Origin of the sequence: Paraburkholderia sp. RL17-381-BIF-C (assembly GCF_046026435.1) — a bacterium.
Lineage (GTDB): Bacteria > Pseudomonadota > Gammaproteobacteria > Burkholderiales > Burkholderiaceae > Paraburkholderia.
This window is the reverse complement of the sequence record NZ_JARESX010000008.1, coordinates 56,674-153,983: the sequence shown is the minus strand read 5'-3', so window position 1 is coordinate 153,983 and position 97,310 is coordinate 56,674. Positions and strand designations below refer to the sequence as shown.

Below are 97,310 nucleotides of genomic sequence, written 5' to 3'. Positions count from 1 at the left end.
TCCCGATTCCAGTCTTCGCGGGCCCCCGGGCCGTCCCAGTCCTGGCGGGCGGCGCGGGGGGGCCCCCCCCCCCCCCACACCCCCCCCCACTTCACTCGCGCTAACCAAGCTCGGCATCGACCGCTGCACGGAGCAGGTAGCAAAAAACGATCGTCCGTTGGGAGAACTCGGTTCTTTTGGCGGTGGCGAGTCGACGGACGAGATTAATTACTATCGTGAAATGATTTTGACCGGTAAAGGAATAGCGAACTCGGTCACACACAAGTTCACGCTCTCGTAAGCCCCGTCGATTGGATATCGAGCCATGCCACCATCGATCCGGAGCGCGTCGCGGCCGTGCACATGGATCCCGATAAGGCGATTGCGCACTGGGCATATCACGACGGCAGCACCGGTGAGTTGATCTACAACAGCGGCGAGTGGTTCGTTCGCGTGTCCTGCGCGTGGGAAGGCTCCGAATCAGGAGAAGGGCAGCGCATTGCCAGCTATTTGTCGACGTTGCCAAACGCAATTGAGGTGGAAACCGTATGGGGGCGCCTCGGAATAGCCCATTCCGAGGCGCCGCGCGAGAGCTGGTCGGATATGGTCCGAGTTCTTGAAAGGGGATAGCCGCCAACCGCTCGACAGTCTCGCGCACGTCCATCGCGTTGCGCCCAAGTCGATCCAGCTTCGTCACGACTAGTACGTCACCCTCTTCCAGCCGATCGAGTAGCTTGGTGAAGCCGGGGCGCTGCGCAACCGCTACCGACCCGCTGATCGACTCCTCTACCGGGCGACGATTATCGAGGGCGAAGCCGGCGGCCTCAACTTCGCGGCGCTGATTCTCGGTCGTCTGGTCGTGTCTGCTAACACGGCAATATGCAAAGACTCTGGAAATGATGGACTCCCTTCAGGATGCGAAGGTACGGCTGTACGAAGACCCTGTACGAGTCATTGGTCACGTCCAAAACCTGTCAAAGCTAATTTTCTTACACCGATCGAGAAGTGTACGGAATTGATCGCTTTCGGACCGAGACAGGCGTCTTTTCAAACAGCTGGATTTTTTTTATTCACGCAGTTGCATGGATGTGCCAGCCAAGAGGCGCTGCGGTGGTTTGTGAAGGTCACGCCGGCAAAAAAACGTTTCGGAGCAGCGGCTCCCAGAAAAGTTCGAAGCGTCCAATATCATCGGCGTTTTAAAGGAGTCCGTTACTCGAAACAGAAGGCCGATGCCTCCCCGAATCACATTTCGATGTTCTTATCTAAGCTGGTCCGCCTGTCGATAAATGGCTGAAGCCGCGGGGCCGAGTTGCAGATCCAATATTGCGCAGGCTGTAACTATGAGCCCGACTTTTTCGTCGATACGCCTGACGCTGCAATGATTCGCCAAGTCACCGTTTGCAGAAACCCGATAGGGAATCTTTGTCGCGCTCGAAATCAGCCAAGAAAAGCGGATCATTGCCGCCAGGTCGGGCGCTACTGAATCCTTTGTGGCTAACCCCAAAACTTGCCGGATCGCCTAAAAGCGACGAGTCGAAACCACGGTGTACGTCGGTCAGTAGCCTTGGCACAGCCTCTGAAGCAAATCCCCCTCTTCCAAGCGTTCGCAAAAAATTTTGAGCGAACGTCACCTGAATGGATCCAACGAACCTTTCGGCCATCAGTCACTTCGTTGCCTTCATCGATGCGAATTCAAAAACATATATTAATTTTCACTGAAAAAGACATTTTTATAAGTATCGCGAAAGATGCATCCACAAATGTGCCATTCCGTCCAAATTTATCAAAAAAAATAGCTGCGTATTGGCTTTGCGAAACCGATTGAATCCAGCTACCCTCGGTATTCATCTCAACATCACCTTGCTGTCGAATATCAAAGTGACAAACCTTGGAAATTTCGTGCGCACCCGTCGACGAGAGCTCCGCATCTCACAGACCGAGCTTGCCCGCCGCGTGGGAGTCGACGACGGCTACATCAGTTCGATCGAACGAGGGATCCGCACGCCCGACGGCGTTGCATTCATTGACCAGTTAGGAGACGCGCTGAACCTAGACGCTAACGGCAAGCAAGAGCTTACGATAGTGGCCACATGTTCGCAACGCTACATTCACTTGTCAGATCCGCTGCCCGTGTACAAGTACCGGGTCATCGCCGCGCTTGTGCGCGACTCGGGTCTGTCAGAGGAAGATATGGACGCAATCGCACGCGTGCATGCTGCGATTCAACGTAACCGTATCGCACCGATAAACGTAACCATCGCAACCAGTGATGGAGGAGCCATGTAAAAAGCAAAAAGCGCCACAAACCCGAAGGCCTGCAGCGCTTTGGATCAGAATCAGTAGCGATTCGTCTCCCGACAAAGCCGAGTTTCTACCCATCTGATCTCAGCGTCAAGTCCTTCTTTTCCCCTACGATTTGCGCCCTAGAAATTCGATCAAACCTGATCGAATTCTCGCCCTCGCTCGTCCATTTTCGGCGGCGATTTCGACAGCACATTGCTGTCGAAAAAGGGGTGCATTTCCAAGACGCAAGCGTCTCCTAGAGACGCGATGGAGAAGACTCGTGCCTGAAATCTCTCAAACCTCAGCGAATCATCAACCCTCATCACGGCGGACGCGCCGCATCGTGACCGTCTCGGGCCGCGGCGTGCGAGGAAAATTTCCAAGCCGAAAGTCAGTCAGGGCCGCGGAGTATGAAAGTCGCGTCGAGAACTTGGCGCTGCAATTCTTGGAAGTGGCGCCGTCCGTCACGTCGATCGCAACTCAGCCACGAGTATTCGAATACATGGACGGCCCCCGCCGGCGGCGTTATACGCCTGACGTGGCGATCGAGATTGGGACCGCTAATGGGACCGCGTACCTCGAGGTCAAAGATGACGGTGCGTTCATCCGAAGCTCAAGAGCTGCTGATCGGATCAGAGCCGCGATACGTTATCTTCGACAACGCGGTGAATGCTTGTACATAGTTTTTCGCGCCGATCTGGTCGCAAACAATCTGCAATTGCGGCTCGAACTGCTATTCCGGACACGTCCAGTTCGCACAAGGTATCGCGCAGACATCGACGCAGCTCTATGGGATCCGGAAAACGGCTCCCTTCCTCCTGCAGACGTTCAGGAGCAGTGGGAAGACGCGAAACGTCAATGTGACGATTTGCTGCGCCGGATCATGAATCGTGATCCGGACGATCTCTTACCAGCTTCAAGCCGCTAAAAGGAGCGTCAACCATGGCCAACTTCATCAAGGACCAGATCATCTTCCGCGGCGAGGGACAGTATCGGCTCGTCCGAGTACAGAATGACACTGCTCATCTGGAAAATATCATCACTGGTGCGTTTTCAAGCCACAGTGAAGCAGACCTACTGGAAGAGTACTTGCGAGGATACCTTCGGACGGTCAACAGCAAGCAGTTCCAACGGGCACCAAAGCCTTGCGTAGTCAAGGATGCACTGGAGGCCGCGACGTCATCGGTTAGACAAGGTGATTTCGAAACACGCCGGCGCGTGAACTACCTGTTGATGCTCGACCGCATCGGCGCATTCGATGGTTCCCGATATGCCTTGCGTAAGGCGATTCAAAAAGTGGCGGCGGAACTCGATGACTCAAGACCTCCTCATGAAACGACCGTATATCGCTGGCGCAGGCAATACCGGCTTGCCAAGCTTGACATCCGTGCATTAGTTGATGGAGCCGAACGGAGAGGAGGAAAAGGGCAGCCTCGATTGGACCAGGTCGTCGAAGGTATCGTGCAGGACAAAATCGAGACGTCCTACCTCAACAGTAAACGTGGAACCGCTGAAGATGTCCATAACGCAGTGTTCCTCGAGCTCCAGCGGCAAAACGCGACTCGGATCGAGTCCGAGTGGCTCAAGATTCCGGGACTCAGGACCATTCAAAGGCGAATCGCGAACATCAACGCCTATGAGCGCGCGGTTGCACGCTATGGTGAACGGGAGGCGGAGCGCAGGTTCGCCGACCAGCTCTGCGCGCGCAAAGTTACGCGAATTCTTGAGATCGCTGAAATCGATCACACCCCGATGGACATCATGTACACCGATGCAACCGGAAAGGTAATCGATCGGCCGTACTTCACCGTAGTGTTGGATCGGTTTTCCCGGTGTGTACTCGGGTTCTGCATCAGCTCAGCAGGACACGGTGTTCACGCGGTATTCGAAGCACTGCGGCACTCGATGATGCCAAAGAGCTACCTGAGAGAGCGATTCCCGGAGCTGCTTCTCGAATGGCCATGCCACGGTTGGTTCGAACGCTTGCTCATGGATAACGGCCGAGAATTTCATGCCCATGCAGTTGTCGATGCTCTAATGAACTTGGGTGTGGTGTGTGAATACGCCGCGTCGCGTGATCCAAACGACAAGCCATTCGTCGAGCGGTTTCTCAGAACGTTCAATTACTCATTCATTCATAAACTCCCAGGGACCACCCTTGCAAGGGTTCATCAACGCGTCGGCTTCAAATCGGAAGATGAGGCCTGCATTACGTTTGGTCAACTCAATGAGATGGTCCATATTTGGATTACATCCGTATATCACCTACGACCACATAAAGGTCTATCGGGACGAGCCCCGATCGATGTGTGGAAAGAGAATGCAGTCGCATTTCCGCCGATATTGAAATGCAACGCGGACGACCTCAGCGTTGAATTCGGCGATGTTGGCGAGTGTGCGCTACAACACTATGGCATCGACTTTAATACCTTTAGATACGTATCCACAGAATTACTCGCTTTACGCAGGATGCTACCGGCCAAACAGAAGGTACTAATCAAAGCCCCATACGAAAATGCAGGCGTAGTTTGGGTATGGGATCCGCTCAACAGCGAATATATCCGCGCTGCTAACTCTGAAGATCAATACAATAATTTGACGGTAGAGCAGGCGAAGTCGCTCAAGCGAGAATACGCAAATTCAGATCCTCACCAACGAACCAGGGCAAATGGTGAAGAAACAATCCGCGAGAAAGCCAATGAGGCAATGCAGTCGAAGAAAATGAAAGTTCGTAAGCAAGGTGCTCGTCTGGCCCATACCACGTCAAAATCTACCAATCGCCCCCAACCTGCTATGTCCGCGCCGCAGATCGCAGTTCCGCCTGCCATGTTCACTTCGGATGGAGATGAGCTTTCCGAATTTGAAGTCGAATGCATCAGCACAGAGGAACGTCATGAAAAATAAGCCCGTCTGTACAGAAACTGTAAAGAACATCAGATCAAGCTTCATCAACCTTCCTCATATTAAAAGGATACTGGCTGCGTTGGATCGTATGCACGGGTATCAGTGTGATAGCGAGGAGGCTGAGCACCTTATGTTGCTCGGCGAATCTGGTGTTGGCAAATCGACCTTGCTTATCCGGTACGTGAAGAAGCACCCTGCCATCGAGCACGAAGAGTTCACTGAAGTCCCGGTCCTTTACGTGGCACTAGGGCAGTCGCCAACCCCAAAGATTCTGGCGAACATGCTACTAAGGGCGCTGGGAGACCCCAAGTGGCACGTAGGAAAAGAGGTCGAGTTGACGGCCCGACTCGTCTTCCTGATCATGCAGTGCCGCGTCAGGCTGGTGATTCTCGATGAGGCTAATCACCTGATTGATCGCGGTGGTGAGAAAACGTTGCACACCGCTGCTGACTGGCTCAAGCGCTTTGTAGATGCGACACGGGTGTCGTTTGTGCTGGCAGGCATACCCCGGACAAGGCGCTTGCTCGCGACCAATGATCAATTGCGCGAGCGGTTTAGAGAGATCATTGAGATCGACCGGTTTTCAGTGGCGAACAAGTCTGCGGAACACGAGTTCCGTAGCGTCCTCAATACCTTTAGGGGCTGCTTGCAGGGGCTCCCCACTATAGATTTCTCGGCACCGGCCATAGCGCGATTATTCGCCTTTGCAAGCGATGGGCGTCTGCGCGATATTCGAAGGCTTTTGGTACGAGCTGTCGAACTGGCGTACGAACAGTCCAATCCCAGATTGACGGACGCAATTCTGGCTGAATCCTTTCGGACGGTCATCTACCCGGGATCGCCTGATAAACGGAACCCATTCCACAAGGCATTCAATGAAACGCCACTTGTGAACGGCGATGAACCATTTGCACCTGTGGAGCGCTGAGATGAATACTTACTTTACTCGTGGACTACCCTTGTGCCGTCCCAAGATGCTCCCTGACGAGTGGGTCGAAACCTATCTTTTCCGCGTTGCGAGAGCAAATGGTATTCGCTATCCGCGGCTAAGCGACACCGAGAGTTTTCGGCCGAAGTTGGCCGCAACCGCGTTGAGTAAGGCCGATGGTTATCCGATCTGGAGTGCTACGAGGTTACCTCGATCGAGCGTAGTCACCCGCGTGAATAAGATCAGGTATTGCCCTGAGTGCATGATGCAGTCGAGACACATTCGCTCGCGCTGGCGCCTCACAGCTTTTGATGTCTGTACTATCCATCATATTCGTCTGAAGGACGATTTGGCGGAGCCCGTGATGACTAAAGGCTACAAGCAAGAAGGGAAATATTTCGTCTCCAGCGTCACGGACGAACAGCTCTGGGCTGGTGCAGTGTGCCCAATGCCCAGCGAACGAAGGCATGTTGAAAAGTTGTGGTCCGGATTCGAACGATCGATTGTTGAGAACGACATTCCGGGTGCTTTCGAGCAGCTAACTCATATTTTATTTCTGAAGGCGTTGCTCGACGCGGTGTTAACTACCACGCGTGAATTTAAAGCTGCGCAAAAAAGCGCTGCACAATCAACTGAACTTGCCCAACTTGTTGAAAAATACCATTTTTCTTTAGCGGCAGACTTCAACGGAATTCGTGACTTTCTGGACCAGATCACCGTGACCGCACATCGTGACGTGGTGCTCAATCGTCTGCATCGAATGTTGACCGACGAGATGCATAGACCAACGTGCTTCTCGGAACTCCCGATTGCAGACTTGCGGAGCCGGCTTCTGACGAGCCTCCAAAGAAGAGCAGTGCTGGCCGATGAAATTCCCTGTCCGGATCATGAAGAATCGGATGGATATGTGAGCCTCAATAAAGCCGCATCTATCATTGGGTGTCCGTCAAGGCTCGTGAAACATCTCATCGATAGTGGCGTCTGCCACGGTGTTCGCAGTTCGCGACTCGGCTTGAGACGATATCTCTTGCTGTCATCTCAGGCAGTCGAAGCTTGCGGGAGATGGCGTGCCTCGGTTGCAACGCGCGAGCAAGCGATGAATGAGCTGCGCATCGATCGAAGAGGATTTCTTGCTCTATTGAGAGCGGGTTTGCTTCGCCCAATTGCGGTTGACGTGTATAAATTTTTTCTGCGGGCCGACCTGACGGATCTGTGTCAACGACTTGGGGATGTGTCTCGTCCGTTTCCGTCAAAAGCCGCTCACCTGCATTCACTGTTGGGTGAATGGATTCCTTTCGGTGGGTGCTACAGGTCAGCATCGCTAGAAGTATTAAAAGAAGCCTTTAGCGGCAAATTCCCGATCTTCCGGCAGATGGAGAGCTCGGGCCTGTCCGCCTACTTCGTCGATCATACTGCGCTCGAACGCGTGCGCCGGCTCAAAACGGGCGAAATAGCGGGGCATGAGCAAGAGAACTGCTCGTCCGGGCAGCTTTCTTTGCTGGTGGAATGAAAGGCAAACAACTCCATAGTACGGATTGGCGCACCAAAGGAATCTCACTGTTCAGCGAGCGGTTTCTGGTGCGCCCTTCGGCAATCCTGGATGAAAGTTTTCTCGGATATCGCTTACGCGTTGCTGCCGTTAACGGACTGTCTAACGCGAATTGGCTCCACTGCATTGAGGATGGCCTGCCCAAGACATACGGCGTTGCCCGTTGGTGTCCTTTGTGCCTAGGAGAGCCTGACTGCTACTGGCACGAAAGCTGGTATTCGGGGTCGACAGCCTGCCTGAAACATTTCTGCTGGCTCGCGTCATCATGCGATGGCTGTCACCGCATATTGCGTTGGAAACGTGTACGCTTTGCAGACTGCACGTGTCGCGCACCGTTAAAAGATGTACCCGTAGACATCCTTTCGACCGAACTCCAGCAGGTACTTACCGATCAATCCGACTCAAACATTGGAACACTATCTGTCGGAGAGCGATGGAACCTCACGCGATTTTTGGGGGCACTGGCGCAATTTGGGATTCAGGGCAAGCCGTTGAAGAAGGCCACACGCCAGACGGAAAACGTTGAACCGGTGCTCGTTACTGCGGGCGCGTCCTTGATTTCCGATCAGTCAGCCTGCTTTGAATTGCTTGATCGCCTTCGTTCACCGCAGGCGAGCGTGAATAACGTTCCCCTGCTGTCACAAGTCTTTCCGCGTTTGCTCACCATGCTCCGCAGGCAGTTAAATGAGGCCGAGCGTCGGTGGATGCTGAATTTGGTGGAGGCATACGTTGCGGCTTCGTCGCAGTATGGATCTGCTTTGATCTGGGAGAGCAAAGGTCCTGCCAGGCGAGTGGTCAGAGAACTCCGCCCCCCGCAAAAGACACGGAACTCCGCCATCGCCGCCATGCTCGCGCATTCCGGTGTGGACGTACCGGTCAGGCGAACTCGATCTGGGCGAAAGAAGTTTGTGATTAGCGATGCGGATCTACGGAATCTTCGGGAAATGCAGCGATCGTTGGTCCCGCTTAAGGCGGCGGCTCGTTATTCTGGTATGTCCTCCAAGCGTATCGGTGCGCTTGTGAAGACCGGCCTGATTGTTTCGACCGGGGTTCGGATCGATACGAACTCCATCGACCGCCTTCTCGGCAGCATCACGGCCAACTGTGTCGTGGAGGCACGGGCGCTTAAGGACCCTATCAGCTTGGCGGAGGCACTACGCCTGTACGTTCCAATAGAAGTGTCAGCAGTATTTTTTGACCGACTCGTAAATAGTGACGTGCACGTTTTCTTCGAGCGGAGTACGGTACCGGCGCTGAGGAAAATTTTCGCAGATCGTGGCGAAGTGATTGCTATCGCGAAGACGTCGCTCGAATCCAGCCCTCAGATTTCGATTGTCGAAGCTGCGCGTCGGCTCGGGATCAAGCAGGAGGTGATGTACCATCTGGTCAACATTGGCTTGCTAAGGACTCGAATTGGGAAATTGGGGCGGCGATCTGCGCGTGTCGTCGATATTGATGTTCTGGAGAAGTTTGCCGAGCAATTTGTGCCGCTGATCATAGCGGCAAAGGCGAGGAAAATCTCCGCTCGCGAAGCGCCAAGGTGGGCCAGGCAGCTCGGCATTGAGATAGTCAGTGGACCTTCAGTCGACGGTGGACGGCAGTACTGGATCCGCAAACCAGTCGGCTTCGAAATGTCCGGTGCATCAGCGACCATGTTGCCGCTTCGCTGCCGGGGCAGAAGTAAGTAGAAAAACTAGTCGTTGCAGAAAAGCCAAGCATGGGCCACTTGCCAAGTCGGCGGTAGCCGATCCGTCAGACGTACAGCTCGCTAGTCGGATCTCGACGTTGAGCGTGCAGGCACAAATGGGAGCGAACTCATGCGGGTGTTTGTGGATACAGAGTTCACGGATTTTATTGATTGCAACCTGATCAGTATCGCGCTCGTAGCCGATGACGGTCGAGAGTTTTACGGCGAACTTTCGGACTTCGATGTTTCGACCTGCAGTCAGTTCGTGTACGCGGCGGTTCTCCCGCAACTCGGTCAGTATCCTGGCCGGGTATTCGCGCGCGACGAGTTGCGTTTGGCGTTGCTCAAGTGGCTCGACGAGTTCACTGGGGAATCTGAACGCATGCTGTGTTTCGACAACGGCAGCGACTGGGAGCTGCTTTGCGATGCGCTTGATGAAGTGCCAAGCGGCTGGTTGGCGCTTCATGTCGGTGGGATGCTCGATCCCCGTCGATTGGAGGAGTACTTCCGGGAGCATGGTGGACGACATCACGCGCTATCGGACGCGCGCGCAAATCGCTATGCAATGGGAGATGCCGACGCCGTGAGGTACGATTAAATTGTCCAAGGTGGGCGTGGCGTCACGGTGCGTGACTGACGCTCCGCTGTGTCATCCCTTTTTTCGGCAAGATTAGGTGCAGCGTAAAGGCGAACTGCTATATCGCTCATGCTCCGCTCAGTCTCAGGGAAGTCATGGCGAAAGATGGGCGTCGCCATGCCTCATGTGCCTGCGCTAGCGAAGAAATTCCTCGACGTGCTTGATCACAATTGGATCATCAAGACCGCGCGCCGGATCGCAGGCCACAAGCCGAGGAAGAAGCGCGACGGATGACGCAAATTCTTTTGGCGCGTCATCGAGAATGAGATATTGTTCGAGAGAAAGCTGTCGCCGTCGAACATAATCGAGAACTCGATGGGAGCGGCTTTCAATGCGTTTATTCGTCAACTGGATGCGGGCCACCTGACCCAATTTGGGCAAATATTCCGCTCGAAGCGTTCTAGCGTCGAACATGTAAATCCAAGTGCTATGGATCACGATTTCGACAGCCTTCCCCGCAACAATTTGAGCCAGTTTCTCCTCGAGCGCACACACACCCGGTCCAGTCACCTTGGGACCTTGCGGACCGTATTCCAGTTCGCCAACCGTTGACGGATGCAGCACGCCGTCGATGTCCAGAAAAATTGTTTTCATTGGTGCGGAGTCGAAGGTTTGAGCGAGGCCATCAGGTGCGTATATTCTCGGCACCCTGCGGACTTCGATTTAATTGCCATGTTAAGCATATCCCAACTCGATGAGGTCTACGCATCTTGATGCGATTACCGCAATTTCCTGGCGGCAGCGCTCATCGAATGGCCTAGATCATGGGACGAGGGGACAAACGGCCTCATGGTTTCACCAAACTGCATATCGCATGAAACCTAGCACGGATGCCTGGAAGGCGCAGCCGCACGCAATGCACCGCCGGATCGAATTCATAAAGGTGCTCCACACGTATTTCGAATATGGAACGTGAACTGGGAGATACAACGTGGTTCGGAGCGTGCAATCAGCTTCGTGCCGCGCCCCGATGCGCCGACGCTGGCGGTCCGGCGCCAGCCCGCAGATTTCGGCACGACATTGAGTCAGAGGTCTACAACGTGGGCGCCGGCTATGAAGATGTCTATGCTATAGCGAGGCCTGCGGATATCGATCTGCAAGCCGTGTGACGGGCGTGGACGGTGATTTAGGGTCTTAGCGACGCGACTTAGGCGAATGCGCCGCTCTGTGCCATGGCGAGAAGTTGAACGATCCTCGCGCGGCCGTCGGCATTGTCGAAAAATTCATGTGGGCAACGATTTCCCAGCGCGGGATTTGGGTTACTGATCCAGCGTCTTACCCATGCAGCAGCATCGAACCCGTTCGGATCACCACTTTCGATGACCATTCGCTCCGCCTGTTGGGTGAGCGCGGCGACAAATTTTCGTTGACCGGAAGAAAGGGGCACGCCACGTGTCTTGCTCATCAGGTCAACTCCGTTTCGGCGTCAGGAGGAAATCATCCGGCTGGGCCCGGCACGGATGTGCTTTCCATCATACCGCTGTATCTAACGCCGGTCCAAGCGAACGGCTCTGCTACAGCGTGTTCAAGGGTACCGCAGCTGGTTTATCGACCTCGATCAGCAGACGTATCGATATCGCAGCTACGAGTCGTCAATTAATCCCCCAATATTGCATCGAAAGGAACTGCTCATTGCGGCCGATCATCCTCAGCGGTCGGTTTCTGAGCAACTGACGCTGACAGCCGAACAGATCGGACTATTTGACGATCCGACTCGTATCGGCTTCCAACGGACGTTCGGCGCTCTCACTAAGCAACGAGGCTATCGCCTCGTCGACCACACGCTCGTTCCCATAGCCAATGAGGAGAGCCGCTCGGCTATTTGGGCCGCGGCGGTGGCACGCATTCATTTTTTGAAATGCCCACTTCGACGGCATTTGGTTGCAATTGCATGTCATTCGGACGCTTCACTTCCAACCCCTTCCTTGCGTTGTTGCTGGTGTTGCCGGACGCCAATCGTTCGTCCGCTCGCCATGCTGGATTTCCGTAATCGGTGGGGTGTTTCGAAGGGAGTCCGTGTCCGCCCCATGTCCGATCGCGGTCACGCCAGTTCGCCTGCGCCCGGATCTGATTGTTGCGATAGTCCGGGTTGGCGTGAAGGCAGCAGTCCGTCGCCCACCGCCCCCTGCGTCTTGCACGTGCGATAGAACACGGCGCCCTTTGACTGGCGATGGGACACCGCTGGAGCGCAGAGGTGACTGTTCTCTTAGGAACTTGGCTTTCGCAATCAGCCTTGTTGCCACAGTGATTCACACTCGGTTTCATTGGCATGCAGCGCTACCAGCGACAGGCGGAACGTCATTACGAAGCTCGGGCTGCCATCGATGCCGTCGGTCAACTATACTTTGAACTTAGAGTTCAGTGAATAAAGGCAGCAAATCCTGATCGACCAATCGCTCTTCAATAGCATTGGCGACCTTTACATGTTCCGGATTTGAAGCAGAGAAAGGTTCACCGATAACACTGACGATGAGGGTGCCTATCCGCTGCTTACAATCCATGACGGGGACCAACGCGCGAGCCTCTGGTACTTGTTGCGCGGTGAGAACCCTCGGCAAATAAAGCATCCAACCAGCGCCGGGCCGTTTCTCGAAGACCTGCTGGCGCGAAAAATACTTGAATGGCCCGACCTGAATGCTCGACGCAGGCCAGATGCGCGCGGCTTCCGAAACAACGTCCGCCACCAGTGTTGCGTGCTGAAATCCGACAATGCCTTTCATCTGGAAGGTCACCGAGCACACACTATCAATGCCTTGAGAGTCAGAAAAAGCAGCGCTACCGTCTCCCTCTAACCCATTCCATACCCCGAGCGACCTGACGCTAGTGCCATTGGATAGAGCGGAACTCTTCGCCATGGTAATCGCCGCGCTGGTCGGTCCCTTGGCATCGAAAGCAGTGTTCAACCGTGACGCTTTTTCGGAATCCGCAGCTGGATACCATTTGTCGACGGGTAAGCCGGCTCGCGTCAGGACGTTCGCAAACTGCCAAAGTCGGTTGTATTCCGACTCGATGGTCGGCAATTGCGGGTCAGCTACGCGATAGGTGACATCAATGTTCAAATGAAAGCCCATTCGACAGAGGTTTCCCAAGTTCGCCGATGGTCTCGCTTAAAGTTCCGTATACAGCGGAAGCAGATCCTGATCGACAAGTCTCTTTTCGATAGCGTTCGCGACGGCTACATGTTCCTTGTCCGTCGCAGAAAAAGGCTCATCAATCACGCTGACAATGATGGTGCCCCTCTGCCGCTTGCCGTCCATCACAGGAATAAGATCACGTGCCTCCGGAATTTGCGCGGCGCTGAGGACGCGCGGCAAATAAAGCATCCATCCAGCACCCGGGCGCTTTTCAAAAACTCTGTATTCTGATGAGTACCGGAACGATCCGACTTCAACACTCAGCGCCGGCCAGATATGGGTTGCTTCAGTCACGATATCTGCCATGACATCGCATTTTGCAAGAGACATGACGCCTTTAGTCTGCAGGCTCAAGACGCATAAACCATTCACAGAGAGTTGGTCCGTAAAAGCCGCGCCCCCATTGCCTTCGATCCCGTTCCACGCGCCAAACGAGCGTACGTGCGGATACGCCTGCCTTTCGGCCTTCGCTATCGCTATGGCAGCTGTCGTCGGACCAGTGGAATCGAAAGCCCGGTTGAGAAGCGACGCTTTCACGTTGTCCGCTGGCGGAAACCAGCCATCGATTGGAAAACCCGCGACTTGCAATGCGCTCGCAAATTGCCACAGCCGGTGATACTCGGATTCGATCGTCGGCAATTCAGGCGCGGACAGACGGAAAGTCAATTCGAGGTTCAGACTGTAATTCATGATGTCGTCAATTCCAGTTCACAGAAGCGGGCGCAGCTCAGTTCGAATAAGTGGGGCGGCGAGCGTGAAAGCCCGCGTGAAATACCGGTAACTCAATCGCTGCATGAAATACCAGTGAAGCTGGGCGGGCGGGTTGCCAACCACGATATCGTTCTGGGTAGACGCCTGCTCGACTATTTTTCGGACCCCGGATACTCTGAAAAAGAATTTCGGCTCCCCGTCTCCGGATCAAAAAACTTATCATAATTCGCCTTTGCTTCTTCCAGCTGACAGAGCGACGCACGAAACCCATCGAAGTCGAGTCCGCTGAAATTCCACTCCGTATTCGGCGCGAAGCCCGTCACCTGCGCCTGATATGTGCGCGAGGTATCTGACATATTCCAGTTCCGCGTCACGAGGTTACCCGCATCCGATGGACACTTCTTGCACGCTTCATCCGTTTTCGGCATGGTTCGCGCGACCGGTTGGGTCTTGCTCCTGTCTTGCGCCTGATCGCCGGATAGCGACAGGATTCCCGCCGTAGCGGTCCCGCCTAGCAAAGCGGGGAATGCTTCGGCAAGCAACGCGCCCGCTCCTTCGATGAGCGGAATTGCCAATACAGCCATCAGCGTTTCTCCTTATCCCGATCAATCAACTTCCGCCGCGTCACCGCCATCAGATCTTCAAACCGCTCCTAGATCGGTCGTCCTAACTTCGCAAGCCAGGCCGCGATCCCCGGCTTGCGATAAAACTCCGGCACATCCGCTTCGATATAAAGAAACTCCACCAGCTCCTTGTCCTGCTGAAACCCCATGCGTTTAGCGTCCCCATACGCCCGCATCAGGCGGTCGAGCAAGGTCGGATCGTCGGCATAGCGCGGGGCGTCGCGCACGATATCGTCACGAATCGTCGCGACAAAATTGCGTTCGTCGCTTGCGCACAAAGCGGCCCACTGGTCTGCGGTCAGTTCAAGCATGGTGAGAGACGTGAAAGCGTTTGCCTTCCGCAAGGCCGTGCCACTCGTCCACATCGCCGAAATAAGCGCGACGTCTTTCGGTGTCGAGCGCATTGAAGAGCGGCACGAAAACACGCGGATCCCAGAACCGGAGCAACGCAATCTTGCCATTCGGCAGTTTGCTGTTGAGCTTGCGTTGCAGTGTCCGCACGAGCGACTCGATATCCTGCGTGCTGAATAACCACATCACACCAGGCCGCGCCGTTTCCAGTTCATCGAGTGAAGCCACCACGTCGGCATCGGGTTGCGCGATGTCTACAAGCCAAGGTCCAGCGGACGCCAATGGCTCGTCTTCTGTCCCGGCGAAAAGCGAGTGCACAGTGCCCCAGCGGCGCCGCAAACTGCGGCCGAAATGCTGCTCGTACTGCAGGCCATCGACCAGCGCATACGCACGCAGCGCCGGGGCATCCGCGCGCAAACGCTCCAGCCGTTCAGCGAGAGTCGCCGGGATCATGAGCGCACGACTGTGGAAGCGCCCGTTTCTGCGGCATGAGCGAGGCACTCGCGACACAACGTCGGCGCGACTGTGGACTCCGCCGCCGCGGCCGTCGTGCCCTGCATCGACGCAGGTACATTGCCGGTGGTCTCGGATTGCGCGGCGATCAACACCGCACCGCACGAGGTCTTGTCGCCATGAAAAGCGAGCGGCACACCTTCCACGGTCATCGCCGGATTCTGTGATGTCACAATCGGAAACGTGCCGTCGCATTTCGGACAATGGACGAGGTCGCCGAGCCGGGCGGCGCGCCGTCCGCTGTCGCCAACGCCGATGGTCGCCGAGGCGGAAACGATCTTGCCGCCGTGCGACGTGCTGTCGCCTTCGCATGCGATCGAAGTCATAGGTCACCTGCCATCAATCTCGAATCACGTTCAAAGCTAGGTCCGTTTGCTGTGGCGCCCACCGCTGAAGTCGACGGTGCTGACGAAGAACACACCAACGGCGAAGAACGGCAAGCCGATGACAACGAGGATGGCAGGCAGTCCCCAGTGCTCCCAGAAGCTGTCGATCATCGCGCGATCGGGCGAATTCGCATCGTAGAGAACACTGACCTCGTCACCGCTGCCGAGATCGTTATGCGATGACGACGACCCCTGCGCAAAGGTGACTTCTTTCCCCGTCGCGGTTTTGAACGCAACAATCGCCGAGTACATGTGCGAGCGCGGCTGATAAGGCCGCTCGGCTTCCTGGACTTCGACGACTTTGCCGGTCGTGCGCGTATAGCTTCCAATGATCTGCCGTTCGCGCATCGCCGAAGCGGCAGCGCCCAAGAGAAAGCCCGCGCCGATGACAATCGAAATCAGGCAGATCAGTAGATTCTGTCGGCCGCGTTTGCGCCTCGCCTGCGAGTACGACGAAGGCGCGACATGTTTAACCTTGCCGCGCTCGATTACGAACATCACCGCGCCAATCGCTGAAAACACCACGCTGAGCAACATCACTACACCGACAGGAAACCAGCGCTGCCCAAAGTCGTCGATGATCGCCGAGCGTGCGGGGTTTGCAGGATCGTAGAACACGCGCAACGTTTGGCCGATATCGTAGGCCGGCTGCGTCGACGACGTCTGGCCCGTGACCTGTTCGCGCTCGCCGCGTGCGGTCGTGAAGACGATCACGGGTTGATACGAACGCCAGCTCCGGCCGCCCTGGTCGTAACTCACCACGGTTCCTTCGGCGACCGTCATACGATGCGTGGCGATCAGTGAAGACACTAGCCAGCACAGCGAAAAAAGCAGCGCGCCGAGACTGAGCGTCAGGATGACGAGCGTGCTCCGGCTGTGCGGCGACGGGGCGGCGGGTGAATTCATCATGAGTGGCCGGTTGGAGCGTGCGCGCGCATCTCACTGACCTGCCGGCGAAGACTGGTTGAGCACGCATCGAAACCCGAAATCGGCCTCCATGGTATCGGGCGCGAAGCCCGTGCGGTCAATGACGAGTCGCGTGCGGCTATCGGTTGCATAGCGGACGCTGCGCAGGCTGCCTCGCTCCGGACCTCGCGGGTCGTGCGGCGCCGCGTGGCTATAGTAGTTTTTGTCGAACCAGTCATAAGTCCACTCCTTGCCGCGGCCGAATACGTCCGACACGCCCAGCCGATTGTTGCCATACGTACCTACCGGGCGGCTGACCAGCAGCTCCGGGCTGGTACGGTTCTCTCCCGTTTTGTCGATGACGTTGTCGAGCTGTTCGGAGTTGTATTTTGCCGCGGGACAGGAAATCCGCCTTAGCAAGCAGGGTAACGCAGTTATTTTTACCGTTATTCAAAATGCATTGCCATTGCAAGAAAAAATTGCTGATTTAACATTTGTTTCGTTTTTACAGATTGCGGCAAACGTCTGAACTTTTGTATTATCGCGCGATAGCGCGGGGCGCATTGCATAAATAAGAGGCGACATGGATGTTCAGGATATTATCGCGGCGATAAACGGTGGCTTGTTGCAAAGTGACCGATTACTGAAATTGGATACGCCTTTGGGTGTGGATGTCCTTCTGCCGCAGAGACTGCTTGGCCATTCGCGCCTCGGCCGTGACTATGAGTTCACGCTTGATGCCGTTTCAATCAACGGCAATATCGAACTCAAGAAGCTGATCGCCCAGCCGGTCACGCTGTGGATCCAGCAAACCGAACAGTCCTATGCCCCGCACCATGCTTATATCCACACCGCCCGTCGTTTAGGTTCCGACAGCGCTATTACCAGCTATCAGATCGGCTTTGTCTCCTGGATGCATTTTCTGCGTTTCAGAAAAGATGCACGTATCTGGCAGGATAAAACGGTCGATGAAATTCTCATAGATGTTTTCAATATGCATCCCCAGGCGCAAGGTGCATTCCGCTTTAACTTGAAAAATACATTGCCGCAGCGCTCATTCTGCGTGCAATACGAGGACGACTGGAATTTCTGCCACCGTTTGATGGAAATGGAAGGCCTGTTCGGCTATTTCGAGCAGGCTGCCGATGGCAAATCTCATACTTTGGTGGTTATCGACGATATTGGCAGTCTGCCACCCCTGTCGCCCCAGACGGTAAATTTCTACCGTTCGGGCACCAGGAGTGAAACCGACGCCTTCGTACAGTGGAGCGGCACGCGCACGCTGCAAAGCACCTCACTCACTACACGGACGTTCGACTACAAGGCGCCGTCTATACCTGCCAATCCAAAGGGAACAACGATCCCGACGCTGAGCACGCAGGGCGACCTGCCGCAGCAGGCCGAAGTCTACGAATACACGGGTGCTTACACCTACGGCAAGCAGGACCGCGGCGATCAACTGTCGAAAATACGGATGGAAGAATGGGAATCGCGTGCGAAGCGTTTCCACGGCCTAGGTGCAGTACGACGGCTCGACGCCGGCCACTGGTTCGAACTGCAGGACCACCCGGAGCACGACGCTGGCAGCCAGCAGGACCGGCAGTTCGCGGTGATCGCCGTGGACTGGGTCGTAGAAAACAATCTGCCGGTCTCCGCCGGCACCACAGAATTCCCGCATAGCCTGAACCGGGCGATTTCTGCAGCTCGGGCGCAGCACGCGAGCGATCCGGCGTTGCTCATCAAGGCGCCTGACGGCAGCGAAGGTTTCTTCATGGCCACCGTCGAGGCGCAACGCAAGGCCATCCCGTTCCGCAGTCCACTCGAGCACCACAAGCCGAAGATGCACATGCAAACGGCAACCGCGGTGGGCCCGGCGAACGAGGAAGTCTTCACAGACCAGTTGAACCGTATCAAGGTGCAGATGCACTGGGACCGGCTTAACCCGGGCGATGAAAATGCATCGTGCTGGATGCGGGTGGTTCAGTCGGACGCGGGGAGCAGCTATGGCGCAGTCCACGTGCCGCGCATCGGCGAGGAAGTAATCGTGTCGTTTCTCGACGGTGACTGCGACAAGCCGCTCGTGACGGGGCGCGTCTATAACGGCGCGAAGACACCTGACTGGCATTCGAACGGCATCCTGTCAGGCTACAAGTCCAAGGAATACCAGGGCAGCGGCTACAACCAGTTGGTGATGGACGACGCGACCGGCCAGAACCGCGTGCAGCTATATAGCACGAGCGCCAACTCGCAGCTTCATCTGGGTTATCTGATCGCGCAAACGGGCAACTCTCGCGGCGCGTACCTGGGCAACGGTTTTGACCTGAAGTCCGATGCCTACGGTGCAGTGCGTGCTGCACAGGGCATGTACGTGTCGACGCATCCGACAACCGGCGCGACGAGCCAACCGCTCGATGCACGCGACGCGAGCGATCAGCTGGTCAATTCGGAAAGCGTGATTGAGTCGCTCAGCCAGGCGAGCGAAATCCATCAGGCGGAAAGCCTGAAAGAGGGCCACGACTCATTGAAGGCCTTCACCGACGCGACGCAAAACAGCGTGCCGGGCACTGCAAGCGACGGCGGCAACACTGCAGGCGGCGGCACTGGCAGCGCGAACGGCTTCAAGGAGCCAATCATGCTGTTCGCAACCCCGGCGGGTATCGCAATGGCAACGCAGAATTCGGCTCACATCGCAGCCAATGAGCATGTCAACCTTGTCAGCGGCCAGAGCACGCACATTGCCACCGGCAAATCACTGCTGGCGAGCGTTGGCGAGAAAATCAGCCTGTTCGTTCAGAGCGCGGGCATTAAGTTGTTCGCTGCCAAAGGGAAAGTTGAGATCAAAGCGCAGTCCGACAACGTGGAATTCACCGCGCAGAAAACATTCAGGTTGCTGTCCGCCACTGAAAAAATTGAAGCAGCCGCCGATCAGGAAATCCTGTTGACGAGTGGTGGCGCATACATCCGCATTGCCGGCGGCAACATCGATATTCACGCGCCGGGCACGGTCGATGTCAAAGGTGCGCAGCATAGCTTCAATGGTCCAACGAGTCAGGGTTATCCGCTGCCGCCCGCGCGCCCAGATCAGCCAGGGCAGCTCGACTTGTTGCATCAATACGCCAACGGAGAGCCGGTCAAAGGCGGACTGTTTTCGGTAATGGACGCGAATGGCGGAATCCTGCGGCAAGGCGCGCTCGATGCGAATGGCCGCATGACTGTCAGCGGCTTGCCGCCGGGCGTCGCGCAAGTGCATTTCGGCATTGATCCGCGCGATCCATCCCAACCGGCCAATTACTTCAAAGGCATCAAGTGGCCGGTCGAGCCGCCTGGCGCTTCCGGCCACGCTGCCACTTCGCAAATGGCTTCGTTCCTGCCGGGAGCGGGTAATACATCGGGCGTAGCGACCGAAGCTGGAACCGCCGGGTCTGCGAGTGCCGCAGGCACGATGGCCAGCGCCACAACAAGCGCGATGGGCACAGCCGCAGGCGGAGCATCGCAACTCGCGAGTCTCGCCAGCATGGCCTCGCAGGGCACGAGCGGACTCGCATCGATGGCAAAAGGCAAGGCTGCAGGACTTGCCGAAAATGCGCTCACCAAGGCGTTGCCTTCAGGCGCCAGCGCCGGACTCTCACAAGCAAGTCAGGCCGCAAGCACGGCCAGGGAAATCAACAGCATCGCACAGTCCGCGCGGAACGCATTGCCGGCCTTCAAGGGCATTGTGTGATTCGACGCCGATTCATCGACTTCCAATAATGGTCACTCCAATCATGGAAAAAGCGGGCATTCTAACGCTGGCATTCGCGGTCACGTCAGCGGCGCTCGGTGCGAGCGAACTGAAACTGTCCGCAAGCGCGATGGCGTCTCAATACGAGGACGACTCGGACGCCGCGACGAAATTCGCGGATAAGCCACTCGCCGTCACCGGAAAGCTGTTGTCACTCGAATCGGGCCTGACCGAAAACGTCATCGGGAAACTCGGCGACGATCCGGATGCCGCCGTACGAGTGACTTTCGCGGACAAATCAAGCGTCGACAAGATGCGCTCGCGTGTCGGCCAAACGGTGACGCTTCATTGCGTCGGTGCGTTCTCGACCGGTTATCCGGCAGCGACCGACTGCAAGGTCAAGTAAGTCTGCGATGAGATTCCCTCAGGCATTCATGTGTGCGGTGTGCGGGGTCGTAATCGCCGTAAGCGCGCACGCCCAGTCGGCAACCGATCTGCAGACGATCTCCCGGTTCGTCGAGTGCAAGCTCGACGCGCGCCAGATCGATAGTTTTATCAGCCGCGTCGACAGCGGTAGCGTACAAGGTCTCGCGAGTCAGCCGCCGCAAGAAAAAGCGGTCGACCTGGCATGGAAAACGCAGAAACCGATTCAGGCATGGGGCACATCGTCGAACCTTGTGTCGATCGCGTCGCCACGGCAGATGCTGCTCGCCATTCCTGCCCCTGAAGGCGAAGAAATCAGCGTCGCCAAGCAATGGGTCGCGCGTATCGGCGGCATGAGCGAAGGAGCCGGCACCATTTCACTGCGCGAAAACGCTCAATGGCGTGGCGTCGACTATCGCAAGACGGTCGGCAAGAAGGAAATCAGATTGCTTGTCGATCAGCAGGAAAGCCCGGGCTGGATTCTGCTCGGATGCGGATACGACAACCTCTTTACCAACAGCAACTAAACCGACCTGACCCAGCATGAGCGCAGCCGCTGCCCAGACCACCGCCGTTGTCCGAACCGAAGTCGCCATCGCGCCGCTCGTCACCATAGCGAAGGAGGACGTCGGTTCCGCACTCGAGCAATTCGATGCATGGCTCAAGAGCGTCAGCGATGGCTATATCACCCTCGATCGCGTCGAGCAACTGGCGAACTACATTCCCGTCGTTTCGAACATTCTGTCTGCGATCGACGTCGTGATGGATATCAAGCGGCTGATCGAAGCGGAGTCTAAAGACTTCTTCGACTATCTGAACTTGGGCATCGACCTGATCGGTGTCATTCCGCTGCCGCCGGTGATGGGTGAATTCCGCATGGGTGCCCGGCCGCTGATGAAGCTGGCCCGCGAGGAACTCGCGAGAAGCGCAAAGGCCGTTGCGGAAGGCGGAGCACAGATGATCGCCGATACGGTGATCTCGGTGCTAGTGGCGCACATTAGCGCGAAGTTTGCTGGCGACATCGAAAAATTCATTCAGGAAGTGCAGGCCAAGCTCGCGCAGATGCTCAATGACTGCGCGGATCATGCGAAGAAGCTGCTCGAAGGTCTTGCGCAGATTTTTGAAGGTGCGGCGTCGGGCAAGCTTTTCGACACATCGGGCAACTATCGCGCGGCTGACAAGCATCTGGAGCAAGTCGGCGACGGCTTTGCCGCCCATGATGCGAGTAAGGTTGCCGAGAACCTGTGGTCGTATCTGAAGGACGGCACCAAGGTACTGGTCAAGGACGCGGCGAATCTTGCCTCGCGCGCAGCGAATGAAATCTCGCCATCGACGAACCAGCGGCTCATGCAAATGGCTGCGGAAGCGCGCCACGCGATTCCGATGGTGACGGAAAAGATCAAGGGTTTGAATAGTGCGGATGTCGGCGGCCTGATCTGGATGCTCGACGTGCTGATGAAGGCCGTGGCTAAGTGGAAGGAAAAGCAGAAACACAAACAGACTGTCGGCATCAAGGCAGCCGGCAAGGTCGAAGCCGAGTTGAAGAAAACCGAAGGCGAACTGGAGACAATCGCCACGCAGGGGAAGGCGAAGCACCCAGGGCCGAGCGACTGCAAGAGCTGTGGTCTGGGACGCAGCGGCGGCTCAATCGGCTATGCACTCGGCGACGAGCGCTTCGATCACGAAGACTTCGTTTTGCCCGGCGCAATGCCGATAGTCTGGCGACGTACTTACCGGTCTTTTCTCTCTGCTTACGACGAAAGCAACCTGGGTGCGCGCTGGATCACTCCGTACACCACGCGCTTCGATATCCACGCGGCGAAGCTTGTCTATCATGATCCAAGTGGACGCAGTCTTGATTACCCCTTGCTGAAGACGGGCGAGACGCACGACGACCTCGCTGAGGATCTCACACTAGCGCAGCTCGATGATCAGTGGCTCACGATCACGCGCGGCCATGAACTGCTCGAAGCGTATGAAAAGCGCGGCGGCGCCTTCCGTCTCGCTTTCCTGAAGGATCGCAACGGCAATCAGGTCACGCTAGACTACGACGACGCACATCGGCTCACGCGGCTGATCACCGCGCAAAGCATCGTCGTGTTTTCACACGATGCAGGTGGCTGTCTCATGGAAGCTGTGGAGATCGACCAGGAAGGCGAACGGATCGGCACGCTGGTGCGTTACGCGTACGACCAGCATGGCGACCTCATTGCGGCAACCGACCGCCACGGCAATCGTCGCGAGTACGCATACACGCATCACCTCGTGACCCGGTATACGGATCGCACCGGCCGTGGCATGAATCTGGAATGGGATGGCCTTGGACCCAAGGCGAAGTGCGTGCGCGAATACGCGGACGACGGGAGCTACGACACTCGCCTCGCGTGGCATCCGGACATCCGTCTAGTCGATGTAAGTAATGCCCTCGGCAATGTTACACGCTATTACTTCGATATCGACGGCTACACGTATCGAATCATTCATGCGGACGGCCTCAATGAATGGTTCTACCGCGACGCCCAGCAAAATCTGACGCAGCATATTTATCCGGACGGCAGCGTCGAGCGTTTCACCTACGACGAGCGTGGCAACCTGATTGAGCAGGCCCGTCCGGATGGCAGCGTGGTACGCATGGAGTACGACGCAAAGGATCAGATGGTTGTGATCATCGATCCGCAAACATGTCGCTGGACCCGCGAGTACGATGACGCGGGCAATGTCACGACGCAGATCGATCCGCTGGGTCACAAAACCCAATACAGCTACAACGATCAAGGGCAGCCAACTGAAATCGTTGACGCAAAAGGCGGGGCAAAGGCACTCGCCTATGATGCTGCGGGGCGCCTTGTCAGCTATACCGATTGCTCGGGAAAGACAACGCAGTGGACCTATGATGGAGAAGGCCGGCTGCTCGAGAGCAAGGACGCGGGTGGGCGGAGTGTCATCTATCGTTACGGTGGCAACGGACAACTGGCCAAAGTCCAATCCGCTGCGGGAATCGAGAAGCTGGAATACGACGCCGAGGGCCGGCTCCTGGTGCATACGGATCCGCTGAACCGCGTCACGCGCTATGGATACGACGCCGCCGGGCGGATCGCGAATCGACGCGATGCATCGGGCGAACTGCTGAGCTATCGCTATGACCGGGTCGGACGCCTGAGCGCGCTCACTGATTCAAATCACGCGACCTACCAGTTCCATTACGATCCGGTCGGCCGACTCCTCGAGGAAATTGCCTTCGACGGGATGACGACCCGCTACGCCTATGACGCGGCGACTGGCCAGCTGCAAACCGTCGATGAAGCGGGACAAACGACCCGGCTCGAATACGACAGCGGTGGACGCCTTGCGCGGCGCATCGCCGGTGCAAGCGACGAGCGCTTCATGTACGATGGAAATGGCCGCCTGATCGATGCACAAAATGCAATCAGCCGGGTGCAGCATTTCTTCGACCCAGTCGGCAATCTGGTGCGCGAACATCACGCGCAAGAGTTATTCGGCGAGCGCCGCAGCTATGTATGGCGACACGAGTACGACGAGATCGGCACGCGCATCAAAACCGTGCGCCCGGACGGTCATGCGATCGACTGGCTGGTTTATGGCACGGGCCATGTGCACGGTATGCAGATCGACGGCCAGGAACTGATTCAGTTCGAACGTGACGACCTGCATCGCGAAACACAGCGCATGCTATCTAACCGGATTGCGCAGAACACGCGCTACGATCCGGTCGGGCGAATGGAATCCCAGGCACTTAGGCGTGCTGGCGCACCCGCTCCGATCGTGGCACGCCGGTATCAGTACGATGCCGTGGGACAGCTAAAGGAGATTGACGACAGCCGGCACGGGGTGACTCGCTACCAGTACGATCCCGTCGGCCGGTTGATCGAAGCTGTCAGCCCTTTTGCGACCGAGCGTTTCGCATTCGACCCCGCAAGTAACATCGTCGATCCGGGTAGCGCTGCACAGGCGCGCACTGGCGGAGGGCAACAAATAAGTAGCCTGCCTGCGCATACGCCAAAAGTCTTGGGCAATCTGTTGAAGGACTATGCCGGCACGCACTTTACGTACGATGCCCGCGGGAACCTGATCGCGAAGCGCTCACCGGGCGCCGAACAGCGCTACGAGTGGGACGAGTTCAACCGGATGACAGCCGCAAGTGTCGCTGAGCCAGCACGCCGTCACGAGGCGCGCTACTTCTACGACGCGTTCGGACGCCGTATCGGTAAAGAGGTCGACGGTGCGCGCACGATGTTCGGCTGGGATGGAGATACGTTGGCGTACGAAAGCGCCGACGGAGGTAGCACGCATTATGTGTATGAAGCGGGGTCGTTCGTGCCTCTTGCGCAGTTCGTCTGCGGCCCAATCTCAGGCATTGCGACGCCCGATTGGAAGCAGACCGATCGCTACGCGCCAGAAGACGATCCGTTGCTGAAGCCTGTAAGTCCCCCCTCCCCCGCGCACATTTTTTACTACCACTGCGATCAACTCGGCACGCCGCAGATGCTTACCGACGAACTCGGTGAGGTCGTGTGGGAAGCCAAATACAAGGCGTGGGGCGAGGCTCGGGATGTGATAGCGCGCGTATCAAAGGTGACGCTTACCGCTGCGCGCAACCCGATCCGTTTCCAGGGTCAGCAACTCGACCAAGAGACTGGCCTCGCGTATAACCGGCACCGATACTACGATCCAAGCGTTGGACGATTTACGAGCAAAGATCCGATTGGACTGCTGGGCGGCGGAAATGTCTACCAGTACGCGCCGAATCCGACTGGCTGGATCGATCCGCTGGGGCTCAAGAAGAAAGCGCAAACTCCAAACAAGGATTGTTGCCAGAAAGATCCTTGTGCAGGGAAAGATCCTGCTGCGCAGGCTAGAAGCTGGCAAGGCAAAGACCCTTATCCGGGAGTCGACTCTTATACGAACACGGTCCTGAAGCGCGGTACAGTGTTGTACACGTTGTATCCGTATGCGCCGCCTGACAAGATCGCGACTGCGTTACCCGGCAATTATTTCTCCGACGCTCGCACGATTCTCAACACGGGAGGGTCAGCGCGCGAATACAACGACATGACGCAGATTTCGCACGCAGACAATACCGCCGGCGCACGGCCGATGAGAAGCCAACTGAGGGCGTTCGTCGTCACGAAGGACATTTGCGTAGCGAAGGGGCAGTCGCTCGCCAATCCGAACCTGGGCAAGGGCGGTGGCACTCAGTATTTCGTATCGAGCACCGACAAGGGCAGCCTCGTTGGTGGCAACGTTTTGAAGTTTGGGAGTTAACTGGATGGCCACGTTTGATTTCTCAACGGGCACGTTGAGCATTGATGAGTCGACAAGCCTCTTTCGCGGCAGACCGTCGACTGAGGAATTGCCATTGACTGCTGCAAAGGAACTGGCGAAGTACGGCGACTGGGAAAATTATGGCATCGCGAATGTGGAGGTTTGGGGAAAGACCTTCGGTGTGACGGCCCGATATTGCAAGCAAAGGCTCGCAATGGTCGACCTCGTTTGGCTGGACGGCGTGGCGAAAAAGATCGACTGGTCGGCGACTGAGGATGATCTTGTGAAGGAAAAGAAGCAGCTGTCAAAGTTGATCGCATTCGAAGCGCAATCGCCTTGTGTGTCTTCCACGATGGGCGCGGACACATTCGTCTTCAATTGGGGAACGCTTACTGTGCACGCCGACCCGCGCTCGATGATTGTGACGACAAGCGTCGCGTACACAGAAGAGAAAGCGTAGGCGGCCGACGTGACGACCCACCAAACAGGGTTGAGTGCGCGAAAATTTCAAGCCTCGGAAGAATCATGAAACGATATTTGATTTTGAACGGCGACAAGACAACAGCCAATGGCGTCGTTCAGGCAGTCCCCACCTCTATTCAATTGAGCGATAACGACGTCGCTCACGAGGGCGATCCAGTGGCGTGCCCGGCTTGCAATACAAGCGGGAAAATCCAGTGTGACGGGCCACGCCAGGTTATGACCGCGCCAGACGGAAGGCATGCCGCGTTAAGTGACGATCTATGCATTTGCGGCTGCCATCCGCCGCCGCGGCTGGTGTCCTCGCAGCAGATGATGTTTGTCGATGCCTAACCAGAGACCCATTCCTCTGTCGCTGGCTTAATCCGCGACGGGCGAGATACCCCAAAAAAAACCAAGAATCTTTGCTGCTGCATTTATCGGCATGCGTGTTGTTTTTACCGAACCCATGTGCGCGTCAAATCAAGGCGAAACAAATTCCGATTTAACATTTGTTTTTGAATATGTGATTGCTGTAAACGTCTGATCTTTTGTATTATCGCGCGATAGCGCGGGGGCGCAAATTGCATAAATAAGAGGCGGTATGGGCGCGCAAGACATTATCGCGGCAATAAAAGGCGGCTTGTTGCAAAACGACCGCCTGCTTAAACTGGACACGCCATTGGGTGCTAATGTCCTTATGCCACAAAGGTTGGTGGGGCATTCCCGGCTCGGCCGCGATTACGAATTCACGCTGGACGCCGTTTCCACGAATGACAGCATCGAACTTAAGACGCTGATTGCCCAGGCAGTCACACTCTGGATCCAGCAAACCGACCAGTCCTACGCCCCGCACCACGGTTATGTCCATACCGCTCGCCGTTTAGGCTCCGATAGCGCGATAACCAGTTATCAGATCGGTTTTGTCTCCTGGATGCATTTTCTGCGCTTCAGAAAAGATGCACGTATCTGGCAGGATAAACCGGCCGATGAAATTCTCACCGATGTATTCAATATGCATCCGCAAGCGCAGGGCGCATTCCGCTTTGCACTGCGCAATGCATTGCCGCAGCGTTCGTTCTGCGTGCAGTATGAGGACGACTGGAATTTCTGTCAGCGCCTGATGGAAACGGAAGGCCTGTTCGGCTATTTCGAGCAGGCCACTGACGGCAAGTCGCACACGCTGGTTATCACGAACGATATCGGCAGCCTGCAGCCGCTGTCGCCGCAGACGGTGGATTTCTACCGCTCCGGCACGAACAGCGAGACGGACGCCTTCGTCCAATGGAGTGGCACGCGTACGCTGCAGTGCACGACGCTTACCACACGCACGTTCGACTACAAGGCGCCGTCATCGTCTGCGAACCCGAAGGGCACGACGATCCCGACGCTGACCACGCAAGGAAATCTGCCGCAGCAGGCCGAGGTGTATGAGTACACCGGCGCGTACACGTACGGCAAACAGGATCGTGGCGACCAGCTCGCGAAGATCCGGATGGAGGAGTGGGAGTCGCGCGCGAAGCGCTTCCATGGCGTAGGTGCGGTACGCAGGATCGACACCGGCCGCTGGTTCGAATTGCAGAACCATCCCGACCACAGCACGGGTAGCCAGCAGGACCAGCAGTTCGCGGTGATCGCCGTGAACTGGGTCGTAGAAAACAATCTGCCGGTCTCAGCCGGTACGACGGACTTCCCGCACAGCCTGAACCAGACAATTGCCGCGGCCCGGGCACAGCACGCGAACGATCCAACGTTGCTCGTCAAGGCAGTAGACGGCAGCGAAGGCTTCTTCATGGCCGCCGTCGAAGCGCAGCGCAAAGCCATCCCGTTCCGCAGTCCGTTCGAGCATCACAAGCCCGAAATGAACATGCAGACTGCGACCGTGGTTGGGCCGCAGAACGAAGAGGTCTTCACGGACTCGTTGAACCGGGTCAAAGTTCAGATGCACTGGGACCGCCTGAATCCGGGCGACGAGAACGCCTCATGCTGGATGCGCGTATCCCAATCGAATGCCGGTGGCGGACACGGCGGTGTGCACGTACCGCGTATCGGTGAAGAGGTGATCGTCTCGTTCCTTGATGGCGACTGCGACAAACCGATCATTACCGGGCGCGTCTATAACGGCGCGAAGACACCGGACTGGCATTCAAACGGCATCCTGTCCGGCTACAAGTCGAAGGAGTACCAGGGTAGCGGCTATAACCAGATGGTGATGGACGATGCCACCGGCCAGAACCGTGTGCAGATGTACAGCAGCAGCGCGAACTCGCAGCTTCATCTGGGGTATCTCATCGCGCAGACGGGCAATTCGCGCGGTGCGTACCTAGGTAGTGGTTTCGATCTGAAGTCGGACGCATACGGGGCGATCCGTGCGGCACAAGGCATGTACGTGTCAACGCATCCGACCACGGGCACGTCGAGCCAACCTCTGGACGTCCGCGACGCGAGCAGTCAGTTGGTCAATTCCGAAAGCGTGCTCGAGTCGCTTAGCCAGGCAAGCGAAACCCATCAGGCAGAAAGCCTGAAAGATGGCTACGACTCATTGAAGTCCTTCACGGATGCTACGCAAAACAGCGTCACAGGCGCCGCAGGCAGCGGCGGCAACACAGCCGGCGGCGGTACTGGCAGCGCGAACGCGTTCAAAGAGCCGATCATGTTGTTCGCGACCCCCGCAGGCATCGCAATGTCGACGCAGAAGTCAGCGCAGATCGCAGCGGGCCAGCACGTCAACCTCGTGAGCGGCCAGAGCACGCACATTGCGACCGGCAAATCGCTACTGGCCAGTGTCGGCGAAAAGATCAGTCTGTTCGTGCAGAACGCGGGCATGAAGTTGTTCGCTGCCAAAGGCAAAGTCGAAATCCAGGCCCAGTCTGACAACATTGAAGTCACCGCTCAAAAAAGCCTGAAGCTGCTATCGGCGACGGAGAAAGTCGAGGTGGTCGCGAAACAGGACATTCTTTTGACGAGTGGTGGCGCCTACATCCGGATTAAAGACGGAAACATCGAAATCCACGCGCCGGGAAAAATCGATATCAAGGGCAGCAGCCACTCTTTCGCCGGCCCGACTAGTCTTTCGAGCAAACCACCGGCACTCCCATCCGGCGAAGGCCCCTACAACGAGCAGTTCAAGATTCACGACAAACACACCGGCGACCCCGCGCCCTACGTGCGTTACCGCGTCGAGACTGCGGAAGGCAAAGTGTTCGAGGGCATGACTGATGAACAAGGCCTGACCTCGCGCATCATGACAAGCGCGCCAAGCGCGCTGAAAGTTTTCCTCGACACCTGACTCTGGCCGAAGAGCACGCGCGCGTCCTATGGATGCGCCTATTCATTTGCCCATTCAAGCAGACCGACATCCATGAATGCTCCGAGCACAAGCCACGCACCCGATGGCAACGGCACCACCAACACGACACCCGACAGTCTCGTGCATGTGCCGCACGATCCGGCGCCGATGCTCTACTTCCGGCCCGAGACCGGCGAATTCATTCTCGTGCCGGCGGAGGACGTCAGCGGTCTGCAAAGCGAATGCAATCTGCTGCATGACCGCGTCGACAAATTTCACAAGGCCAATGAAAAGCTCGATGAGGTGCTGAAGGCATACGCTGAGGACGTGCAGAACCACATGTCCGATCCGCGTGCCGGGGAGTCGCACAAGGCTGCCGTCGACGATGCGCTCAAAGAGCGCGAAACTGCGCACAAGGCGCTAAAAAAAGAACTGGAGCCACTCAGTAAGTTAGATAGCAAAGACCTCACCATGGTCGAGCTGATCCCTATTCATATCGATGGCGATGGAAAAAAATCGGTCAAATTCGCCAAGTACAAGCTTCACTACGTACGATCGAACAAGATCAAGCCGGGTTGGCATAAATTCGGTCCGACCGCCTTCGAGGACATGAAAGGCCGCAAGGAAGAAAAAGAAACGGGCGCGAAGAGCTTCATCAAGAAGAACGCGAACGGCAAATACAAGATCGACGTCGACAAGCTGAAGGAAGGGGTGTTGATCAGCCGCGAGAGCAGCATTAAGTCGCAGTTGTACGAAAAGACCAAGGTGTCCTCCGAGATCGTCGAGAAGCACGTGACCGGGACGCTTTTCGCGTGGGCGGAAGAGTGGAACAAGGATCTCACCTACAGCGCCGGCGCGGAAGAGCCGGTTGAGCGCGGCGAGGGTGGCGAGGGCGAGAAGAAAGAGACGGAAAAACCCAAGCAGACCGCCTTCGGCAACAACGTCAGCATCGAAGCAAAAGCGCAGTTGATGCGGTATCTGGCCGGCGCGGGACTGGATACCGAGTGGGCGCCGCAAAAGGGTCGTGTGGCCATCAAGGCATCGGCGCAGGCTGAATTCGCCATTGCCGAGGGCAAGGTTTCCGGTGCCTTCTATTATCCGGACATCGCCGGCTGGATGTGGAGCCTGGACGGTGATGACGGCAAACCGTACCCACTCGGCGCAGTCCGATTCAAAGGCGAGCTCGGGCTGTCAGGGATGGTCGGTGCGAGCGTGGTCGCACAATTGGGTGTTGTGGTCGACTATCGCGACGAAAAGCGCAAGGACCTTGGCCTGTATGGCGCCGCAGTGGACAACCCGACCACCAAGCAACGCGAAATCAAGGTGGGCGGCAAGCCGGTCGATCCAAGCGCGAATGCTGACCTCGACGTGTTTGCCGGTGCACGTGCGGACTTGTCGCTTGAAGGAGCGCTCGAGTGGATGGAGCCCGCAAAGACGGGTCCCAGTGGTAAATACAAACCATTCGCCAAGGTGGGCGATACGGTCACTGCGATGGCGGGCGCCGGCCTTACCTGCATGCTTGACGTTAGCTACGCGGCAGGCCGTTTCAGAATCAAGGCGAAGGCCGGACTATGCCTGGGCGTAGGAGCGAAAGGCGACATCGAGGTTTCGATCGACGCGTTGCGCATCGCCGAATTTGTCAAATGGTTCTTCTACCAGCTTTATCACGCGGACTTCCAGCGGCTGAAGTTCGTCGACGAGGTTGCGTTCGACGCCTTCTCGCACATCCAGGTCATGGTGATTCAGGGATACCAGAATCTGGCTGACACAGTGGGTCAGGAAGTGCTAGAAATTAACCAGGCGTTCTCGGCCCTCGTTGCCGAGTATGAGAAGGAGGCAGCGCGCGTCGAACTGATGAACCGTGTGCTGAGCAATCCATGGATGCTCCAATACGCAACGCCGGAGGCGAAGGGCATGATGATCTATCAGCTGACTCGCCACTGGTACGCAACCGACGGCGTCGATATGGCCAACCACACTTATGGCCGTTGGTACGGACGGCGTAAGGACGCCGTCAAACAGATCCTCAAGTGGTCCCATACCCGGCACGATCTCGATAACGTCGTCCAGCATATCGATCCGCAGGGGGACACGGGCAATACCGTTCAACGGCGAGCGGACCTGCGCAGGTTTCTCGCGATGTCGCTGACCGCCGCCCCGGCAACCGACGCAAAGGAAATTGACGACTACTACAACAGCCTGACCGCGATGCTCAAAGTCAAGCCGACACCGGGCTACGCCGTTGCTCAGGTCGACTCCCACGACTATGCATTTCAGGCTGCTGCGGGCACCCACCCGTTCTACCAGAACATGCCGGATGTGCGGGTGGCGTAACGCCTCGTTGCTTAGAGCGGACCGGCCTTCTGCACGGCGCAGCGGAAGGTCAGGTTCACGGCTGTGGGCCCTAGCGTTCGTCCACTCTTTAGCTTGACGACGTATCCTTGCGGCGGTGCGTTATATCGGTAAACCGTCATGGCGGTCTCCTGGTTATCGCCTTCCGCACCGCGAATGACCTTCATCGTTCCGCTGGCCGGACCGGTCGGATTTTTTTCGGGTGAATGTTCGTAGTAGTCGGGCGAGAACCAGTCGTTGACCCAATCCCTACCGTCTAGTCCTATGTCGTAAAGGCCCAGTGAATTCGGCGGATATTTGCCGACCGGATATAGGTACTGGGAAACCGTAGCGGGCGGCGTGTACTTGTGCTTGATCGTATCGATAGAAGGCAGGTTACGATCCGATTCGTACTTGCTGTTATCCGTGCCGAAGATGACAGGTTTGCCCCCGGAGCGCGCCGCATATTCCCATTGCGCTTCAGTGGGTAGGTCGATAGGTAGGCCGCTTTGCTTGCCAAGCCACTCGCAGTAGTCCTTTGCCATCTGCCAAGGTACGCCCGCGGGATTGCCGGCAACCTTATAGGGTTGGTCGGCTTTGTCTTGCGGCCAGGACGGTTTGCCGGTATCGGTCGTATAGACATCGAAGTCTGCGTAGGTGACCTTGTACTTGCCGATCGAAAAACTATCTAGCGTCACCGGATGAGCAGGTTTGTTTTCCTGCTGCGACGTAAAAGGGAGTTTCTCCGGCGTCACTTGCGGACCGAAGTCTCCCATCGTGAAGGTTCCGCCCTTCACGAAAACCATATCGGCAAGCGATTTTTTAACGAGCGCTTTGACTTCGGGCGATTGGCCGGTTTGGCTGCATGCAGGAAGGCAGAAAGCAAGTGCGGCCAACGGGATCGCTCCGAGGATGGAGCATTTCGTGAAAGACAAATGCATGCAATAAATCTCCGGACTGGTGGCAAACAGATTATAGGTTCGATCTTGCGGTTTCCGACGTTTGCAATTGCAACCAGTTATATAAGAGGCAGGGCAAAGACAGATATACACGGCGCGATCGCTATACCGTCGCCCAGCGTATTGATCCACGAAGAGCCACGGCAATAAACTGGCCGTACAGTGGATGGTCTCAAGTTTTCCCGCTTAGAGAGGATCAACCCTCTGCGCCGCGCAACGGAAGGTGTAGATCATAAAGAATGACGGTATGGTCTTTCCTCCTTTTTCGGGAATCAGATGTCCCGCTGGCTCCGTACCGTAGCGATACATCGTCATTGCGGTTTCATCGTTGCCGCCTTCGGCTCCGCGGATCACCTTCTTCGTACCCGACGCAGGCCCTTGGGGATTTTTCGCCGGTGAGTTCGCGTAGTAATCGGCACTGAACCAGTCGTTCACCCAGTCACGTCCGTCAAATCCCATATCGAACAGCCCGAGCGGATTTGCCGGATATTTGCCGACCGGATACAGAAACATCTGGACAAGTCCAACGTTCGGAGCAAGTTTATCTGCGATCGTGTCTCCGCTGGGGAAGTTACGATCGGCCTCGTATTTCCCGTTGTCAGTTGCAAAGACAACGGGCTTGCCACCTGAGCGGGCAGCATATTCCCACTGCGCTTCGGTGGGCAGATCGATGGGTAAGTCGCTCTCTTTGCCCAACCATTGACAGTAATCCTTCGCCATTTGCCACGGCACACCGACGGGATGGGTCGGAACTCTGTACGAGCGCGGTATTTTGTCCTGTGGCCACGAAGGCTTTCCCGTAGCAGCTGTGTAAATGTCGAAGTCGGCGTATGTGACCTTGTACTTGCCGATGGAAAAGCCATCAAGCGTTACCTGATGGGCCGGCTTATTTTCATCCTGCGACGTGTAGGGTAGCTTCTCCGGTGATGCCTCTGGGCCGAAATCCCCCATCTTGAACGTTCAGCCCTTCACGAAGACCATATCGGCCAGCGATTTTTTAACGAGCGCTTTGACTTCGGGCGATTGGCCGGTTTGGCTGCATGCAGGAAGGCAGAAAGCAAGTGCGGCCAACGGGATCGCTCCGAGGATGGAGCATTTCGTGAAAGACAAATGCATGCAATAAATCTCCGGACTGATCGCAAACAGACTATAAGTTCGATCTAGCGGTTACCGACACAGCGATGAGTTGCGCGCATTCCGATCCCTATGTGTGTCCAAAAAACGCGGCCAACGCGGCAGCCGATGGGTCGTGCGACGGAATGCCGACGCCCGAAGCGCAGCGGCTGTCGTAGTCGATACGAATGCCCCGGACCTTCGCAATCGCTGTCACGACTCGCGTGTTGAAGCCGCTGAGGCTGAGCTGCCGTCCGTCGACCAGTGAAAAATCGGTGAAAATTGTGCCGCGACCGGCCACCGTGCAGGCGATCCCAGACAGAGCGCTTATCGGATAGGTGTCCGCGTGCACCGAGAAAAACGTCTTCTGCACGATGGCGACGGGGGTGACGATCGTATAAGTATTCATGCCCGGTACGGCAAGCACGAACAGTGCGAGCGTCACACCTGATAAACGAAGAGACAGCAAACGCCAACTCCAAGCCGGCCTCGCCCCGGCCACCGTGTGCCGCTTTCGTTTCGTACGCTTGCGGTATTGTTCCACTGAGTTGGCAAGCAATGACGGAACGACCAGCATATAAAAGAACACCAGTACATTATTCGGCCAGACGTTGATGATGCTGTTTGAATCCAGCCGGATGTAGCGGCCCGCGGGAACGTGGATAAACATCAACCCGCCGAGCCAGCGAAGTACTTCGAGCACCGCCCACATTGACGTCAGGAACGCACCGACCGCCCCAAAGGCCAACACCGCGAAAATCACGGTCTTCAGACGGCTTTTCCAACTTGAAGCGGTGGCTTGCCGCATGACAGGGGCTCGCTATCGGTGACTTTTTCACGGCTGCTTCTGCCTGGTAACTGCCGATGCGCACAATGTCGGCGCGACGGCCCACATTAATCCCAATCGATCGAGCCGGGGGCCGGGCAGGCCCACGACGCTCTAAGCCGGTCGCGGATCTCGGCCAGAGATTGGCGTACCAGAAGCTCGCCGTTGCGAAAGACCGGGACTAGCGCACCACCTTCGGCCTGTTCGACCGTCTGCTGTTCGTAAAGCACAAAGCGCTCGCCCTCCCTCTCGACGCGCAACAACCCCTTGGCCGATTTCTTGGTGCCGTCGTCGGTGGCCGGATCCTTGTAGATGGCTACCGATTCTCCACCGACTTCCGCGTAAATCGCCTTCATCGCATAGCCGAACGTATCGCGCGAGAGCATGTTGTACGTATAGGAACCGATGCCCAGCACGAAGTTGCATGACGCGAATTTTTTCGCTGCGAGCCGTCGCATGATGAGGACTGCGCGCTTGAGTGTCAGGCTATCGCCATAAATCAGTCCGACGTGCGAATCGAGAACCTTGTATCCCTTTTCTGTCGTGGTGCCGCCGTAAATATCCCAGAGGCACTCCACCGCGCCCTTGCGTTCGGCTTCGGTGACGTAAAGGCCGACTTCGTCGCGAACCTCGTAACGTCCGTCGGCGAGCACTGCCGGCATGCCGTCCGGACCGCAACGCAGTTCGTCGTCCGTGTAGCCTGTCAGGATCTTCACGGGGTCGCCCGAGTCCGGACGGAATACCACCTTGCACATCCCGAGGGCATTCGGTTTGCGCGCGAGGATGTCGTCTTTCAACTCCTTCGCTATGACGGTCATCACATTCCAGAAGTCGAAGGTGTCCGAGACGATCGACACCATACCTTCCGGATAATCGTGCGAAACAAACTCGCGGATCACCTCGCGTTCAGCGAGCCGCCGCAGGGCCTTGGGCTCCATGTCGACATTTGCCGCTTCACGCGCCAGACGCTGCTGGGTAAGCAGGATGCGCAGAGCCATCACACTGTGCTCCGAAGCGGGAATCGAGCCGCCCACAATTTCCTTGTCAGCGTCGGCACCATAAAAGTCTTCGGCATAGTCGATCGCCGGAATCGTGTCGGTGCCGAGGAACGACAGCAGGTGACCGGCGCCGCAACGCATTGCGTCGTGCACGCCGCTCATGCCACGCATTGAGAAGTCGTGCCCCTGCCAGTCGACGAACTCTTCTGGCGCTCCGGTCAGCTTTGCAAAGTATGTGAGGAGCTTGCGGAACTCGAAAGCGACGGTTGCGACAGTCGATGGCTTCCAGACCTCACAACTGAACAGCGTCTCGAAGTACGTCGCCACCCACGGGAAATCCTCGTGGGTGTTGCTGAAGAGCACCGGCGGAACCTTGATGTCGACGCGCGAGCCTTCCGGCAGTGAGCGGATTTCGAGCGGGAGGTAGCCAAGCTCGTGCAGCGCTTCGAGGTGATCCGCCGGTACAACTCCCGGACCCAGCGCCGAATCCATGCGACGCTTGAACTTGCGCACGGCTTGCGCCTTCGAAGTGGCGAAAAAATCCCTGGTGAAAAGGTCAATCAGGTATTCAACGATGAAGCCCTGCAGTCCGAACCAGACGACCTTGTTGTCAAACAGTTGCGGGAGCACCGGCGCGTACTTGGCCGAACGGGGCGTAAAATTCGCCACGAGTTTTGTGGTCTCGCGCGGGTACATGAATGGGTGGCCGGTCTTGTAAAAGTCGGCGAGGCAAAATGGAACGAGTTTATTCTTCTCGAGCGTTTCGGTGCGATCAGGTGCGTTCATTTGAATTCTCCAGGAGGCGGTGTCAGACCACTTCGCAGCGGGTATCGCTGGTCCAGTTGTTTCGCGTAAATATCGTCTGGTAGTGCTCGGCGAGCGGACCGAGCCCCTTGCTGAAAATGCCGTGAGTCACGTAGAGATACAGCGACCGGTCGATGTCTTGTTCCGACTGCCGTGTCCTGAGCGCCATTGCCAGTTCGGTGAAGGTGCGGCCTCCGTCGCAGATGTCGTCAACCACCAGCAGCGCGCAGTCTGGCAGGTCGGACGCGATCTGTGTGCCTGTGATGGCGCCTGTATGGGTATTGCGAATCTTTTCGGCGAACACCGCTTCCACATTGAGTGCGCTCGCGAGCTTGATGACCCGTTTCCGTGCGCCGGCGTCCGGTGCTACGAGTGCGACGTTTCCGAGTCGCTCCACGACGTGGCGCAAGGCCGGCACCGGATCCTCGATCTCGACCCTATCGAGCAGGGCGGAGACGACATCGCTATGCGGATCCTGGATCACGACACGCTCAAAACCCTGCGCATTGATGAGTTGGCAGAAGACCTTGGCGCTCAGCGCCTCGCCCCCGTTGGCCACGCGGTCCTGACGGGCATAAGGAACATAGGGCATGTGGAGCGAGATGGGCTTGCCGGGGTAACCGCGGCGCAGCGCATCGGTGACCATCAGTAGGGCCATGACGGTGTTCGAATCCGGCACGTGCGCGTGCACATGCAACTCGTCTGCCTGCGCGCCTAATCCGACCGTTACGTGAACTTCGCCGCCCGGAAACTGCAGCGTCTTGAGTTCAAGTGGCAGGCGGCGGTCCTCGGCGCGGGATACGGCGAAAATCTGGATCACGATTAGATTCCTCACTTCGTCGAGTTTTTCGACTAATGGCGTGCAGTATAACCTTAGTTAGTTGAGAAATTCAACTAAGTATGTAAAAATAATATTTAACGTTTACCGACAGGAGTTTCAGCATGTCCGACACCTACCCGAAGCCAGATGTCAGCGTGGACGTCGTGCTGTTGACGCTTGTCGAAGGCAAGCTGCACGTCGCGCTTCACGTCCGTACCAAACGGCCGGATAAAGGCGCGCTTGCACTTCCGGGCGGACAGGTGCACATCGACGACGAGCAGGAGGTCGACCTGGAGGCGACGGCGTACCGCGTGTTGCGCGAGAAGGTGGGGCTTGTACCACGGTACCTTGAGCAACTACGCACGTTTTCCGGCCGCGAGCGGGATCCGGCGCGTGGCTTCACGGTCTCCATTTCTCATGTGGCGCTCATACCCTACGAGGAACTGAAAGCCGTCGGCGATGGCGTCTTTCACTTCTATAGCGTTGACGATCTGCCGAAGCTCGCGTTCGACCACGCCGCGCAGGTCGCGGAGGCCGTCCAGCGGCTCAGGAACAAGGCCAGTTACTCCACACTTCCCTGCTGGCTTCTACCCGAAGCCTTTACGCTGACGCAGCTTCAGGTGGTCTACGAACAGATTTTCGGCGAGACCGTGAAGCGCGGAACGTTTCGCTCGCGACTAGGAATCAAGGTGCAGGATGTCCGCCCCGGCGAAGCTGTTGATGAAGCTGAGATCCTGGTTGCAACCGACCAGTTTCAGGGCGGCAAACAGCGTCCCGCCCGGCTTTTCAAGGTCGACCGGCTAAGCTTGTTCAGACGGGCGTTCTGGTAGGTAATCACGCGAGGGTGGTGTATGGCCCGACTTGAGAAGTTGACGCGAGTCATGGATGGACCGCTTCACCGTAAGCAATGGGCCAGTGTCCATAGATGGTGGGTCACAACCTCACGCGCATCAGCAGAGGTCGATACTCTCCACCCATTCCCTTTCTGAGTAACCAAACGGAGGGTACGAAAGTGCAGCGGCCGCCCGGTAGCACTCACCGACTTCAAACATCACTAAACTGACGCGCTGTCAACGTCGTGCCCAAAAAGTTGGCCACGTTCGTCATGACGCTGAGAAGTTCAAACGCGACTTCGGCCGTCCATTGCGTGGCAAATACGAAGTTTTCGGCTTGGACGTTGTGAAGCCACGCCCTGGATGCCTGCTCGTCGCGCAACACGCAAACGGCCCATAACTGGAAATATCCCGAGGAGCGTGCGGGCATGGCTGTTTCGAGGGCGAAACCGAGAAGAGACGCCCTGTGAAATCGAAAACTCTCGTCATGCCACCGGAAGCCAACCCACTCGGCGTCGCGCGAGCGAAACGCGAAGAAGTGTGCATCGTCGTCGGTCGGGGGCACCCATTGCCCTGAGCCGAAAGTGGCAAACTCGGCATCGTTCGTCATCGAGGCTGGCGAACCTGAGCGCCCAACTTCGATATCGGTTATTGAGCCGAACACCTTCTTCAATCCCACAAACATTTCGCCATTGAGACGTCCACCGAGGGCTCGCTCTTCATCCCTTGGGGCTGCGTTGATGCACGGGCGCAGTCCGATATGTTCGAAGACTGCCTCGTTACCCACCAAACCATAAAGACGGTTGTCATCAACGGAGTCGCCGGCATGGCGCTTTCCGAGCGGATAAGGCAAATCTTCGGCCGGCATGCGTCTGTCCGTGGTTCGGGCGGGCGGCCGATCTTGCGACACGATTGGATTGGGGCTCATTCGTTAATTTTCTCGGCGATTGGTTGGGTTGCAAACTGCAGCGCTCGCCAGCAGAAGCAGCAGTGCATCGCGCAGCTACATCCGAGTGCGTTCCCGACTATGACCATTCAACCTAGCGGTTTTGCCAACTGCGGGCGGCAGCAGCCGGCGCGAGACAAGCTACGCTGGCGCAGTGCACTTGGTCATCGGCACGCAAGCCAATTCCAGTCCGCGCGACGTTCGGTAGGTCGAAATCGATTCCCCTGACCAGCCGCAATAGCGATAAAACGGTGCCGCGTTCAGCGTGGCATCAAGCCGAATCGAGGCAATTCCATGATAGCAAGCCAACGCTTCAAGTGACTGCAGCATCTTGCGTCCAATACCGTGTCCCATGTGAGACGGCCGGACGAAGATGGCGTCCACTTGCCCGATTGCGACGGTAAGCATCCCTGTGCCGACGACCAGTTCGTCATCGACGGCGACGTAAAAGTCGCGTTCGACAACGCTGGCCCATTTGTCGGTCGGCGAGCCATCAACCCACGCTAATAGGGATGCTTCCGGATAATATTTAGCGCACGCAGTAAGAACCGAAGCCTTGCGGATATCCCACGCGTCGAGCACATCGCCACTGCTAGCCTTCCGTATAGTCAACATGTCGTGCTCGTCGGCGCGAACTGCCAGGTCGAGGCATCGATAAGACTCAGAACATCGGAAACGCTTTCTCTGTCGTGCATGCAATCACTCCTATCTGTGCCAATACAAACGGAGCGATCGAAAAGAAACGGCCCCGTCATTTCTAGCGGGGCCGCTGAGGAAATCTATGTGCGATGTATGAACGTCACAATTCCCGCGACTCGCCAGTGGCGGTCATGGTGCACATCAAGAAGTTGCGCGCGTCGTAGTTCATGACCGCAGGTTGCCGTTCTTGACCGTAGCTGTCAATAGCGACTTGGAAATTGTCACCGATTCAGGCAGTCGCCACGAGCGGCTAAAATTGGCCGAACAGGATGCGACAGGCTCCTCAGTTGTCTAGCTTGATGCGAAAACGAAGAGTTTCAGCGAATCCGTAGGCGGCTGTCTTTTTGAACCGTTCGATCAGGACGCCACTGCATGCTGCGATTACCCGCTGTGAGGCTATATTTTCGGGATCAACCGTTAGCTCGACGTAGGACAAGCCTTGTAGCCTCGCTTCGCCCAACATGAAGTTGAGCGCCTGCCTGGCGTAGCCGTTGCCTCTCTTCCATGGCACGACTGAGAAGCCGATGTGTCCGAGTACATGCGGCGGCAATTCGGCGGTTCTAGCCTGCCAACGAAATCCGATTGCGCCGCTAACGTCTCCGTCCCAAATCCATCGGACAATGCTTGGCAGACGGGCGACGGTCGATCCGTCGGGCAAAGTAATCCGGCCGCCCGATGCAGTCGGATCATCGAGGCCGTCAACAAATTCCTCCGGGTTCACTTCGATAGCATGCAACTGCTCGCGCGCAGCGACCTCTTTACGAACGTTGTCCGGTAACCATCCCGCCTCAAGGGCCGAAACGTAACTTGGCAACAATGCAGCCGTGGGCTTCAAGAGTTTAATTTCGGTCATCATATTGTTCGTGTCAGGAGCAACGGTTGTGAACAGTCTACGAGTGTCGAGTGTCTTAAATTGGCCGCACGCTGCTTGATGCGCTTTGGCTCAACCCGACCCACTAGGACTTTCGGCTTTCCACAAAACGGACGTTCTATCGCCGGATTCTTGTGACCGTCTCCATGGCTAGGGTGTCGACAAAATTGCGCGTTGCACGTTTGGATCGAAGTGGTTCCGATACCAATCAATCATTCCTCGCATAAACGGTTCGGCCGGTGGCGTATCTCCGGAGCCGATCAACTCTGCACACGCAGCGGCTACTGCGGTAAGAATCCGCGCCGCGTCCGGAACGTAAGGTAGGTCGAAGCCGTTATCATGACGCGCCCGGATTACTTCGTAGCGAGCATTCTCGGGCAACGTCCACGCACTAATCAGGAAATCCTGCACGCTCACTGGTTGCCCGTTTATCTGGACAGAACGATTGCGGTGCTCTTCCGCATAGCCAGCCTGCTCCAATCGCTCGCAGCTATCAATAGCAGCATTTAAAATTTCACGAATTAATCGCCAATCAGTTTTCATTTCGCCTCTTTGCAGTAGCTTCGATGAAACGTACCAAGCGTCAGATCATTAGGACGAGTGCTCAACGATTGTCGCCGATTGAAGACGCCGAGTCGAATGCCTGTTATTGGGCCGGTCAGAGCCTGATGCAACGGGCAAAGGCCGATCCGAAGAATCGCACAGGATCACGCCGAAGGCGGCCATTCTTGCTGTCCATTCTCCCGTTGCGACGGTAAGCGACATATCAAGACCGAGTGCTTCCACGTTTTCACAAGGCATCGGCCGCATGTTGGCTTTAGTCTATGCGGTCCGTCTTCAGAAAAAAGAAGCCTTCGAATAGCGGCGGCTGACATATCGTTTCAAGGTCTAATGCTTCGCCAACATCATTCATTAACGCTTCGTCGGGAGGCGAACGCGGTGACGGCCCTGCGGCGGAACCGGTCAAAGTGGCTACGCCGTCAAGGACGAAAGAGCAACCACGCCACCACTCTGAAACAAAGCCAGTTGCTGAGCATGGCGCAGATGGGGACGATTGGTAACGCTTTGCCATGCACGCCGCAGGCGAATAGTCCGACCGTAGTTCCGATCATTGCGACGAGCGGGAACAGGAACAGACAGACTCCCCGGGCAGCGCTCGCAACGTTCAACGTCGCAAGGATCCCGGCCCGATCCATAAACAATTCTCCCCTGCGCTCGATGCATCCGGCATAGGCCGCCCCCACAAAAAAGAAACACACCGCGAGCCCCCTACCGATCCAGTGATCAGGGGTCATCGGTGGAGGCGGGCTGACACCGCGAAAACCACCACCGATCGCCGTGGTCAGAAATGGTTCAAGGGAACCTAGAAGAAGGAAAACGCTCATCGCCGAGAAAATCACGTAGCCAAACCAGCCGTAGTTAATCCTGGCAAAAAGAATGTTTCCGAATTCGCGGTACGGTCCCATGAAATCCTTTTTCCTCCCTACAGCAATTGCAGCGACATACGGGCCAGAGATTGGAGCAATTCCACTGACACCTCTGATGGTCCGAATGGCAAAGAAAAAATCGACGATCAACCTACGAATCTTCAGATCCTGGTCAATTGGAGTTGACCCTGTAACTCAGGACACTCGGACACCGTTACGTTGATGATGCAGCGGTTCGCCGGAACTCCCGGGGGGAACGGTACTTCAGTGCCTTATGCGGGTGGCGTTCGTTGTAATGTTCAAAGGCGCCGGCCAGATGCGAGAGCGCTGTTGGCACATCAGGCTTGTGCATAAAGGCAATGTAATCGTGCTTGATTGTCTTCACGAACGACTCGGCCATGCCGTTACTCTGCGGCGAACGAACGGGTGTAGTCAACGGCTCCAGACCCAGCTCGCGAGCGAAACTGCGCGTGCGATGGTCGATGTAGGCAGAGCCGTTGTCCGACAGCCATTCGATGGGTGCGCCTGCCTGCGTCGTGCCGAAGCGTTGCTCGACCGCTGCGAGCATCACATCACGCACGACGTCGCCGCTATGACCGCCAGTAGTCGCTGCCCAACTGATAGCTTCCCGGTCATGGCAGTCCAGCGCAAACGTCACGCGCAACGGCGAGCCATCGTCACAACGGAACTCGAAGCCGTCCGAGCACCAGCGGACGTTACTCTGGTCAACGGCAATGCGTCCGTCATGCCGGCGGGTATCGCGACGTTGGCCAAGGCGCCGAAGCAGCAACTGATGGTCGCGCATGACGCGATAGACCCGCTTGGCGTTCACGCACGGCGCACCAGTCATTTCGTGACTACGTCGCAGCAGTGCCCAGACTCGCCGGTATCCATAAGTCGGCAAGCCCGCCACATGCTCGTGGATTGCAGCGACCAGCTCCGTGTCGTCGGTCTGTCGGGCGCGGCGGCCGTCCTGCCAGTCCGGGGAGCGGGCTTTTCTGACTGCCAAAGCAGAGCGCGCCACGCCGAGAACATCGCAGACCGTTTTCATTGGTCGTCCCCGGGCAGTAAGGGCGAGCGCGCAATCCAGTTTTTTGAGCGGCCATACTCGACTGCTTCCTTCAGGATTTCCGCCTCCTGCGTCTTCTTGCCAAGCAGACGCTGCAGCTCCCTGATTTCCTTCATCGCCGTGGCTAACTGCGAGGCGGGCACCACGGCTTCTCCAGCCTTCACCGCAGCCAGGCTGCCTTCCTCGTATTGCTTGCGCCACGCAAACACCTGGTTTGGGTTGACCCCGTGTCGACGGGCAACCGCTGAAACCGTTGCTCCCGGCTCCAGGGTTTCCTGCACGATGGCCACTTTCTCCTGGACCGAACGTCGACGACGGCGCTCCGGCTCGGTCAGAACTTCAATGCTTTCCACGATTTGCCTAGGCTTGAAACTAGTCACAAGATTCCCTCTTATTTTAAGGGGTGTCTCGTGTCCTGAGAATCAAGGGGCTACTCCATCAATCGAGAGACGAACTCTAGATTGAGTATTATCGGCGATCCGGCGCCGTCGTTCGAATGTCAGGTTCTGGGCCATTCACAGCCTATCGCTTTTTTGAAGCTGTTCTCTCACCTAACGTCCTTGCATTTCCGACCCTCGGATTGGGGTTTCGAGGTCGGTTGTAACGCGCTGCATACTTTGGCGAAGCCGGCAGTCGCTAGGTGAGAACACTGAATTGCTGCTGTTCAAGCGAGACTGTCTCGACAATCGTTTCGAACTCGGCCAGCAGGTCGGGCTGACGCTGGCGCATGTATTGGGCGACCAGTTCATTCTCCAGGAGCCTGGCAAGATATCCCTTTGCGAGCACCAGGTTCAGCACATCCTGTCCGTAGGTCTGCTCGACAAGTTTGTATTGCCCCTGCAGATTGCTCATCTCCCGCTCCATCTTCGCCATCTGTTCAGGCGTCACACCGGTAAGCTTTGGCGGCTTCTTTCCATCAACCAGGCGTGATGCGGGTGTTGCGACAAGCAGCGCTTCGGCATAAGGCACGGTCACGTTGTTCGCCGCTATCATCAGTTCGACGCATTCGACCTGCCGCGTCGGCTTCATTTTTCGGATTGCGCGAGCGAGGTCTACAGAGAACTGACGATCTCCCAAGAGTTCGGCGGCTTCAGGACATATGCCCTCCAGCAGCGAAAGCTTCTTGAGGATCATGGACACGTCCATAGCGAGGGCCTTTGCCAGCCTCTCCGGCGACACGCCCCGTTCGACGACGCGCCGGATCATATAGTGCTCCTGGATTGTGGACAGCCGGTTGACGCGATTGTTGTACGTGTAGCTTTCGTCGTCGGTTGCAACCAGGCACGATACCTCGACGAATCCGAGCTTTTGCATCGCAATGAGGCGTAGGTGGCCATCAAGCAGCACATGTTGACCCGTACTCTGGTGTACTGCGGTAACCGACAATGGCTCAATCAGGCCGATCTCCTCGATCGAGGCCTTGATCTGTTTGAACTTGCGGGAATCGATGATCGTCGCCGGCATCTTGCGTGACGGCAGGATGCACACTAAGGGAACAGATAGTGGCTCGGGAATGAAACCGAGCGTTACGCCTGTCATGTGACGCTCCTGTCCGACCAGACGCGCTCGGCAAGATATTTCGGCAATGTTGCCAGCCCCTCTGCACGTAGCAGATTGACGAAGTTTTCATCTGCAAAGATTTGCCGAAGCGCGCCCACGACGAACATGAGCCGCTGCTGCGCAAATTCGGCCTTACGCACCATCGACTTCTGGCGTTCGACTTCATGCTGATAGGTCCGCACCAGGCTCGATGTTGTCACATCTGCGAGCTTGCCCGACATGTTGCGGGCAGCGGAGCGCCCAAGCGTTTTACGTCGCTCGATAATCCGGCGGGCATCCATCAATTGCTTGCCACGTAACTTGCCGGATTCGTAAGCTTCCTGCAGAGCAGCCTGCATTGCCGTGTCGTCATCACCGGCGCTGACAATAGACAGTGCGGCGTTGAGTGGAATCCGTCCCTTCTCCACTGCTATGACCAAGCGCTCTTCACCATGATGCAGTAGCATCAGGATGCCTTGGACATATGACTGCGTGAGCCCCGTTTTTTCCGCGATCACCTTCGACGCGTATCCCTGTTCCTGCAATTGTCGGATGCCGGCGAGGAGTTCGAGCGGCCTGCACTGACGACGCGCAATGTTCTCCGCGAGACTCATGATGAATGCGTCTTCGTCGCTGACGTTCACGACCATCGCCGGTATGGTCGTCTCACCAAGTGAACGGAAAGCCTTCAGGCGACCTTCGCCGCACACAAGCAGATACTTCTCGACGCCATCTGCTGTTGCACGCGGCGTGACCTTGATCGGCTTTTTCAGGCCGATCGCCCTGATGTTACCGACGATTTCGTTGAAGACGCGATTGTTACGTTCACGAGGATTGATGACCTCGATCTGGTCGATCGGAATCATCCGCACTTCGCCCGCCTGTTGCTGCTGGTTCATGCCACCCTCCGGAGACGAGCCCGCTCAGCCATGCCATAGAGATAGTCAAGCGTGTCAAAACGGTAGCTCTCGAACTCAATCCTGTTCTGGTCGGCGAGGCTGATACGCGGCTGGCCGAAATCTAGGCGCGGCAGGAGGTAATAATCGAGCGCCGCGGAATTCGCGTGGTCGAGCCTAACGGCTACGGTAATGTCCGGCAGCAGGCTCGTGTCAAACCGGACCTTCCAGCGATGCCGCCCATTTTCGTGTGTCTGGCAACGCGCGAGAACGAGGCAGGCAGTGAACTCATGGTTGACGGTGAGCATATCTGTGGCTGGATCGCGCAGCACCGTGCCACCGAGATCGGCGATCTTCTTCTCCGTCTGCGCAATGATTTCCGGGTGAAGCTGGCGGAGGAACCGGTTGGTTTCGAGATAGCGGTAGTCGCGACCAGGCGTGAAACCCACGGTCTGGTATGCGCGGATCAGGCTGCCGAATCTGTACATGTAAACGGAGCTTGATGGCATGCCATCAGTTTCGTCGATAACAAGGCCGGACAGGAAACCACGGTTGCGGTAGAGGTTGCGCAGACGCTCGATGAGCTCCTCATTCGAATAGCGCCGGGCGCGCGCCCGCATGATGCCCTGTGCAGTGTAAAACGTCTCACCTGGTACGATAGACTGGAATGCACCTTCCTTCCGGATCCACATGTCCGGAGTATTGACGACGCGCATTTTTTTGAGTTTGAACGACACGCGGTTATAGACGTTATTGCCGATGTATTTCTCGTTGGTCAGTACCTCCCGCACAGTCGCCCGTGTCCATTCGCGGTCGAGATGTGTGCGGACACGCATGCCATTTAACCGGGCCGCAATCTCATATTCGTTCAATGACCCGTCGATAAACCAGTTGTAGATGAGATTGATAATCCGGATTTCGCTCTCGGGCCCTGGCATAAGGATCACCCGATCGGTCTGCAGGCTCTTGTGCTCGCCGCGTTGAAGTTCTCCTTTCATGATCCCGTGCTGATCGATGAGCACACGGCGTAAGCCATATCCAGCCGGTCCGCCCTGCCGGAAGCCCAGCTCGATCAGCCGGCACTGGCCGGCAAACACCTTGGCCGACAATTCCCGGCTGTATTCTCCGGCCATTGCCCGCTTTACTCCTTTCACGATGGTGGATACCGGCGAGCCGTCGTTTTCGAACTGTTCGGCGCAGTAGGCAACCTGGATGCCGACGCGCCGGCAGACATACTCGTAGTACGCACTTTCATCCGCGTCCTGGAATCGCCCCCAGCGACTCACGTCATAGACGAGGATCACGTGAAAATCCGCACGGCCGCTTTCAACGTCCTTGATCAGTTGCTGAAGCGCTTGCCGCCCGTCGATACGCAGACCGCTTTTACCCTCGTCAGCGTAGGTGCGGACTATCTCGAGACCGCGCCGCGCGGCGTACTCCCGGATCCTGTCGCGCTGGTTCTCGGTCGAGTACTGCTGGTGCTCAGTCGACATCCGAACGTATTCGGCCGCCCGTACCGAGGGGGCCTGCGCGACGAGGGTATCGCCTATGTGATCGAGTGACACGGTCCTGCTCCCGCTGCTTCGAATCCTCGCTCCCCTGAGCTTGCGTCTCCGGCATCGCGTCGGGCACGCAGATCGTCACTTTCGAAACGCCAACGCGTCGCAACTGCGGTGGCGTCTGATTCAGAGCGGGTACAAGGCAAAGGTAGCAGGCGTGGCGCGGAAGTCGATCACGTCATCTCTTTGCAATCACGTATTCGTGACCCGTTTGGTGCCGACAGCACGGCGATATGGACGGTGCACGCGTTCATCTTTGCAATGCCCGTTTCGACCGCACGGCGCAGTATGTAGAAGCCTGATGCGAGCGGGTGTAAAGGCGGTGACGCGTCCATGTTTGCAACAGGACTGGAACTTCGTCGCGCATTTCGCTCCCGTTGCATCGCGCAATTGCGCTCCCGATAGGCCGGGTGCGTCGCCCGGTATTGACGCCAGTAGTCCGGGTGACGAGCACGCCAGTTCGATTGGGCCCGCGCCTGGTTATCGCGGTAGTCGGCATCGACGCGAAGTCGGCGCCGTTGCCAGCGGCGCCGGCGTTCACGCTGACAGGCCGCGGCCGAGCAATACCGTTGATTGGGGACCCTCAAAAGGGGATGAAACGGGTTGCCGCAAGCAAGACAAAGCCGGGGCGATTTCATGATGGCGCTCCACGCTGATATCACGAGTAGCACGTCATGCTCGGGGCGAATCCGGTTGGGTGCCTCCGGGCGGTGACGACCCACCCGAGAAGATCTTCCCGCTTTCTACGACCGCTGGTCTTTCTTTCGTGGCCCGCCCTTGTCCCGGCGCACCCGAGCCGGTGAAAAAGTGGTTTTTAATTAGGGTCGCACCCAAACGCTACTACTTTGGCGCGAAAGTAGGCCAGTCGCAGGAACTCGGTCAGACCCGACAAGACGTCTGCGGCGCGGCCTCGCCTAAGTCTTTGATTTTTTTATATGCGCCGTCGCATTAACTGTGGCGCCCTACGTGTCGGGTGCCACAGATAGTGAAAACTGTGCCAGGTAAGTGAAAAACTGCTGCCACAGATAGTGAAAAAATCGGGCAAGTTTCCGCGAGCCTTCGTAGGGCGCCAGAGTAATTGCTACTGGCGCCACAGTTTTGCTACTGGGTGACAGAATTAGTGCTGCTGCCCTATCAGGGGCAGTAGTTGCGGCTGGTGCTATGGCGGTGCGATTGCAGAGTGGCAAAAGATCGAGACCGTGGCATATCATTCGGACTTCGGCCCGGCGCGGATTCTGAATAGGGATGGCGACCTGCTCACTGTGGAGTTGTTCATCTCTCCTTGGGCTCGTCGAACTATTTCCGCCCCGAAGTCTAAGATTTCGCGATTGGTTTTGCAGGAGCAGACCCGCGTTTATTTTCAGCAACGTGGACAATGGCGTGTCGCTCGGGTGCTTGTTGGAGATACTGCGGCGGACGGGGGACACGAATACGAGCTTCAATTGCCCAATCGAGTACGTGCGAGTTACCACGAGCGCGACCTATGGGTCCGGTGTTGGCTGCCGCATGATGATCCTACGAGCGCGCTCGCTTGTGGCGGAATGGAAACGCAGTTTTTCCACGAGCGTCGGGTGGCGCTTGGCAACGAACTGATAGAGCAGCGAGCGGCATGTCGTGGCTTGATCGGCATACTTTCCTCGCGCGTTGAATTGGTGCCGCATCAAGTCGATGTTGCGCGACGAGTACTAGAGGATCCGTTACAACGCTACTTGCTGGCCGATGAGGTTGGCATGGGTAAGACCATAGAAGCGGGCTTTATCGTACGTCAGTACCTGCTCACCGAGTCAGACGGGCGGGTGATGGTGGTGGTCCCGCCTGCTTTACTCGAGCAGTGGCGCCGAGAGTTGCACGACAAGTTCTGCATTGACCAGTTCGCAAACCGCTTGGAACTTCGAGCCAGCGATGATCCCGACCTTGGTGCCACTGTCGCGCCCGGGTTGCTGATAGTGGATGAGGCCCACCATCTTGTGAGCGGTGACGTTCCAAGTTGGCTGGTGTCTTGGTCCTCTGAAGCACAACGCCTACCAGCCGTGACGCGTGTTGGTTTGCCGGTCCAGTACCCGTCCAACATTTGCCACGGACGGTCTGGACGCTCCCGAAAATTTCCCTCGGATTCCGGATGCTTGTTCTTTGTTATGACGGCTGGCGCGCCGAGAGACCGCAGGATATCCAGAAGTTCAGCTGCTGATAAGGTGATGCGCTCCATGCTAACCCCGAAGACTTGGAAGAATTTAGGCGAATCGCACCGCCGCGTGAAACTGCCATCTTCGGTCGATAGGCATCTTCGCGGGTTGCGCGTTCAGTGCAGTCTCTTCTGACCGCGAAAATTGAGCGTACATTGTTAGCGATTTATAGGCTCATGTCGAACGTCCCAAGCTGGGCCGCCTGCTCCCTGTCACCTATGCGGCCCGTTCTCAAAACTAACTCCTTCGAATAGCAGAGGTCGGCCGTCCATTTCGAGGTCTAATGCGACGCCATGCACCGCATTGGCGATCCGAAGAGCAGCTACGTGAGAGCGCTGAATTGCTGCTGTTCAAGCGAAACTGTCTCGACAATCGTTTCGAACTCGGCCATCAGGTCTGGTTGACGCTGCCGCAGGTATTGAGCTACCAGTTCGTTCTCAAGGAGTCTGGCGAGATATCCCTTTGCGAGCACCAGGTTCAGCACATCCTGTCCGTAGGTCTGCTCGACAAGTTTGTATTGGCCCTGTAGGTTGCTCATCTCCCGCTCCATCTTCGCCATCTGTTCAGGCGTCACACCTGTCAGCTTTGGCGGCTTCTTACCGTCAACCAGACGCGCAGCAGGTGTCGCGACGAGCAGCGCTTCGGCGTATGGGGCGGTCGCCGCACACAAGCAGATACTTCTCGACGCCATCTGCTGTTGCACGCGGCGTGACCTTGATCGGTTTCTTCAGGCCAATCGCCCTGATGTTGCCGACGATTTCGTTGAAGACGCGATTATTACGCTCACGAGGATTGATGACCTCGATCTGGTCGACCGGAATCATCCGCACCTCACCGGTTTGTTGCTGCGGGTTCATGCCACCCTCCGGAGACGGGCCCGCTCAGCCATGCCATAGAGATAATCAAGCGTGTCAAAACGGTAGCTCTCGAACTCAATCCTGTTCTGGTCGGCGAGGCTGATGCGCGGCTGGCCGAAATCCAGGCGCGGCAGGAGGTAATAATCGAGCGCCGCAGAATTCGCGTGGTCGAGCCTAACGGCGACAGTAATGTCCGGCAGCAGGCTCGTGTCAAACCGGACCTTCCAGCGATGCCGCCCATTTTCGTGTGTCTGGCAACGCGCGAGAACGAGGCAGGTGGTGAACTCATGATTGACGGTCAGCATATCGGTGGCTGGATCACGCAGCACCGTACCACCGAGATCGGCGATCTTCTTCTCCGTCTGCGCAACGATTTCCGGGTGAAGCTGACGGAGGAACCGGTTGGTTTCGAGATAGCGGTAGTCGCGACCGGGCGTGAAGCCCACGGTCTGGTATGCGCGGATCAGGCTGCCGAATCTGTACATGTAAACGGAGCTTGATGGCATGCCATCAGTTTCGTCGATAACCAGGCCGGATAGGAAACCACGGTTGCGGTACAGGTTGCGCAGACGCTCGATGAGCTCCTCATTCGAATAGCGCCGGGCACGCGCCCGCATGATGCCCTGTGCTGTGTAAAACGTCTCACCTGGTACGATAGACTGGAATGCACCTTCCTTCCGGATCCACATGTCTGGTGTATTGACGACGCGCATTTTCTTGAGTTTGAACGACACGCGGTTGTAGACGTTGTTGCCGATGTATTTCTCGTTGGTCAGTACCTCCCGTACAGTCGCTCGCGTCCATTCCCGGTCGAGATGTGTGCGAACACGCATACCATTTAACCGGGCCGCAATCTCATATTCATTTAATGACCCGTCGATAAACCAGCTGTAGATGAGATTGATAATCCGGATTTCGCTCTCGGGCCCTGGCATGAGGATCACCCGATCGGTCTGCAGGCTCTTGTGCTCGCCTCGCTGAAGTTCTCCTTTCATGATCCCGTGCTGATCGATGAGCACACGGCGTAATCCATATCCAGCCGGCCCCCCCTGCCGGAAGCCGAGCTCGATCAGCCGGCACTGGCCGGCAAACACCTTGGCCGACAATTCCCGGCTGTATTCACCGGCCATCGCCCGCTTCACTCCTTTCACGATGGTGGATACCGGCGAGCCATCGTTTTCGAACTGTTCGGCGCAGTAGGCAACCTGGATGCCGACACGCCGGCAGACATACTCGTAGTACGCGCTTTCGTCCGCGTCCTGGAATCTCCCCCAGCGACTCACGTCATAGACGACGATTACCTGAAAATCCGCACGACCGCTTTCAACGTCCTTGATCAGTTGCTGCAGCGCCTGCCGCCCGTCGATACGCAGACCGCTTTTACCCTCGTCGGCGTAGGTGCGAACGATCTCGAGACCGCGCCGCACGGCGTACTCCCGGATCCTGTCGCGCTGGTTCTCAGTCGAGTACTGCTGGTGCTCAGTCGACATCCGAACGTATTCGGCCGCCCGTACCGAGGGGGTCTGCGCGACGGCGGTATCGCCTATGTGATCGAGTGACACGGTCCTGCTCCCGCTGCTTCGAATCCTCGCTCCCCTGAGCTTGCGCGCCCGGCATCGCGTCGGACACGCAGATCGTCACTTTCGAAACGCAACCGCGTTGCAACTGCGGTGGTGTCTGATTCAGAGCGGGTACAAGGCAAAGGTAGCAGGCGTGGCGCGGAAGTCGATCACGTCATCTCTTTGCAATCACGTATGGGTGGTCCGTTTGGTGCCGACAGCACGGCGATATGGACGGTGCACGCGTTCATCTTTGCAATGCCCGTTTCGACCGCACGGCGCAGTATGTAGAAGCCTGATGCGAGCGGATGTAAAGGCGGTGACGCGTCCATGTTTGCAACTGGACTGGAACTTCGTCGCGCATTCCGGTCCCGTTGCCTCGCGCAATTGCGCTCCCGATAGACCGGGTGCGTCGCGCGGTATTGGCGCCAGTAGTCCGGGTGACGAGCGCGCCATTTGGCCTGCGCCCGCGCCTGGTTGTCGCGATAGTCGGCGTCGCTGCGCAGATGCTGGCGTTGCCAGCGTCGTCGGCGCTCACTCTGACATGCGGGGGCGGAACAGAACCGCTGGCTGGGAACCTGGGGACGCGGCTGGAAAGCGCAGCCGCAAGCGATGCACCGCCGGATCGTATTCATAGCCATGCTCCATGCAACGTTTCCTATTGGAGCATCGGCCGGCAAGCCGTACTATCGAAAAAGTCGTAGCATCGGAATCGCGATGGGCGTACCACGCGCTAGCTAGCGCTACCCCACCACGGTATGACGCGGTCTGTGTCGGTCTGGTGTTTAATAGGGCCGGCGATCCATCGATCCACTGGGATAATTCAATGCGCCGCATGCAAACGAAATTGCTCCGCTTGGCAGGGGCCATTGGTGCAGGGCTATGGCTCATACGCTTGGTCGTTTCAAAAAAGGGGCGCAACGAGGTCGATGCGGCAATGCGAGCGATAGATGAAGCCACTCCTCCTACCGGCCCGCGAAATGCCTCGGCGCATTAATTGCGCCGCTTTCCCTTCATTGGGCCACTTCGGCCCACCGTCAGCTCTTCCGCTGTTGGCCGGCCAAAGTCCTCTCGCTTGATTGCGGTGGCGCTGTTCCACCGGCGTTGCCACTCGCGAAAATGGCATCAGGTCCGACCAGTCGCGCTGATCGCGACCGAGTTCTTGCCCAACGTGGACACAACTGCGTTCTAACAAGGCTGCTGGCGTTGCCGTCCGAGCCAGTACCGGCGCGGCCTTTGCCAAGGGCGCCGAGAATTTTCACTTATTGAGGCACGGCTGCCGAGTTTTTTCACTTTTTGTGACAGGGGCGGCGTCGGGGCATGTCACTTTTAGTGAAAAAGCCCTTTAAATTCAGCAGCGTGTTTTTCACTAATCCTGTCACTCGACATATGCGAACGTCGACATACACGCGAAATAGCCGGTGTTAAAGGTAGCAGGCCTGGCGCGGAAGTCGATCACGTCATCTCTTTGCAATCACGTATGCGTGGCCCGTTTGGTGCCGACAGCACGGCGATATGAACGGTGCACGCGTTCATCTTTGCAATGCCCGTTTCGACGGCACGACGCAATATGTAGAAGCCTGATGCGAGCGGGTGTATGCCCACTACAGGACATCGCTGAAACTGTGGCTGAAAGTTTGTCTGCCTCTCCTTTTATTTATGTACGTTTTAACTGGCGGGATAGCGTTTTTTGATTCTCTGCATAACTGGGCAAATCTGGTCCAGGTATGGATCTTGGGCGGCGCCGGGCTGATGGCGATATTGGGCGTCATTGCCTTCCGGATGTCGCGCAAGCTGATGGGTTTCGTTAGCCTGGCGGAAGGCATTTTCCAGGGCTTTGGTTGGAAGGACGTCAAGGATATTGATTTGCCGGCGATCACTAAGAAGGGCAAAACACCAGGCGAACCAGGTGCACTCGGCATTCTCTACTTTCGATATTGATGGCCAGTCGCGGCACCACTCCACGTTCTCCTCGCTCGCCTCATCCCACTCGATCCGTCCGAGCAGAGTCATCAACTTCGCCTCTCTCTCCGCCTTCACCATCGCAACATGCGCAACCCGTCCCGCAAGATGCGCCCTAAAATCCGCGCGATCATCCCGATTCTGCGACCGCCACCCATGCCCAACGCAATTGGTCAGCACGGCTTTTTCAATGCATCGAACTCCGTCCGCGCCACATTTGCGTGCCTATTCACCACACCCCGGCCAGATGCTGCCGCGCTCCACGCAGCATCACGAGCCTCTTCCTCAGATTGACGGAAAACCCTTCTTCAATAGCAATAGCCGCAACGCGAACAGATAAGCGCTCCACCATCCGCGCGACATTCTCATCGCCGGAAAACGCGAGATCATCGGCATAACGCGTATAAGTCGCCCTGATCGAACGCGCGAGACTCGCAAGTCGAAGATCGAGCCGAAAGGCGCATAGATTCACCACCGCTTTACCCACATGCGGCACGGCAAAGGTCACGATATTCCGGCCACGTCGAAAACCGGGCACAGATCCGTGGGCCGGAATACGGTCGAGCAACCCCGACAACACCTTGCGTTGTAAAGCCCACAGCCGCGGCTTGGGAATCTCGATGATCCGGCACCGACCGTCGCGCTTCTCGATCGCCTTATACGAATAGTGATGAAGCGGCGTCGCAGCACAATGCGCCGGCACGCGCCAACGATCGGCGAACCAGTGCTACTCGTCTGGCTCGATGCCTAGCCACGCAGCTAGATCACCAAGCGTCGGCAATTGCGGCAACGCCACCTCGTGTATCTGACGGTCGCATCGGCCATACCATGTCGAAACTCAACACGCCGAGCGCGAGCCCAGCACCAAGGTTTCGCAACGTCGCGTGCCCTCAACTTATCCACACCCTCCTCTGGACAACTTTTGTACAACCCACCTGACACATTGTGGGCGAAACCTTGATAAAAACGCGATGTCACCAACTCGCACAAAAGTTTTCCCTAGCTCCGTGTTCCTGTTCGCGCACGCTCCGCAGGGTTATCGATTCCGCATCGCCTTGATCCGTAAACGAAGTTTCAGGTTATCCACAGAAGAACGCGAGGCTTGTTAACTATTACTACGTATACATATACAAAGACTATAAAAACCAGAGAGGCACCCGCGCGGCACGCTGCACAAGCGAGCATTGCCGGCAGGTAAACGCTCAAGCCAGCGGTAAACAGATATCCGTAACGAGATCAGCAGGCGCCGTATCCTTCGGGCTATTCAGATACTCCTCGAACACCGGCGCGTCGGCGGCTTCTCGCCCGGATTGCACGAGCCACGTTCCATACAGCCACTCATAAGCCGCACGCATATCGCTATACGGTCCTTGATGTCGCAACACCGCGTACTCACCACCCTTCACATGCGCCACGGAAACCGGCGGACTCACCGTCACGGACGCCTGAACCGGATGCGGCAACAACACTCCAGCCTTAGACCGCAACTCACTCTCCGCAACGACACCCGGATCGTCGTAGTAAACACCGATCATGCGCATCTGCGCCGCGAGCAGATTATGTTTCGCCAGCCAACCGAACAGCGCATCGAACGCTTTGCCGATCTGCATATAAGGGCCAATGTGATCGACCGACAAAACCTCCATCGGCTCCACGTGACGAATCACCACTTCACGCAATGTCATTTGATCGTCTCCTGATAGCACCGGTCGAAACCGGCTATGTGTGCCTTGCTTGCGATACTGTGCCGGCGGCATGCCGAACACAGCGCGAAAGGTGCGGGAAAAAGATTGCAGACTGCTGTAGCCGGAGCGTTCGGCAATCTCCGGAATCGGCATCGAGCCGTTCGCCAGATAGCCGGCCGCGCGATGCAGCCGTAAACGTCGCACGGTGGTGGCGACCGTCTCGCCATACATCGCCTGATAAATCCGGTGCCAGTGATACGGCGAGAGGCAGGCGATTTCCGCCAGACGATCGATATCGAGCGGTTGGTCCAGATGATCGTAAATATGGTCGAGCACGCGGCCGAGCCGTGATTCATAGCGAGCTCGATTACCTGATTCATTCATGGCTGGATCAACGTGAGAGCTGTCGAACGGATGTGCGCCAAAGTATCACGTCCGCGTTTACCAAATCCTGCGAAGTTCACCTGAACTCAGCGGTAAACATACGCTGCAGTTAAGCGCCCGCTGACACCGCCATGCCGCAAAACTTTGCCGAATTTCGATAACACCTCGAATAATGGCTCACTACCATCGGCTGAAACCTGTCCGCCCATGCACCGCAAAGCCTTGCGGGATCGAGCCGGCGGCACCGTCAGGGAGCACCCGATGAAATCAGAGTCCAACAATCAGCATGTCGGCAAAGTCACGCATCACGAGTTGAAGCAGACGCTCGGCACGTGGCAGCTGTGGGGCATCGCGGTCGGCCTCGTCATTTCTGGCGAGTATTTCGGCTGGAGTTATGGCTGGGCAAGCGCCGGCACACTCGGCTTCGTCCTCACGGCGATTTTCATTGCCGCGATGTATACGACGTTCATTTTCAGTTTCACCGAACTCACCACGTCGATTCCGCACGCGGGCGGCCCGTTCGCGTACGCCCGTCACGCTTTCGGTCCGACGGGCGGTTATCTGGCCGGCGCGGCGACGCTGGTGGAGTTCGTGTTTGCGCCGCCGGCCATCGCGCTTGCGATCGGCGCGTACCTGCACGTGCAGTTTCCGGGTCTCGAACCGAAACATGCGGCGATGGGCGCTTATCTCGTGTTCATGGCGCTGAATATCGTCGGCGTGCAGATTGCCGCGGCGTTCGAGCTGTGCGTGACGCTGCTCGCGATCTTCGAGCTGCTCGTTTTCATGGGTGTCGTGTCACCCGGTTTTCAGTGGTCGAACTTCGCGAAGGGAGGCTGGTCGGGTGCCGACACCTTCAGCATGGGTTCGTTTCACGGCATGTTCGCGGCGATTCCGTTCGCGATCTGGTTCTTTCTCGCGATTGAAGGCGTGGCCATGGCCGCCGAAGAAGCCAAGAACCCGAAGCGCTCGATTCCGATCGCCTACGTCGCCGGCATTCTGACGCTGGTGGTGCTTGCCGTCGGCGTGATGGTTTTTGCCGGCGCGGCTGGCGACTGGACCAAGCTGTCGAACATCAACGATCCGCTGCCGCAGGCGATGAAGTTTATCGTCGGCGAACATAGCGGCTGGATGCATATGCTGGTGTGGCTCGGGCTGTTCGGACTGGTCGCGTCGTTTCACGGCATCATCCTCGGCTATTCGCGGCAGATCTTCGCGCTGGCACGCGCCGGCTATCTGCCAGAGTGGCTCTCGAAGGTGCATCCGCGCTTCAAGACGCCGCATCGTGCGATCCTTGCGGGCGGCGTGGTGGGCATCGCGGCGATCTACAGCGACGAGCTGATCCAGTTCGGCGGCCAGACGCTGACAGCGAACATCGTGACGATGTCGGTATTTGGCGCTATCGTGATGTATATCATCAGCATGTTGTCGCTGTTCAAGCTGCGTCGCACCGAGCCGAACATGGAGCGCCCGTTCCGCGCGCCGCTGTTTCCGGTTTTTCCGGCGTTCGCGCTGGTGGCCGCGGTGATTTGTCTGGCAACCATGGTCTACTTCAATTTTCTGGTGGCGGTCGTGTTCGCAATCTTTCTCGCGCTGGGCTACGTCTACTTCCTGTTGACGCGGCATCAACGCGAAGCCGCGCCGGCGGACGCGTTGCTCGAGGAATGACGGATCGAGCCGCTGCTCGAGCAGCGGCGATGGAGTCGTAAAGATGAGCTACACCGAGACGATCGGCAGCCGCACCTACCGCTTTGCCGATCTGAAGACACTGATGGCGAAAGCCAGTCCGCAGCGTTCCGGCGACCAGCTCGCGGGCGTGGCGGCGGCGAGCGAGGAAGAACGCGTCGCCGCCAAGATGGCGCTCGCGCAATTGCCGCTGCGCACCTTCCTCAACGAAGCGTTGATCCCCTACGAAAGCGACGAAGTCACGCGCCTCGTGATCGACGATCACTCGCCGCAGGCATTCGCCGAAATCGCGCATCTCACGGTGGGCGATTTTCGCAACTGGTTGCTGAGCAGCACGACCAATGCCGACGCGCTCACGCGTATCGCCGCGGGTCTCACGCCGGAGATGGTCGCAGCGGTGTCCAAACTGATGCGCAATCAGGATCTGATTGCGGTAGCGCGTAAACGTCCGGTGATTACACGCTTTCGTAACACGGTCGGCTTGCCGGGCCACATGTCGGTGCGCTTGCAACCGAATCATCCGACCGACGACGTCAAAGGCATTGCCGCCTCGATGCTCGACGGCCTGATGTACGGCTGCGGCGACGCGATGATCGGCATCAATCCGGCCAGCGACAATCTCGCCGCGATCACCAAGCTGCTGCTGATGATCGACGACTTCCGTCAACGCTATCAGGTGCCGACGCAATCGTGCGTGCTGACCCACGTCACCAATACGATTGCCGCGATCGAAAAAGGCGCGCCCGTCGATCTGGTGTTTCAGTCGATTGCCGGCACGGAGAAAGCGAACGCGGGCTTCGGCATTTCTCTCGCGCTGCTGCAGGAAGCGTATGAAGCGGGCCTTTCGCTCAAGCGCGGCACGGTCGGCAACAATCTGATGTACTTCGAAACGGGTCAGGGCAGCGCGTTGTCGGCAGATGCGCATTTCGGTGTGGATCAGCAAACTTGCGAAGTGCGCGCGTATGCGGTCGCGCGCAAGTTCAATCCGTTCCTTGTGAACACTGTGGTCGGTTTTATCGGACCGGAATATCTCTACGACGGTAAACAGATCACGCGCGCCGGTCTCGAAGATCATTTCTGCGGCAAACTGCTCGGCGTGCCGATGGGTTGCGACATCTGCTACACGAACCATGCCGAAGCCGATCAGGACGACATGGACAATCTGCTCACGCTGCTCGGCGTAGCGGGCATCAACTTCATCATGGGCATTCCAGGCGCTGACGACGTCATGCTCAATTATCAAAGCACGTCTTTCCACGACGCACTTTACGTGCGTGAGGTACTCGGCTTGCGCCGCGCGCCGGAGTTCGAAGAATGGCTGGAGTCGATGCAGATCACCGACTCGCGCGGTGCCTTGCTCAGTGCATCGGCACAACAACCGCTGCTGGAAGGCGCGCCTGACTGGATGGGCATTGCATGAGCGACTTCCTCGAAAAGAATCCATGGAACGCGCTGCGGCAGTTTACCAATGCACGCATCGCGCTGGGCCGCGCGGGCAATAGCCTACCGACTGCGCCGCTATTGGCGTTCAATCTGTCGCACGCGCAGGCGCGTGATGCCGTGCATCATCCGCTCGATACGGACGTGTTGCACGAGCAACTGCGCGCGCAAAACTTCAACACGCTCGACGTGCATAGCGCCGCGCCCGATCGCGAGCATTATTTACGGCGTCCCGATCTCGGCCGACGTTTATCGGAAGCGAGTCGCGTAGCGCTGGCGGCTGTCCCCGACGATTCGCCCGAGGTGGTCTTTGTCATCGGCGACGGTCTTTCGGCGTTCGCCGCGTCGAAGCAAGCTCTTCCGCTGCTGCAAGCGGTCGTTCCACGTCTCGCGGATTGGAAGATTGGCCCGGTCGTGGTCGCGCGTCAGGCGCGCGTTGCGCTGGGTGATGAGATCGGCGAATTGCTGAATGCCAAGCTGGTGGTGATGCTGATCGGTGAGCGACCGGGTTTGAGTTCGCCCGATAGCCTCGGCATCTATCTCACGTACGCGCCGAGGGTCGGCTGCAGCGACGCGCAACGCAACTGTATTTCGAACGTGCGCCCTGAAGGACTCGACTATCCTTTGGCCGCACACAAACTGCACTATCTGCTGACGCACGCAAGGCGTCTGGGTCTCACCGGCGTCGGCCTGAAAGACGACAGCGATGCGCTGCTGGCAGAGACACCAGCAGCACCCTCGATCAGCGACGATTCAAACCCTGGCACCGCATAACAGATCGCACGCAGGATCAAGCATCGGCCCGCTGCACCGGATGCGTTTCGAGCCACGCGTTCTCGTCGTCTTCGAAAAGACGGGAGCGCGTCAGGAAACGTAAACCGCTCGGCCGCTCCAGCGAAAACATTCCGCCGTTGCCCGGCACCACGTCGATGATCAACTGCGTGTGCTGCCAGTATTCGAATTGCGATTCGCTCATGTAGAACGGCACGTTCGCAATCGTGCCGAGTTTCACGTCGGACGAGCCGACCATAAACTCGCTTTGCGGAAACATCATCGGCGCGCTGCCGTCGCAGCATCCGCCGGATTGATGGAACAGCACGGCCCCGTGCTCGGCGCGCAACTTGTCGATCAACTCGACGGCAGCCGGCGTTGCGATTACGCGGGCGACTTCCTTCTTATCAGCCATCACATGCCCTTGCAAAAAAGAGAGCGAGCCGCACAGTGCGGCTCGCCCGAACAGGAGCGCGGTGCTTAGAAGAAACCGAGCGGCTTGTCGCTATAGCTGACCAGCAGATTCTTGGTCTGTTGATAATGGTCGAGCATCATTTTGTGATTCTCGCGGCCAATACCCGACTGCTTGTAGCCGCCGAACGCCGCATGCGCCGGATAAGCGTGGTAGCAGTTCGTCCACACGCGGCCCGCCTGGATCTGGCGGCCGAAGCGATAGGCGCGCGTGCCGTCGCGCGTCCACACGCCGGCGCCGAGACCGTAGAGCGTATCGTTGGCAATCTCGAGCGCTTCTTCTTCCGTCTTGAACGTCGTGACCGACACGACCGGCCCGAAGATCTCTTCCTGGAAGATGCGCATCTTGTTGTTGCCGCGGAAGACGGTCGGCTTTACGTAGTAGCCTTTGCTCAACTCACCGCCAAGCGTATTGCGTTCACCGCCAATCAGACATTCGGCGCCTTCCTGTTTGCCGAGGTCCACATACGAGAGGATTTTTTCCAGCTGCTCCTGCGAAGCCTGCGCACCGATCATCGTCTTGGTATCGAGCGGATGCCCTTGCGTAATCGCGGCGACACGCTTGAGCGCACGTTCCATGAAGCGGTCGTAGATCTTTTCATCGATCAACACGCGCGACGGACAGGTACACACTTCGCCCTGATTCAGCGCGAACATCGTGAAGCCTTCGAGCGCTTTGTCGAAATAGCTGTCGTCCTCGCTCATCACGTCCGCGAAGAAAATATTCGGGCTCTTGCCGCCGAGTTCGAGTGTGACGGGAATGATGTTCTGGCTCGCGTACTGCATGATCAGGCGGCCGGTCGTGGTCTCACCGGTAAACGCGATCTTGGCGATGCGCTTGCTGGAGGCGAGCGGCTTGCCGGCTTCAAGACCGAAGCCGTTCACCACGTTCAGCACACCCGCGGGCAGCAGGTCCTGAATTATCTCGACCAGCACGAGAATCGAAGCGGGCGTTTGCTCGGCAGGCTTGAGCACCACACAGTTGCCGGCGGCAAGCGCGGGCGCGAGTTTCCACACCGCCATCAGGATCGGGAAATTCCACGGAATGATCTGGCCGACCACGCCGAGCGGTTCATGGAAGTGATAAGCGACCGTGTCGTGGTCGATCTCGGAGAGCGAGCCTTCCTGCGCGCGCGCGGCGCCGGCGAAATAGCGAAAGTGATCGATGGCGAGCGGAATGTCCGCAGCCATGGTTTCGCGCAACGGCTTGCCGTTGTCGATCGTCTCGGCTACGGCGAGACGCTGCAGGTTCGCTTCCATCCGGTCGGCAATGCGGATCAGGATATTCGCGCGATCCGCGGCCGAGGTTTTGCCCCACGCCGTTTTCGCACGATGCGCGGCATCGAGTGCGAGTTCGACGTCGGCTTCACGCGAACGCGGAATCGACGTGAACGCCTCGCCGGTGATCGGCGACACATTGTCGAAATACTCGCCACCCACGGGTTTCACCCACTCGCCGCCGATAAAGTTCGCATACTGCTTTTTGAACGGGTATTCGGTGGTCAGAAATTGCATCTCTGCATGGTTCATCTGTGTGCTCCTCACATGTTTGAATGGGCTATATTCGGCGCGATATTTCGCTTGGCCGCCTCAGGGTAGAGCCAGAAGCGTGCCAATGCACCGCGCTGGTGACCCATGCACACGCGGCAGGCACTAGCGCACGGCATGGCGCACGAGATTGTTCAGTCGCTATCAAGGGGGCGTCACAATTTTGAGCAATGCACGCAGTGCTGTTCATCCATTGAACAGTGGGCCTGTGGGCTGGCGGTACGATTCGAGTGGCGAGGCGTCGGAGTCGTTCGGCATGGGAATTGCCTTTCCCTGTCACCCTCATGTCCCGTTTGCGCAGATCCGGTATGACGATCGACACTTTCCGCGATAGCCTGGCCGCTTCGGTGCTCACGCCGCAGCCGAGCTTCTGCGTGCAGACCCGCGTCGCCCATGATGCCGACGAGCAGGCGCGCAATCTTCATGGCTGGAGCCAGACCTACGACCAGTTGACGGCGGGGTGTTTTGTCGGCGGCCTGACGGAGCTGTGTCTCGACCACATGCAGGTGTTCGTCGAAACGACCAGCCATACGCTGCGGCAAACCTGCGAAGTGCAAAAGGACGCCTACTGGTTTGGCATTCCGACTTGCCCTGCCGGTTCTGGCCGCATCGACGCGCAAGTGATTGCCGGCGACGCGCTCGCGTTCCGTCCGGGCGGAATCGAATTTGAGCTGCTGACCTCCGCGGGTTACGAGATTTTTGGTGTGGTGGTCAAAGGGGAGGTGCTGCGCCGTTACGCGGAGCAAGTGGAGCGCATCGGTCTGGCCGACCCCGTGCCGAATACGCAGGTCGTGCCGATCGGCATGGCGCGCAAGGAACAGTTGTGCGCCACGCTGCGTCAGTTGCTCGACGATGGCGCCGTGCGCGGCACGCCGCTGTCTTCGGTTGCCCGCAATAATCTGCAGGCCGCGGTGCTGGCTTCGCTGTTCGACGTCGGTGCGTTGCCCGCTTTGGAGTCAGCTTCGGAGCAGGTTGTGATGCCGACGCGGCCGCGTCGGCAGTCGATCGTGTCGGAAGCGCGCGACTATGTGCTGTTCAATCGCGACCGCGCGGTGAGCGTGCCGGAGTTGTGCGAGCAGTTGCATGTCAGCCGGCGCACGCTGCAATACTGTTTTCAGGACGTGCTCGGCATGGCGCCCGCCACGTATCTGCGCGCGATTCGCCTGAATGGCGCGCGGCGCGATCTGTCGAGCGCATCGCGCGAATCGCGCTCGGTGCAGGACGTCGCGGCGGCGTGGGGCTTCTGGCACCTGAGCCAGTTCGCGACCGATTACCGGAAGCTGTTCGGCATGCGGCCGTCGGATACGTTGAAGGCGGCGATCGGCGCTCACGCGGAGACGGCCGGCGCGGTGAACGCGGTCGCGCACTGACCTTGGCCGGCTGCAAGCGCCGTGCGCTGCACCGCAGCCGCAAAAAACTCGCTACGCCGTCACTTGCGCAACAGCCGCAACCCGTTCGCGACCACCAGCAGGCTCGCGCCGACATCGGCGAAAACGGCCATCCACATCGTGCCGAGGCCGATCACGGTCAACACGAGGAACACGCTCTTGATGCCCAATGCAAGCGTGATGTTCTGCACCAACACCGAATGCGTCGCCTTCGACAGGCGAATGAATGCCGGAATTTTGCGCAGGTCGTCGTCCATCAAAGCGACGTCGGCGGTTTCGATTGCCGTGTCGGTGCCCATCGCGCCCATCGCGAAGCCGATGTCGGCGCGTGCCAGCGCGGGCGCGTCGTTGATGCCGTCGCCGACCATGCCGACTGTCGCGTGATCGCTCGACCACTGCGCGACCGCGTTGAGCTTGTCTTCCGGCAACTGATTGCCGCGCGCTTCGTCGATACCGACCTGCTGCGCGATCGCGGCGGCGGTGTGCGGGTTGTCGCCGGTCAGCATCGCCGTGCTCACGCCGAGGCGCTGCAATTCGGCGATGGCGGCGCGGCTCGTCTCCTTCACCGTATCGGCGACCGCGAACAGGGCCAGCACGCGTTCGGCGTCCGCCAGCATCACCACGGTCTTGCCCTGACGTTCAAGCCCGTCGAGCCGTGATTCGAGCGACGCCGAGCAGCGTCCGAGTTCTTCGACCAGCCGATGATTGCCGAGCCAGTAGGGCAAGCCGTCGATCTCGCCGCGCACGCCGCGTCCCGCGAGCGCCTCGAAGGCGTCGACCGTCAGATGGCTGACGCCGTCGGCCTTCGCGGCCGCCGCAAGCGCCATGGATACCGGATGATCCGAGCGTCCCGCGAGGCTCGCCGCAAGCGCGCGGCAACGGACCGCGTCGACCTCGGCAAGTATCTCGAACTCGGTTTGCACGGGCTTGCCGTGGGTGAGCGTGCCGGTTTTGTCGAGCGCGAGCCGGGTCAGCTTGCGGCCCCGTTCGAGAAATGCGCCGCCCTTGATCAGAATGCCTTTGCGGGCGGCCGCGGCGAGACCGCTGACGATCGTCACCGGCGTCGAGATCACGAGCGCGCACGGGCACGCGATCACCAGCATCACCAGCGCCTTGTAGATCCACGCTTGCCACGATCCGCCGAAGAGAAGCGGCGGCACGATGGCCACGGCGAGCGCGACGGCGAACACGATCGGCGTATACACGCGGGCGAACTGATCGACGAAGCGCTGCGTCGGCGCCTTGGTGGCCTGCGCTTCTTCGACTGCATGGATGATGCGGGCGAGCGTCGTGTTGCCGGCGGCGACGCTGACGCGATAGTCGAACGAGCCGGTCTGGTTGATCGTGCCGGCGAACACCGCGTCGCCCGTCTCCTTGTCGACCGGCAGGCTTTCGCCGGTGATCGGCGCCTGATTCACACTCGAGCGGCCCGCCACGATCTCGCCGTCGAGCGCGATCCGCTCGCCCGGCTTTACGCGGACCACGGCGCCGGGCGCAATCGCCTTGAGGTCGATGGACCGCCAGCTGCCGTCGGGCTGTTGCACGCTGGCCTGGTCGGGCGTGAGTTGCATCAGGCCCTGGATCGCATTGCGGGCGCGGTCGAGCGACTTCGCCTCGATCAGTTCGGCGATGGTGAAGAGCACCATCACCATGGCGGCTTCCGGCCATTGCCGCAGGATCAGCGCGCCGGTCACCGCGATGCTCATCAGCGCGTTGATGTTCAGGTTGCCGTTGCGGATCGCAAGCCAGCCCTTCCTGTACGTCGTGAGGCCGCAGGAGAGGATGGCGACGATCGCCAGAGCCGCAGACACCCAGACCGGCGTGCCGAGCCAGCCTGCGGCCTCTGAGCCGGCCGCGGCCACACCTGCGAGCACCAGCGGCCACCACGGTTTGGGCGGCGCGTGCGGCGCGGCGGTGGCCGGTGCGTGCGGATCGGCGTCCGCCAGTTCCGGCGTGAAATCGAGCGAACGGAGCGCGGCGAGGATCGAGTCGAGCGCCTCGGGCGCGTGGACCACCGTCAAGACCCGCTGCATCAGGTTGAAGTCCATGCTGCGCACGTGCGGCATGCGGCTGAATTTCTTGCGGATCAGCGCTTCTTCGGTTGGGCAATCCATCTGCATGATGCGGATGGCGGTGCGCAGGTCGCTGCCGACGGCTTCCGGTTGCGGCAGCCGGACCGGTGCCGACGCGGCTCCCGCCGTCGCGCAACAAGGTGTGTCGGCGGGACTGTGAGCGTGGCGATGGTGGCCGTGGTCGTTGCAGAGATCGTGGTCACCGTCATGGTCATGAGCGTGGTCTTCGTGGCCATGGTCGCACTTCGCGCCGTGACCATGAGCCGGTTCGTGCGCATGGGCATGGCCGTCGTGGCCGTCGGTGCAGGCTTTCACCCGTTCCAGTCGGTCGGTTTCGGCATGGTTGGCTTGAGGCATGGTGGCTTCCTGGTTCGATTTGTGGTCTAGTAAACACCTTGAAGCCACTACAAGGTCAAGGCCGCCATCCGGAGGGTCCATGAAAATCGGCGAATTGGCGAAAATCGCCCATTGCACGACCGAAACCATCCGTTTCTACGAGAAAGAGAGCCTGTTGCCGGAAGCGGAGCGCACCGAGGCCAATTACCGCAGTTACACGGCAAAGCACGTCGAACGGCTGCGTTTCATCCGTAATTGCCGCGCGCTCGACATGACGCACGACGAAATCCGTGCGTTGCTGCGTCTGACGGACGCGCCGGCCACCGGCTGCGGCGGCATCAATGCCTTGATCGACGAGCACATTGCGCACGTCGATACCCGCATCGACGAACTGAAGCAGCTCAAAGTGCAATTGACCACCTTGCGCGAGCAATGCCACGGCGAACAGGCCGTGGAAGATTGCGGCATCGTGCACGGGCTCAACGAAATGGATGTGAGCGCGCCGCGTGCGCGGCATACGCACCTGGGTTGATAGCTTTCGGCCGTCGTCACCTCGACGGCCGCGACCCATTCACGGCCGGGCCGCTGGTGCGGCCTGCCGGATCAACAATCGAATCCAGTTGGAGAAGCAACGTGTTTACCTGTAGAAATCAATCCTGCGAAGCCCAGTGGGAGCAATCGGACGTCGTCATCAAGAACGAAGGGCAGGGCCTCCTGTTCCGTTGCCCGATGTGCGGCGCGCGCAATTACGTCGAGCGTTTCGACGGGGACGACGGCTCGGTGTTGTACGAGCAGATCGAAGGCCGTCCCGCCCCCGGCCCCATGGCCGAATAGTTTTTGCCTTCAGCAGCCTCTTGCCGACTCCAGCCGATTGCGAGCCATCACACCTATGAACAGTCCCACCACCGCCGGCGCGCCGTTTAGCCAGCTACCGCTGCCGCCCGCGACGCTCGCCAACCTGACCCAGCTCGGTTACGTCGAGATGACGCCGATTCAGGCCGCGAGCCTGCCTATCGCGCTCGCCGGCCACGATCTGATCGCCCAGGCGAAAACCGGCAGCGGCAAAACCGCGGCGTTTTCGCTGGCGCTGCTGGCGCGCCTCGACGCGCGCAACTTCGCCGTGCAAGCCATGGTGCTGTGCCCGACGCGCGAACTTGCCGATCAGGTCACGCAGGAAATCCGGCGCCTTGCGCGCGCCGAAGAAAACATCAAGGTGCTGACGTTGTGCGGCGGCACGCCCATGCGTCCGCAAACGGCGAGTCTCGAACACGGCGCGCACATCGTGGTCGGCACGCCGGGCCGCATCATGGATCACCTGGAGCGCGGGAGCCTGCCGATGCAGTCGCTCAACACGCTGGTGCTCGACGAAGCGGACCGCATGCTCGACATGGGATTCTTCGACGATATCGCGACCGTCGTGAAGCAGTGCCCGAAGGAACGGCAAACGCTGCTGTTCTCGGCGACGTATCCCGAAGGCATTGTCAAACTGAGCCAGCAATTCCTGCGTAATCCGAAGGAAGTCAAACTCGCCGAGCGGCATGACAACACCAAGATCCGTCAGCGCTTCTATGAAGTGACCGAAGACGGGCGTCTGCACGCGGTCGGTCTGCTGCTGAACCACTATCGCCCGGTGAGCACGCTGGCGTTCTGCAATACCAAGCAGCAATGCCGCGATCTGCTCGACGTGCTGCGCGCGCAGGGATTTCATGCGCTCGCGCTGCATGGCGAACTCGACCAGCGTGAACGCGATCAGGTGCTGATCCAGTTCGCCAATCGCAGTTGCTCGGTGCTGGTAGCGACGGATGTCGCCGCGCGCGGTCTCGACATCGCGCAGCTCGAAGCGGTGATCAACGTCGACGTGACGCCGGATCCGGAAGTGCACGTGCACCGCATCGGCCGCACGGGCCGCGCCGATCAGGATGGCTGGGCGCTGAGTCTCGCGAGCATGAACGAGATGGGCCGCGTCGGCAGTCTCGAACAGGCGCAAAAGCGCGAGGTCGAGTGGCACAAGCTGTCCGAACTGACAGCGGCGAGCAACGAGCGACTGTTGCCGCCCATGGAAACGTTGCAGATTCTCGGTGGCCGCAAGGAAAAAATCCGCCCCGGCGACGTGCTCGGCGCGCTGACCGGCGAGGCGGGTTTTGCCGGCTCGCAGATCGGCAAGATCAACGTGACGGAAATGTCCACCTACGTGGCGGTGGAGCGCAGTATCGCGCGCGATGCGTTGCGCAAGCTCAGCGCCGGCAAGGTGAAGGGCAAAAAAGTCAAAGTCCGCCTGATGGACGACGCCTGATGGACGACGCCTAAGGCAACGCCGGCCGCGAGCGCTCCGCTCGTGGCCGGGCGCATCACATTACGTCATACCTCTGCAGTTTCACGCGTTCTTCACGCGACCTCGTTTCTTCCCCGAAAGCACCGATGTGTCTGGCTTCGCCCATGGCGGCGCGGGTCCGCGTCAGCCATGACGTAAACGCATGCGGCGCATGACAAAGTTTCGATTGTGACGGTTCTTTGGCTGATGCCTAATCACCACACCAGAAGGGACCGCCGCGCAGCTGGCCGTCCGTGAATCCGCTGCCGGATGGAGAAAGGGAGAAAGCCTTATGCAGAGCGCCACACAAGCCCGCTCGAAGTTGCCTGATGTGGGCACGACGATTTTTACCGTGATCGGTCAACTGGCCGCGCAACACGATGCGCTGAATTTGTCGCAAGGCGCGCCGAACTTCGCGCCGGACCCCAAACTGATTGACGGCGTTGCTCAGGCCATGCGCGCCGGGCATAACCAGTACGCGCCGATGGCCGGCATTGCCGCCTTGCGCGAAGCGCTCGCCGACAAGGTCGCCACGCTGTACGGCGTGCGCTACGACCCGTCCAGCGAAGTGACCGTGATCGCCAGCGCGAGCGAAGGGCTGTATTCGACGATCAGCGCGTTGGTGCATCCGGGCGATGAGGTGATCTACTTCGAGCCTTCGTTCGACAGCTACGGCCCGATCGTCCGCCTGCAGGGCGCGACGCCCGTGCCGATCAAACTGTCCTTGAGTGATTTCCGCGTGGACTGGGACGAGGTCGCCGCAGCGATCACGCCGAAGACCCGCATGATCATCATCAACACGCCGCACAATCCGACCGCGACCGTGTTCAGCGAAGCCGACGTCGAGCGCCTGAAGGCCATTACGCGCAATACCGATATCGTGATTCTCGCCGACGAAGTCTACGAACACGTGGTGTTCGACGGCGCGAAGCATCAAAGCATGGCTTGCCATTCCGAACTCGCGGAGCGTAGCGTGATCGTTTCGTCGTTTGGCAAGTCGTATCACGTGACCGGCTGGCGCGTCGGCTATTGCCTCGCGCCCGCCGCGCTGATGGACGAGATTCGCAAAGTCCATCAATTCATGGTGTTTTCTGCCGATACGCCTATGCAGTACGCGTTCGTCGACGCATTGGCCAATCGCGAAAGCTACCTCGGCCTGTCCGCGTTCTATCAGAAGAAGCGCGATCTGCTCACGGACGCCCTGCGCGATTCGCGCTTCGAATTGTTGCCGAGCGAAGGCAGCTTCTTCATGCTCGCGCGTTTTCGCGGCTTCTCCGAAGAAAGCGATAGCGATTTCGTGCTGCGCCTGATTCGCGACGCACGTGTTGCGACGATTCCGCTGTCGGCTTTTTATACCGATGGTACGGACTCCGGCTTGATCCGCCTGAGTTTCTCGAAGGATGATGCGACATTGATCGAAGGCGCGCGCCGTCTGTGCGAGATCTGATTGTGTGAGTCACGGATGCAAGTGGCGGCTTCGCGCGACGGCGGCATTTTTGACCGCAGTATGATCGTCGCGCCGTCACGCATCAGCGCGCCGCAGTGCGGCGTGACAATAAATCGAAGGGAAAGGGACCTGCTATGAAATTGCTCAAGCCTCTATTGGCACTGGCCTGTGCGTTCGCTTCGCTCGCGGCGTCGTCCGCCGCGAACGCCGCGGAGACGTCGACGCTGCGTTTCGGCCTCGAAGCGCAGTATCCGCCGTTCGAATCGAAGGGGCCGAACGGTGAGTTGCAGGGTCTGGATATCGACGTCGGCAATGCCGTTTGCACCGCTGCGCATATGACGTGCAAATGGGTCGAGACCTCGTTCGACGGGCTGATTCCCGCGCTGCAGGGTCGCAAGTTCGACGCGATCAACTCGGCGATGAATGCGACCGAACAGCGCCGTCAGGCGATCGATTTCACCACCGTCGTGTACCGCGTGCCCACGCAGTTGATCGCGAAGCGTGACAGCGGTCTGCTGCCGACCACGGCCTCGCTGAAGGGCAAACGCGTGGGCGTGTTGCAGTCGTCGATTCAGGAAACCTTCGCCAAGACGCACTGGGAGTCGGCGGGCGTGACCGTCGTGCCGTATCAGGACCAGAACCAGGTCTATGCGGATCTCGTGGCGGGCCGTCTCGACGCGACGCTCGTGCTGGCGCCGGCCGGACAGACCGGCTTTCTGTCGAAGCCGAACGGCAACGGTTACGCCTTTGTCGGCGAGCCGGTGCGCGACGACAAGATTCTCGGCAGCGGCATTGCATACGGGATTCGCAAGGGCGATACCGCATTGCGTGAGCGCCTGAATGCGGCGATCGCGAAGCTGCAGGCCGACGGTACCGTGAAGACGCTGGCCGCGAAGTATCTCGGCAATATCGACGTGACGGCGAAATAAGCTGTCGCGCGACGTGGTTCATGTTGTTAGTGAGTCGGCTTGTTGATGGTGCGTTTGGCGGCTACGATACGTAGGCCTTGCTGCGGCGAGGCCTACGCAATAATCGGAGAGCGCACAGATGAGCGGAATCACGCAGGCGGCTGTTCACGCGAAAAGCGCTTGCGCGCCGCGGTTCTGGCGCAATGATGCGTTGCCGTTCATCGAGGTGCGCTCCATCGAAGACGGCCGCGAGGTCTGCTACGCCAAACATTCGCACGAAACCTTCTCCATCGGCGCCGTGACCGGCGGACGCAGCGTCTATCTGAATCGCCGCACGCGTGAATGGATCGGCACGGGCGCGGTCGTCATGATGAATCCGGACGACGTGCACGCCTGTAATCCGGTTGCCGGCGAGCGCTGGTCGTATCGCATGATGCATGTCGACGTCGCATGGCTCACGTCACTGCAACACGAATTGGGTTTCAACGAGAACCACGCGTTTCACGCGTTCTCGCAGACCATGTCTACAGACGCTGCATTGTTCGGCGGTTTGAACCGGCTGCATGCGATTCTCGTCGACAGTAACGCCGACGTGTTGCGCAAGGAAAGCGCGGCTATCGCCTTCTTCTCCGAAGTACAAAACAAGCTGAATCCGGCGGTCTTGCCGGATCGTGACGCGACCCGTCAACTCACGCGTGCGGCGGAGTTCATTGCTGAAAACTGCACGCGCTCGCTAAAACTCGAAGACATTTGCGACGCGGTCGGCCTGTCCGCGTCGCATCTGATCCGCGCTTTCAAGCAGCGCTACGGCATGACGCCGCACGCATACCTGATCAACCGGCGTATTCAATACAGCCGTGCCCAACTCAGGCGCGGCCGGGTGATTGCGGAGGTCGCGCTCGACGCCGGTTTTGCCGATCAGGCGCATTTGCAGAGAATCTTCAAGCGGCTGGTCGCGGCGACGCCGGGGCAGTATCGCAGTTGAAGCTGTGGCGGCGGCCGTGCGTCAAGCTGCGAGCAGATACAGCGCGCTCGCCGCGAGCAACGCCGCCAATATGCGATTGAAGAACCTCACCCGCTGCGGTTGCTGCAGGTATTTGCGCAGGAACGTGCCGGCGTAGGCCCAACTGGCGATCGACAGATAGCAGATCACGAAGTACAGCACGGTGAATTGCGCGATGAGCCTGCCGTCGCCGTCGGCTGCATACGCACCCATGCCGGCCAGCGACGCGAGCCAGGCTTTTGGATTGAGCCACTGCATGGCCGCGCCGTAGGCGAAGGACGGTCCGCGCGCCGGCTTGTCCGCGCCGAGTTGGCCGTCGTCGACAGCGAGTTTGTAGGCCATGTAGAGCAGGAAGCCCACGCCGGCCCATTTGACTATGGCGATCAGGTCGGGGAAACGGGCGAGCAGTTCATGCAGCCCGAGGCCAATCAGCAGAAGCAGCACAGTGAAGCCGACGGTCGCGCCGGTGACATGCCGCATGCTCGCGGCCAGGCCATGTTGCGCGCCGGCGCTGAGCGCGACGACATTCACCGGGCCCGGTGAAATAGAACAGGCCAGCGCGAATGCGGCCATGGAGAGCAGTGCGGTCATCGGAAGCCTCGATACGGAAGTGCGCAGGATCTGCGGCGCTCAAAGGTATCGGGCGAGGGTGCCGGGTGTATTGAAGGAAATTGCTATGGCCGGCCCGTGATGTTGCGCCCCGGGCCTTGCGGTTTTAGCGATGCGTGATGCCGCACCATTGGTACGGAAAGACGCCTTGGCCGACATAGGCGCGGTAAGTGGCGCAGGAATTGGCGTCGATGGTGAAGCCATGCCGCTCCAGAACAGGACGCGCCTGTTCGATCAGTTGTGCATTCTCCGCGGCCACGTCGCGCACGTCATCGTGGCGGATGTCGAGCCGGCACATGCGATTGTCGGCGGCGTTCGGCGTCCATTGCAGGCTCGCGTGCAGGTGCAGGCGATCGATCGCGGCTTGTATCGTGTTGCAGCCTTTCACGCCCTCGGTCAGTCCGATGGCATTGGCGATCCGATCCATTTTCGCCACGTTGTCGACGCGCCAGTTATGTCGGCCTTCGATGATCGCATACGCGGGACCGCCACGAGAACGCACAAGCTCCGCTATGTGCTGATCGAATTGCGGCGAGTAGGGAAAGCTGCCGTCGATCTGCGTGAACGAGACCGACACGGGAAAGAACTGCACGATCCAGCCCCATGGCGGATTCCCGCCGACAATAACCGCCGTCGTGTTCTGAGGGCTAATCAAAGCGGGCACGTCGGCACGGAAGGCCGACCTTGCCCAGCGCTCGTGTCCCCACGTCTCGACGCCGCCGGCCACGACAACCATCGTCGTCACGCAGAGCAACCATGCGGCGACCCGTCGCGCCGTCAGGTAGGGCAATAGCCGGTAGAGCAGCAGATACGCGACGAGCGGCGTCAGTGTTTCGATCGGAACGACATAGCGGTAGATGCTGAACAGAATCATCCACAGGAAGTAGCCCAGCGCCACGAAAGTCGTGACATATGCCGCTCGCGAACTCAGTCGTCGGGTTCGAGGCCTGCGGCGCAATAGCTCCGCGAGCCGGGTGGCGGCCAGCGTCCAGAACAGCACGTACACGACGGGCCAGATGATCTGATGCAGGCGCGCTTGTCCGACGCGCTTCGAATCGAATGCAAAGACGAAAGGCCAGAGAATGTATTCGCGCGCGTTTTTCGGCAGCCACGATTGATCCGCGACGCCGCTCGGCGGGCTGAGCGGATTGGGGAAGATCGAGCTGAACTGCGGAAAGAACGGGTTGCCGAACGTGTGCCACATTACTGCCATCCAGTAGCCGCCCGCAGCCAGCAAGCCGGCGAGAGCGCCCACGCCGAACAGGAAAGCGGCGCGCACGCGCGCGAACGGTGTTGCTGGTAACAGCAGCAACCCTGCGCAAAGGGCGAGGGCAAACGGCGCATTGGTCAGCTTGAGGCCCATGCCAAGGCCGGCGACGAGGCCCGCGCTTACGAGTCCCGCAGCGGTGGCCGCCGACCACGTTGCCAACCGGTCCCACAGATGCAAGACGAGCAGCAGCGCGGCGAGCACGAACAGCGTGGTCGTGTCGTCGCCCATGGAATTGCCGAAGCCGGACAGAAAATTCGCTGTCAGGATGCCGGCTGCGGCAAGCAGTAGAGGCGTGCGGTTCGCGTCTTCGGGGGGCAGTTGCGGCAGGGTTCGCCGGATGATCGACAGCAACAGCACGAAATTGAGGCCGTGCAGCGTGCCCATGATGAAGCCCGCCAGCGGCGCGGGAAACGTCCGGTTCAACGCGTAGTAGAAGACGTCGAGCATCGGATTGAAGTAGGTCTGCATGCCGGCCGGCGCGAAGTCGGTATGCAGCTTGTCGTTCAGGAACGCGAAGCCGTTGTACTGGTGATAGTTGAACCCGTCCCAATTGCGGTCCTGGCCGAGGAAAAGCGACCACAGGCCGAAGAGGACCGGGATCCACACACGGGCGGCGGCGCTCAGGCGAGGGTCGTTGAGATCCCATGACAAGGCCCGCTGCCAGAAGGAGCGGCGAGCGGGGCGGTCGATCGTGTGCATGTTTTTGTCGGTGCGGGGAAGTGCAAAGCTTTGCGCCGCATGGAGGGCGGCGAGGGCAGCCGACATGGTATCGGAAGGCGGGCGCGCGAAGGTTGGCCTTTGCAGTGCCTTTGGGGAGGCTGAAAAGCAAAAAGCCCGGTCCTTGCGACCGGGCTTTTTGCTTTTTGCTTTGTGCGCCCAGCATGGGCGCAATCTTGTGGATGCAAGTCCCATCGTGAGCTGATCCACAGCGAAGGAAGGCGAACGGGTGACGCCTAAAGTGCTCCTGTGGCACGCCGGTCTCTGCGGATACGTCCGATTTCTCCGATTTGCGACACGGAGCTTACGGTCTGGATAACGCGGTATAAAACGCAGCATCGTAATACGACAACGTCGCTGGAAAACAGTCGGGCGAACGAGCAATATTTTTTGAGCAAGACGTTTGATTTAGCCAGTCCGCATAAATGAGCTGGCAGTTTGATTGTAGTCGCTCTTTCCTGGAGGTCGATTGAAGAAAGGAATTCTTCAATTTTCTTTAAGCGCCGAAAATCAAGTGGCCGTTTGGAGGGGCTGATAAATTTTGTGTCGAACATGTTGCGCAATATCGAGTTTGCTAAAATCAGACGAATTGCGTTTCTCCGGTCGATGAATTGACGAACCCGGGCGACGCGGACGATCAATCAAAGGCTGGACGGCGGTTAAGGTCGATCAGCAAAGAACTCCAAGAGATTAACTGTGAATTCTGCGGATCTATTGCGGGCATTCGCTTCCGGTGTCCTCGATCAGAACAATCGTCCCATTCGCCTGCAGTGGGGACATGCTCAGAAAGCGCTCGAACAGGTGCTGGTAATCCAGCGCATCGACATCAGCGAGGGTTTATGCGCCGGTATGCAATGTTTTCGAAGGGGGCAGTCTTGCGAGGGGTGATCCGAGTTGGCGACTCTACGAGCCATGGCGGTAAGGTAGTCACTGGTCGGGACGGTTCGACCGTCATGGGGCGAGCCGTTGCGTGCGTGGGCGACAAGTGCACATGTCCAAAGTCGGGGCACAACAACTGCGTCATTATCGAAGGCGACGAAACAGTCCGGGTCGACGGGCGCGCAGTGGCGTTTGACGGCCACAAGACATCCTGCGGCGCTGCGCTCATCTCAAGTACGGCGATGTCGGGCTTGGCATGATGCTGAATTTGCAGCGTCCCGTGGGGGCGAGATTGGCCATCGCATTACGCGATACTCTGTCGCTGATTGCTATCACCGCTCGACGGTACCTGGCAATTGGCCAACTTGGCTTATTGCGCCTATCGCCTGATGGAGATACGTTCAAGAGTCAGATGAGCAGTGTATTGACGATGGTTTCGTCGCCGATGCAACCGTGCCCGTGTTTGATCGATAGCTGACTGTCGTTCGAAGTTAGATTTCTGTAGAGCCAGACGCGCGGACTTGGGCGCGCTAATCGCATGGATCGATGTTCACCCCTAATGCCCACACCGTGCCCACATGAACCCGAAAAGCAAAAAGCCCGGTCGCAAGGACCGGGCTTTTTGCTTTGAATCTTGGTGGGGCGTGAGTGACTCGAACACTCGACCTACGGATTAAGAGTCCGCTGCTCTACCAACTGAGCTAACGCCCCCAACAGAAGCGAAATTATGCAGAAATTTTTCGGGCTTGCCAAGCCCCTTTAGCAGATTTCTTAAAAATATTTGCATCGACGGCCCCGAGGCATTCCTCAATGGACTCGCTGTCGTGAAAAAAGCGTTGTCTATATCGTCCCGGTATCATGTCGCGGACACTTTGCCGCACGCAGCATCGCGCGGCTTTCGACCGGGGGCTTGCCATGGATGACAAAGAGATTATCGAATTACTCGACCGCATCCTCGCGCCGTGGGTCCGCGCGCTTACGCTGACGCCAGTCAAGGTCGATGAAGAAAGCGCCACGCTGCGCCTGCCGTTTTCGGGCGGCCTGCGTCACGCGGGTGGCGTGATCTGCGGCCAGGTCTTCATGGCCGCGGCGGACACGGCGATGATCGTCGCCATTTCGGCCGCACTCGGCGGTTTCAAGCCGATGAGTACGGTCTCGCTCAATATCAATTTCATGCGCACGGTGCGCAAGGGCGACGTGCTGATCACCGCGCGAGTGCTACGCATGGGCCGCAACCTCGTGTTTGGTGAGGTCGAATTGTTCGACGAAGCCGGCAATATGGCCGTCCACGCCACCACGACCTACGCACTACTCGACTAAAACGGGCAGAGCGCCGCATAAGAGGAAAAATCAGGATGTTCGATCAGGTCGTATTCGCCGGCGGTGGCAATCGCTGTTGGTGGCAGGCGGGTTTCTGGGACGTGGTGCAGCCGGAATTGCGGATCCGGCCGCGCGTCATCACCGGCATTTCGGCCGGCGCCGCCACCGCGTGCATGCTCTACACGCGCGATTCCGACTGGGTGATGCGCTATTACGAAGACGCGTTGCGTCACAACACCCGCAACGCCTACTGGGGCAACCTGCTGCGTGGCGAGTCGGTGTTTCCGCATTACCGTATCTACCGTCAGGCGCTGCTCGACATCTACGGCGAGAAGTTTTCGACGCTCGCCGATGCGCCGGAAATCCGCATCGGCGTGTCGCATCTGCCGCGCTGGCTCGGTGCGCGCAGCGCGGTGGCCGCCGGTCTGATCGCGTACAACATCGAAAAGTACGTGCGCAAGACGCTGCATCCAACGCTCGGGCAAACGCTTGGCTTTCATCCGGAGTTCGTGCGCGCGCAAGATTGCGCGAGCGTCGAAGATCTGGCGGATCTGATCCTGCAATCGTCGAGTACGCCGCCGTTCACGCCGGTGCTACGGCGCAACGGCCGGCCGGTGCTGGACGGCGGCATGGTCGATAACGTGCCAGTCGGCGCGCTCGACTCCGAGGCACCCGGCAACGTGCTCGTGATGGTCACCCGTCTCTATCCGCGGCCGCAGATGTTCGTCGTGCCGCACGGCGTACAGCGACGGCTCTATGTGCAGCCGTCGCGCAAGGTGCCGATTTCCAGTTGGGATTACACGAGCCCCTCGCAGATGGTGCACGCGTATAACCTTGGCCGCGCCGATGGCGAGACCTTTCTCGAACGCATGCCCGATCTGATGGAAGCCGCCGCGCACGAAACGGCGCGGTGAGAGCACTAGCGGTGGCGAGGGCCGATACTGCGCGAACCCCGCTGGACGAACTCTCCTGCGGCTCAGTGGGCACCGAGCCGCCCATCGCGGAACCTGCCGTTCTTAACGCCGGCGGCCGCCCTGTAACGCTTCCGGATTCGCCACGCTGCTCGTATCGCCAGCGTCGAAAGCCAGAATGTTGTTGAATGCGGCGGTGAAATACTGCTCGTAGCTTTCCCGCTCCACGTAGCCGATGTGCGGCGTGCAGATCACGTTTTCCATGCGCAGCAGGCTGTAGCCCTGCAGAATCGGCTCGCTTTCGTAGACGTCGATAGCGACCATCCCCGGACGATTGTGCGACAACGCGTTCACCAGCGCGTTTTCGTCGAGCAGCTCGGCCCGGCTCGTGTTCACGAGCAGCGCGGTCGGTTTCATCCGCATCAGGTCTTCCTGTTTGACGATGCCGCGCGTGTCGTCGTGCAGGCGCAAATGTAGCGACAGCACGTCGCTCTGCTCGAATAGCGCCTCGCGACTCTCCGCCACGCTGTAACCGTCGGCGCGAGCGGCTTCGCGCGAATGCTCGCGGCCCCAGATCAGCACGTTCATGCCGAATGCCTTGCCGTATCCGGCAAGCAGCTGGCCGATCTTGCCGTAACCCCAGATTCCCAGTGTCTGACCGCGCAACACTTGCCCCAAACCAAAGTTCGGCGGCAGCGCCGACGTCTTCAGACCAGACTGCTGCCAGGCTCCTTGCTTAAGGTTTGCTACGTATTGCGGAATCCGCCTCTGGGCCGCCATGATGAGAGCCCACGTCAATTCGGCGGGCGCGTACGGCGAGCCGGTGCCTTCGAGCACGGCAATGCCGCGCTCGGTACAGGCCGCCAGATCGATGTGGCTCGAAACCTTGCCGGTCTGGCTGATCATGCGCAAACGCGGAAGTTTGTCGAGCAGTTGCGAGTTGATGCGGGTGCGTTCGCGAATCAGAACGAGTGCGTCGACTTCGGAGAGACGGCTTGCCAATTGGCCCAGACCGCGGACGGTGTTGTTAAAAACCTTGACCTCGTGGTCGGCCAGCAATTGAAAGCAGTCGAGCTTGCGAACGGCGTCCTGATAATCGTCGAGGATGGCAATCTTCATGGTATGTGTCTTGCGACGCACCTTGGTGGTGCGGAACGGAGTGTTATGCTGACTGTCCCACCATGTGACCTAGGTCACATGCCGGTCTGGCTGAATGCCTTACCGTAGTAGCTACCGCACAGAATGGTAGCGCCACGGCAAAGGCCGATTGACATCGTTTTTAACAGTTTGTTGCGTGTTGAGGCAAGCCGCTTTACAGACGGTTGCAGAAGCCCCGTCGGCTGGCCTCTCCGCTCAACAGGCTGTGTGGCCCGGAATGACCTGCACAATTGCGCGTCGGGTGGCAGCAACCCCGGCGTGAAGAATTGAACGCCTCTCGCATGCAGCGTCGCTGGGCTTGTACCGTTTTTCTATTGCTTTCAAAACGGAGACAAGTCGATGAATCATCCCTCATTCGAAGGTCAGCCCACTATCGAGGCGCCCGCGTGGGTCAAGAACCGAAAACTGGTCAACTGGGTGCAGCGCGTCGCTGCGATGACCAAGCCGGAGCGGATCGTCTGGTGCGACGGCTCGCAGGAAGAATACGACCGGCTTTGCGCGCAGATGGTCGAAGCGGGCACTCTCAAAAAACTCAACCCCGCCAGGCGTCCCAATTCTTATCTCGCATGGTCCGACCCGTCCGACGTGGCGCGCGTCGAAGATCGCACCTTCATCTGCTCGCAGCACCGCGAAGACGCGGGCCCCACCAATAACTGGATCGCCCCGGCCGAGATGCGCTCGACGCTCGACGGCCTGTTCGAGGGCGCCATGCGCGGCCGCACCATGTACGTGGTGCCGTTTTCGATGGGGCCGCTCGGTTCGCCGATCGCGCATATTGGCGTGGAACTGAGCGACAGTCCGTACGTGGTCACTAACATGCGCATCATGACGCGCATGGGCCGTGAGGTTTACGACGTGCTGGGCGAAGACGGCGAATTCGTGCCGTGCGTCCACTCGGTCGGCGCGCCGCTCGCGGCGGGCGAGAAAGACGTGCCGTGGCCGTGCAACGCCACCAAATACATCGTTCACTTCCCTGAATCGCGCGAAATCTGGAGCTACGGCTCGGGCTACGGCGGCAATGCGCTGCTCGGCAAAAAGTGTTTCGCGCTGCGCATCGCCTCGACCATGGGCCGCGCCGAAGGCTGGCTGGCCGAGCATATGCTGATTCTCGGCGTGACCTCGCCGGAAGGGCGCAAGCATCATGTCGCGGCGGCGTTTCCGTCGGCGTGCGGCAAGACCAACTTTGCGATGCTGATCCCGCCGGAAGGCCTGAACGGCTGGAAAATCTCCACGATCGGCGACGATATCGCCTGGATCAAACCGGGCAAGGACGGCCGCCTGTACGCGATCAATCCGGAAGCCGGCTACTTCGGCGTGGCGCCGGGCACGAGCGAGAAGACCAACTTCAACGCCATGGCCACGTTGAAAGAAAACGTGATCTTCACCAACGTTGCGCTGACCGACGACGGCGACGTCTGGTGGGAAGGCATGACGGACGAAGCGCCCGCGCACCTGATCGACTGGCAGGGCAAGGACTGGACGCCGGCGAGCGCGAAGGAAAGCGGCCGCAAGGCGGCGCACCCGAACGCGCGCTTCACGGCGCCGGCCTCGCAATGCCCCTCGATCGACGCCGACTGGGAAAATCCAGCGGGCGTCGCGATCGACGCGTTTATCTTCGGCGGACGCCGCTCTACCACCGTGCCGCTCGTCACCGAAGCGCGCAACTGGGTGGAAGGCGTCTACATGGCGGCTACCATGGGTTCCGAAACGACCGCCGCGGCGGCCGGCCAGCAGGGCGTGGTGCGCCGCGATCCGTTCGCGATGCTGCCGTTCTGCGGCTACAACATGAGCGACTACTTCGGTCATTGGCTCAAGACCGGCGAGCATCTGCAGCAACTGGGCGCGACACTGCCGAAAATCTTCTGCGTCAACTGGTTCCGCAAGGGCGCGGACGGCAAGTTCGTCTGGCCGGGCTTTGGCGAGAACATGCGGGTGCTGAGCTGGATGGTCGGCCGGATCGAAGGCTCGGCTCAGGGTGAGGAACATGCTTTCGGCGTGTCGCCGCACTATGAGGACATCGACTGGAGCGGGCTGAATTTCAGCCGCGAGCAGTTCGAGCAGGTGATTTCCGTGGACGACGCAGCGTGGCGCGACGAACTCGCACTACACTCGGAACTGTTTGACACACTGCAGCAGGGCCTGCCGCCCGCGCTGACCCAAGCCAAACGAGCGCTCGAAGGAAAACTTGCCGCCTGATCATGTGAGTATTCACTTCGCATGAAAAACCGCCTTCGGGCGGTTTTTCTTTTGGAGGCGACCGCAGGGCGATTTCTTTCTGATTCCACACCGCGCGCACAAGCTTTACGTCTGTTGGGTAAAAAAAGGCCTTGCAAGCTGCATTGCAGCAGATTGTTTCTTTTCTCGGAACAATCGATGATCGCGCCCCATGTTAGGGCGCACAGTCGCACAAATATTGACAATATTTCCGCTTTCGCGGGCAACTTACACACGATTTCCCGAGTCGTAGGAGAATTCCAAGTTCGCTTCACTGGTTTTCACTAATTGTCAGGAAGCAGTAACACGGCAGGAGTTGTCCTATGGATCATTTGCAGTCGATGCGAGTTTTCGTCAAAGTGGCGGATCTCGGCAGTTTTGCCCGCGCTGCGAGCGCGATGGATATTTCCAACGCAGTTGCCACCCGTCACGTTGCCGACCTCGAAGGCCGTCTCGGTACGCGACTGCTCAATCGCACCACCCGCAGCTTGTCTCTGACCGAATCAGGCCAGGTTTATCTCGAGCGTGCGCGCCAGATTCTCGACGAACTGGAAGACGTCGAGCAGATGGTGGTCGCGCGCAATCACGAACCCGTCGGTACGTTGCGAATCGTCGCGCCGGTGGTGTTCGGGTTGCACAATCTCGCGCCCGTGCTTCAGACGTACGCGGAGCGCTATCCGAAAGTTATCCCCGATGTCACGTTGGTCGACCGCCAGGTCGATCTGGTCGAAGAAGGCTTCGACGTGGGCGTGGTGATCGCGCGGCAAATGCGCAGCGCGAGCATCGTCACGCGGCGTCTCACCACGGGTTGCATGACCGTGTGCGCTACGCCGGCGTATCTGGAGAAGCACGGCATGCCCACGCGTCCGGAGCATCTGCTCGAGCATCCGTGCCTGAGCTTGCCTTCCGAATATTGGGGCGACGAGCGCGTGTTCACCGGCCCGGACGGCGAGGTCCGCGTGCGTCCGTCGAACGTGATCGTGGCGAACAACACCGAAATGCTGCGTCAGTTTGCGCTGCTCGGCATGGGCATCGCCATCCTGCCGAGCTATCTGATCGGCCGTGACATGACGCGCGGCAGGCTCGTGAGGCTGCTCGGCGACTACCGGCTGCCGCAGGTCGAGATCAACATTGCGTATCCGAGCCGCCGCCATTTGCCGGCCAAGGTGCGTACGTTCATCGACCATCTGGTCGAGCATTTCAGCCAGACGCCGAACAGCCTGCTTGGTGAACAGTGGATCAAGGAGGACGGCCTTGGCCGGACCGCTATGACGACGGCGCCCGATTCCGCGGATCCGATGCCGCCGGAAGCCTTCGACGGCGCTGAGCCGCTCTCGCGCTTGCTGGACAGCGAGTTATCGCCGCTGCCGAAGTCGCTGGCAAAAACAACGACCCGCACTCGACCCACGGCCTTGTCGCCGCTGTAAGTGGTCAATCAGTGGTGAATCGATAAAGCCGGCGGCGCCCGCACAGGGCGTTTTCCGGAGAAGCAACAAAAAAGGCGCGATCACACAAGTGATCGCGCCTTTTCTTATGGTGGCCTCGAATGAAGCCGGCCGGAGATGAATCTCGCTCCGGCCGCCGGTCCACTTACGAGCCGGTTTTGCGTGCCGCCGTTTTCCTCGCGGGCGCCTTTTTGGCTGCTGCGGTCTTGGTTGCGGGTGCCTTCTTAGCCGCCACCTTTTTGGCTGCCGGCGTGGCCTTGACCGCGACCGGAGCGTCACCGTCCTCAGACTCCGAATCCACCGAATCCGCCGCTGCCTTGGCAGCCGACTTGGCCGCCGCGGTCTTCGCTGCAGTTTTCGCCGACGGCTCCTTCTTCTCGAACTCGAAGCCGATCTTGCCGTCGTTCTGCTTGACTAGGAATGCCTTGAAGTTCCGGCCGGTACGTGACGACTTGAAGTTGGTCAGCAGGTCAGTGCGGCCTTCTTCGAGTAGCTTGGACATCTGTTCGCGGGCAATTTCCTGCTGCAGGATCACCTTGCCGGAGCGGAAGTCGCAAGTCTTCGGATTGGCGACCGAGTTTTCGCAGACGTAGCTCATGCCGTGCTCGAACACGCGGCCCTTGCACTTCGGGCACGCGCCGACCGGCTGCTGCTCGGAGAAGTCGGGCGGTTCGCCGTCTTCACCGCCGGCATCCTGGCCGAAGTCGAATTCGAGCTTGAAGTTCTTGATCTCATCGTCGAACGAGAGCTTCAGGATCGCCGAGAACGGCCGGCCCATCTTGCTGCGGAAACCCGACAGCGGTCCGATCGTCTTGTTTTGCAGCAACTCTTCGACTTCCGGAATTTCGAACTGACGTCCGCCCGGGATCTTCGAAATTGAAAACTCGCACTTCGAGCACGCAAAGCGCCGGTAATTCTCCTTCACCTGACCGCCGCAATTCGGACACGGCGTCTCCAACGTCGCGTAATCGCCGGGGATCGTGTCGGAATCGTACTCTTTCGCGCGCTTCACGATGGTCTGCGTCATGCGGGCGATTTCCTGCATGAACGCGTCGCGCGGCAGGTTGCCGCGCTCCATTTGCGAGAGCTTGTATTCCCACTCGCCAGTCAGTTCCGGCGCGGTCAGTTCCTTTACGCCGAGGCCGCGCAACAGCGTCATGAGCTGGAAAGCCTTGGCGGTCGGAATCAGATCGCGGCCTTCGCGAATCAGATACTTTTCACCCAGCAAACCTTCAATGATCGCCGCACGCGTGGCCGGTGTGCCGAGACCTTTGGCCGCCATGGCTTCGCGTAGCTCGTCGTCTTCGACGAGCTTGCCCGCGCCTTCCATGGCCGACAGCAAGGTGGCTTCGTTGTACCGTGCGGGCGGTTTCGTCACCAGTTGCTGGGCGGCGATCTTGTCCGTCTTGACCTTCTCGTCCTTCTGCACCGGCACGAGGTTCGCGTCTTCGCCGCTGATTTCGCGGCCATAGACCTGCAACCAGCCCGGTTCGACCAGCACCTTGCCTTCAGTCTTGAAGTGATGGCCGACCACTTCGGTGATCCGCGTCGTCACCCGATATTCGGCGGCCGGGAAGAACACCGACAGGAAGCGCTTCACGACGAGGTCGTAGAGCTTCTGTTCCGGCTCGGACAGATTTTTCGGCGCTTGCAGCGTTGGGATGATTGCAAAGTGGTCGCTGATCTTCGAATTGTCGAAGATGCGCTTGTTCGGCTTTACCCAGCCCTTGTCGAGCACCTGCTTGGCGAACGGCAGATAGTTGTTGCTCTCCTTGAGCATGCCGAGCGTCTCTTTGACCGTATCCATATAGTCTTCCGGCAGCGCGCGCGCGTCGGTACGGGGATAGGTCAGCACCTTGTGCTTTTCGTACAGCGCCTGGGCGAGGCCCAAGGTGTTCTTCGCCGAGAAGCCGAAGCGGCCGTTGGCTTCACGCTGCAAGCTGGTCAGGTCGAAGAGCGCCGGCGACAGTTGCGTGGACGGCTTCGATTCCTCGGTCACCGTGCCGATCTGGCCGCGGCAGGCGGCGACGATCGTTTCGGCCGCGGGCAGCGCCCACAGACGCGAATCGCGTTTTTCCGGATCGAACTCGTCGCGCTTGAATTTCGGATCGAACCAGCGGCCTTCGTAGAAGCCGGCCGCGCAGACGAATTCCGCCTTCACTTCCCAATAGTCGCGCGGGACGAAGCGGCGAATTTTCTCTTCGCGCTCGACCACGATCGACAGCGTCGGCGTTTGCACCCGCCCGACCGTGGTCAGGAAGAAGCCGCCGCCCTTGCTGTTGAACGCGGTCATGGCCCGCGTGCCGTTGATGCCGACCAGCCAGTCCGCCTCCGAGCGGCAGCGCGCCGCATCGGCGAGCGGCTGCATCTCTTCGTCGCTACGCAGACGGGCGAAGCCGTCGCGGATCGAGCCCGCCGTCATGGATTGCAGCCACAGGCGCTGTACCGGCTGCTTGGCCTTCGCGTGTTGCGCGATCAGACGGAAAATCAGCTCGCCCTCGCGCCCCGCGTCACATGCGTTGATCAGACGGTCGATATCCTTGCGCTTGAGCAGCTTGGTCAGCACCTTCAGGCGCGACTCGCTCTTGGCGATCGGATTGAGATCGAAATGCGGCGGAATGACGGGCAGGTTGGCGAAACTCCACTTGCCGCGCTTGACTTCATAGTCTTCGGGCGCGGCAATTTCCAGCAGGTGGCCGACTGCCGAGGAAAGGACGTATTCGTCGCTTTCGTAGTATTCGTCATGCTTGGTAAAGCCGCCCAAAGCGCGCGCGATGTCGTTCGCGACGGAAGGCTTTTCGGCGATGATCAGTGCTTTGGACATGACTCGATGTGAGGTTGGTAGATCAGGGTTGATGGCCGTGAGTGCGCTTTTGCTAGCGCGACCCTCGTTTGCGACCTTTGCGACCCATTAACGACCGCTTTATAGCACACGGCGCGAAGGCGGCGTGTCAAGTGCCATAAAGCGCGCCATCATAATTGCGCGCTCAGCCATTGGGCAAGTTGCGGCAAATGCCCTGTGCACCACTCGCAACGCCCGAGCTGGTGGGCCCGCAAGCCGGCCGCCCGAGTCAGGCTGCAGCCAGCGCCGGCCGAAGCTTGGGCGCGCCGCTGACGCCGGGCACCGCCGTCAGATCAGACAACATCCGTTCCACAATCGCCGCCTGCGGCAGAACCGTGCCAAAAAACCGCGTCGTAACCGAATCTTCGATCAGTATGGTCGGAAAATTCTCCACATCCAGATCGTCGAAGCGGTCCGCATGGGTTTCGATGTCGATCCATGCGAAGCAGATTTCCGGGTGCCGGTCCGCCAGTTTGTCGAAAGCGTCCCGATACTCGCGGCAGGTCCCGCACCATTCCGCGCACAGGCAGGCAACGAACAGCGTGTCGGGTTCGTTGACGCGCTCGGCGATCCGGTCTTGGTCGGTGTCGAGGTTCAGCGCGGGCATGGTGGTTCCTTACGTACTTTTGTCAGGTGCTTTGGCGCGAATGTAGCATGGCCGATCCCGAATGGTCGTTGAAGCTGATCAATGCGGGGTCAGCCGTGGCTCGCCCGCATGAAGCGGCCGCCGGGCAGTGCAGTCACCTGGCCAGCGAGTTCGAGCTGCAGCAAGTGGCTTTGCAGAGCCGCGTCTTCCATCTCGGTGCGGGTAGCGAGAATTTCAAGCGTGGTGGGTGAGTGGCCGAGTGCGGCGAGGAGGTGTTCGGCTTCGGGATCGAGCGGTGGGCGGGGCGATGCGGCGTGGCTTGCGGTTACCGGGTCGGCCGCGGACACTCCTGCCGTCGGCCGCGGCGCCGAGCTCGGCCGGCTGATTGTCGCGCCGCTGAGCGCTCGCGTATTCGTCGAGCTGGCGTCGCTCGAAAGAACGGCATGCGCCGCGCTGGAAGGCGGCCGCGGGGCGGCCCGCCGCGCGAAGCCCAGTTCCTCCAGCACCTCATCCGGCGTTTCCACAAGCTTCGCGCCCTGCTTGATGATCCGATGACACCCGCGCGACAGCGGCGCGTGAATCGAGCCTGGCAGCGCGAAAATATCGCGGCCCATTTCATTGGCGAGTCGCGCGGTGATCAGCGAACCTGAGCGCATTGCCGCTTCGACGATCACCACGCCGCTGACGAGCCCCGCGATCAGCCGATTGCGCTGCGGGAAATTGGCGGCGCGCGCGGGCGTGCCGAGCGGCCATTCGGAGAGGATCGCGCCCTGCACGGCGATCTGCCGCGCCAGTGCGTGGTGCGCCGCCGGGTACACGAGATCCGCCCCCGTGCCGATCACGGCGACGGTGCCGCCGACGCCTGCAAGTCCACCGCGATGCGCGGCGCCGTCGATACCGAGCGCGAGGCCCGAGACGACGGTAACGCCGGCTACCGAAAGCTCCCGTGCGAAACGCTCGGCGTCTTCGACACCTTGCGGTGTGGCGCTGCGGCTACCCACGAGGGCGACTGCTCGCGTGTGCAACAGATTCAGCCGACCCTTTATATATAGAAGAGGCGGCGGATCGGGCATGGTCAGCAGCGCCGGTGGGTAAGCGGGGTCGTCGAGGGTCACGATCTGATTGCCGGGTTGCTCACGCCACGCGATCACCGCGTCGAGCCGGGCGTCGAAATCGCTGCCCGTCGGGGCCAGCGCCGCGCGCGCCGCCGCCTCGCCAGCAATCGCGGCGAGCGCCTCGGGCGCTTGATCGAAAATCGCTTCAGGCAGGCCAAAAGCGCTTAGCAGCAGGCGTAGCGCCGCGGGTTTCAGGCCCGGCGCGAGCGAAAGCCGCAGCCACGCGGCGAGTTCAATGTCGGTTGCAGGCAAGGTGTGCATTGCGAGTCGATCCTCTTGCTGGGCCAGCGGGCAGGCGGGCGCCATGCTAAAATTTTCATCATCCGAAATAACCGCAGCGCCGCGCCCACCCGCGCGGGCTCGTCGTTTAGCGCATGTGGCGCGTTGAATCGAACCGGTTCGACACCATCTATCCTCTGCGTAACGCGATAAGCCCACAACCTGGCCGAATGGCCAACGCGAGCCTTCCACCGGTCAGCGGCGCCTGAAAATCACACTCGAAATCATGGCTTTACTGAACATCCTCAATTACCCGGACAAGCGGCTGCACAAGATTGCCAAGCCGGTCGAAGCGGTCAACGACCGCATCCGCCGCCTCGTCAAGGACATGGCCGAGACCATGTACGCGGCGCCCGGCGTCGGCCTCGCTGCAACCCAGGTGGACGTGCATGAACGCGTGATCGTGATCGACGTATCGGACGACCACAACGAACTGCTCGCCTTCATCAATCCGGAAATCATCTGGTCGAGCGACGAAAAGAAGCTCTCGGAAGAGGGTTGTCTCTCGGTGCCGGGCATTTACGACAATGTCGAGCGCGCGGAGAAAGTGCGCGTCCGGGCGCTCAACGAGAAGGGCGAGACTTTCGAAATGGACTGCGAAGGCCTGCTCGCGGTGTGCATCCAGCACGAAATGGATCATCTGATGGGCCGCGTGTTCGTCGAGTATCTGTCGTCGCTGAAGCAGACGCGCATCAAGAGCAAGATGAAGAAGCTCGCCCACGCCATGTAATGCGCGTTCACCTCGCCTACCGCCCCCATTCATGAGTCATTCGTTGCGCGTCATCTTTGCCGGTACGCCGGAGTTCGCCGCGGCCGCGCTGGCCGCGATCCACAGTGCCGGGTTCGTGGTGCCGCTCGTGCTGACTCAGCCGGACCGGCCCGCCGGCCGCGGCATGAAGTTGCAGGCGAGTCCGGTCAAGCGCTATGCGCAGGAACAAGGGCTCGCCGTTGCCCAGCCGCCTTCGCTGCGTCGCGCCGGCAAATATCCGGCTGAGGCGGCCGCCGCGATCGAGCAATTGCGCGCCACGCCGCACGATGTCATGGTGGTGGCCGCGTATGGGCTTATCCTGCCGCAGGAAGTGCTCGATATCCCGCCGCTCGGCTGCATCAACATTCACGCCTCGTTGTTGCCGCGCTGGCGCGGCGCGGCGCCGATTCATCGCGCGATCGAAGCGGGCGACGCCGAAACCGGCATCACGCTGATGCAGATGGACGTTGGCCTCGACACCGGCGCGATGATCTCCGAAGCGCGCACGGCAATTTCCGGCGACGACACCACGGCCACATTGCACGACCGGCTCGCGCAAGACGGCGCGAAGCTGATCGTCGAGGCGCTGGTCGAACTGGAGCGGACCGGCAAGCTGGCCGCAACGCCGCAACCGGCGGACGGCGTCACCTACGCGGAAAAGATCGGCAAGCACGAAGCCGCGCTCGACTGGCGCCGCCCGGCGGCCGTGCTCGCGCGCCAGGTGCGGGCGTTCGACCCGTTCCCCGGCGGCGTCGGCACGCTGGAAGACGGCACGTCGATCAAGATCTGGGCCGCGGTTCCCATTGATGCGAAAACCAACGGCGCACCCGGCACGATCGCCGACATCTCTGCCGAAGGCGTGGTTGTGGCGTGTGGCGAAGGCGCGTTGCGCCTCACGCAACTGCAAAAACCCGGCGGCAAACGCCTGCCGGCGCGCGAATTCCTGGCCGGCTCGACGCTGGCTGTGGGACAACGCTTTCAACTTCCCGAAGCAAAGTAACACTGTTGCGCATGACCTGAACATCGTCCGTTCGGCCGATGTTCAAGACCCCGCTAGACGATCCTGCCGCGCGTTAGAATCCTCCATGCAATAGGCTGGATTTCAAGGATTCCCATGTTTGGCATCACCCATTTCGAGTTTTTCGTTGTCGCGGTCTTTCTCCTGAACGTGACGCCCGGTCCCGACACGGCGTATATCGTTGGGCGCAGCGTCGCTCAAGGCCGCGGCGCGGGGCTCGTGTCGGCGCTCGGCATCTCGGCGGGTTGTTGCGTTCACTCGCTGGCCTGCGCGTTCGGCTTGACCGCAGTGCTGGCCGCGTCGGCCACCGCATTTACCGTCATCAAGTTCGTCGGCGCTATTTATCTGATTTATCTTGGCGTGCGCCTCATATTCGCCAAACCGGCCGCCGACCAGGCAGCAGGCGAAGCGCGCGCGGCCGGTGCGCCCAAGTCGCTGCGGCAGCTTTTCCTGCAAGGCTTCTGGACCAACGTGCTGAACCCCAAGGTGGTGCTGTTCTTCGTATCGTTCTTCCCGCAATTCGTGACGGCCGGCAGCGACCACAAAGCGCTCGCCTTCCTCACGCTGGGCGCGGTGTTCGTCGTGATGAGCATGGTCTGGAACAGCTTTGTCGCGTGGGTCGCGGGCAGCGTGACGCAGCGTTTCTCCGGGCAGCCGTTGGTGAAGCAGTGGCTGGATCGGGGCGTCGGCAGTGCTTTTGTCGGTTTGGGTATCAAACTCGCCACCGCATCAAGATGATTGAATTTTCCTTGCGCGCCCATATCTAACAGTTCGCTTACAATCAGGCGCCGCGATGTCGCGGTGCAGATATGAACCCCGCGTCAGGGGCAAGGAGTTGCAGACATGTTCAATTGGGTCAAAACCGCGATGTTGATGGCCGCGATCACGGCCCTTTTCATCGTGATCGGCGGGATGATCGGCGGGTCGCGCGGCATGACGATCGCGCTCGTGATCGCCCTTGGGATGAATTTCTTTTCGTACTGGTTCTCGGACAAGATGGTGCTGCGCATGTACAACGCGCAGGAAGTCGACGAAACCAGTGCGCCGCAGTTCTATCGCATGGTGCGCGAGCTTTCGACGCGTGCAGGCCTGCCCATGCCGCGCGTCTACCTGATCAATGAAGACGCGCCGAACGCGTTCGCCACCGGCCGCAATCCGGAGCACGCGGCGGTTGCTGCCACCACGGGCATTCTGCGCGTGTTGTCCGAGCGCGAAATGCGCGGCGTCATGGCGCACGAGCTCGCGCACGTGAAGCATCGCGACATTCTGATTTCGACCATCTCGGCCACCATGGCCGGCGCCATTTCCGCGCTGGCGAACTTCGCGATGTTCTTCGGCAGCCGCGACGAAAACGGCCGTCCCACGAATCCGATCGCGGGCATTGCCGTCGCGCTGCTCGCGCCGATCGCCGGCGCGCTGATTCAGATGGCGATTTCGCGTGCGCGTGAGTTCGAAGCCGACCGTGGCGGCGCGCAGATTTCCGGCGACCCGCAAGCGCTCGCTTCGGCGCTCGACAAGATCCATCGTTACGCGAGCGGGATTCCGTTTCCCACCGCCGAGCAGCATCCGGCCACCGCGCAAATGATGATCATGAATCCGTTGTCGGGCGGCGGTATCGCGAATCTGTTTTCCACGCACCCGGCTACCGAGGAGCGCGTCGCGCGGTTGATGGAAATGGCGCGCACGGGGCGCTTCGAATAACGCTGCGCGGCTCTTGGTCGCAATAAAGAAAGGCGAGTCTGCGGGCTCGCCTTCTTTGTTCCAATGGCAGGTTTGCGGAGCAGGGGCAGCCTGTGGCCGCTGGTCGATGAAGCGCCCATCAATCGCCTTCGCGGCCGTAGACGGTCCGCACGCCTCTTCACCTCACCTCACCGCACCTCACCGCACCTCACCTCACCTCACCTCACCGCACCTCACCTCACCTCACCTCACCTCACCTCACCTCACCGCAGACCCCGCGCCGCAGGTCCGTCTATTCCACCACGCCGTGCATGTGCAAACCCCCACTCCATCCACTGCCGGCCGGCCGCGGCAGCCCGCGCTTCGCGCCACGCTACAATGTGTGTTGATTGCGTCGCGCGTTCCGCGCGGCCCGCCTTAGCCTTCTTCATGACCACAAAGCCTTCTTCGCGTACTGCTTCCTCACCGGCGCGTCCGCGCGAATCCCGATTGTCGATGCTGCATCTCGCGCCCGAATCGCTCGGTTTCGCGCTCGACTGCGCGGGCCAGGCCGTCGGCGCCGTGCGTCTCGGTTCAGCGTTGCCGGCCGCGCTGCAGTCGGTCTTCGTGTCCGCGCCTGAGGGCAGCACCGCCGCCGCGCGCGGAGCGGTGCAGGACATCGCGTACCGCACCATGCGGCGTCTCGCGACCGTCGAGTGGCTGATCGCGAAGCTGGTGAAAAAGGCGCCGCCGCCGCACGTCGGCCATGTGCTTGAATGCGCGCTCGCCTTGCTCGTCGACGACGAAGCGAGCGCTGCCTATACGCCGTTCACGGTGGTCGATCAGGCGGTGAGCGCGATCGGCGCGCGTCGTGAGTTCGCTTTTGCCAAGGGGCTTGTCAACGCCGTGCTGCGAACTTTCCTGCGCGAGCGCGAAGCGCTGTTGAGCGCCGCGCAAGCCGATGAAGTGGCGCGCTGGAATTACCCGGCCTGGTGGATCGATGCGGTGAAGCGCGCATGGCCCGACGCATGGCAGTCGGTGCTGGCCGCCGGCAACACGCAAGGCCCGCTGACGCTGCGTGTGAACGCGCGTCGTTCAACGGTCGACGCCTACCTGCAAGTGCTGCAAACCCATCACATTGGCGCGAGCAAGGCGGGAGACTATGCGGTCAAACTCGCCACGGCGATGCCGGTCGACCGCATTCCCGGTTTTAACGACGGTGTGGTCTCGGTTCAGGACGCCGGCGCGCAACTCGCCGCGCAACTGCTCGGCGTGCGTGACGGCATGCGCGTGCTCGACGCCTGCGCGGCTCCCGGCGGCAAGACCGGACATCTGCTCGAACTCGCCAATCTTCAGCTCGTCGCGCTCGAAAGCGACGCGTCGCGCGCGCGCCGTATCGGCGAAAATTTGCAGCGTCTGAAGCTCGAAGCGGAAGTGCGGATCGGCGACGCCGGCGCGCCCGCCAAGTGGCACGACGACATCGACCAGCCGTTCGACCGCATTCTCGCGGACGTGCCGTGCTCGGCGTCGGGTATCGTGCGGCGTCATCCGGACATTCGCTGGCTGCGCCGCGCGTCCGACATTCCCGCGCTCGTCGCCGAGCAGCGCCGCATTCTCGACGCGCTCTGGCCGCTCGTGAAACCAGGCGGCGAGTTGCTCTACGTTACGTGTTCGATCTTTCCGGAAGAAGGCGAGATGCAGGCGCAGTGGTTTGGAAACAAGTATCAGGATGCGGTACGATTGGACGCGCCGGGGCAACTGTTGCCTTCAGTCGCTCGCGCGCCCGCCGACCCATCGGCCGGTTCCCATGCCGGACAACCCGCTGAAGACAGCGCCGGCGCGAACTCAGACCACGACGGATTTTTCTACGCGCGCTTCCAGAAACGGTGACCATCAAACGCTTCTTCCCGCTTCGGCTCGCAGCCGTGCTCTGGATCGCGCTGGCCTTATGGCTCGCGGCGCCGGGCGCGGCGCACGCTGACTCGATCGCGGTGCAGCGTGCGTCGCTGCAAGCCGACAACACCGGCTGGAACCTCGACGCCCGTTTCGACTTCGACCTGAACAGCAATCTCGAAGACGCGGTCAATAAAGGCATCCCGCTCTATTTCACGACCGACTTCGAATTGAGCCGGCCGCGCTGGTACTGGTTCGACGAGCAGCCGGTCAGCGTGTCGCAAAGCATTCGCCTGTCGTTCCAGCCGCTCACGCGCGAATATCGCGTGTCGAGCGTCTCCTCCGGCGGTTTGCAGCTCGGCTTTACCACGCTCAAGGATGCGCTCGCGGTCATCAAGCACGTCACCTCGTGGCACGTCATCGAGCGCAATGAAGTGCGCGCCGGCGAGACGTATAACGCATCGGTGCGCATGCAACTCGACATCGCGCTGATGCCCAAGCCGTTCCAGATCGACGCGGTGAACAACCGCGACTGGAACCTCGCGTCCGAATGGAAGCGTTTTACCTTCACGGTGACCGAACGTGCTAAATAAAGTGCGCTCCGCCACCAGTGTCAGCAGCATCGTCGTGCGCGTGCTGGTGTCGACGGTCGCGGTCACGGCCGTGTTGCTGCTCGTGCTGCTGGCCGCCGCCAGCGCGAATACCGAATTCTTCGACCGCTATTACCAGTGGCTCTACGCCGCCAACCTCGCGGTCGCGATGATCTTTTTGCTGGTGGTGGCGACGCTCGTCATCATCATCATTGCGCGGCTGCGAAAGGGTAAGTTCGGCACAAGGCTATTGGCGAAACTGGCGTTCTTCATGGCGCTGGTCGGCGTGGTGCCGGGCGGGATCATCTACGTCGTGTCGTATCAGTTCGTGTCGCGCAGTATCGAGTCGTGGTTCGATGTGAACGTCGAAACCGCGCTCACGTCCGGCCTGAATCTCGGGCGCGGCATGCTCGACGCGTCGCTGTCCGATCTGCAGACCAAGGGCCGGTTGATGTCGGAACAGTTGGCGAGCGCGGACGCCGCCGGCACCACGCTCACGCTGCTGCGTCTGCGCGATCAGTTCGGCGTGCAGGATGCGACGATCGTCGAACCTACGCGCAGCATGTCCGGTGCGACGCCCGATATGCACGTGGTCGCGCAGGCATCCGGCAACTACGCGACGCTCGTGCCGAACGATCTGCCCACGCCGCTGATGATCGATCAGGCGCGCGGCCGCGGCTACGCGGCGATCGAAGGCGAAGTGGACGGCGACCCTCATGCGCATGGCAGCAAAGGCGTGCTACGGCTGCGCGTGGTGCAGCGCATTCCCGACTCGAACGCCTCGTTGCTGCAACCCACCGAACGCTTCCTGCAACTCACGCAGCCGGTGTCGCCCACGCTCGCGCGCAACGCCGACGCGGTGCAGCGCGCCTATCGCGAGTATCAGGAGAAGGCGCTTGGGCGCACGGGTCTGCGCAAGATGTATATCGGCACGCTCACGCTCGCGCTCTTTCTCGCCACCTTCATCGCGATGATGCTCGCGCTCGCACTCGGCAATCAGCTTGCGCGGCCGCTGTTCCTGCTGGCGCAGGGCACCAAGGAAATCACGGAAGGCGATTACACGCCGAAGCGGGAAATCAAATCGCGCGACGAACTGGGCTTTCTCACGCAGTCGTTCAACGCCATGACGCGGCAATTGTCCGAAGCGCGCGCGGCGGTCGAGAACAACCGCATTGCGCTCGAACATTCGAAGGCGTATCTGGAAAGCATTCTCGCCAACCTGACCGCGGGCGTGTTCGTGTTCGACCGTCAGTTCAGGCTGACCACCGCGAATCGCGGCGCCGAGCGGATTTTCCGTCAACCGTTCCAGGCATTGATGGGTTCGGCGCTGGATCAGATCGGCGTGCTGAGCGAATTCGGCGGCATGGTTCGCAAGGCGTTTGCCGATCGCGAAGCGGCTAGCGGCGACGGTCACGACGATCGCGGCCACTGGCAGCAGCAGTTTTCGGTGCAGGTGCCCGGCGAAACCGAGCCGCTCACCTTGCTCGTGCGCGGCGCGCGGCTCGTCTCGGCGACGGACCGCGACGCGGAAGACATGCAGACCTCCGGCTATGTCGTCGTATTCGACGATATCTCGGACGTGATCTCCGCGCAGCGTTCGATCGCATGGGGCGAGGTCGCGCGGCGGCTCGCGCACGAGATCAAGAATCCGCTCACGCCGATCCAGCTTTCCGCCGAGCGTTTGCAGATGAAGCTCGCCGACAAGCTGTCGCCATCCGACGCAGATGTGCTGAAGCGCGGCGCGACCACGATCGTCAACCAGGTCGCCGCCATGAAGCAGATGGTCGACAATTTCCGCGACTACGCGCGTACGCCCCCGGCAGTGCTCGCGCATTTGCAGCTGAATGATCTGGTCAGCGAAGTGCTCACGCTGTACGGTATCGAAGAAGGCAAAGGCGCGATCCAGGTCGAGCTCGCCACCCTGCCGGCGATTCGTGGCGACGCGACGCAATTGCGTCAGGTGATTCACAACCTGCTGCAGAACGCGCAGGATGCGGTGGCGGACCTCGAGCATCCGCGTGTATTGCTCGAGACGAGGACAGTAGAATACGGAGACCCCGACGCGGAAGGCAAAGTCCACGTCGCGGTGCGTCTGACCGTGTCGGACAACGGACCGGGCTTCCCCGCGCGTATCCTCACACGTGCATTCGAACCTTACGTGACGACCAAGGCCAAAGGTACGGGCCTGGGTCTTGCGATGGTCAAGAAGATCGTCGATGAACACGGCGCGCGCATCGACATCCGCAATCGCATGAAAGCGGGCGACGTGATCGAGGGCGCGCAGATTTCGATCCTCTTCCTTCAACTGGCAGACGATGCCGCGACACCTGGAACAGGGCCGCGTCCGGCGCACGGCAGTGCGTCGCATGGAAAGACAAAAGCAACAGTGCAGACAAGGGCAGCGTAAATGGCAACCATCCTGGTGGTAGATGATGAAATGGGCATCCGGGAATTGCTCTCGGAGATCCTGAGCGACGAAGGGCATGTCGTGGAGGCCGCGGAAAACGCGCAGGAAGCGCGCGAATTCCGTTTGCGCCAGGCACCCGACCTGGTGCTGCTCGACATCTGGATGCCCGACACCGACGGCGTGACCTTGCTCAAGGAATGGGCTGCGCAAGGGCAACTGACCATGCCGGTGATCATGATGTCCGGCCACGCCACGATCGATACGGCCGTTGAGGCAACCAAGATCGGTGCACTCAATTTCCTCGAGAAGCCGATTGCTTTGCAAAAGCTGCTGAAGGCTGTCGAGCAGGGCCTCGCGCGTGGTAACGCGGCGAGTGCGCCGGGCGGCGCGGCGTCCAAACCGGTGTTGCCGGTGAGTGCTTCGGCAGTGGCTTCAGCGGCGTCACTGCCGATGCTTTCCACCGACGGCCTCGGCAGCGGCGCGCTGGCGGCGCAAACGGCCTCGATTTCGTTCGATATTCCGCTGCGCGACGCACGCGACGCCTTCGAGCGCGCGTACTTCGAATATCACCTCGCGCGTGAGAACGGCAGCATGACGCGCGTGGCGGAGAAGACCGGCTTGGAGCGCACGCACCTGTATCGCAAGCTCAAGCAACTCGGTGTCGATCTCGGTAAAAACAAGGGGGAGTGAGCTTGGTGACGAGCGCAAGTGAGCCGGTGCTCCGCGCGCAGATCGCACTTTCACAGATTTTTTCGAGAAGGGGCTTGCCCTGCTGCTGACCCTTTGATATTATTTCGTTCTTCGTTGGCCCGGTAGCTCAGTTGGTAGAGCAGCGGATTGAAAATCCGCGTGTCGATGGTTCGATTCCGTCCCAGGCCACCAGGATTCAGCCCCAGGAAATCGCAAGATTCCTGGGGCTTTTCCTTTTTGCGCCCCTAATGTGTGACGGGCTTGAAGGACATCACGCGTGTCCGCTGCTTCGGCTTGCGCGCGCCGCGTGGCAGCACGCACTCGGCGGTGTTCGGCGCTGCATGATAAAATCGCGCCAGTTCAAGGACTTGCACAGTGAGTGCAGCGCCTGCGTGCTGCGCGGCAACGCCGCCACCTGCACCGAACCCTTCGCCCGACGATTAACGGTATAAGCGCCCAGCGACTCTGCATGCGGAAGGCGCGGCCTATACTGCTTTGGGCCGGCAGCAGTGCCGGCACGCGTCGCGCCGCGTTGCTTGCATGGCGCACCTCGCGCAGCGCGACGTGGCACTCTTCATTCACGGAGTTTCACGGTGATCCGCAACGACGCTAAACGTAGCGCTCTGGTGCTGTTTTCCGGCGGCCAGGATTCCGCCACGTGCCTCGCCTGGGCGCTCGAACGTTATGAAACGGTCGAGACACTGGGCTTCGATTACGGTCAGCGGCACCGCGTCGAACTGGAATGCCGCGAGGGGTTTCGCAACGCTGCCGCGCGTGCATTTCCGCAATGGGCCGAGCGCCTCGGCGACGATCATATGATCGATCTATCGGTGCTCGGCGCGATCAGTGACACCGCCATGACGCGCGAGATTGAGATCGAAGCCACGGCGAACGGTTTGCCGAACACGTTCGTGCCGGGCCGCAATCTGATGTTCATGACCATCGCTGCGGCAATTGCGTATCGGCGTGGCCTGCAGGTGCTGGTGGGCGGCATGTGCGAGACGGATTTCTCAGGCTATCCCGATTGCCGCGACGACACGATGAAGGCGTTGCAGGTCGCGCTGAACCTCGGCATGGACACGCGCACGCTGCTCGAAACACCGTTGATGTGGCTCGACAAGGCCGACACGTGGCGCCTCGCGCACGAACTCGGCGGCGACGAACTCGTCGAGCTGGTACGCGTCGAGACGCATACGTGCTACGTCGGCGAACGCGCCGAATTGCATGCGTGGGGCTTCGGTTGTGGCGAATGCCCGGCGTGCCGCTTGCGCAAGCGTGGCTACGAAGCCTATCTGTCGGGTGAGAAGGTCACCGAGGCGCCGGTCTGATAACGCTCGGCAGGACAGCGCACCTCAGGCAATCATTTTCAGGAACATAGGGCACACAGCAGCATGACTTACGCGGTCAAGGAAATCTTCTACACGTTGCAGGGCGAGGGCGCGAATGCCGGGCGTCCGGCTGTCTTCTGCCGGTTCGCCGGCTGCAACCTGTGGTCG

84 protein-coding genes, 2 tRNA genes and 3 pseudogenes (1 of these 89 running past the window's edge) are annotated in these 97,310 nt (G+C 59.3%); 45 read left to right on the top strand and 44 right to left on the bottom strand.

Going from position 1 to position 97,310, the window contains the following annotated elements; translation table 11 throughout:
* The first annotated feature begins 342 nt into the window (after positions 1–342).
* Positions 343–609 carry a metallophosphoesterase family protein gene (locus tag P0D70_RS08325; RefSeq protein WP_408184057.1) on the top strand — a complete coding sequence of 89 codons (267 nt, stop codon included), beginning with the start codon at positions 343–345 and terminating at the stop codon, positions 607–609.
* A 1-nt stretch (position 610) separates the two neighbouring features.
* Here the strand turns inward: P0D70_RS08325 and P0D70_RS08320 are convergent.
* Positions 611–877: pseudogene (locus P0D70_RS08320) on the bottom strand (recombinase family protein); the annotation flags it as partial.
* A gap of 923 nt (positions 878–1,800) precedes the next feature.
* Here P0D70_RS08320 and P0D70_RS08315 point away from each other — a divergent pair.
* The 7 genes from P0D70_RS08315 to P0D70_RS08285 all read left to right on the top strand — a co-directional run bounded on the left by P0D70_RS08315 (position 1,801) and on the right by P0D70_RS08285 (position 9,928).
* A complete protein-coding gene (locus tag P0D70_RS08315; RefSeq protein ID WP_408184056.1) occupies positions 1,801–2,265 on the top strand; it encodes a helix-turn-helix domain-containing protein in 465 nt (154 codons plus the stop codon).
* Positions 2,266–2,542: 277 nt separating this feature from the next.
* Positions 2,543–3,190 carry a TnsA endonuclease N-terminal domain-containing protein gene (locus tag P0D70_RS08310; protein ID WP_408184055.1) on the top strand — a complete coding sequence of 216 codons (648 nt, stop codon included), beginning with the start codon at positions 2,543–2,545 and terminating at the stop codon, positions 3,188–3,190.
* A 14-nt stretch (positions 3,191–3,204) separates the two neighbouring features.
* Positions 3,205–5,166 (top strand): TnsB C-terminal domain-containing protein, encoded by a 1,962-nt coding sequence (locus P0D70_RS08305; protein ID WP_408184054.1) that lies wholly within the window; start codon positions 3,205–3,207, stop codon positions 5,164–5,166.
* A complete protein-coding gene (locus tag P0D70_RS08300) occupies positions 5,156–6,094 on the top strand; it encodes a TniB family NTP-binding protein (protein WP_408184053.1) in 939 nt (312 codons plus the stop codon). Before P0D70_RS08305 ends, P0D70_RS08300 begins: the two co-directional genes overlap by 11 nt.
* A 1-nt stretch (position 6,095) precedes the next feature.
* Entirely contained in the window at positions 6,096–7,604 is a 1,509-nt protein-coding gene (locus P0D70_RS08295) for a TniQ family protein (protein WP_408184052.1), read from the top strand.
* Positions 7,601–9,331, top strand: a complete 1,731-nt coding sequence (locus P0D70_RS08290; RefSeq protein WP_408184051.1) for a TniQ family protein — start codon at positions 7,601–7,603, stop codon at positions 9,329–9,331. Before P0D70_RS08295 ends, P0D70_RS08290 begins: the two co-directional genes overlap by 4 nt.
* Before the next feature lie 129 nt (positions 9,332–9,460).
* A complete protein-coding gene (locus P0D70_RS08285) occupies positions 9,461–9,928 on the top strand; it encodes a 3'-5' exonuclease family protein (protein WP_408184050.1) in 468 nt (155 codons plus the stop codon).
* 174 nt (positions 9,929–10,102) lie between these two features.
* On the opposite strand, the gene P0D70_RS08280 is transcribed toward P0D70_RS08285, so the two are convergent.
* The 11 genes from P0D70_RS08280 to P0D70_RS08230 form a co-directional block, all read right to left on the bottom strand.
* Positions 10,103–10,561 carry an HAD domain-containing protein gene (locus tag P0D70_RS08280; protein ID WP_408184049.1) on the bottom strand — a complete coding sequence of 153 codons (459 nt, stop codon included), beginning with the start codon at positions 10,559–10,561 and terminating at the stop codon, positions 10,103–10,105.
* A gap of 553 nt (positions 10,562–11,114) precedes the next feature.
* Positions 11,115–11,372, bottom strand: a complete 258-nt coding sequence (locus tag P0D70_RS08275) for an MbcA/ParS/Xre antitoxin family protein (RefSeq protein WP_408184048.1) — start codon at positions 11,370–11,372, stop codon at positions 11,115–11,117.
* A gap of 946 nt (positions 11,373–12,318) precedes the next feature.
* Positions 12,319–13,038, bottom strand: coding sequence for an immunity 52 family protein (locus P0D70_RS08270; protein WP_408184047.1), 720 nt, complete (start codon positions 13,036–13,038; stop codon positions 12,319–12,321).
* A 36-nt stretch (positions 13,039–13,074) separates the two neighbouring features.
* Positions 13,075–13,791 carry an Imm52 family immunity protein gene (locus tag P0D70_RS08265; RefSeq protein ID WP_307248380.1) on the bottom strand — a complete coding sequence of 239 codons (717 nt, stop codon included), beginning with the start codon at positions 13,789–13,791 and terminating at the stop codon, positions 13,075–13,077.
* A gap of 18 nt (positions 13,792–13,809) precedes the next feature.
* Positions 13,810–13,968, bottom strand: coding sequence for a hypothetical protein (locus P0D70_RS08260; RefSeq protein WP_408184063.1), 159 nt, complete (start codon positions 13,966–13,968; stop codon positions 13,810–13,812).
* Entirely contained in the window at positions 13,965–14,396 is a 432-nt protein-coding gene (locus P0D70_RS08255; RefSeq protein ID WP_408184046.1) for a Tox-REase-5 domain-containing protein, read from the bottom strand. Before P0D70_RS08255 ends, P0D70_RS08260 begins: the two co-directional genes overlap by 4 nt.
* A 68-nt stretch (positions 14,397–14,464) precedes the next feature.
* Positions 14,465–14,746 carry a hypothetical protein gene (locus tag P0D70_RS08250; protein ID WP_408184045.1) on the bottom strand — a complete coding sequence of 94 codons (282 nt, stop codon included), beginning with the start codon at positions 14,744–14,746 and terminating at the stop codon, positions 14,465–14,467.
* Positions 14,739–15,239 (bottom strand): DUF4123 domain-containing protein, encoded by a 501-nt coding sequence (locus P0D70_RS08245; RefSeq protein ID WP_408184044.1) that lies wholly within the window; start codon positions 15,237–15,239, stop codon positions 14,739–14,741. Before P0D70_RS08245 ends, P0D70_RS08250 begins: the two co-directional genes overlap by 8 nt.
* A complete protein-coding gene (locus P0D70_RS08240) occupies positions 15,236–15,625 on the bottom strand; it encodes a PAAR domain-containing protein (protein ID WP_027799124.1) in 390 nt (129 codons plus the stop codon). The genes P0D70_RS08245 and P0D70_RS08240 overlap by 4 nt, the downstream gene beginning before the upstream one ends.
* A gap of 36 nt (positions 15,626–15,661) precedes the next feature.
* Positions 15,662–16,594: a DUF3592 domain-containing protein gene (locus tag P0D70_RS08235; RefSeq protein WP_408184043.1), complete on the bottom strand. Its 933-nt coding sequence runs from the start codon at positions 16,592–16,594 to the stop codon at positions 15,662–15,664.
* Positions 16,595–16,624: 30 nt separating this feature from the next.
* Positions 16,625–17,011: a formylglycine-generating enzyme family protein gene (locus P0D70_RS08230; RefSeq protein WP_408184042.1), complete on the bottom strand. Its 387-nt coding sequence runs from the start codon at positions 17,009–17,011 to the stop codon at positions 16,625–16,627.
* Between the two features lie 163 nt (positions 17,012–17,174).
* Between P0D70_RS08230 and tssI the strand changes: the two genes are divergently transcribed.
* From tssI to P0D70_RS08190, 8 genes are all read left to right on the top strand, one after another.
* Entirely contained in the window at positions 17,175–20,312 is a 3,138-nt protein-coding gene (tssI, locus tag P0D70_RS08225; RefSeq protein WP_408184041.1) for a type VI secretion system tip protein TssI/VgrG, read from the top strand.
* Positions 20,313–20,340: 28 nt separating this feature from the next.
* Complete coding sequence (locus P0D70_RS08220) at positions 20,341–20,718, top strand: hypothetical protein (protein WP_408184040.1); 378 nt, start codon at positions 20,341–20,343, stop codon at positions 20,716–20,718.
* 7 nt (positions 20,719–20,725) lie between these two features.
* Positions 20,726–21,262, top strand: a complete 537-nt coding sequence (locus tag P0D70_RS08215; protein WP_408184039.1) for a hypothetical protein — start codon at positions 20,726–20,728, stop codon at positions 21,260–21,262.
* A gap of 16 nt (positions 21,263–21,278) precedes the next feature.
* Positions 21,279–26,018, top strand: a complete 4,740-nt coding sequence (locus P0D70_RS08210; protein WP_408184038.1) for an RHS repeat-associated core domain-containing protein — start codon at positions 21,279–21,281, stop codon at positions 26,016–26,018.
* A 4-nt stretch (positions 26,019–26,022) separates the two neighbouring features.
* Positions 26,023–26,478, top strand: coding sequence for a hypothetical protein (locus P0D70_RS08205; protein ID WP_408184037.1), 456 nt, complete (start codon positions 26,023–26,025; stop codon positions 26,476–26,478).
* A 65-nt stretch (positions 26,479–26,543) separates the two neighbouring features.
* Positions 26,544–26,831 carry a PAAR domain-containing protein gene (locus P0D70_RS08200; protein ID WP_408184036.1) on the top strand — a complete coding sequence of 96 codons (288 nt, stop codon included), beginning with the start codon at positions 26,544–26,546 and terminating at the stop codon, positions 26,829–26,831.
* A gap of 250 nt (positions 26,832–27,081) precedes the next feature.
* Complete coding sequence (locus P0D70_RS08195; RefSeq protein ID WP_408184035.1) at positions 27,082–29,766, top strand: type VI secretion system Vgr family protein; 2,685 nt, start codon at positions 27,082–27,084, stop codon at positions 29,764–29,766.
* A gap of 72 nt (positions 29,767–29,838) precedes the next feature.
* Positions 29,839–32,100 carry a hypothetical protein gene (locus tag P0D70_RS08190; RefSeq protein WP_408184034.1) on the top strand — a complete coding sequence of 754 codons (2,262 nt, stop codon included), beginning with the start codon at positions 29,839–29,841 and terminating at the stop codon, positions 32,098–32,100.
* Between the two features lie 11 nt (positions 32,101–32,111).
* Here P0D70_RS08190 and P0D70_RS08185 read toward each other — a convergent pair whose 3' ends face one another.
* The 6 genes from P0D70_RS08185 to prs all read right to left on the bottom strand — a co-directional run bounded on the left by P0D70_RS08185 (position 32,112) and on the right by prs (position 37,617).
* Complete coding sequence (locus tag P0D70_RS08185) at positions 32,112–33,038, bottom strand: formylglycine-generating enzyme family protein (RefSeq protein WP_408184033.1); 927 nt, start codon at positions 33,036–33,038, stop codon at positions 32,112–32,114.
* Positions 33,039–33,242: 204 nt separating this feature from the next.
* On the bottom strand, positions 33,243–34,007 hold the full coding sequence (locus P0D70_RS08180) for a formylglycine-generating enzyme family protein (RefSeq protein ID WP_408184032.1): 765 nt from the start codon (positions 34,005–34,007) through the stop codon (positions 33,243–33,245).
* Between the two features lie 9 nt (positions 34,008–34,016).
* Entirely contained in the window at positions 34,017–34,172 is a 156-nt protein-coding gene (locus P0D70_RS08175; protein WP_408184031.1) for a hypothetical protein, read from the bottom strand.
* A gap of 88 nt (positions 34,173–34,260) precedes the next feature.
* Positions 34,261–34,977: a hypothetical protein gene (locus tag P0D70_RS08170; RefSeq protein WP_408184030.1), complete on the bottom strand. Its 717-nt coding sequence runs from the start codon at positions 34,975–34,977 to the stop codon at positions 34,261–34,263.
* An 86-nt stretch (positions 34,978–35,063) separates the two neighbouring features.
* On the bottom strand, positions 35,064–36,779 hold the full coding sequence (locus P0D70_RS08165; protein ID WP_408184029.1) for a nicotinate phosphoribosyltransferase: 1,716 nt from the start codon (positions 36,777–36,779) through the stop codon (positions 35,064–35,066).
* A 22-nt stretch (positions 36,780–36,801) separates the two neighbouring features.
* Complete coding sequence (gene prs, locus P0D70_RS08160; RefSeq protein ID WP_408184028.1) at positions 36,802–37,617, bottom strand: ribose-phosphate diphosphokinase; 816 nt, start codon at positions 37,615–37,617, stop codon at positions 36,802–36,804.
* Between the two features lie 122 nt (positions 37,618–37,739).
* On the opposite strand from prs, the gene P0D70_RS08155 reads away from it, so the two are divergent.
* Positions 37,740–38,447 (top strand): NUDIX hydrolase, encoded by a 708-nt coding sequence (locus P0D70_RS08155; RefSeq protein ID WP_307248418.1) that lies wholly within the window; start codon positions 37,740–37,742, stop codon positions 38,445–38,447.
* Positions 38,448–38,661: 214 nt separating this feature from the next.
* Here the strand turns inward: P0D70_RS08155 and P0D70_RS08150 are convergent, their stop codons facing one another.
* The 10 genes from P0D70_RS08150 to P0D70_RS08105 all read right to left on the bottom strand — a co-directional run bounded on the left by P0D70_RS08150 (position 38,662) and on the right by P0D70_RS08105 (position 48,094).
* Positions 38,662–39,318 (bottom strand): hypothetical protein, encoded by a 657-nt coding sequence (locus P0D70_RS08150; RefSeq protein WP_408184027.1) that lies wholly within the window; start codon positions 39,316–39,318, stop codon positions 38,662–38,664.
* Between the two features lie 219 nt (positions 39,319–39,537).
* The gene (locus P0D70_RS08145) at positions 39,538–40,011 is read right to left on the bottom strand and encodes a GNAT family N-acetyltransferase (protein WP_307248423.1); all 474 of its coding nucleotides are present in this window, start codon (positions 40,009–40,011) and stop codon (positions 39,538–39,540) included.
* Positions 40,012–40,378: 367 nt separating this feature from the next.
* Positions 40,379–40,951, bottom strand: coding sequence for a GNAT family N-acetyltransferase (locus P0D70_RS08140; RefSeq protein WP_307248426.1), 573 nt, complete (start codon positions 40,949–40,951; stop codon positions 40,379–40,381).
* A gap of 165 nt (positions 40,952–41,116) precedes the next feature.
* Positions 41,117–41,509 (bottom strand): hypothetical protein, encoded by a 393-nt coding sequence (locus P0D70_RS08135; protein WP_408184026.1) that lies wholly within the window; start codon positions 41,507–41,509, stop codon positions 41,117–41,119.
* Between the two features lie 437 nt (positions 41,510–41,946).
* The gene (locus tag P0D70_RS08130) at positions 41,947–42,543 is read right to left on the bottom strand and encodes a hypothetical protein (RefSeq protein WP_408184025.1); all 597 of its coding nucleotides are present in this window, start codon (positions 42,541–42,543) and stop codon (positions 41,947–41,949) included.
* 64 nt (positions 42,544–42,607) lie between these two features.
* Positions 42,608–43,806, bottom strand: a protein-coding gene (locus P0D70_RS08125; RefSeq protein WP_408184062.1) for an IS3 family transposase whose coding sequence is annotated in 2 segments (ribosomal slippage) — positions 42,608–43,491 and positions 43,491–43,806 — 1,200 coding nt in all. Because the reading frame shifts where the segments join, the coding sequence is not laid out codon by codon here.
* A 292-nt stretch (positions 43,807–44,098) separates the two neighbouring features.
* On the bottom strand, positions 44,099–45,001 hold the full coding sequence (locus P0D70_RS08120; protein WP_408184024.1) for a plasmid partitioning protein RepB C-terminal domain-containing protein: 903 nt from the start codon (positions 44,999–45,001) through the stop codon (positions 44,099–44,101).
* Positions 44,998–45,900: a ParB/RepB/Spo0J family partition protein gene (locus tag P0D70_RS08115; RefSeq protein ID WP_408184023.1), complete on the bottom strand. Its 903-nt coding sequence runs from the start codon at positions 45,898–45,900 to the stop codon at positions 44,998–45,000. The genes P0D70_RS08120 and P0D70_RS08115 overlap by 4 nt, the downstream gene beginning before the upstream one ends.
* Positions 45,897–47,462 carry a recombinase family protein gene (locus P0D70_RS08110; protein WP_408184022.1) on the bottom strand — a complete coding sequence of 522 codons (1,566 nt, stop codon included), beginning with the start codon at positions 47,460–47,462 and terminating at the stop codon, positions 45,897–45,899. The genes P0D70_RS08115 and P0D70_RS08110 overlap by 4 nt, the downstream gene beginning before the upstream one ends.
* A gap of 167 nt (positions 47,463–47,629) precedes the next feature.
* Positions 47,630–48,094, bottom strand: coding sequence for a hypothetical protein (locus tag P0D70_RS08105; protein WP_408184021.1), 465 nt, complete (start codon positions 48,092–48,094; stop codon positions 47,630–47,632).
* A gap of 903 nt (positions 48,095–48,997) precedes the next feature.
* Here P0D70_RS08105 and P0D70_RS08100 point away from each other — a divergent pair.
* Complete coding sequence (locus tag P0D70_RS08100) at positions 48,998–49,774, top strand: DEAD/DEAH box helicase family protein (protein ID WP_408184020.1); 777 nt, start codon at positions 48,998–49,000, stop codon at positions 49,772–49,774.
* 187 nt (positions 49,775–49,961) lie between these two features.
* On the opposite strand, the gene P0D70_RS08095 is transcribed toward P0D70_RS08100, so the two are convergent.
* From P0D70_RS08095 to P0D70_RS08080, 4 genes and pseudogenes are all read right to left on the bottom strand, one after another.
* Entirely contained in the window at positions 49,962–50,330 is a 369-nt protein-coding gene (locus P0D70_RS08095) for a plasmid partitioning protein RepB C-terminal domain-containing protein (RefSeq protein WP_408184061.1), read from the bottom strand.
* Positions 50,296–50,496 (bottom strand): annotated as a pseudogene (locus P0D70_RS08090) (ParB N-terminal domain-containing protein); the annotation flags it as partial. The pseudogene P0D70_RS08090 and the gene P0D70_RS08095, both read right to left, overlap by 35 nt.
* Entirely contained in the window at positions 50,493–52,058 is a 1,566-nt protein-coding gene (locus P0D70_RS08085; protein WP_408184019.1) for a recombinase family protein, read from the bottom strand. The gene P0D70_RS08085 and the pseudogene P0D70_RS08090, both read right to left, overlap by 4 nt.
* A gap of 167 nt (positions 52,059–52,225) precedes the next feature.
* Positions 52,226–52,690, bottom strand: a complete 465-nt coding sequence (locus P0D70_RS08080; RefSeq protein ID WP_408184018.1) for a hypothetical protein — start codon at positions 52,688–52,690, stop codon at positions 52,226–52,228.
* A gap of 958 nt (positions 52,691–53,648) precedes the next feature.
* Between P0D70_RS08080 and P0D70_RS08075 the strand changes: the two genes are divergently transcribed.
* The gene (locus P0D70_RS08075) at positions 53,649–53,996 is read left to right on the top strand and encodes a putative type VI secretion system effector (protein ID WP_408184060.1); all 348 of its coding nucleotides are present in this window, start codon (positions 53,649–53,651) and stop codon (positions 53,994–53,996) included.
* Between the two features lie 24 nt (positions 53,997–54,020).
* On the opposite strand, the pseudogene P0D70_RS08070 reads toward P0D70_RS08075, so the two are convergent.
* Both P0D70_RS08070 and P0D70_RS08065 read right to left on the bottom strand, forming a co-directional pair.
* A pseudogene (locus P0D70_RS08070) lies at positions 54,021–54,807 on the bottom strand (reverse transcriptase family protein); the annotation flags it as partial.
* 412 nt (positions 54,808–55,219) lie between these two features.
* Complete coding sequence (locus P0D70_RS08065) at positions 55,220–56,086, bottom strand: AraC family transcriptional regulator (protein ID WP_408184017.1); 867 nt, start codon at positions 56,084–56,086, stop codon at positions 55,220–55,222.
* Between the two features lie 261 nt (positions 56,087–56,347).
* Between P0D70_RS08065 and eat the strand changes: the two genes are divergently transcribed.
* The 3 genes from eat to eutC are packed head-to-tail and all read left to right on the top strand — an operon-like array spanning position 56,348 to position 59,983.
* Positions 56,348–57,751 carry an ethanolamine permease gene (gene eat, locus P0D70_RS08060; protein ID WP_408184016.1) on the top strand — a complete coding sequence of 468 codons (1,404 nt, stop codon included), beginning with the start codon at positions 56,348–56,350 and terminating at the stop codon, positions 57,749–57,751.
* Positions 57,752–57,794: 43 nt separating this feature from the next.
* A complete protein-coding gene (locus P0D70_RS08055; protein WP_408184015.1) occupies positions 57,795–59,189 on the top strand; it encodes an ethanolamine ammonia-lyase subunit EutB in 1,395 nt (464 codons plus the stop codon).
* On the top strand, positions 59,186–59,983 hold the full coding sequence (gene eutC / locus P0D70_RS08050; RefSeq protein WP_408184014.1) for an ethanolamine ammonia-lyase subunit EutC: 798 nt from the start codon (positions 59,186–59,188) through the stop codon (positions 59,981–59,983). The genes P0D70_RS08055 and eutC overlap by 4 nt, the downstream gene beginning before the upstream one ends.
* A 16-nt stretch (positions 59,984–59,999) precedes the next feature.
* Here eutC and P0D70_RS08045 read toward each other — a convergent pair whose 3' ends face one another.
* Together P0D70_RS08045 and adh are read right to left on the bottom strand one after the other, a co-directional pair.
* Positions 60,000–60,395, bottom strand: coding sequence for a DUF779 domain-containing protein (locus P0D70_RS08045; RefSeq protein ID WP_091797383.1), 396 nt, complete (start codon positions 60,393–60,395; stop codon positions 60,000–60,002).
* A gap of 65 nt (positions 60,396–60,460) precedes the next feature.
* Positions 60,461–61,981 carry an aldehyde dehydrogenase gene (gene adh / locus P0D70_RS08040; protein ID WP_408184013.1) on the bottom strand — a complete coding sequence of 507 codons (1,521 nt, stop codon included), beginning with the start codon at positions 61,979–61,981 and terminating at the stop codon, positions 60,461–60,463.
* Between the two features lie 326 nt (positions 61,982–62,307).
* Between adh and P0D70_RS08035 the strand changes: the two genes are divergently transcribed.
* Positions 62,308–63,369, top strand: coding sequence for a helix-turn-helix domain-containing protein (locus P0D70_RS08035; protein WP_408184012.1), 1,062 nt, complete (start codon positions 62,308–62,310; stop codon positions 63,367–63,369).
* A gap of 59 nt (positions 63,370–63,428) precedes the next feature.
* Here the strand turns inward: P0D70_RS08035 and P0D70_RS08030 are convergent, their stop codons facing one another.
* Entirely contained in the window at positions 63,429–65,816 is a 2,388-nt protein-coding gene (locus P0D70_RS08030; RefSeq protein WP_408184011.1) for a heavy metal translocating P-type ATPase, read from the bottom strand.
* A gap of 79 nt (positions 65,817–65,895) precedes the next feature.
* Between P0D70_RS08030 and cadR the strand changes: the two genes are divergently transcribed.
* The 6 genes from cadR to P0D70_RS08000 all read left to right on the top strand — a co-directional run bounded on the left by cadR (position 65,896) and on the right by P0D70_RS08000 (position 71,446).
* Positions 65,896–66,327 carry a Cd(II)/Pb(II)-responsive transcriptional regulator gene (gene cadR, locus P0D70_RS08025; RefSeq protein ID WP_091797368.1) on the top strand — a complete coding sequence of 144 codons (432 nt, stop codon included), beginning with the start codon at positions 65,896–65,898 and terminating at the stop codon, positions 66,325–66,327.
* A 101-nt stretch (positions 66,328–66,428) separates the two neighbouring features.
* Entirely contained in the window at positions 66,429–66,629 is a 201-nt protein-coding gene (locus P0D70_RS08020; RefSeq protein ID WP_091797365.1) for a hypothetical protein, read from the top strand.
* Positions 66,630–66,684: 55 nt separating this feature from the next.
* On the top strand, positions 66,685–68,088 hold the full coding sequence (gene dbpA / locus P0D70_RS08015) for an ATP-dependent RNA helicase DbpA (protein ID WP_408184010.1): 1,404 nt from the start codon (positions 66,685–66,687) through the stop codon (positions 68,086–68,088).
* 310 nt (positions 68,089–68,398) lie between these two features.
* On the top strand, positions 68,399–69,553 hold the full coding sequence (locus P0D70_RS08010) for a pyridoxal phosphate-dependent aminotransferase (protein WP_091797359.1): 1,155 nt from the start codon (positions 68,399–68,401) through the stop codon (positions 69,551–69,553).
* A gap of 134 nt (positions 69,554–69,687) precedes the next feature.
* The gene (locus P0D70_RS08005; RefSeq protein WP_091797356.1) at positions 69,688–70,482 is read left to right on the top strand and encodes an ABC transporter substrate-binding protein; all 795 of its coding nucleotides are present in this window, start codon (positions 69,688–69,690) and stop codon (positions 70,480–70,482) included.
* Between the two features lie 118 nt (positions 70,483–70,600).
* Positions 70,601–71,446, top strand: a complete 846-nt coding sequence (locus P0D70_RS08000; protein WP_408184009.1) for an AraC family transcriptional regulator — start codon at positions 70,601–70,603, stop codon at positions 71,444–71,446.
* 21 nt (positions 71,447–71,467) lie between these two features.
* Here the strand turns inward: P0D70_RS08000 and P0D70_RS07995 are convergent, their stop codons facing one another.
* Positions 71,468–72,055 (bottom strand): LysE family translocator, encoded by a 588-nt coding sequence (locus P0D70_RS07995; protein WP_408184008.1) that lies wholly within the window; start codon positions 72,053–72,055, stop codon positions 71,468–71,470.
* 124 nt (positions 72,056–72,179) lie between these two features.
* On the bottom strand, positions 72,180–74,042 hold the full coding sequence (locus P0D70_RS07990; RefSeq protein ID WP_408184007.1) for a hypothetical protein: 1,863 nt from the start codon (positions 74,040–74,042) through the stop codon (positions 72,180–72,182).
* Positions 74,043–74,935: 893 nt separating this feature from the next.
* On the opposite strand from P0D70_RS07990, the gene P0D70_RS07985 reads away from it, so the two are divergent.
* On the top strand, positions 74,936–75,199 hold the full coding sequence (locus P0D70_RS07985) for a PAAR domain-containing protein (RefSeq protein WP_091800903.1): 264 nt from the start codon (positions 74,936–74,938) through the stop codon (positions 75,197–75,199).
* Positions 75,200–75,574: 375 nt separating this feature from the next.
* On the opposite strand, the gene P0D70_RS07980 is transcribed toward P0D70_RS07985, so the two are convergent.
* Positions 75,575–75,650 (bottom strand) — tRNA-Lys (locus P0D70_RS07980).
* A 204-nt stretch (positions 75,651–75,854) separates the two neighbouring features.
* Between P0D70_RS07980 and P0D70_RS07975 the strand changes: the two genes are divergently transcribed.
* Both P0D70_RS07975 and P0D70_RS07970 read left to right on the top strand, forming a co-directional pair.
* On the top strand, positions 75,855–76,259 hold the full coding sequence (locus tag P0D70_RS07975; RefSeq protein ID WP_309395355.1) for a PaaI family thioesterase: 405 nt from the start codon (positions 75,855–75,857) through the stop codon (positions 76,257–76,259).
* 35 nt (positions 76,260–76,294) lie between these two features.
* Positions 76,295–77,173 carry a patatin-like phospholipase family protein gene (locus tag P0D70_RS07970; RefSeq protein WP_408184006.1) on the top strand — a complete coding sequence of 293 codons (879 nt, stop codon included), beginning with the start codon at positions 76,295–76,297 and terminating at the stop codon, positions 77,171–77,173.
* A 102-nt stretch (positions 77,174–77,275) separates the two neighbouring features.
* On the opposite strand, the gene P0D70_RS07965 is transcribed toward P0D70_RS07970, so the two are convergent.
* Complete coding sequence (locus tag P0D70_RS07965; RefSeq protein WP_408184005.1) at positions 77,276–78,289, bottom strand: D-2-hydroxyacid dehydrogenase family protein; 1,014 nt, start codon at positions 78,287–78,289, stop codon at positions 77,276–77,278.
* A gap of 378 nt (positions 78,290–78,667) precedes the next feature.
* Here P0D70_RS07965 and P0D70_RS07960 point away from each other — a divergent pair, with 378 nt between their 5' ends.
* Together P0D70_RS07960 and gvmR are read left to right on the top strand one after the other, a co-directional pair.
* A complete protein-coding gene (locus P0D70_RS07960; RefSeq protein ID WP_408184004.1) occupies positions 78,668–80,524 on the top strand; it encodes a phosphoenolpyruvate carboxykinase (GTP) in 1,857 nt (618 codons plus the stop codon).
* A 341-nt stretch (positions 80,525–80,865) separates the two neighbouring features.
* A complete protein-coding gene (gene gvmR, locus P0D70_RS07955; RefSeq protein ID WP_408184003.1) occupies positions 80,866–81,969 on the top strand; it encodes a transcriptional regulator GvmR in 1,104 nt (367 codons plus the stop codon).
* 163 nt (positions 81,970–82,132) lie between these two features.
* Here the strand turns inward: gvmR and P0D70_RS07950 are convergent, their stop codons facing one another.
* The 3 genes from P0D70_RS07950 to dprA form a co-directional block, all read right to left on the bottom strand.
* Positions 82,133–84,811, bottom strand: coding sequence for a DNA topoisomerase III (locus P0D70_RS07950; RefSeq protein WP_091797321.1), 2,679 nt, complete (start codon positions 84,809–84,811; stop codon positions 82,133–82,135).
* 247 nt (positions 84,812–85,058) lie between these two features.
* The gene (locus tag P0D70_RS07945) at positions 85,059–85,436 is read right to left on the bottom strand and encodes a thioredoxin family protein (protein ID WP_091797318.1); all 378 of its coding nucleotides are present in this window, start codon (positions 85,434–85,436) and stop codon (positions 85,059–85,061) included.
* A gap of 89 nt (positions 85,437–85,525) precedes the next feature.
* Complete coding sequence (gene dprA / locus P0D70_RS07940; protein ID WP_408184002.1) at positions 85,526–86,791, bottom strand: DNA-processing protein DprA; 1,266 nt, start codon at positions 86,789–86,791, stop codon at positions 85,526–85,528.
* Positions 86,792–87,035: 244 nt separating this feature from the next.
* On the opposite strand from dprA, the gene def reads away from it, so the two are divergent.
* The 11 genes from def to queE all read left to right on the top strand — a co-directional run.
* Entirely contained in the window at positions 87,036–87,539 is a 504-nt protein-coding gene (gene def, locus P0D70_RS07935; RefSeq protein WP_091797312.1) for a peptide deformylase, read from the top strand.
* 31 nt (positions 87,540–87,570) lie between these two features.
* Positions 87,571–88,557, top strand: coding sequence for a methionyl-tRNA formyltransferase (gene fmt / locus P0D70_RS07930; protein ID WP_408184001.1), 987 nt, complete (start codon positions 87,571–87,573; stop codon positions 88,555–88,557).
* A gap of 114 nt (positions 88,558–88,671) precedes the next feature.
* Entirely contained in the window at positions 88,672–89,313 is a 642-nt protein-coding gene (locus P0D70_RS07925) for a LysE family translocator (protein ID WP_408184000.1), read from the top strand.
* A 105-nt stretch (positions 89,314–89,418) separates the two neighbouring features.
* Entirely contained in the window at positions 89,419–90,276 is an 858-nt protein-coding gene (htpX, locus tag P0D70_RS07920) for a zinc metalloprotease HtpX (RefSeq protein WP_091797303.1), read from the top strand.
* A 408-nt stretch (positions 90,277–90,684) separates the two neighbouring features.
* On the top strand, positions 90,685–92,124 hold the full coding sequence (rsmB, locus tag P0D70_RS07915) for a 16S rRNA (cytosine(967)-C(5))-methyltransferase RsmB (protein ID WP_408183999.1): 1,440 nt from the start codon (positions 90,685–90,687) through the stop codon (positions 92,122–92,124).
* Entirely contained in the window at positions 92,121–92,720 is a 600-nt protein-coding gene (locus P0D70_RS07910; protein ID WP_091797298.1) for a DUF4390 domain-containing protein, read from the top strand. The genes rsmB and P0D70_RS07910 overlap by 4 nt, the downstream gene beginning before the upstream one ends.
* Positions 92,710–95,124, top strand: a complete 2,415-nt coding sequence (locus P0D70_RS07905) for a sensor histidine kinase (protein ID WP_408183998.1) — start codon at positions 92,710–92,712, stop codon at positions 95,122–95,124. Before P0D70_RS07910 ends, P0D70_RS07905 begins: the two co-directional genes overlap by 11 nt.
* On the top strand, positions 95,125–95,814 hold the full coding sequence (esaR, locus tag P0D70_RS07900) for a response regulator transcription factor EsaR (RefSeq protein ID WP_408183997.1): 690 nt from the start codon (positions 95,125–95,127) through the stop codon (positions 95,812–95,814). It abuts the gene before it with no gap.
* 116 nt (positions 95,815–95,930) lie between these two features.
* Positions 95,931–96,006, top strand: a tRNA-Phe gene (locus P0D70_RS07895).
* A 401-nt stretch (positions 96,007–96,407) separates the two neighbouring features.
* A complete protein-coding gene (gene queC, locus P0D70_RS07890) occupies positions 96,408–97,142 on the top strand; it encodes a 7-cyano-7-deazaguanine synthase QueC (protein ID WP_408183996.1) in 735 nt (244 codons plus the stop codon).
* 63 nt (positions 97,143–97,205) lie between these two features.
* On the top strand, positions 97,206–97,310 hold the beginning of the coding sequence (queE, locus tag P0D70_RS07885; protein WP_091797286.1) for a 7-carboxy-7-deazaguanine synthase. It continues 528 nt past the right edge of the window; 105 of the gene's 633 nt are visible here — the first part of the coding sequence; it begins with the start codon at positions 97,206–97,208; its stop codon lies beyond the right edge, outside the window.

Coding starts and splice junctions, on each gene's coding strand:
- dbpA (WP_408184010.1), top strand. CDS start 66,685: ATGAACAGTCCCACCACCGCCGGCGCGCCGTTTAGCCAGCTACCGCTG.
- P0D70_RS08205 (WP_408184037.1), top strand. CDS start 26,023: ATGGCCACGTTTGATTTCTCAACGGGCACGTTGAGCATTGATGAGTCG.
- P0D70_RS08300 (WP_408184053.1), top strand. CDS start 5,156: ATGAAAAATAAGCCCGTCTGTACAGAAACTGTAAAGAACATCAGATCA.
- P0D70_RS07965 (WP_408184005.1), bottom strand. CDS start 78,289: ATGAAGATTGCCATCCTCGACGATTATCAGGACGCCGTTCGCAAGCTC.
- P0D70_RS08150 (WP_408184027.1), bottom strand. CDS start 39,318: ATGCCGGCCGAAGATTTGCCTTATCCGCTCGGAAAGCGCCATGCCGGC.
- adh (WP_408184013.1), bottom strand. CDS start 61,981: ATGAACCATGCAGAGATGCAATTTCTGACCACCGAATACCCGTTCAAA.
- P0D70_RS08135 (WP_408184026.1), bottom strand. CDS start 41,509: ATGAAAACTGATTGGCGATTAATTCGTGAAATTTTAAATGCTGCTATT.
- P0D70_RS08200 (WP_408184036.1), top strand. CDS start 26,544: ATGAAACGATATTTGATTTTGAACGGCGACAAGACAACAGCCAATGGC.
- P0D70_RS08140 (WP_307248426.1), bottom strand. CDS start 40,951: ATGATGACCGAAATTAAACTCTTGAAGCCCACGGCTGCATTGTTGCCA.
- P0D70_RS07975 (WP_309395355.1), top strand. CDS start 75,855: ATGGATGACAAAGAGATTATCGAATTACTCGACCGCATCCTCGCGCCG.
- P0D70_RS08250 (WP_408184045.1), bottom strand. CDS start 14,746: ATGCTTGAACTGACCGCAGACCAGTGGGCCGCTTTGTGCGCAAGCGAC.
- eat (WP_408184016.1), top strand. CDS start 56,348: ATGAAATCAGAGTCCAACAATCAGCATGTCGGCAAAGTCACGCATCAC.
- gvmR (WP_408184003.1), top strand. CDS start 80,866: ATGGATCATTTGCAGTCGATGCGAGTTTTCGTCAAAGTGGCGGATCTC.
- P0D70_RS08100 (WP_408184020.1), top strand. CDS start 48,998: ATGGAAACGCAGTTTTTCCACGAGCGTCGGGTGGCGCTTGGCAACGAA.
- P0D70_RS07945 (WP_091797318.1), bottom strand. CDS start 85,436: ATGCCCGCGCTGAACCTCGACACCGACCAAGACCGGATCGCCGAGCGC.
- P0D70_RS08195 (WP_408184035.1), top strand. CDS start 27,082: ATGGGCGCGCAAGACATTATCGCGGCAATAAAAGGCGGCTTGTTGCAA.
- P0D70_RS08190 (WP_408184034.1), top strand. CDS start 29,839: ATGAATGCTCCGAGCACAAGCCACGCACCCGATGGCAACGGCACCACC.
- P0D70_RS08255 (WP_408184046.1), bottom strand. CDS start 14,396: ATGGCTGTATTGGCAATTCCGCTCATCGAAGGAGCGGGCGCGTTGCTT.
- P0D70_RS08005 (WP_091797356.1), top strand. CDS start 69,688: ATGAAATTGCTCAAGCCTCTATTGGCACTGGCCTGTGCGTTCGCTTCG.
- P0D70_RS08245 (WP_408184044.1), bottom strand. CDS start 15,239: ATGATCCCGGCGACTCTCGCTGAACGGCTGGAGCGTTTGCGCGCGGAT.
- P0D70_RS07990 (WP_408184007.1), bottom strand. CDS start 74,042: ATGCACACGATCGACCGCCCCGCTCGCCGCTCCTTCTGGCAGCGGGCC.
- P0D70_RS07950 (WP_091797321.1), bottom strand. CDS start 84,811: ATGTCCAAAGCACTGATCATCGCCGAAAAGCCTTCCGTCGCGAACGAC.
- rsmB (WP_408183999.1), top strand. CDS start 90,685: ATGACCACAAAGCCTTCTTCGCGTACTGCTTCCTCACCGGCGCGTCCG.
- esaR (WP_408183997.1), top strand. CDS start 95,125: ATGGCAACCATCCTGGTGGTAGATGATGAAATGGGCATCCGGGAATTG.
- P0D70_RS08120 (WP_408184024.1), bottom strand. CDS start 45,001: ATGACAGGCGTAACGCTCGGTTTCATTCCCGAGCCACTATCTGTTCCC.
- P0D70_RS07960 (WP_408184004.1), top strand. CDS start 78,668: ATGAATCATCCCTCATTCGAAGGTCAGCCCACTATCGAGGCGCCCGCG.
- P0D70_RS08000 (WP_408184009.1), top strand. CDS start 70,601: ATGAGCGGAATCACGCAGGCGGCTGTTCACGCGAAAAGCGCTTGCGCG.
- P0D70_RS07970 (WP_408184006.1), top strand. CDS start 76,295: ATGTTCGATCAGGTCGTATTCGCCGGCGGTGGCAATCGCTGTTGGTGG.
- P0D70_RS08080 (WP_408184018.1), bottom strand. CDS start 52,690: ATGAATACGATCCGGCGGTGCATCGCTTGCGGCTGCGCTTTCCAGCCG.
- cadR (WP_091797368.1), top strand. CDS start 65,896: ATGAAAATCGGCGAATTGGCGAAAATCGCCCATTGCACGACCGAAACC.
- P0D70_RS08145 (WP_307248423.1), bottom strand. CDS start 40,011: ATGTTGACTATACGGAAGGCTAGCAGTGGCGATGTGCTCGACGCGTGG.
- def (WP_091797312.1), top strand. CDS start 87,036: ATGGCTTTACTGAACATCCTCAATTACCCGGACAAGCGGCTGCACAAG.
- P0D70_RS08265 (WP_307248380.1), bottom strand. CDS start 13,791: ATGAATTACAGTCTGAACCTCGAATTGACTTTCCGTCTGTCCGCGCCT.
- P0D70_RS07925 (WP_408184000.1), top strand. CDS start 88,672: ATGTTTGGCATCACCCATTTCGAGTTTTTCGTTGTCGCGGTCTTTCTC.
- P0D70_RS08295 (WP_408184052.1), top strand. CDS start 6,096: ATGAATACTTACTTTACTCGTGGACTACCCTTGTGCCGTCCCAAGATG.
- P0D70_RS08170 (WP_408184030.1), bottom strand. CDS start 34,977: ATGCGGCAAGCCACCGCTTCAAGTTGGAAAAGCCGTCTGAAGACCGTG.
- P0D70_RS08180 (WP_408184032.1), bottom strand. CDS start 34,007: ATGGGGGATTTCGGCCCAGAGGCATCACCGGAGAAGCTACCCTACACG.
- P0D70_RS08240 (WP_027799124.1), bottom strand. CDS start 15,625: ATGACTTCGATCGCATGCGAAGGCGACAGCACGTCGCACGGCGGCAAG.
- dprA (WP_408184002.1), bottom strand. CDS start 86,791: ATGCACACCTTGCCTGCAACCGACATTGAACTCGCCGCGTGGCTGCGG.
- P0D70_RS08045 (WP_091797383.1), bottom strand. CDS start 60,395: ATGGCTGATAAGAAGGAAGTCGCCCGCGTAATCGCAACGCCGGCTGCC.
- P0D70_RS08215 (WP_408184039.1), top strand. CDS start 20,726: ATGAGATTCCCTCAGGCATTCATGTGTGCGGTGTGCGGGGTCGTAATC.
- P0D70_RS08035 (WP_408184012.1), top strand. CDS start 62,308: ATGACGATCGACACTTTCCGCGATAGCCTGGCCGCTTCGGTGCTCACG.
- tssI (WP_408184041.1), top strand. CDS start 17,175: ATGGATGTTCAGGATATTATCGCGGCGATAAACGGTGGCTTGTTGCAA.
- P0D70_RS08105 (WP_408184021.1), bottom strand. CDS start 48,094: ATGAAATCGCCCCGGCTTTGTCTTGCTTGCGGCAACCCGTTTCATCCC.
- P0D70_RS08235 (WP_408184043.1), bottom strand. CDS start 16,594: ATGATGAATTCACCCGCCGCCCCGTCGCCGCACAGCCGGAGCACGCTC.
- P0D70_RS08185 (WP_408184033.1), bottom strand. CDS start 33,038: ATGCATTTGTCTTTCACGAAATGCTCCATCCTCGGAGCGATCCCGTTG.
- P0D70_RS08220 (WP_408184040.1), top strand. CDS start 20,341: ATGGTCACTCCAATCATGGAAAAAGCGGGCATTCTAACGCTGGCATTC.
- P0D70_RS08290 (WP_408184051.1), top strand. CDS start 7,601: ATGAAAGGCAAACAACTCCATAGTACGGATTGGCGCACCAAAGGAATC.
- P0D70_RS08065 (WP_408184017.1), bottom strand. CDS start 56,086: ATGAATGAATCAGGTAATCGAGCTCGCTATGAATCACGGCTCGGCCGC.
- P0D70_RS08305 (WP_408184054.1), top strand. CDS start 3,205: ATGGCCAACTTCATCAAGGACCAGATCATCTTCCGCGGCGAGGGACAG.
- P0D70_RS08280 (WP_408184049.1), bottom strand. CDS start 10,561: ATGAAAACAATTTTTCTGGACATCGACGGCGTGCTGCATCCGTCAACG.
- P0D70_RS08270 (WP_408184047.1), bottom strand. CDS start 13,038: ATGGGCTTTCATTTGAACATTGATGTCACCTATCGCGTAGCTGACCCG.
- P0D70_RS08175 (WP_408184031.1), bottom strand. CDS start 34,172: ATGCATTTGTCTTTCACGAAATGCTCCATCCTCGGAGCGATCCCGTTG.
- P0D70_RS08285 (WP_408184050.1), top strand. CDS start 9,461: ATGCGGGTGTTTGTGGATACAGAGTTCACGGATTTTATTGATTGCAAC.
- P0D70_RS08030 (WP_408184011.1), bottom strand. CDS start 65,816: ATGCCTCAAGCCAACCATGCCGAAACCGACCGACTGGAACGGGTGAAA.
- P0D70_RS08115 (WP_408184023.1), bottom strand. CDS start 45,900: ATGAACCAGCAGCAACAGGCGGGCGAAGTGCGGATGATTCCGATCGAC.
- P0D70_RS08095 (WP_408184061.1), bottom strand. CDS start 50,330: ATGGCGTCGAGAAGTATCTGCTTGTGTGCGGCGACCGCCCCATACGCC.
- P0D70_RS08210 (WP_408184038.1), top strand. CDS start 21,279: ATGAGCGCAGCCGCTGCCCAGACCACCGCCGTTGTCCGAACCGAAGTC.
- P0D70_RS08010 (WP_091797359.1), top strand. CDS start 68,399: ATGCAGAGCGCCACACAAGCCCGCTCGAAGTTGCCTGATGTGGGCACG.
- P0D70_RS08155 (WP_307248418.1), top strand. CDS start 37,740: ATGTCCGACACCTACCCGAAGCCAGATGTCAGCGTGGACGTCGTGCTG.
- htpX (WP_091797303.1), top strand. CDS start 89,419: ATGTTCAATTGGGTCAAAACCGCGATGTTGATGGCCGCGATCACGGCC.
- P0D70_RS08165 (WP_408184029.1), bottom strand. CDS start 36,779: ATGAACGCACCTGATCGCACCGAAACGCTCGAGAAGAATAAACTCGTT.
- fmt (WP_408184001.1), top strand. CDS start 87,571: ATGAGTCATTCGTTGCGCGTCATCTTTGCCGGTACGCCGGAGTTCGCC.
- P0D70_RS08275 (WP_408184048.1), bottom strand. CDS start 11,372: ATGAGCAAGACACGTGGCGTGCCCCTTTCTTCCGGTCAACGAAAATTT.
- eutC (WP_408184014.1), top strand. CDS start 59,186: ATGAGCGACTTCCTCGAAAAGAATCCATGGAACGCGCTGCGGCAGTTT.
- P0D70_RS07995 (WP_408184008.1), bottom strand. CDS start 72,055: ATGACCGCACTGCTCTCCATGGCCGCATTCGCGCTGGCCTGTTCTATT.
- P0D70_RS08325 (WP_408184057.1), top strand. CDS start 343: ATGGATCCCGATAAGGCGATTGCGCACTGGGCATATCACGACGGCAGC.
- P0D70_RS08055 (WP_408184015.1), top strand. CDS start 57,795: ATGAGCTACACCGAGACGATCGGCAGCCGCACCTACCGCTTTGCCGAT.